Source organism: Chryseobacterium salipaludis (genome assembly GCF_022968825.1).
GTDB lineage: Bacteria > Bacteroidota > Bacteroidia > Flavobacteriales > Weeksellaceae > Kaistella > Kaistella salipaludis.
In genome coordinates this window covers 518,325-602,259 of record NZ_JALHKS010000001.1, presented here as the reverse complement: position 1 = coordinate 602,259, position 83,935 = coordinate 518,325, and the positions used below count along the sequence as shown (strand labels likewise).

Genomic DNA, 83,935 nt, shown 5'->3' with positions numbered 1-83,935 from the left:
TCGGTGGTCAGTGATGGGTGGTCGGCGGTGATTGGTCCGGGTAGGGGAGTAGGGGGTGATTGAGTGATGCGGGGTGCGGGGTGCAAGGTGCGGGTTGCGGGTTGCGGGTTGCGGGTTGCAAGGAGTGGCCAGTGGTCGGTGGTGGGTGGTGGGTGGTGGGTGGTGGGTGGTGGGTGGTGGGTGGTCAGAGGAGAGGAGTGGTGAGTGGTTGAGTGGTTGAGTGGTGAGTTGCGAGTTGCGGGTTGCGGGGTGCAAGGAGTGGCCAGTGGTCGGTGGTGGTGGGTAATTGGTGGTTGCGGGTTGCGGGTTGCAAGGAGTGGCCAGTGGTCGGTGGTGGGTGGTGGGTAATTGGTGGTTGCGGGTTGCGGGATCGATGGTGGTGAATGAAGGAGTGGAGGAGCTGGGAGGTGATGAGACGATAAAGGATGCAGGGTGCAGTAAGAAGTGATGAGGTGACGAAGTGCTGAAGTGTGGAGCTAATTAGGTGTTTAGTCGTTTATTTGTTTATCTGTTTATTCGTAAAGTCGTTAAGTTGCTCAGGATTTTAGTTATGGCGCGGCAATATCTGTGTAAATCGATGAAATCTGTGTGCCGAAAGAAGTTATGAGATGGCGCAGTAAGGGAGTTACGTAGTGTGGCGTTGTTCAGTTGTTTATCTGTGGACAATGCAAAAAAAACCTTCAAGGTTTGTGTCCGTGAAGGTTTGTTTTTTTAAAGACTTTTCTTATCAAACAGAATCAGCCACTGAATATTCAATCGGCTTAAAGGTACCGCCATTGCTGTCCTCGGCCGAGCAGGCGGTGAGGCAGACCAGCAAATCCATCAGGGCTTCAAACTGTACATAATCTCCCGCCTTCGAGGTCGGGGGCAAAACCGATATTTTTCCGGCGGCATCAAACTGAACATTCATGAAAATATTAAAGGCATTCGGAATGTCATCCTGGGCAATGCCCTTGGGCTGCAGGTTGCGTGCCAGGTTTTCCAGGCAGCTGGGATGGTAACCTTCATAATTGTACATAATTTCAAAAGTTTCCTTACTGCAGGGCGCCAGCAGGAAATCATTGCGTCCATTGGTGTCTGCGATGATTTTGGCCATTTTCTGGGAGCGGTTGCTCCAAAGGTAATTTCCGGTGGTCAGCAAAATGCTTTCCTCAAAATCCAGCGTTTTTCCCGAGGATATTTTTTCTTTAAGGTCCTGACTGTTGAACAGGACCATATCCGAGACCTGTCCGCCTTCCGGATCAGTCACGGTCAGGATCTGGCCTTTTTTCAGGTAAAAGGCTTTGGCGGATTGTTTTTCAATTCTTTCGTTCATGTATTTTTATTTATGATGAAAAGGGCATTTCCAGGCGGCTTCCACGTGGCGGCCGCTGTATTGGCGCGTCTCCGATTCCTCGCCGAAATCCTGTAGGACGGGGTTAATGCTTCCCTGCAGCGCCTCGTCATTCTTTCGAATGGTATCGCGCACCGTTTCATAAGTCCCCATACCGCGCAGCTTCTCAAATTGTCCGTGGAGGTTAAAGACCAAAGTCGGATACGGAGCCCGACGCGCAAGGCGTGAACTTTTCGGATGCATGCCCACCACATAGAAAGCAGTACCTTTCAAACTAAAGCTGAAATCTGCAGACTCCGGATCGCTGCTCACTGCCGGATCCCAGGGCTGGTCATCGAGTTCATGCAGCTGCTGCAGGGTTTGCCATAAATTCTTTTCAAAATCAATTTCACTGTCAAAACTTTCGGCCGGAAAGGAAGCGAGAAAAGACTGGAACTTATGGCTGTTGCGGTCATAGGATTGCAGATAGGCTTCCAGATCTGCGAGCAGTTTTTTCAGCGCAGCCGGGTCATGCATACCGCCGTACGCATGCAGACTGTGGTGGTTCATTTTAATGACAGACTTCGCCATAATACACGGATGTTCGCGCTCCAGGATAAATTTCCGGTACTGTTCTTCGAGTTGTTGTTGTGTGGGAATCGATATGGTATTCATAGATATTTTATAAGGGTTAGCGGGTAGGATGCAAGGATGGTACCAGAATGGGGAGTGGAGGAGTTAGGAGTTAGGAGTAGAGGATGTGCAGGCTGCAAGGTGCAAGCTCAGGAGTCTGAAGACAGAGATAAGTAGTCGGGGGTGATTGAGTAATTGAGTGGTGCAGGGTGCGGGATGCCTGAACAGGCTGATCCGTGTGCATCTGTGGAATCTACGTGCGTTACTATTATGTCCTTTTGCTTCATCTTTTTGTTTTTTTTAAAGGAATCAGCGAACCCGCTAAGGCGGGTTTGCCTTGATGCAATTGCGGAGCATATCACGAATGCGAATAAACAATGAAAAGGAATGAGTAAACGGACCAAAAAGTGACTCTCCGATTTTAATATTTTATAGGAATATCTTCGATTTCAAGGACTGGAAACTCGGCTGAAATTGAAAATTATTTTCTAAAATTTACCGAATTGACTCTCTTCGTTCGTCGAACCACTTCGTTGGGTTTGACTCCCGTTGGTCGTCGAACCACTTCGTTGGGTTTGACTCCCGTTGGTCGTCGAACCACTTCGTTGGGTTTGACTCCCGCTGGTCGCCGAACCACTTCGTTGGGTTTCGGGCGGAAATAAAAATTTGTCTTCGATGGTAAGTTTCTGCCGCCACTCGAATAGATGAATTTTTAAACGGATGCTTATTTAAAATTTTTAATCGCCTCCGTTTCCTGAGTCCGAGGCTTATTGGTGGTTTGAGGGATTGAGTGGTGCCAGGTGCGGGATGCCTGAACAGGCTGATCCGTGTGCATCTGTAGAATCTGTGCGCTTCTATTGTGTCCTTTTGCTTCATCTTTTTGTTTTTTTTAAAGGAATCAGCGAACCCACTAAGGCGGGTTTGCCTTGATGCAAACGGACCAAAAAATCAAGGACTGGAAACTCGGCTGAAATTTTAAAACGTATCCTAAAATTCATGAACTCGGGCGGAAATAAAAATTTCCCTTCGATGCTAAGTTTTTGCCACCACTCAAACAGGTAAATTTCTTTACGAAAATAATTCCCAATTTTTAACCGCCTCCGTTTCCTGAGTCCGGGGCTTATTGGTGGTTTGAGGGATTGAGTGGTGCCAGGTGCGGGATGCCTGAACAGGCTGATCCGTGTGCATCTGTAGAATCTGTGCGCTTCTATTGTGTCCTTTTGCTTCATCATTTTATTTATTTTTAAAGGAATCAGCGAACACGCTAAGGCGGGTTTGCCTTGATGCAATTGCGGAGCATATCACGAATACAAATAAACAATTAAAAGGAATGAGTAAACGGACCAAAAAATCAAGGACTGGAAACTCGGCTGAAATTTTAAAACGTATCCTAAAATTCATGAACTGACTCCCGCTGGTCGTCGAACCACTTCGTGGGGTTTCGGGCGGAAATAAAAATTTCCTTTCGATGGTAAGTTTCTGCCGCCACTCGAACAGATGAATTTTTAAACGGATACTTATTTAAAATTTTTAATCGCCTCCGTTTCCTGAGTCCGAGGCTTATTGGTGGTTTGAGGGATTGAGTGGTGCCAGGTGCGGGATGCCTGACAGGCTGATCCGTGTGCATCTGTAGAATCTGTGCGCTTCTATTGTGTCCTTTTGCTTCATCATTTTATTTATTTTTAAAGGAATCAGCGAACCCGCTAAGGCGGGTTTGCCTTGATGCAATTGCGAAGCATATCACGAATACAAATAAACAATGAAAAGTAATGAGTAAACGGACCAAAAAAATGACTCTCCGATTATAATATTTTTATAGGAATATCTTCGATTTCAAGGACTGGAAACTCGGCTGAAATTGAAAATTATTTTCTAAAATTTACCGAATTGACTCTCTTCGTTCGTCGAACCACTTCGTTAGGTTTGACTCCCGCTGGTCGTCGAACCACTTCGTTGGGTTTGACTCCCGCTGGTCGCCGAACCACTTCGTTGGGTTTGACTCCCGCTGGTCGCCGAACCACTTCGTTGGGTTTGACTCCCGCTGGTCGTCGAACCACTTCGTTAGGTTTGACTCCCGCTGGTCGTCGAACCACTTCGTTAGGTTTGACTCCCGCTGGTCGCCGAACCACTTCGTTAGGTTTGACTCCCGCTGGTCGCCGAACCACTTCGTTGGGTTTCGGGTGGAAATAAAAGTTTGTCTTCGATGCTAAGTTTTTGCCACCACTCAAACAGGTAAATTTCTTAACGAAAATAATTTCCAATTTTTAATCGCCTCCGTTTCCTATGTCCAGGTGCGGATATTCCATATAGAACTTGTATTTATATAAGCTATCTACCTATTAAATCGCTAATTATTGATGTATGACGCAGAAACAGGATGATATGTGAAATCTGTACGCGATATCTAATGCAGCATGATCCGTGTGCATCTGTAGAATCTGTGTGCTTCTATTACGTCCTTTTGCCTTGATGCAAACGGACCAAAAAATCAAGGACTGGAAACTCGGCTGAAATTTTAAAACGTATCCTAAAATTCATGAACTCGGGCGGAAATAAAAATTTCCCTTCGATGGTAAGTTTCTGCCGCCACTCGAACAGATGAATTTTTAAACGGATACTTATTTAAAATTTTTAATCGCCTCCGTTTCCTGAGTCCGGGGCTTATTGGTGGTTTGAGGGATTGAGCGGCGCCAGGTGCGGGATGCCTGACAGGCTGATACGTGTGCATCTGTAGAATCTGTGCGCTAGGTTACGAGGCGCAAGGTGTGGGATGCAGATAATCTGTGTATATCTGTGGCATCTGTGCGATACGTTGCGAGGTGCAGGGTGCGAGGTGCGAGGTGCAAGATACAAGATGCGGGTAATCTGTGTACATCTGTGAAATCTGTGTGCGATATGTAATGCAGCCTGATCCGCGTATATTCGTGGAATCCGTGTCACAGCTACCTAAACCCCTCCAGCACCTCCTCCGCCTGCACCTTTCCGAAGTATTGGGTCAGGTCCAATGTAGCAAATAAATCACGCAACGCCGCAACCTCATGTTTCTGCCCGATCAGTTTTGCTTCCAGATCTTCAATCGGTTCCGAGGCAAAGAAGTCACCGAAGATCCGCGCTTTGTCGATGAGACCGTGTACCACATCCAGATGCACTTCGATGAAGCCGGCCGGAATTTTAATGGCTTTCTTAAAATTATACTGCGGCGAAAAACCGAAGTTCCAGTCCCAGGTTTCGTATTTCTCCTTTTGCAAAGCTTTAATGCCCGCCAGATCGTCTGCCGTAAATTCGTACCGCTCAGCGGTCGGGTTGGTGCGCAGTATTTCTTCCGTCAGCAAACGTTTCAGCGTTTCGGTGGTCGTTCCTTCGGGAAGGTAGGGCTTCAGGTTGGTGACGCGTGCCCGGTTGGATTTAATGGCTTTATCGGTGTATTTTAAGGGATTGACTTTCAGTGCCTCGCCGAGAATCTGCATTTCGGAATCCAGCAGGATGGTCCCGTGCTGAATCATTTTGCCGTGGCGCGCCAGCTTGGCATTGCCGCTGAATTTTTTACCTTCCACAAGCAAATCGTTCCGCCCTTCCAGCACGGCGGGAACGCCCAGGCGGTTGAGCAAGGTCAGCACCGGTTTCGTGAAGACAGAGAAGTCCATAAAGTCGTGCTGCCCCAGCAGGGTGTGGAAAGAAAAGTTCAGGTTGCCGAGGTCGTGATACACCGTGCCGCCGCCCGACATGCGCCGGACGACTTTAATACCGTTGGCTTCCACATACTCCAGGTTGATTTCTGCCAGCGTATTCTGAAACTTCCCGACAATAATAGAAGGTGCATTCACATAGAGCAGAAAAATATCCTCGGTTGGGAATTGTTTGAGCAAATATTCTTCTGAAGCAATATTAAAATACGCGTTGTGGGAGGGTGAATCGATCAGCAGCATCAGCAGTTTAATTTTGAACAAAGATAAGGAAGATCTGGCTGTCGCTGCAAAGTTCAGCGGGCGACTTTTGATGTAGCAGACCATTTTAATCGTTAATGCCGGCACTTAGGTCAGAAACAGGTTGGAATTAATATGTATCAGTAAATCAGATGAATATGATTTGAAGATTTGCGAAATTCATGAATTTTGCAAGACCTTTTGTGGTGGCTGTCCGTGATAACCTGTAGTTTTAGGGCAACTCAAATTTATTATATATTTATGAAAAAAGTCTTATCAACGATTTTAACAGCCGCTTTGTTTTTTACGGCCACCGCGCAAAACACCATTCCACTCTCGTCGGCATTGAATGCGAAAAAGACGGTTACTCTTAAAAATGCGAAACGCAGTCTGGAATTTAACCGCGCAAAAGTATATGGCGCACCGGAGTCCAAAAACGGGTATGTGCCGGCGGCGGGTAAAAGTGCCGTAGCACCCTCAGGTAGTTTATATGCACAGCTTTGGGGGGAAACCGGGACCGCAGAAGTGGGAGGCAAAATCCGCTACCAACTCAATTATCAGTACGGCGCAGGTGCCAAAGTGGACATGAAACTGCTCGATGCCCACGCGCAGGTCACCAAAGCCTTTAGTTTTGCATTGCCTGAATCAGCCAATGGTTTTTCTCTTTTAAATGAATATTATACCGGTACAGACGGTGTACGGAATTTCCTTTTTTATGTACACCATTTCACCGGGAACGGCGGACCGGAAGATCAGGTACACAGCATTTTTGTGGTCAATGAGAACGGAGAAATCATCAGAATGCTCGATGGTTCCAGTGCAAAAGTGGTTGTCGGCGGTGAAGCTGCGAAACTAATGGTGTTCAGCGATACCGACGCTGAAATGATTGTAACGAATTATGATACGGTAACTTTCGAGACTGAAGAAACGATGACGGTACCGACCGAGTTACTTAACTATATGGCAGGAAATCCGGTTAATTTCCTGACGGTTAAGGGGCAGCCGTCGCTGGTTTTGGCGCATTACGAAAAAGTCTTCATGGATAATGATACCTTTGAAGTATATCCCGGTAACCATCTGGTGGTGGGCATTTATGATATGCAGCTGAATCTGCAGAAAAAAGTACTGCTTGATATTACAAGTGCCTATCCCGAAGAGCCTTATACATTACCAATGGCGGAATTTGGGATGTTCTACAATTACGGCAAATATGAAGTAACCGACCACACCTTTAATACCGATGACGCGCTGGAATTTATGTACAGTATTTCCTATTTCGACCTGATGGGTGATAAAACCTGGAATCACTATTTTGTAGGAAATGAAGCCGGGGAGCGCATTCTTTCATTGGAGGATGATATTGTCGGCAGTGCCCCGTTGCAGGAACTTCCCGGCCAGCAGGACCAGGTTGCGCTGTATATTGGCGAAGGAGATTTCGTGAGTGCCCTCCGTATGTTCAATATTCCGGAATGGAAAACGGCGTATACCTTCAACGCAGTACATCAGGATCAGCTGCTCACTTTGAACCTTAACCGTATTCCGGCTGCGCAGGGGTATGATTATCTGATAGCGCTGCCGGATATTGAAGAAAACAACGGCGACATGTTTGGCCATATCAACCGCTATTCAGCGCAGGGAGCTTACCTGGACCAGACGGCGTTACGACTGGGGGCGGATGCCATCAGTTTCACGCCGCAGCTGTTTACGGAAGCTATTGATCCGCATTTGTATCAGGCGGACGCCGCGCGGGAGTTTTCTTATGCCACCCGACATGCCAGCAAAGGTGCGACCTTTAATAAGTTCCGGATTGCACGCAATGCAGACGATATTCTGTTTGAAATTCAGGGGGACGGCGACAAAGGAAATCTGGTGGGCAGTAATCACCTGAGCGATGAGGCGGGCCAGGTGAACCAGCTGGCGCTGCTGTACACCACCGGAAATTATTTTTATACAGTAGACTTTTATGATTTGCCTTTTGCGGTTCTGGGAACCGGCGAAGCAGGGCCTCAGCAGGAACTGAAAGCGTATCACGATGCTAAGGCGCGAGAACTGCGCTGGTTTACGAAGTCTCAAAATGCGGTATTATACAATATAAACGGAATCCAGGTAAAGAAAACGGACAGGAGTTCTTTCCTGTCTACAGCAGGCCTGCTGCCGGCTGTTTATATTCTGGTGCTTACCGAGGCGGACGGAAAACAGGTGTCGAAGAAAGTATTAATCCGATAAGCTAAGCGAATGAGGAAGCCGATTCGTACGCATGTAAACAGCTTGCCTGAGGGGCAAGCTGTTTCTTTTAATTTTCAATCATTTGTATGGATTTGGGTCCGATAGGTGGAGGTGATCGATATTACCTGTACAAAATTGTACAAAAGCAAATTAAACAGTTGTTTTAGAAAAAAAAGTGGTAATTTTGCGCATGCCCGGAAGTGAGTCAAGATCAGGTCAGAAGAGGTTTATTATTAACTGCTTTTAGTACCTGCTGTAACCTCTTTCCCTCACTTACTTCATGATTGTAAATTATTAAACAAAGCATAAAGCCTGCATGTCATCCTCTCTAACTAAAGAAAAAGTCTGGTTATCCTCGCCTCATATGAGCGGACGAGAAATGAAATATATTGAACAAGCTTTTGCGGAAAACTGGATTGCGCCCTTAGGGCCTAATGTTAACGGCCTGGAGCGTGATCTGGAGCAGTTTCTGAATGACGAGGTGTATGTGGCGGCGCTAAGCTCCGGCACCGCTGCCATTCACCTGGCGCTGGTTTTACTGGGCGTAAAGCCAGGCGATTATGTGATCTGTCAGAGCCTGACGTTTTCTGCTTCCGCTAACCCGATTGCGTATATCGGTGCACATCCCATTTTTGTGGACAGCGAGAAAGATACCTGGAATTTATGTCCACAAGCGGTGGAAGAGGCGATCGAGCTGGGAATATCCAAAGGGAAAAAGCCCAAAGCTATTATCGCGGTTGATTTATACGGAATGCCGTACCAGGTTGAAGCGATTGCTGATTTGTCTGCCAGGTATGGCATTCCGGTTATTGAAGACAGTGCTGAAGCACTTGGCAGTACATACAAGACCCAAAAGTGCGGTACCTTCGGAGACCTGGGGGTTCTAAGTTTTAACGGTAACAAGATTATCACGACCTCGGGCGGAGGTGCTTTAACACTGAAGCATGAAGAGTATAAGAAGAAAGCAGTATTTCTTTCGACGCAGGCCAAAGACGATGCACCTCATTACGAGCATACCAAGATCGGTTACAATTATCGTATGAGTAACGTGTGCGCCGGTATCGGCCGGGGGCAGATGGAAGTACTCAATGAGCGGGTTGCACAACGGCGGGCAAACCATGCATTTTATGAGGAGCTTTTTAAGGGTTATTCCTTTGTACGCCTCCATACGGAGCCCAGCGATGATTTTTTCTCCAACCACTGGTTAAGTGCGATTACAGTGGGACCTGACAGTCCGGTAACGCACAAAGAAATGATGCAGAAGTTTAAAAGACAAAACATTGAAACACGGCCCTTGTGGAAACCTATGCATTTACAACCTGTTTTTAAAAAGGAACTGTATGTCGGCGGAAATGTTGCAGAACATTTATTTAATACAGGTTTATGTCTCCCATCGGGATCTAACCTTACCGATGACGACCGCACCCGAATCAGTGAAACCCTCAGCAAAGTACTGGAGCGGTAAGGAATGGCCGGCGGGGCGACCAATTGCCCAATTGCGCATTTATTTTTCACAAGCCTTAAAAAGCACCTTTTCTATTGAGTCAGATGAAAATACACCGTACACTGCATCGCAGGATTTACAGCGGAGATAACCTGGTGAATTTAACCGATATTCGTTACCTACCGCGATGGGTCATATTGGTGATCGACCTTTTATTTCTGGCCCTTTCTATTTCGCTTTCCCGATATCTAATTGAAAAATTGGCACTGGGAGCGCATCGTGTGTTTGAACACAATGCGCAGATGCACTTCGTAATCATGCTGACGGGACTGGTATATATGTATATCTTCCGAACGTATGCAGGTATCATCAGGCATTCTACTTTTATTGATCTGTTTAAACTTTTCCTGGCAACATTTTCTACTACTGTCACTGTAGGTGCTTTTAATTTTCTGTATTTAGTTTTCACTGATACGCGGCTGATTTACATGTCCGTTCCCTTTTTAGCGCTGTTTTTTGCAAGTTCTTTCATGTTATTATTTATGTTCCGGCTCGCGGTGAAGGAATTTTTTCATCTTGTGCGGGAATTTCGTCGTAGCAGTCAAAAAAAGCGCATATTAGTACTGGGTATTGCAGAACCCTCCGTTGCGGTGGCGCGAGCGGTGATGGACAATGCGAACCTGCCCTATTATATTGTCGGTTTCTTAACGCAGCGAGCGGATTCTAAACGTGCAAGTCTGTTGGGAAAAAAGATTTACACGCGTGAGAAGATTGAAGCGCATTCAAAAGAGCAGCTGCATATTGATGGTGTTCTTATCATAAAGGACCAGATGACCCGGGAGGAAATCAATTATTGGGTTACGCTTTTCCTGGAAAAGGATTTGCAGGTGTTTAAAGCACCCTCTGTGCAAAAGCTCCGCAGCAATGATCAGGACGGAAGGCTGAAAAAGCTGCAGATTGAAGACCTGCTGAACCGAAAGCCAATTGTGGTTGATAATCACGAGGTCCGCAATAATTTGCATCAAAAAAACATCCTGATCACAGGTGGTGCCGGTTCGATCGGCAGTGAAATCGTGCGTCAGGTGGCGCAGTTTGACCCGGCTTTAATCGTGGTTTTGGATCAGGCGGAAACACCTCTGTATGAAATTGAAATGGAAGTGCGCGCTCTGTTTCCGCATTTGAATTTCAAGTTTGTGCTAGGTGATATTTCCAATCGCCACCGGATCGAGCCTTTGTTCCGCAAATATGAGTTTTCAGTTGTGTATCATGCGGCCGCGTACAAACATGTACCGTTGATTGAGGAGAATCCGCATGAAGCGATTTTAGTGAATATCCTGGGCAGCCGAAATCTGGCACTGTTAGCTTCTCAGTTCCGGGTTGATCGTTTTGTGATGGTTTCCACCGATAAGGCCGTGAAACCCACGAATGTAATGGGTGCCTCCAAGCGTGCGGCTGAGCTGTATGTTCAGGCGCTGCAGAATGATGCGCACAACCGCACCAAATTTATCACCACCCGTTTTGGAAATGTGTTAGGTTCCAATGGCTCGGTGATTCCGCACTTCCGCAAACAGATTGAAAGGGGCGGCCCGGTCACCATTACCCACCCGGATATCGTCCGGTATTTCATGACCATTCCGGAAGCCTGCGATCTGGTGCTGCAGGCAGGCTCGATGGGGAAAGGCGGTGAAATTTTTGTCTTCGATATGGGCCAGCCGGTTAAGATTCTGGACCTGGCGACGCGTATGATTAAACTCTCAGGCCTGGATCCTGATATTGATATTAAGATTGTGTACACCGGCCTGAGGCCCGGCGAAAAACTGTATGAAGAGCTGCTCAGTGATGATGCAACGACGCTGCCCACGCATCACGAAAAAATCCTGATTTCCAAAGATCCCGATATGGCCTTTGAAAGCATTGATGTATTCTGCACGCGCATCATCAAGGCTGCGCTTCGCCGCGAGAAAACGGAGGTCGTACAAATCCTTAAAGAAATCGTACCCGAGTTTAAAAGCAACAATTCCATCTACGAAGTCTTGGACAAGTGACGGAGAATTGTATATTTGCAAACCTTCCTTTTATTTTCCTGTAATGAACAGAATTTTTCCGGTTTATATTGTTATTTTTCTTTTTTTATTAAATTCCTGCACAACGCGTACTAAAACGAGTGAACTCAATTATATGCAGGATATCGAACAGCTGGCCATTGAAAATGCATCAAATTACCAGACTCCTGTTTTGCAGACTGGCGATCAGCTTGTTATTTTGGTAACTGCTAAAAACATGGAGGTAGTAAAACCTTTTAACCAAAATTATTCCTCAGCCAGTTCAGAGTTTTCCAAGGGCAGCGGAAATGCACCTACGCAGAATCAAACGCTGACAAGCGGACCTACTTACACCGTTGATCAGCACGGTGAGATTGATTTTCCGGTGATCAGAAAAGTGCAGGTTGCCGGCAAAACAGTTACCCAACTACAGGATGATTTACGTGCAGAACTGAAAAGATATGTTATTGAGCCTTCGGTTAACATCCGTTTAACCAATTATAAAATTACGGTGCTCGGCGAAGTGAAAATGCCCGGGCAATACATTGTGCCTGACGCGCAGGCTACGATCCTGAATGTACTGGGCCTGGCGGGGGATCTTACCATCTATGGCAAAAGGAACGATGTGCTGCTGATCCGGAATGAAAATGGCCAGATGATGAAACACAGAATTGATCTGTTGCAATCTGACTTTATTAATTCCCCTTATTTCTTTTTAAAACAGGGTGATGTTCTATATGTTTCAGCGAATGAAACCAAGGAAAGAACAGCTAAGCTCAATCCTAATACAGGAACCTACATTGCCATTGCCGGAACACTGATTGGTTTGGCGGGGATCTTTATTACTATCTTTAAAAAATAATTAGCAGTTAATGAGTGATTTAACCAACTCAGACTCATCCGTAGCTGAGGAAATTGATCTGAATGAACTTTTAAAACCATACTTCCGCCGATGGTGGTGGTTTGTTCTTTCTGTAATTGCAGTTCTTGCCCTCGCGGTATTGTATCTGAAATCAACCACCCCGAAGTACCGGATTACGTCTACCGCGCTTATTAAAGACACAAAAAAAGCACCCTCCGCAGATATGGGGATGCTTTCGCAGTTGGGCGGTTTTGGCAGTATGGGGAGCAACAGTATTGAGAATGAGCTGGAAGTCCTGAAATCTAAAAAACTGATGCATGACGTGGTGACCAGCCTCGGACTGCAAACAAAGCTCACCCATAAGGACGGAATGCGTACGCGTGAACTCTATGGAGAAGCGGCACCGCTGCTTGTTCAGCTCATCAGCGAAAAAGAATATAAAGCAGATAATATCCAGCCCATCCAGGTAAACATCAAAGGAGACAAGATCGAACTGATATCCGAAGATTTTCCGAAGCCTGTTGTAACCACCTATAATAAAACCGTCAGCCTACCGTACGCGAACATCATGCTGCGGAAAAATACTGAGTATGTTGGAAAAGGAGTGTTTGATGAACTTACGCTGCATTACAGCCCGACTTTTAAAACGGTGAACTCTTTTCAAAAGCAAACTACTGTTGACTTAACAGATAAAGATGCGACGGTGGTGGAGTTTACCCTTGATTACGAAAATATTGAGAAGGGCCGTGATATCTTAAACACGCTGGTGGCGGCATACAATGAAGATGCGATCAGCGACAAAAATACGGAGTCTAAGAAAACGAAAGAGTTTATTGATGAACGCATCAATATCATTGGTGAAGAATTGGGCCAAGTGGAGAGCAGAAAAGAACAGTTTAAAATTGCTAACAAAATAACTGATATTGGAACAGAGGCAGAGCTCGCATTAACAAGTTCTGCCAAAGCCCGTGCTGAAGCCATTGAGTCTGAAACTCAATTACAACTTACGAACGATTTAATTGCTTACACCAAGCGTCTGGGCAGTAATGAAACCCTCCCTTCCAGTGTGGGCCTGAGCAATCCCACGTCCACGGCAAGCATCACTGCTTATAACCAGCTAGTGTTGGAACGAAATGCCTTATTGCAAAGCGCGACACCGGAAAACCCGGTGGTCGCAGACCTTAACAAACAGATTTCGGCGCTGCGGGCGTCTGTGCTGGATAACCTGACGAAGAACCGGTTGGCGCTGGAAGCTGCGCGCGCGCAAATGGTTTCTGAGCAAAATGTCTTTAACAGTAAAATTGCCAAAGTACCGGCGCAGGAAAAGCTGTTCCGCAGTATTGAAAGACAACAGCAGATTAAAGAAAATCTGTATCTGCTGCTCTTACAGAAGCGGGAAGAGGCAGCGATTTCCCTGGCCATTACCTCTCCAAAAGCACGGGTCATTGATATGGCGTATCCTTCTGAAAAACCGGTGTCGCCGAAGAAATTAATATTTGCGGCAGCAGCGCTGATCATTGGTCTGCTGATTCCTTTTGCATTTATTTACCTGCGCGAGCTTCTTAATAATAAAATTCGCTCCAAGCACGATCTGGAAAAGCTTTCTCCTGTTTCTATTCTGGGTGAACTGCCCAGTCTGCAACCGGGCCAGCCGGAACTCATCCAGACCAACGATTTGTCGCCTATGGCAGAAGCGTTCCGGATTGCTATAACGAATCTGAATTTCATGTTGCCTAAAAAGGAGAGAGGCAAGGTTGTTTTTGTGACTTCCACGATTAAAGGTGAAGGGAAAACATTTGTGTCGGTGAATATGGCTTTAACGCTGGCCACATCCCGGCAGAAGGTGCTCATAATTGGCTCCGATATACGGAACCCGCAACTGCAGCGCTACCAGCCTTCTACGAAATCGCTGGCGGGTTTATCAGAATATTTGTATGACCCGGATATGCAGGCTGCAGCTATTATTCACCAGTCTCCGTTTAATCCCAACTGCGACGTCATTTATTCAGGCGTGATCCCGCCGAATCCAACAGAACTATTGTCTAACGGACGCTATGAACAACTGATTGAGGAAATGAAACCGTTGTATGATTATATCATCCTTGATACCGCGCCGCTGATGCTGGTGACGGACACCTTCCTTTTAGCAGATATGGCGGAAGCCACGGTGTATGTAACGCGCTCGGGCCATACGGAGAAGCAACTGATTGATTTTGCGAATAAGCAAATCAAGACAGATCGTATTCATAATGTCGGTTTCGTCTTAAACGATGTAAAACGCGAGTATTTCGGGTATGGAAATAAGTATGGGTATGGATATCACGCGGAAGAGAAAGGATGGTGGGGAAGGTTAAAGGAGCGATTTTAATTTAATGATTAGAAAGTGTGTTTTTGCTAAAATCAGTAGCTGGGATCGTAGGACATTTATTACAAGAAAAAATATATTCTACTCTTTTTTTGTAAAATCGTTTGGGGTTTTTACGTCACTTTTATTAGTGCCTATAACACTTAAATTTTTGAATCCCACTGAGTACGGTATATGGATTACTCTTAATTCAATTTTACTTTGGATCAATTCATTTGACATCGGGCTAGGAAATGGTTTAAGAAATAAACTTGCTGAATCATTTGCAGAAAAAGATTTTGTAAAAGCTAAACACTATATTTCTACTGCTTACGTTGTTATTTTTATAATAATGAGCGTTCTTTTTTGCTTATTTCAAATTGTTAATTATTTTATTGACTGGAACATAATTCTAAACGTATCTCCAAAATTAGTTCCTAACCTACGGACAATTATTTCGTTATCATTTGCTTTGTTCTGTTTGACATTTGTGTTGAAGCTGATTGGTAGTATATTATTAGCAATGCAAAAAGCTGCACTTGAGAATTTGCTAATTATGTTAGGTCAGGTTTTATCTCTAATTATTATCTTTATATTAAGTTTAAATTCATCGGGCACACTACTTCAAGTAGCTTTAATTTACTCAATTTGTCCAGCGATTATTTACGCGCTGTCATATATTTATGTTTTTAAGGGCGAGTACAATGAATTGTTTCCGCGTGTAAAATTTTTTAAAATGGACTACGCAAAAACAATTATGAGCTTAGGAGTACAATTTTTTGTTCTTCAAATTGCAGCTTTAATTATCTTTTCAACTTCTAATCTAATTATTTCATACATGTTTGGACCAGAGATGGTTACAAAGTATAATATTGCATTTAGATACTTCAATGTAATTCCGCTATTGTTTACAATCATACTAACTCCTATGTGGTCGGCAACTACTGATGCTTTTAAACAAGGCGATTTTACCTGGATTACTAAGAGTATGAAAAAAATCAACATTTTGTTGTTGTTTACTTTATTACTTTTGATCATAATGACCCTCGTTAGTGATCGAATATATACGTTATGGGTTGGGAATGAAATTGGAATTCCTTTGAAACTTTCTGTTTCAATAGCAATATATGTGTTTTTATTGGTCGCTAGTTTAAGTTACTCTTCCTTTCTTAATGGATTAGGTAAACTTCGTGTACAGATGATTAATATTGTAATTTGTTCAATATTTTTTCTACCGCTTACTTTCTATTTTGGTAATAAACTGGGAATATATGGAATAATTGTTTCTCTATCACTTGTAAATTTGTCGGGTTTAATACTAAATGTTATTCAGTATAATATTGTTGTCAGAGGTAATGCGAAAGGGATTTGGAACAAATAACTCACTTAAATTAACTTATTGAAGCATTATGAAAGATAGAAAAATGTTTAAAATTAGTGTAGCGCTCTGTACTTATAACGGAAGTGAGTATCTCGATAGACAATTAAATTCTATATTAAAACAGACCTTTCAACCCGACGAAATTATTATTGTTGATGACTGTTCTACAGATGACACGAGAGATATAATTGCGAAATATGAAAGAAAATATTCAATTGTAAAATCGGTTTTCAATGATTACAATATAGGCTCTAATTTATCTTTTAGAAAAGCGATTTCTTATACATCTAATAACTTCATCGCATTATGTGATCAAGATGATATATGGTATGATAATAAATTAGAAGTGCAGATCACTTCTGTAATGAAACTGGATGATCCCTTCTCAAAGCCCCTTGTCGCCTATCACGATCTTCAACTGATTGACACAGTGAACCAGGTTATACACAATTCATTTTGGCAATTACATCAATTTAATGCAGCAAAATTCTCATATCAGGATCTTTTTTTATATAATATTGTCACAGGTTGCACTTGTCTAATCAACCGGAGAATGAAAACTGAATTGCTCAAATCTAATATGACTAATATTATAATGCACGATTACTTAATTGCATTGATAGCATATAGTTTTGGGACTGTAATATATCATGATCAACCACTCATGTATTATAGAAGCCATTCATCAAGCGTTACTTATAAAGAGAAAATAAATTTTAGAGAGAGAGTGCAAAGTTTTGCTGCACGATTAAAGGAGAAAACCTATCTGCTACCTAATATCTTGCAGATAAAAGAATTCATTATAATCTATAAAAATTATATTCCTGAAAAAAAAAGTGATATTTCAGTGCAATTTATAACATTAGAAAAGAAATCTGTAATCAGAAGAATCATTTATAAATGGCTAAGACTGCATATTTAAAATAGCAGTAAATCGAATAAGTATTAACGGGACCTACTTTTAAGCAAAATTAATGAAGAATTTAGAAGGAAAAAAAATTCTGTTTATCTGTCCACTTTTTCATAATTATGAAAAAATGATTAAAGATAAACTTGAAAAGAAAGGAGCAGAAGTTGTTTTTTTTGCTGAAAGACCCTATTCACTCGCTTTTAGTATGGTAAATAATTTTTTTAAAAAAAAGATGCCATTCTATCAGAAGTTGCATTATGCTAAGATCACCAGAGAAACAAAAGAGCATTCATTTGATTACCTGTTTGTTATTAGGGGATATATGCTGCCAGTAGATTTTCTGAAATCTTTTAAAAAACGTAATCCTGTAGCCAAGACAATCATGTATCAGTGGGATTCTCAGCGAACGAACTATTTTAGACACCTCATCCCTTATTTTGATAGAGTAACAACATTTGATTTTGAGGACAGCGCGCAGTTAGGATTAGATTATATTCCATTATTTTACACCGATGACGTAGAGCCTTACCGCATGACAACATCTTCATTTGAACAGGACTTTTTTTTTATGGGGTTTTTCTTTGAAGAACGTTATCAGGCAGTTCTTAAGTTTAGTAAGTTTTGTGCAGATAACGGTTTTTCACTCAAACCATTTTTATTTATGCCTTTTAGTACGCGGGTGAAATATTTTTTTTTAAACAAAAAAATAGATATCAGAATTGTATCTTCAAAACATATGGATCGGGAAACCTATCTGGATATACTTTCCAAAAGTCGTATTATGGTAGATGTAAGTAATCCAAGACAAACAGGTTTAGCAATGAGAGTGATAGAATCTTTAGCCTGCAATACAAAAGTAATTACCAATAATATTCACTTCAAAAAAGATCGAAAGGTTTTAGAATCTGGCATGGTTGAATTTTTTAATTTAGATAATATTAATATTAGCAGAGCGTTTATTTCAAAAAACACTACTACAGAAAAAAATATTGTTTTGTCAATAGACCAATGGATATCACTAATATTTGAAAGCAGTAATGAAGCATAAAATACTTTTATCTCCTTTTTTCGTTTACGCATTCTCATTTACTTCAATACTCCTTTTATATCAAATAGGATGGTCTGATTTTTACCCTGAACTCCACGGTTTTTTAATGTACTTTATCATTTGCACTGTTATAATCTCTTTAATATATGCATTAGTACAAAGTAAGAACCTACATATTCCTACGGAAAAAATTACTTTCAAAAGGGGATTTATTAAAAAGTCCATTGTCTTTTTGTTGATAGGGTATTCACTCGATTTTATTTATGAATCCACAGTCCCGCTTTTAAGAACTTTCTCAGACGCGAGTTATTCCTATGATGATTTTAAAGGAGTACCGACTTTGCATGCTGTATTAGCAACATTCAATATGTTTTTTTCTATTGCAATGTTTTTGCACTATACGTCCTATAAGACCAAGAAAAACTTTTTTATTTTCATTGCTAGTATGCTACCCTATGTATTGATTTTAAATCGGGGCGCATTTATGATTGTATTCTGTGCTGTAATTTTTATATATTTATCAAAAATAAAATCCATTAATTTCAAAAGTGTTTTAAAGGCAATTTCTATTTTAGCGGTAATTTTATATTTGTTTGGGGTTATAGGCAATGTGCGACAAAAGCAGACTAAAACTGATAACACATACTTATTGCGTGTTGGGGGTGCTACAGATAGATTTTTGGAAAGTGGTGTGCCTGCAGAATTTTACTGGAGTTACATCTACATGATTTCTCCAATGGGTAACTTGCAAAATCTGATAGATAAAAAAAAGGATGATTTTGATACAGAAAATTTTGGATTTTTTGTAGCAACTGAGCTTTTCCCAGACTTTATAAGCAAGCGAATCAGCTCCGCCCTGGAATATGATAAAATTGTCGAAAAAGATCTTAGTTCGAGATACCTTGTTACCATTAGTTTGAATGCTCCAACCACTTATTTTAGGCCTTATTTTGAATTGGGTTCTGGTGGAATGATTATAGTTTTTGCTGTAATAATGGTAAGTGCTTTCATTTATCCAAAATTAATAGAAAATAGTAGTCCGTATTATATGATCTCTTTAGCTTCGCTTAATTCTATTATTTTATTAAGTATGTTTAATAACATGTGGTATAATGCAGGAACTATCCTTTTATGGCCTTTAATCTTCAATTACTTTTATACACACAAAATAAAGAGATAGATATTATGGATATTAGTATTGTTGTGCCTTTTTACAATGTTGAAGAGTATTTCAAAACTTTTTTGGAGAGTTTACTGCCACTTGACGATAATATAGAAGTTATTTTAGTTGACGATGGATCAGTTGATAATTCAACCGCAATAGCTGAGGAATATGTAGCAGTTTATCCTAATGTAAGGCTTTTAAGAAAGCCTAATGGCGGATTAAGTTCAGCTCGCAACCATGGTGCGAAACACGCGATTGGAACACACATTATTTTTTTTGATAGTGATGATTATATTGAAAATAAGGATGTAATCAGAGAAATGTATAATATAGCAATTACGAATGATTCCGATATCGTAGTAGCGCCATATTATGAATTTGAAATTATAGAAAAAAAGAAACTAAGAAACGACAGACATGCTTTTCCCTCGCAGATGGTTAAGCTTGAGGAAAAAATGAATTCTATTTTTGCAAATACCGCTTCATTGGCTGTATGGAATAAAATGTATAAAATTTCATTTCTGGAAAGGTATCAAATTACTTTTTTGGAAGGAAAATGGTTTGAGGATTTAGATTATATATTTAAATGTTTCTATTTTGCGTCAAAAATTAATAAAACAGAAAATGTCTTATTGGGTTATAGGCAAAGAGCAAATTCGATTATGCAAACAATTTCATTTAAGATTTTAGATAAATTGGATATCTTAGATAATTTGTTTCAATTCTTAAAAAGTCAAAACGCGTTAGATAAATTTTATGATAGATTTAAAGTTCTATATATTCGAATGGTTTTTTCAATTATTTATAGTGCAATAACAAAAACACGGGACAAGCCGTTATCAGAGCAAGTTGTTGAATATACTTTTAATCATCATTTTTTCAAGGAAGCATTTAGCTCAAAAATAAAAAGCCGTCAAATGATGACTTTTTCAGAAAAAAGCTTATTTTTTTTAATAAAAAATAATATAGTTAATAAACGTAATATATCTTATCTAAGGTATTTTTCATTTTTAAGAAAATAAATAAAGTGATTGATTAAAGTAAATTTACAACAATGAAAAATATACTCATCACAGGAGGAGCCGGATTCATCGGATCAAACTTAGCGTTAAAGCTCATAGAAAAAGGGTATTCAGTTACTGTACTGGATAATCTTTCTCCACAGATTCATGGTGAGAATCCGGAAGATTCATCACCCCTCTATTTAAGTATAAAAGATCGCGTTAAATTTATCCGCGGTTCTGTTACCAGCGTCGCAGATTGGCAAGAGGCGTTAGAAGGACAAGATGCTGTTGTTCATTATGCAGCCGAAACTGGAACCGGGCAGTCAATGTATGAAGTGCAGCGTTATACTGAGGTCAACATTACCGGGACAGCCATTCTGCTGGATCTATTGGTAAACAGCAGTACAGCTATTAAAAAGGTCGTAGTAGCTTCATCCCGGTCAATTTATGGAGAAGGAAAATATATTAGTAAAGAATTAGGTGCAGTTTACCCCGAACACCGTATTGCCGAAGATATGGATCAGGGAGATTTTGAACCGAATTATAAAGGATCATCATCACTTACGCTTGTAGCCACTGATGAAAATTCGAAAATCCATCCTTCCTCTGTATACGGAATTACCAAACAAAATCAGGAACAAATGGTCTTAACCGTTTGTCCAACGGCAGGAATTGCAGCCGTTGCACTCAGATACCAGAATGTGTACGGTCCCGGCCAATCGCTGAAAAATCCGTACACAGGAATTCTTTCTATTTTTTCCACACAGATAAAAAATGGAAACGGCATTACCATTTTTGAAGACGGAAAAGAAAGCCGCGACTTTGTCTATATTGATGATGTAGTGGAGGCAACTATTTTAGCTTTGGAAAAAGAGGAAGCAAATAATGAAGTATTCAATGTCGGTACAGGAGTAGCAACCGACGTAATGACTGTGGCAAAACAATTGTCGATCAACTACGGAGTGGAAGTTCCGATTATAATTTCAGGAAATTACAGGTTGGGCGATATCAGACATAATTATGCGGATTTGACTAAAATTAAAGCAAAACTGGGCTTTGAACCCAAAGTCTCATTTGATGAAGGATTGTGTAGGTTCACGGAGTGGGTGAATACTCAGGAAGTAGAGAAGGACACTTACCAAAAATCCATTAATGAAATGAAAGCAAAAGGTTTGTATAAGTAATAACATGTTAGAGGGCAAAAATATTTTAATCATATCTGTGCAGTTTTTCAATTATGAAAACCTGATAAAAAGCCAACTGGAAACCATGGGAGCAACAGTTGATCTTTTTGATGAGCGACCTTCTAATACCTTTTTTACAAAGGCGATAATCAGAATAAAAAAGGAATTTATCAAAAAAAAAATTAATCAGCATTTTAAAAGTATAATTCAAAAGATTAAGCAGAAGAAGTATGATTATTTTTTGCTAATAAAAGGTGAGGTAACACCCGCCTTTTTTCTTGACTTTTTAAGAAGTAACTATCCTCAAATTCATTTGATCTATTACACTTACGACTCTATAAAGAACAATTCAAATGGCTTGAGCATACTACATTATTTTGATAGTAAGTTTACTTTTGATAATTATGATGCTTTGCAATATAAGATGAAATTCAGGCCTCTTTTCTTTTCAAAAGATTATCAAAATTTGTCTTATCGACCTACAGTTCTTAAATATGATGTAGTGTTTATTGGAACAGCACACTCTGACCGTTATACAATAAGTGAAAAAGTACGGCAATTTTGTCAGAAGCATAAATTGAAAATGTTTTGCTTCTACTTTTCGCCCAGTAAGACACTATTTAAATTTAAGCAACTGACGGACACGAATTTTAAGGGGTTTGATATAAAGAAGGTTTCTTTTACTAGTCTCACACATAATCAAATTATTGATCTTTACGCTGATTCCAAAGCCATATTAGATATTAATCATCCGGGGCAAAATGGCCTGACCATGAGGACTTTCGAAACTTTAGGGGCTGGAAGGAAGTTAATTACTACCAACCCAGAAGTTAGAAATTATTCTTTCTACGATCCTCAAAATATTTCGATAATTGATCGTTCGAAGGTCGTCGTAGAAGACTCTTTTTTTAAAACTGAATTTAAACCAATAGACGAAGAAACTATTAATCGAATGTCGCTAGAAGGCTGGATTAAGGAAGTTTTTGAATTAACCTCACCACTATTCCTAAAACCAATGTACAGAAAAAAATGAATATAGCAGTCTTCGGCGCTTCAGGATTTCTAGGTCAAAATCTCGTCACAAGTTTTGGCTCAAGTGAGCGTGTTCAGGAAATTTCTCTAAGAAACGATCAGTGGAAATCTTTGATTAATCCGCGTACAAACATCTATCTGAATCTAATCGGCAAAGCCCACGATCACCAGGGAACTGCAACTAGAGAAGATTACCAGAACGCAAATGTTAAGTTGGTTCAGGAGATTTTCCATGCGTTTAAAAATTCAGAGGCGCACTTGTGTATACATATCAGTTCTATCGCGGCAATAGAAGAGTTTGAGTCGCAGAAACCGCTTGAGGAGTCTGCAGCATCTCATTCAGTGTCTGATTATGGCAAAAGCAAAAAAGAAGCGGAGGAGTGGCTAATGAGTCAGAATATGCCTGCTGGAAAAAAAGTAATCATCTTGCGGCCGCCGATGATTCACGGCCCGCGCGATAAAGGCAACCTGAAACTGCTTTATAAATTTATTTCAAAGGGAATTCCTTATCCTCTTTTAGCCTTTAACAATGAAAGATCTTTTTTGTCAATCGACAACTTTATCTTTTTTGTCCAGCAAATTATTGAAAAATCAAATTCACTGGAGTCAGGCATCTATCATCTCGCGGACGATGAATCGGTATCCACCAAGGAGATTATAGCAATTATAAGTAAAGAAACTAAAACAAAAGTCTCTAAACTGGTTTTGCCAAAGTTTTTAATAAAAAGTATGGCATTCATCGGTGATGTGCTACCTTTGCCGCTGAACTCCAGAAAACTGAAGAAATTGACCAGCAGTTTAACGGTCTCCAACCACAAAATAAAGCAAGCCCTGAACATCACCCGCCTGCCGCTTACCGCGAAGGAAGGGCTGGCCAAAACCATTAAAAGTTTTAGTGAATAATGCAGTATGCGCTTATTGCAGCGATTTTATTTGTAGCACTGCTGGTGTATTTTAAGATTGCTGACCGTTATAATATCATCGATAAACCCAATCACCGCAGTGCCCATTCGGAGATTACACTGCGCGGTGGCGGCGTAATTTATCCGATCGCTTTTATTTTGCTGGCGGTAACGATGTTCGCAGATCCTGGAGGCTTTTCGGGGAGGTTTGGGCACATTCATTTTCTGAGGTTCGGGGGAGGACTGCTTCTCATTTCCGTGCTCAGCTTTGTGGATGATCTTGTCGATTTGCCTTCACGCGTGCGCGTTATTTTTCAGTTTCTGGCGGTTTCGCTGCTGCTGTATTCTGTGGGCGTTTTTAGTCTGCTTCCGGTTTGGGCGGTTGTGCTGGTGTACATTCTGGCCATCGGCATCTTAAATGCTTATAATTTTATGGACGGCATCAATGGAATGTCCGGCCTCTACAGTTTCGTATTGCTCGGTACTTTGTGGTATGTAAATGCGTACCTGATTTCTTTTGCAGATCCGGATTTTATTGTGTATCCGCTATTGGCGAGTTTTGTATTTCTCTTCTTTAATTTCAGAAAAAAAGCCAAATGTTTCATGGGCGATGTCGGCAGTATGTCGGTTGCCTTCTGGATTTTGGCGCTTTTATCGATGCTTATCATTGAAAGCGGCTCCTACAAATGGTTCCTGCTTTTAGGGGTGTACGGCGTGGAAACCATTCTTACTTTAATCGAAAGAATCTACCGGCGTGAAAATATATTTGAAGCCCATCGCCGGCATTTGTATCAGCTGTTTGTTAATGAAAAAGCACAGGATCACCGGCTGATCAGTTTTGTGTATGCTGCGCTGCAGGTGGTCATGAATGCTGTTGTTATTTCATTCAACGGCGCTGATTCGTTAATTTTCATGATCGTCCTGAGCCCGGTCATTCTGGTGTACCTGCTTTCCAAAACTTTAATTTTAAAAAAGACCGGCGCAAAAGTGATGCAGTAAGTCTGTATATTCGTCTGTCTCCACATCCTTTTGTTAGCTTGAAAATATAGTATATTTGAACTTATATTATAGTAAAATTAATGCACACGCCCATTCAAATTGCAGTTCTCGGTTATGGCCATATCGGCCGACGGCATGCCGCCCTTGTTTTGCAGCATCCGCACTTGGAACTGACGGCCGTTATTGAAACAGATGCAGATAAAAGAGCAGATGCTGCGCGCACCGGCGCTGCTGTTTATAACTCACTGCAGACATTTCTTGAGGCACCGACCACCGCGAACCTTGTGGCCGTGTGTACGCCAAATGGCTTGCATTACGAGCAATCACGCGCTGTATTGGAACACGGCATGCATGTCATTATCGAAAAGCCACTGACGCTGACTGCTGTGCAGGCTATGGAACTGAGCGCAATCGCAGACGAACAGAATCTCCACATTTTCCCGGTGATGCAAAACCGCTTTTCACCTCCGTCGCAGTGGCTGAAGGAATTGCTGGACTCGGGCCGTCTGGGCAAAATCTATATGGTGCAGGTTTCCTGCTACTGGAACCGGGACGAACGGTATTATACCGGCAATTCCTGGCGCGGAACAAAGGATTTGGATGGCGGCACTTTGTATACGCAGTTTTCCCATTTTCTGGATATCCTGCTGTGGTTGTTTGGTGACCTGAGCAATCTGGTCACGAAACTGGAGAATTTTAACCACAGCCATCTCACCGAAACGGAAGACAGCGGTATTATTACCTTTGATATCGCCAGCGGCGGCATCGGAAGTTTTAGCTTTTCCACTTCCGTCTGGCAGGAAAATCTGGAGAGTTCGCTGACCATCATTGCCGAAAACGGCTCTGTGAAAGTCGGCGGCCAGTACATGGACCAGGTAGAGAAATGCCACATCCGCGATTATGAACTGCCGGAACTGGCTACGACCAATGCCTGCAATGACTATGGTACTTATAAAGGCTCGGCCCAGAACCACCACCATCATTATGAAAATATAGTGCAGGTCCTCCAGGGAACAGCAGCACCGGAAGTGGCAGCAGCTGATGGACAGCGCCTGATTGAATTAATTGAAGCTGTGTACGACAGCCATCGTTTATATAAAGTCTCAGAATGATTATACACCCAACGCCGCTGCGCGACTGTTATATCATAGATCCCACCGTGTTTGAAGATGAGCGCGGGTATTTTTATGAAAAGTTTAATGAACAAAAATTTGAAGAACTGACGGGCCGGAACGGCCATTTTGTTCAGGATAATATTTCCCGTTCTTCGTATGGTGTTTTGCGGGGCCTGCATTTGCAGAAAGGCGATCACGCACAGGCTAAATTGGTTTCCTGTCTGGAAGGCCGTGTGTTTGATGTGGCCGTTGACTTACGGCGTGACTCTGAAACCTTCGGGCAATGGTACGGTGTGGAATTGACGGCGGAAAATAAACGCCAGTTCTATGTGCCGCGCGGTTTTGGCCATGGTTTTTCCGTCTTATCGGAGACTGCTGTATTCTCTTATAAATGTGATAATTATTATCATAAAGAATCCGAAGGCGGTGTCCTCTGGAATGATTCGGATTTAAATATCGACTGGAAACTGCCGAAAGAAGCCATCATACTCTCAGATAAAGACAGGATTCAGCCAACCTTTGCAGACGGGAATTTTTAGGAACAGCCTGCATGTTTAGATGTACGCGCTTTATATTATTTGTTGTTGAAGAGTCTATGATTTAATTGTCTATTCTCTTAAAGTCTATCATCTGAAAGTCTACGATTATAAAGTCTGCTTCACTTCGTAACCTCTTTAACCTAATCACTTGCTAACTACTCAAAAATGAAATCCATACTCATCACCGGCGGCGCCGGCTTCATCGGTTCTCACGTCGTGCGTGAATTTGTAAAGAATTTGCCGAACACCACGATTATTAACCTCGATGCACTCACCTACGCAGGCAATCTGGAGAACCTGAAAGATATTGAAAACGAACCCAACTATATCTTTGAAAAAGCCGACATTACCGATGCAAACGCCATACGCACCGTTTTTGAAAAACACCGCCCGGACGCGGTCATTCACCTCGCCGCAGAAAGCCACGTGGACCGCAGCATTACCGATCCGAATGCATTCATCAATACCAACGTCATCGGCACCGCGAACCTGCTCAACACGGCACGGGAATTCTGGACTTTAAACCCGGATCATCAGCACGGAAATTTCCCGGCAGGAAAAAGAGAACATTTGTTTTATCACGTATCCACGGACGAAGTTTATGGCGCATTGGGCGAAACCGGCTTCTTCACCGAAGAAACATCGTATGATCCAAAATCTCCGTATTCAGCTTCTAAAGCTGCCTCAGATCACCTGGTGCGTGCCTACGGAAATACGTATGGCCTTCCTTTTATTGTGTCGAACTGCTCCAATAACTATGGGCCCAACCATTTCCCGGAAAAACTGATTCCCCTGTGTATTCACAATATTCTGAATGAAAAACCGCTGCCCATCTACGGCGACGGAAAATATACACGTGACTGGCTGTATGTAATCGACCACGCTAAAGCCATTTTCCAGATTTTCCATGAAGCCAAAACGGGCGAAACCTACAACATTGGTGGCTGGAACGAGTGGCAGAACATTGATTTAGTCAAAGAACTCATCAAACAGGTTGATGAGAAAACCGGCAAGCCGGCCGGATATTCCGAAAAACTGATCACCTACGTAAAAGACAGACCCGGCCATGACAAACGCTACGCCATCGACGCCACCAAACTGGCCAACGACCTGGGCTGGAAACCTTCCGTCACCTTCGAACAGGGCCTCAGTAAAACCATCGACTGGTTCCTGGAAAATAAGGAATGGCTGGAAAGCGTCACAACTGGAGCGTACCAGAAATACTATCAAGAGCAGTATAATAATTGAGGAGTTATTGAGTCGGGAGTAATTGAGTTGGGAGTAGTTAAGGTTGCAGGTGTTTAACGCTCGCTGACTGCTCGATAAACGGGGTTTTTTGTATTTTTAAGAATAAATCATTCGGTATGAGTTTCATTAAATTTCATAAGGACTTAATTGTCTACCAAAAATCATTTTCCTGTGCCATGGAGATTTATCATGTTACACGTACATTCCCTAAAGAGGAAACATATTCACTCACCGACCAGATTTTAAGATCGTCCCGTTCAGTCAGCGCTAATATTGCAGAGGCCTGGCGCAAGAGGAGATACGAAAAGATGTTTGTAAGTAAGATTACCGATGCCGATGGCGAGGCAGCCGAAACGCAGAACTGGTTGGATTATGCCCTGGCTTGTCATTACATCGATCAGCAGATCTATGATTCACTTTACGCAGAATACGACGAAATATTAGCCATGCTGGTATCCATGGTTACCAACTCGAAAAAGTGGACATTCCATCCTAAAATATAATTACTCCAGAAACTTAATCACTCAACTACTCAATCAGTTAATTACTCAAAAATTCACTTACTTAATATGAAGGGCATTATCCTCGCCGGCGGTTCCGGCACCAGACTCTATCCGTTAACCATCGCGGTCAGTAAGCAACTGATGCCGGTGTACGATAAACCGATGATTTACTATCCGTTGTCCACTTTACTGTTGGCCGGGATACGGGATATTCTCATTATCACCACGCCGCATGATCAGGAAGGATTTAAAAAACTGCTCGGTGATGGCTCCGCTCTTGGCTGTAGTATTCAATACAAAGTGCAGCCCAGCCCCGATGGCTTGGCGCAGGCGTTTATTCTGGGTGAAGAGTTTATCGGCGATGATTCGGTGGCGCTGGTGCTGGGTGACAACATTTTTTACGGCACCGGCCTGGCGGAATTGCTGGCCAGTAAAACCCAAGTGCAGGGCGGTTGTGTCTTTGCGTATCAGGTGGCCGATCCGGAGCGCTATGGCGTGGTGGAATTTGATGACAACCTGAAAGCCGTTTCCATTGAAGAAAAACCGGAAAACCCCAAATCGCATTATGCCGTGCCGGGCTTGTACTTCTATGATAACTCAGTAGTGGAAATCGCAAAAAATTTGGAACCTTCTCCGCGCGGAGAACTGGAAATTACGGATGTCAATAAAATTTACCTCGAGCAGGGCAAACTGGAAGTCGGTGTCATGTCGCGCGGTACCGCCTGGTTGGATACCGGTACTTTCGATTCGCTGCACGAAGCCTCTGAATTTGTGAAAGTTCTGGAGAAACGACAGGGTTTTAAGATTTCCTGTATCGAAGAGATTGCTTTCAAGAAAGGCTTTATTAATGAAGAACAGCTCTTGCAGGCCGCTGAAAAATATGGTAAAAGCGGCTATGGTTCCTATCTTAAGAATCTGATTTAAGGTTATCATATAAGTTTACAGAATCCTTTCCTTTTACGGAGAGGATTTTTTGTGCAAAGAGTTGGTTATAAAAGATCGGATGTGCAGAGATTTGCGTAGATGGCTGTCGCAGAAAAGAAGCGATCAGCAAGTTGCAAGCGTTCTGCAGCGTAAGTTAAATTATTTTGGCGCACAGATTCCACAGATGTACACGGATTATTCCGCACCCTGCAGCTTGCACCAATCAATCATCAGTCCTCAAGCTAACAATAAGCTCCGGACTTAGGAGACAGAGGCGATTAAAAATTTTAAATAAGTATCCGTTAAAAAATTCATCTGTTCGAGTGGCGGCAAAAATCTAACATCGAAGACTCATTATTCTTTCCGCCCGAGTTTTATGAATTTTAGGATACGTTTTAAAATTTCAGCCGAGTTTCCAGTCCTTGAAATCGAAGATATTCCTATAAAAATATTATAATCGGAGAGTCATTTTTTGGTCCGTTTACTCATTCCTTTTCATTGTTTATTTGTATTCGTGATATGCTTCGCAATTGCATCAAGGCAAACCCGCCTTCGCGGGTTCGCTGATTCCTTTAAAAATAAATAAAAAGATGAAGCAAAAGGACATAATAGAAGCGCACAGATTGCACAGATATACACGGATCTTTAAGCCAACTTCTCACACAGATAGCGTTCCGCCGGAACGCGTCTCCACTATAAATCTTTATTCTACACAGATGATATTCCTCCGTGAACGCAGAAATTGCAAAATGAATCGCACGTAAATCCACAGATGCATCCCGTCCCTTGCTCCTTGCATCTTGCATCATACTCTGCTGAATGCGTTGTTATAGCCTATTAATCTTACCGATATGAATAGATCATGCTGTATCTACACCATATGTCAGCATTATACATATTGATAGCTCGACAAGTTACAAGAGCACATTGGATTTATATCGATTAATCAAACAGGGACATAGGAAACGGAGGCGATTAAAATGCGAAAATTATTTTCGTTAAAAAATTTACCTGTTCGAGTGTCTGCTAAAGTCTAACATCGAAGACAAACCTTTATTTCCGCCCGAGTTTGGTAAATTTTAGAAAATAATTTCCGATTTCAGCCGAGTTTCCAGTCCTTGATTTTTTGGTCCGTTTGCATCAAGGCAAAAGGACATAATAAAAAACTGCATTCTACAGATATACACGAACCTTTAAGCCAACTTCTCACACAGATAGTGTTCCGCCGGAATACGTCTTCACTATAAATCTTTATTCTACACAGATGATGTTCCTCCGGAACACGGAAACTGCATTGTGAATCACACAGATTTCACAGATATACACGGATCTGCGATCAACCTTACACACATAGCGTTTCGCAGAAACAGATTCCACAGATATACTCATATGAAATAAAGAAGCCTTCCAGTTAATCTCATGGAAGATGATCTATTGGTCGAAGGTTCTTTTTAAATGACCTTTAATTCAGGCACTGCTCCCTGCAAATAATTCACTAAATTTGCAGCCACAAAAAAACTGCCGCCCGGTAGTTTCATAATCAGTTACTTATGCGTACAAAATCCACCGGAAAAAAGAAAATAAATATTGTAACCCTCGGCTGCTCTAAGAATGTCTATGACTCTGAAGTCCTGATGGGCCAGCTCGAAGCCAATGGCAAAGAGGTCGTCCACGAAGACCGTGGCGATATCGTGGTCATCAACACCTGCGGCTTTATCGATAATGCCAAGGAAGAATCCATCAACACCATCCTGGATTTTGTGGAGGCAAAAAAGCGCGGCGAAGTGGAGCAGGTTTTTGTGACCGGTTGTCTTTCTGAGCGGTACAAACCGGATCTGATGCGCGAGATTCCCGACGTGGATCAGTATTTCGGGACCCGTGATTTGCCGGTACTGCTCAAGCACCTCGGTGCAGATTATAAACATGAACTGGTAGGGGAGCGGTTAACGACCACGCCGCGCCATTACGCGTACCTGAAGATCGCCGAAGGCTGCGATCGCCCTTGTGCATTTTGTGCGATTCCGCTGATGCGGGGTAAAAATGTGTCCACTCCCATTGAAAACCTGGTGACCGAAGCCCAGAAACTGGCCCGGAAAGGCGTGAAGGAACTCATCCTGATCGCGCAGGATTTAACATATTACGGCCTGGACCTTTATAAAAAACGCGCACTCGGTGATCTCCTCAAAGAACTGGTGAAAATAGACGGGATTGAATGGATCCGTCTGCATTATGCGTTTCCCAGCGGCTTTCCGGAAGATGTACTGGAAATTATCCGTACAGAGCCTAAGGTGTGTAATTACCTGGATATTCCTTTGCAGCATATTAACACCGATATTCTGAAAGCCATGAAGCGCGGAACAACGTTTGAGAAGACCAATGCGCTGCTGGACAAATTCCGTACACAGGTACCCGACATGGCCATCCGTACCACCCTGATCGTAGGATTCCCGGGTGAAACCGAGGAGCGTTTTCAGGAATTAAAAGAGTGGGTGCGAACCCAGCGATTTGACCGGCTGGGCTGCTTTACCTATTCACATGAAGAAAATACCAGCGCCTATGTGCTGGAAGATGATGTTCCACAAGAATTAAAGGAAGCCCGGGTAGAAGAAATCATGGAGTTGCAGTCACAGATTTCCTGGGAAAAGAACCAAGAGAGAATCGGCAAAACTTACCGTTGCATTTTCGACCGCAAGGAGGGCAATTATTTCATTGGACGTACCGAGTATGATTCTCCGGATGTAGACAATACTGTTTTGGTGGAGGTAACTGATACGTATATTTCCATCGGTGACTTCGCCAATGTGAGAATCACCAATGCAGAAGAATTCGATTTATACGGTGAATTGGTATAAAATAGTAATTATCAAGAAAAAAAACAAACTTCCTTTTATGAGGGAGTTTTTATTTGTAACGAGATGATTGTCAACGCGTAGTGACGAAAATTATACAGGTAAGCTGCCATAAATAGTTAAAAGTATTAACATCAGATCTTTAATTTTAACACTTTTTAAGAAACTTTGTAAACCTGCGTAAACAGGGAGTTTCAGACAGTCTTTAAGATATATTTAGGAAACTGTTAACAGAATTTAACAGATGGAATAGGGCGTATTTCGATTTAGAAATACATTTGCCCCGTCAAAACCCATAAATATATTCAACATGATGAAAAGAGGTATTCTCGTAATCATAATGATGATTTCAAGTCTTGGTTTATCTTCGTTTAAGAACAGTAACAACGAAGAAGGGAAGCGAACAAGTTTTGCTTCCTATTATCACGACAAGTTCAACGGCAGACGAACTGCCAGCGGAGATATCTTCGATAACTCGAAACTCACCGCCGCCAATCGGTCTTTGCCTTTCGGAACTAAAATTAAAGTAACCAATCTTCGTTCCGGAAAAAGCGTTATCGTAGAAATCAACGACCGTGGACCTTTCCACGCTTCCCGCGCCCTGGATCTTTCGCGCGCTGCGTATGAAGCCATCGGCAACCCGGCAAGAGGCACCATGCCTGTAGAATACGAAATAGTGGAAGGCGAAGGATAAACTTTCTTTTCTGCTCTATACAAAAGCTGTCCTGCAATAATTGCAGGACAGCTTTTTTATGTCAGTTGTAAACCTTTAAGGTTTATATTATATGAGTACAATCCCTATTAAAGCTAAATCTATTTTGCGACGATAATTTTAAAACTTTCGCTGCGATCACCGGTTTCAAATTTTCCAAAATAAATCCCGTCCGGTAGTTTTGAGGTATCAACTGTTTCTTCGCCTTTAAAAGCATATGAGAGATATACTAACTGCCCGGTTGCAGAATAGATCTTGATAATACCTTTCTCACCGTACTTATTTACGATCGAAAGTTGGTCCTTCACCGGGTTTGGATAATAAACAATAGATTTTTCTGTTGCTTTAGAAATGTTTTCAGTCGCCAGCATTGGGCCAAACTGACCGTCCAGATAGTTTATTCTGTTTTGTAGCCACTCGCTCATATAATTTAATGCAGTAGGATTTTCTGTATAATCCCAAGCTTTAGCTTCCCGTTCAAGAACCTTATTGCGTACCAGATATTCATGGTTTTCATTAAACAACGACATAATATTTTCATGCGTAATAAAGGTTTGTCGAAGTTCTTGCCAGCGTTTGCCTAACTGCTGACGGAATATATCTGTCTGCGTATTTTTGAATAACTTGTCATAGAGGCCATTTGTAAGCAGTCCGCCATAATCATTTAATTGGGTGCTGTCCCAGCTGTAGCCAAAAGCAGCGTCCAAGTCCCACGGAACATAAAAATATTTTGTGTTTTTATCGTATTTGGCTATATACAAATTTTTTCCGGTGTTATCGATGGCACGCAGGACGTTGAGGAATATATAATAATCAATTGCATTATCAACTTCAAATTTCGAGGCAATCTGCTGCGCAAAAGTCGTGTGATCAGCGTCTACTACAAAACTTACGAAATTGTATAGATTTTGCCAGTCGAAATACCCTTTTGGATGTTTGAACTCAAATGAGGACCACATAGCGGAAGTGTTATCAAAGCTTGTATCGTAGCTGTATAGGGTGGTGCCACCCCAATCTTTCCCTTTATACAGTTCTCCCCGGATCCCATCTTTATATTTTTTTAGCTTCAGGTTCTTCCTGTTTACTTTTTCTGATAAATTGTAGACGCCGTAATATTCACCATTCATAAACATTTCAACAAAGTGACCTAAGATGCCATTTTTACCTTCCGGCTCTTTCTCCTGATAAGACAGTGTACTCATCTGCAGCCAAAGGTCATTTCCGGTTTTGCTACGGACACGGCTGTCTTCAGAATACATCGCCTGCAGATTAAATGAATCGTGATTCATCATACCCAAGATTGGAATGTCTTTAGTACTAGTTCCATCATTATCTTCCCAAAATTCAATTTCCAATGATTTTTTAGGATAAGCCTGCGAAGAAGCTCCGCGGTATTCGATGCCGATTTTTGATTTTATTTCAGGCTTACCAGTTTCTGAAAGTGAAAACTCTGCCAATACTTTTGGAGTATCTACAATAACAGAAGGTGTATTAATAGTGACAATAGGTAATTCGGTAAAATAAAGCACGTACTCGTTTCCATTTTTGATGGCGAACAATTCATAGCTTTCGCCTACCTCCACATTATTGGCAGGTGACTTGAAAGCATAATCCTGATCCAAAGTAATCGTATTGATACCAGAATTTCCATTAATGCTGGATAGATCATAATTGGATAAAATCATTTTTTTCGCAACATCGACTTTGTAGAACTCTTTAGGAATTACAAGTTTCTGCTGAGACATAAAACAGGCTGAAATTAACAGCAATAGAAAAAATGTAGATCTTCTTAACATAACGTTTAAATAAAATTCCCGCAAAACTAGGTTTATAAGATAAGAGATCCAAACATTCACAGCCATTGTACAATTTTGTACAATGGTGTCTTTTAATTAGTTATTTGTAATTATAAAGTAAAGTGCCTCATCAGTTAAAAGAAGTAATGTATAATAATAAGTTGATTGAAATTAATGCAGCGTACTAACATGTTTTATTATAAATAAAAAACGCTCCGTTTATACGGAGCGATAAAGCAATCTTATGAAATCTGATGCAACTCCACCAGCACCGGGCAATGATCCGAATGCACCGCTTCTTTCAGAATCACGGCGCGTGCCAGCTTTTCTTTCAGCGTATGCGACACAAAATTATAATCCAGGCGCCAGCCTTTATTCCGGGCCCGCGAATTCTGGCGGTAACTCCACCAGGAATAATGATCCGGTTCAGAGTTAAAGTGGCGGAAACTGTCGATCATTTCACACTCGCTGAGAAAGCGGGTCAGCCAGTCGCGTTCCATCGGCAGGAAGCCCGAGGTGTTTTTCAGCCCATCCGGATTGTGAATGTCGATCTCCTGATGACAAATATTAAAATCGCCGCAGATGATGAGGTTGGGAATCGTTTGTTTTAACTCTTTAATATAGCTCAGGAAATCTTCGCAGAACTGCATTTTAAATTCCAGCCGTTCGATATTCGAGGCCGACGGAACGTACACAGATAATACCGAGCAGTTCTCAAAATCCGCGCGGATGATGCGCCCTTCCACATCATAACAATCAATGCCGCAGCCGTACTCCACGTGCAGCGGTTTCTGCTTGGAGGCGATTCCCACCCCGGAATACCCTTTTCTTTCGGCGCAGTGCCAGTAACTGTGGTAGCCCAGCTCCTGCAGGCTGTCGATGTCGATCTGGTCCTGGCCGGCTTTGCTTTCCTGGATGCAAATAACATCCGGCGCGGCAGTTTGCAGCCAGCCCAGAAAATCTTTGGTAAACGCAGCCCGGATGCCGTTTACATTATAAGAAATAACTCTCACAAAAAATTAGATTTATATTAATGGAACAGTACAGGAAACCGTGCGTCCTGCCTTTGGCAAAAATAAATAAAAAAGGCGGGAAAGATCACTGATCTCTTCCGCCCCAGAAGCCTTATAGAAATAAACTATGAAAAAAAACTATTTAGGCTCCAGTATCGCAATCGGGATGATGCATTCCTCCAGCGAAATGCCACCGTGTTGATAAGTATCCTTATAATAATTCACAAAGTGATTGTAGTTTTTAGGGTATGCCAGGAAAGTGTTGTTCTTGGCGAATATGTATTTTGAACTTAAATTTCCTTTCGGCAAAAACAGCTTTTCAGGATTGGAAATCGCCCACACATCGCTGTCTTCGTAGGTTAAGCTGCGCCCGGTTTTGTAGCGGATGTTGGTGGATGTTTCGCGGTCACCTACCACCTTGCTCGGTTTCTTCACGTAGATCGTACCGTGATCAGTGGTAATCACCAGTTTAAAACCGTTCTCCGCTGCCGCTTTGATAATCTTCATCAGTGAGGAATTTTCAAACCAGTTGTAGGTCAGCGACCGGAACGTTTTATCATCGCGAATCAGTTGGTTGACGATCACGTTATCCGTCTTGGCGTGGCTTAATATATCAATGAAGTTGTATACAATGGCCAGCAGGTCATTGTTTTTATGCTGATTGAAATCATCGAAAATCTTACGTTCAAAATCGGCATTCAGGATTTTGAGGTATTTCATGTTCTTGTTGGACATTCCCAGGCGCTTCAGCTGATCTTCCAGGAAATCGCGCTCGTGCTCGTTTTTATTGCCTTCTTCATTATCATTAAACCAATACTGCGGGAAACGTTTCTCGATTTCCGAGGGCATCAGGCCCGCGAAAAAGGAATTCCGGGCATACTGTGTTGCTGTCGGCAGAATGCTGTAGTAATAATCCTCAGATGTTTTGTTATAAAAACGTGTGAACAGCGGTTCAATCACCTTCCACTGATCATAGCGCAGATTGTCAATCATCAATAATAACACTTTGTCCTTTTCCAGTTCCGGCTTTACTTTGTCTTTAAATAAAGTATGGCTCATCATCGGCTTGTCAGAAGAGGTCAGCCAGTCTTCGTAATTATTCTCGATAAATTTGGCAAACTGAATATTGGCTTCTTCCTTCTGAGACTGCAGAAGATCCGCAAATTCACTGTCGGAAACCTTATCAAATTTAATCTCCCAGTTCAGGATTTTCTTGTAGTACTCTGCCCATTCCTCATACGTCTTCAGGTAGGAGAGTTCCATCGAGAGGTTGCGGAATTCCTGCTGATATTCCAGAATGGTTTTCTGCTCGACCAAGGAATCTTCCTGCAGGTTTTTCTTTAGAGACAAAAGCACCTGGTGCGGATTGACCGGTTTCAGGATATAATCGGCAATCTGGCTGCCGATCGCCTGCTCCATGATCTGCTCTTCCTCATTTTTGGTCACCATTACTATTTTAATAGCGGAGTCCAGTTCTTTAATCATCGGAATGGCTTCCAGACCAGAGATGCCCGGCATGTTTTCATCCAGGAGGGCCAGTTCATATTTGTCGTTCTCCATCATTTCCAGTGCTTCATTCACATTGTTCACCGGCGCTACCTCGTAGCCTTTGCTTTCTAAAAATACAATATGAGGTTTAAGTAAATCTACTTCATCATCAATCCAGATCAGTTTTGGCATAGTTTAAAATTAGGGGGATTTGTTCTTCTTCTCAATACAGCCCGGTTGAGCTGCTTCATCTTCGTCCAAAAGTACGACCACTTGCTGCTAAGTTTTTGGTAAAAGGTCGTTAAAGTTCCGTTAAAGTACGGTCGGGAGACATAAATTAAAGCCACAAGGCGTACAGATAAGGAGCAGTCAGCAGCAAAACCGTACTTTTGTTCTCTAGGCCCGTTTTAAGAAAGGATATGACCAACAAGTTTAAAATCATTAATGATCCGGTGCACGGATTTATTCACATTCCGCATGAAATTTTATTTGATGTTATTGAACATCCCTATTTTCAGCGGCTGCGCCGTATATCGCAAACGGGCTTACTGAGTCTGATCTTTCCGGGCGCCACCCATACCCGTTTTCACCACGCGCTGGGTGCCATGCATCTGATGTACACTGCGCTCGATACACTGCGGATGAAAGGTGTGAAGATCAGCAAAGAAGAAGAAAAAGCCGCCATGCTGGCCATTCTGCTCCACGATGTGGGCCACGGGCCCTTTTCCCACGCACTGGAAAATATGATCATGAATGACTGGCATCATGAGCATTTGTCTTTATTATTAATGGAGGAGCTCAATGCGGAATTCGACGGGCAATTATCAGTTGCGATTCAAATGTTCCGGGGGCAGTACCACCGCGCTTTTTTCAATCAGCTTATTTCCTCGCAGCTGGATGTGGACCGGTTGGATTACCTGAAACGCGACAGTTTTTATACCGGTGTTGCCGAAGGAAATGTTAATACCCAGCGAATTATATCGATGATGAATGTTTGCGGTGAAGAGCTGGTGATTGATGCAAAGGGAATTTACAGTATTGAAAACTTTCTGACGGCCCGGATGTTTATGTACTGGCAGGTGTATTATCACAAGACGGCCGCCATTGCGGAATATCTGCTGGTCCGTATTCTGGCACGGGCCAAGCAGCTCACTGCCGCAGGTGTGGAACTGCAGGCCTCGGAAAATCTCCTGCATTTTTTAAAACGCGACCGCGAAGGAAAAGCCACCCGGGAAGACATCGGCCGGTTTACACAGCTGGATGACAATGATATTCTGCAGGCAATGAAACTTTGGGCGAAAAGCGATGATGTTATTTTATCTTATTTATGCAATTGCGTGGTGCAGCGAAGTTTTCCGCGCACCATTATTTCATCGAAACCGTTTGAGGCTGAACTGATTGCTGAAAAGCAGGCGAAGGCAGAAGAGATGTATGGCCCCGGCACCGGCAGTGATCTGGTCGTGGAACTGAAGCGTTCCCTGCTGCCGTATGACCCGGCGCGGCAGCCGATCTGCCTGCTCCAGAAAGATGGCACTACGGTCAAACTGGAGCAATCGGAAAACCAGATTCTCTCCGGCTGTATGGATGCACTGACTACCAAATATATACTCTCATTTCCACGGCAGTAAGGCCTGGCAAATAACAAGATCGCGCGTTGGCAATATTTGGGAAATTGCTATCTTTGCACGATATGGAATTTACCGCTTCGCAGATTGCTGAATTTATTGACGGAAAAATTATCGGAAACCCCGAAGCGCTGATAACAGGCGTTTCCCCCATTGAAAGCGGTGCCAAAGGGCATCTTTCTTTCGTGGCGCAGGAGCGGTTTGCAGACCTGATTCCCCATTCAGAATGTTCGGTACTCATCGTATCGGAAAAACTGCTGAAAGACCAGCCCTATACTCCCACTGTAATTGTCGTTGAAGACGCGTACCTTTCTTTTCAGGTGCTTATGAACCTGTATCAGCAGATGCAGGAGCGCCGTACCGGAATTGAGCAGGGTGCTGTGTTCCATGAAACTGCCACCGTTGGTGAGGATGTATATGTGGGTGCGTTCTCCTGTGTATCCGAGAAGGTAAAAATCGGCGATGGTACGCAGGTGTATCCGCATGTGTATATCGGTAAAAATGTGAAGATCGGTAAAAACTGTGTTCTGTATAGCGGGGTCCGGATCTACGACTACTGTGTGATTGGTGATAACTGCATCTTGCACAGCAACACTGTAATCGGCGCCGATGGCTTCGGTTTCCAGCCGACAAAAGATGGTTTTAAGAAGATTCCGCAACTGGGCAATGTAGTCCTGGAGGATGATGTGGAAATTGGCAGCAACTGCAGTATTGACCGCGGTACCATAGGATCTACCCGCATCGGGAAAGGAACCAAAATCGATAACCTGATCCAGATCGCCCACAATGTACAGATCGGGCAGCATAATGTGATTGCCGCGCAGGCCGGAATTGCAGGCTCCACGGTCATCGGCAACTGGAATCAGATTGGCGGCCAGGCAGGCATCGTAGGCCATATTAATATAGGAAATCAGGTGAAAATACAGGCACAAAGCGGGGTGAACTCTTCAGCTAAAGACGGCGAAATCCTCTACGGATCGCCGGCCATCAGTGCCAGCGAATACCGCCGTAACTATGTGCATTTCCGAAATTTCACCAATATCGTCAAAAGACTAAATAATCTTGAGCAAAACTCAAAAGAGCAACCTAATGAGTGATAAACAAAAAACCCTGAGGGAAGAAATTTCCCTGTCCGGCATCGGGCTGCATACAGGGCGCGAGGTCCTGCTGACCATGAAACCAGGTAAGGAAAATACCGGTTTTGTGTTTGTGCGTACCGATCTGGAAGGCCATCCGCATGTGGAAGCCGATGTAAATTATGTAACGACCACAGAGCGTGGCACCACCCTGGAAAAACTGGGCGTGCGCATCCACACCTGTGAGCATCTGCTGGCCGCTTTGGTTGGCTGCGATATTGATAATGCCGTACTGGAAATGAACAGTGCTGAACCGCCGATCCTCGACGGTTCAGCACGCTTGTTCGTTGAGGCGATTGAAAAAGCGGGCGTGGAAGAACAAAGCGCGGCCCGAGAATATCTGGTGGTCAAAGAGGTGATGACCTACACCGACAGCAATACAGGTTCTGAAATCACCATTATCCCGTCAGAGAATTATGAAGTCACCACCATGGTGGATTTCGGTACCAAAGTTTTGGGTACACAAAACGCAACACTGAAAGATATTTCGGAATTCAAGGATGAGATTGCGCCGGCGCGCACATTCTCTTTCCTGCACGAACTGGAAATGCTGCTGGACGCCGGCCTGATTAAAGGCGGCGATATTTCCAACGCAATTGTTTATGTAGATAAAGACCTGACGCCGGAAACCGCGGAGAAACTGAAAGATGCTTTTGGCAAAGATCAGGTGTCCATTCGTCCGAACGGTATTCTGGATAATCTGACGCTTAACTTCCCAAACGAAGCTGCACGGCACAAACTGCTGGATGTGGTGGGCGATTTGGCGCTGGTAGGCGTTAAAATTAAAGGGAAAGTAATCGCGAATAAGCCAGGGCATTTCGTAAATACCCAGTTTGCAAAGAAACTGAACCGCCAGTGGAAACTTCAGAAAAAGAAAAACGTACCGGATATTGACATTAACAAAGAACCGGTATTCGATATCAACGGCATTATGAAACTGATGCCGCACCGTCCGCCTTTCCTGCTCATCGATAAAGTGCTGGAACTGTCGGATTCGCATGTGGTAGGTTTAAAGAACGTGACGATGAACGAGCCGTTCTTCGTGGGCCACTTCCCGAAAGAACCGGTGATGCCGGGTGTACTACAGGTCGAAGCGCTGGCGCAGACGGGTGGTATCCTGGTGCTGGCAAGCGTGCCGGATCCGGAAAACTATTCCACTTATTTTATTAAAATAGATAAAGTTAAGTTTAAGAAAAAAGTAGTTCCCGGTGATACGCTTGTTTTCAAAATTGAACTCATCTCACCCATCCGAAGAGGAATTGTACACATGCAGGGCTTTGGCTACGTAGGCGACAGTGTTGTGGTGGAAGCCGAACTGATGGCGCAGGTAGCTAAAAACAAAGCAGAATAAATGATTCATCAGCTAGCAGCCGTTGACAAACGTGCCAATATCAGCAAAAATGTGACGATCGAAGCATTTACCACCATTGCGGGAGATGTCGAAATCGGAGAAGGTACGTGGATCGGGCCGAATGTCACCATTATGGACGGCGCGCGCATCGGCCGGAACTGCCGCATTTTTCCGGGAACCGTAATATCTGCGATCCCGCAGGACCTGAAATTTGACGGTGAAGATACCCAGGTCATCATCGGTGATGGGACGACCGTCCGCGAGTGTGTGACCATCAACCGGGGAACTAAAGCGCTGGGCTACACCAAAATTGGGGATGACTGTCTCATTATGGCGACTTCCCACATAGCGCATGACTGCGTTATCGGCGACCACGTGATCATCGTAAATGGCTGCGGAATTGCCGGACATGTGGAAATCGGCGACCATACCGTGATGGGCGGATTATCTGCCGTACACCAGTTCGGAAAAATAGGCAAGCATGTGATGATTTCGGGCGGTACCCTGGTCCGTAAAGATATTCCTCCGTATATTAAAGTAGCGCGCGAACCGATGGCCTACGCCGGTATCAACAGTATCGGACTTCGCCGCAGAGGTTTCAGCAATGATAAAATCTTTGAGATTCAGAAAATTTACCGTGCCATTTTCCAGATGAAAATGAACGTTTCCCAGGCAGCCGGTTACATTGAAAAAGAAATGCTGCCCACCGCTGAGCGCGATGAAATTCTGGAATTCATCCGCAATTCCCCGCGCGGAATCGTGAAAGGCTACGGCACCGGCAAAGAATAATTTTGTTCCCGATTATATACTATTAAAAAAGACATACATACCCAATGGCGACAAGCAACGATATTAAGAAAGGGATGTGCATTGAATACAGCAATGACATCTATAAGATTATTGAATTCCTTCACGTGAAACCCGGCAAAGGGCCGGCTTTCGTGCGTACCAAAATGAAATCGGTAACGAACGGAAAAGTATTGGAAAATACTTTTTCTGCCGGCCACAAAATTGACGAGGTAAAAGTAATTACCCGCAAGTTTCAGTATCTGTACGATGATGACAACGGTTTCCACTTTATGAACAATGAAGATTACTCCCAAATCTACCTGAACAAGGAAATGATTGAGAATTCGCAGTTTATGAAAGCTGGTGAAGAAGTAACCATCATTCTGAAGGATTCCGATGAAACGCCGCTGTCAGCAGATCTTCCACCAACGGTATATCTGGATGTCGTGGAAGCAGATCCCGGCGTGAAAGGTAACACGGCGACCAACGCACTGAAGAATGCAACGGTGGAAACGGGTGCCCGCGTGATGGTTCCCCTGTTCATTGAACCGGGAGACAAAATTAAAGTAAATACCGAGGACGGCTCGTACCTGGAACGCGTTAAGTAAAAAGCTTTATGATATTTGAACAACCGCAGACCCTGCTGTCCATCGCTGAACTGATCGGCGCACAAATGGTGGGGCCTGCTGACTTTCCAGTATTGGGAACCAATGAAATACACCGCGTAAAAAGCGGTGATATTGTTTTTGTGAACCACCCAAAATATTACGACAAAGCATTGCAGTCCGCTGCGACGGTGATACTGATTGATAAAGAGGTGCCGTGCCCTGCCGGTAAAGCCTTGCTGGTTTCCGCTGATCCGTTTGGCGACTTTAATAAAATAAACAGCCACTTTACCAGACTGCAGCCGTTTGCAGAAATGCTGCATGATTTGCAGGTGGGGGAAAACACGCATATTCACCCGAGTGCGGTCATCGGTGCCAATGTAAAAATCGGGTCCAACTGCATCATTTATCCGAACGTGGTGATTGGTGACCGCACGGTCATCGGCGATAATGTGATCATTCAGTCCAACACGGTCATCGGCGGCGACGCTTTTTATTATCGTAAGAAAGACGGAATGTTCGACCGGTTGCTTTCAGTGGGCGATGTCATTATAGAAGATTTTGTTGAGATCGGCAACGGCTGCACCATTGACCGCGGCGTAACGGATTCCACTATTATTGGGGAAGGCAGCGTGCTGGACAATCAGATTCAGATTGGTCACGATACCATCATCGGTAAAAAATGCCTCATCGCGGCACAAACCGGAATTGCAGGCTGCTGCATCATCGAAGACGAGGTAACCATCTGGGGGCAGGTCGGCATGGCTTCGGGCGTGCGGATTGAAAGCGGAACTGTTCTGCTGGCGAAATGCGGCGTGAACCGCGACCTGAAAAAAGGAACCTATTTCGGCCCGATTGCCGAAGAGTTCAAGCAATATCTTCGCAAGGAGGTAAAGCTTAAAAACCTGAAATAAGCGGCAGCGGTCCGTTTGATTTCAATATTATTAAGTAATTTTGTAAGCATTAAAATTTTATATAAACTAAAAGCATAAAAAATGTCAGTATTAGTAAACAAAGATTCTAAAGTAATCGTGCAGGGTTTCACCGGAAACGAGGGAACTTTCCACGCCGGACAAATGATTGAATACGGAACCAACGTGGTAGGTGGTGTAACACCGGGCAAAGGAGGTTCTGAGCACCTGGGCAAACCTGTATTCAACACCGTTGCTGACGCGGTAGAAAAAGCCGGCGCTAATGTGAGCATTATTTTCGTACCGCCGGCGTTTGCCGCAGATGCGATCATGGAAGCTGCAGAAGCTGGAATTAAAGTAATCGTGTGCATCACCGAAGGAATTCCGGTGGAAGACATGGTAAAAGTAAAAGCATATATCGCTGATAAAGAATGCCGACTGATCGGGCCTAACTGCCCGGGAATCATTACTTCTGATGAAGCGAAAATTGGTATTATGCCGGGCTTCGTTTTCAAGAAAGGAAAAATCGGTATTGTGTCCAAATCAGGAACCTTAACCTACGAAGCGGCAGATCAGGTAGTGAAAGCCGGTTATGGCGTATCCACGGCAATCGGTATCGGCGGAGACCCGATTATCGGGACAACGACTAAGGAAGCACTGGAACTGTTCATTAATGATGATGAAACGGAAGCAGTCGTGATGATCGGCGAAATCGGCGGAAACCTGGAAGCAGAAGCAGCCCGCTGGTACAAAGCATCCGGTTCTACCAAGCCGGTGGTTGGCTTTATTGCAGGACAAACAGCTCCTAAGGGAAGAACCATGGGCCACGCAGGTGCGATCGTAGGTGGTGCTGATGATACAGCGCAGGCAAAAATGGCCATCATGCGCGAAAACGGGATCCACGTGGTAGATTCTCCGGCAGAAATCGGGGCTACTGTGGCCAAAGTGCTGGGATAATCATTTCCGGAGTACGTAAAAACAAGCGGAGCTACTGATTGCAGGTGGCTCCGTTTTTTTATAAAATATAGGGCAACTTATTACAAGTAGCTCGCCCGCTTATTGTACATCTGTTATAATAATGTAATTGCTCTGGTTCTAACTCCTGATCCACTTCCACAATTCCTTCACCGTGGCCTTATTGCCGTACATCAGAATGCCAATGCGGTACACTTTGCCGGCTAAGAATACCATGAAAAGGGTAGAAGCAAGCAGTAAGCCCGCTGAGAGCAGGATCTGCGACATCGGGACACCGAACGGAATGCGGGCAATCATCGCCACCGGTGAGGTAAACGGAATCATAGACAACCAGAAACCCAGCGGGCCTTCCGGATTGTTCATAATGGTAATGCTGCCATACATGCCCAGCATCAGCGGGATGATGGCAAACAGCGTAAACTGCTGCGTTTCGGTTTCGTTGTCCACCGCGGAACCGATGGCCGCATACATCGAGCTGTAAAATACATAGCCGAGCAGAAAGAAGACGATGAATACGCCAATGACCACCGGCACATTCATATCCAGCAGAATGCCCGAAATTTCGCCCGCCATCTGCCGGAAGTCCAGTTGTGCCACGGCTTCCTCACCGGCGCCCGGCAGTTGTTGTTGCAAACTCCCTAAGCCTGTATTCAGAAACAGCGCACCGAGCACGGCCATGGTAATCCAGACCAAAAACTGCGTCAGCGCCACAAAGGTCACTCCCAGAATTTTTCCCATCATCAGTTCGAAAGGCTTGACCGACGAAATAATAATTTCCACCACGCGGTTGTTCTTTTCCTCCAGCACACTGCGCATCACGCGCACGCCATAGATGATAATAAACATAAATACCGCATACATCATCACCAGCGCAAATCCGGATTTCACACTGAAGGCAAGACTGTTGTCGCCGTCTTTTTCGTCCACGATATTCTGCGTTCGCAGCTCGAATCCTTCGTCCAAGCTTTTTAACTCAGCTTCCTCCAGGCCCAGGTCACGGATTTTTTCCTGACGGATTACTTTACCTAAATCAGAGGCTACCGCAGTTTTTGTATCAAATCCAATCTTTTTGTTGACCAGCAAGGTCGTGTTTTTCTGCAACTGCTCGTAATTGTGGTCCTGCAACTTTGGAATAATCAGCAGTCCTTCAATATCGGTCATATCTTTCAGCGTGCTGCGCAGTGCCTGTTCATTGTTTTCAGGCACTAAAACGTAGGTGACCGATTTACGGTTTTCCAGTTTGCCTTCAAACAGGCCGCTCTTGTCGATGACGTGAAAGGTGCTCGAGGAGGAATTTGCCTTCAGCATAAAAGCAATCAGAAAGCCGAAACCGATCATCAGCACCGGCGCCAGAATGGTCAGCAGCACAAAGGATTTTTTCTTCACCTGCGTGAGGTATTCGCGTTGCGTAATCAGCAGAATATTTTTCATGGAAAAGTTCTAAAGTTTTGTTTACAGAAGTTCAGCCGCCGCCGGTTCATGGCCGCGTACCGCATTGATGAAGACTTCATTCATGCCCGGAATTTTCTCGTCAAAGGAGCGAATGGTGCCGATGTCGAGCAGTGCCTGCAGCAGCGCACGCTGGTCACTGTCATTGCGGATGGTGAAGCTCAGCAGTTCGTTGCGCTCAGAAATATCAGCAATATCAAAATGTTCGCGGAACGTCCGGAACCGCTCCATATCAGCGTCCGCCAGTGTAATATTAAAAATGTTTTTCTTAAACTGTTCGCGCACCCGGAACACTTCACCGTCCAGCACTTTGCGGGAATGATTGATCAGCGCTACCGAATCGCACATTTCTTCCACACTTTCCATGCGGTGGGTGGAGAGGATGATGGTTGTGCCGTTATTGCGCAGCGCCAGAATCTGATCTTTGATCAGGTTCGCGTTCACCGGATCAAAACCGGAGAAAGGCTCATCCAGAATCAGCAGTTTCGGTCGGTGCAGCACTGTGACCACAAATTGGATCTTCTGTGCCATTCCTTTGGAAAGTTCGCTGAGCTTCTTTTTCCACCACTGGTCAATCTGCAGTTGCTCAAACCAGTACTGCGCTTCCTTGCGCGCATCGTGTTTGGTCATCCCTTTCAGCGCACCGAAATAAATCAGCTGGTCACCCACGGTCATATTTTTATAGAGGCCGCGTTCTTCCGGCATATAGCCGATCTGGCGAATATGATCCGGATTTAGCGGTTCGCCGTTCAAGCGGATGGTTCCGGAATCCGCCTGGGTAATCTGGTTAATGATGCGGATAAAGGTAGTTTTGCCGGCACCGTTCGGGCCCAGCAGGCCATAGATGCTGCCGGTCGGCACGTGGATGGAAAAATCAGACAGTGCCAGCTTTTTACCGGCGTTATAGGTTTTGGTTACGTGTTCTGCAGTGAGCATAGACTCGTATTTTTCGTTGAAAATTAAAGGCTAGAAAGGTACGGATTTTTCAGGAGCCGGGAACCCGCTTTCCGCTCATACTCCTCGCGCCCACGCTGGGGCCATCGCCTGCTGTGGGGTAACCGCTGCAATCGGGGCTAGGGGAGTCGTTTTATTTGGGAATTTTTATATCGATTGGTAAAGAATCACAAATGCGCCCGGAATTATCAGCTGCAATAAAAAATTTTACCTCGGCAAAACGAAATCACTGTAAAAATCTGCCGCCTCTGCAATCACTTCATCCATTTCCTCCAGTGTAAATACCTCCAGGAATTTTCTTCTGAACTCTTTGAAGTGCGGAATGCCGCGGAAGTAATTGCTGTAATGCTGGCGCATTTCAATCAGGCCGAGCCGCTCGCCTTTCCATTCGGCGCTCCATTCGGCGTGCTGGCGCACGGCTTCCAGGCGCTGGTCCACCGTAGGTTCGGGCAGGATTTCGCCTGTCTCGAAGAAATGTTTGATTTCATTAAAAATCCAGGGATAGCCAATCGCACCGCGGCCAATCATCACACCGTCGCAGTCAAATTTTTGGCGGTATTCCAAAGCTTTCTGCGGTGAGTCGATATCGCCGTTTCCGAAAATCGGAATTTCAATATTCGGATTGTTTTTTACGGCAGAGATGTAGTTCCAGTCGGCTTCGCCTTTATACATCTGCGCGCGCGTGCGGGCGTGGATGGTCAGCGCTTTGATGCCGGTTTCCTGCAGCCGCTCCGCTACTTCCATAATATTAATGGTTTCGGTGTCCCAGCCCAGCCGCGTTTTTACCGTCACGGGCAGATGGGTGGAATTGACGACCGCTTTGGTTAGCCGTACCATCAGGTCAATATCTTTCAGCACACCGGCGCCGGCACCTTTGGATACCACTTTTTTCACCGGGCAGCCGAAGTTAATGTCCACCAGGTCGGGATTCACGGTTTCCACAATTTTGGCCGAGAGTGCCATGGCTTCCTCATCACCGCCGAAAATCTGGATGCCCACCGGTCTTTCATAATCGAAAATATCCAGTTTCTTACGGCTTTTCATCGCATCGCGGATCAGGCCTTCCGAGGAAATAAACTCAGAATACATCAGGTCTGCGCCGTGCATTTTGCACAAACGGCGAAAGGGCGGATCAGAAACATCCTCCATAGGAGCCAGCAGCAGCGGAAATTCGGGCAATTGGATCGGGCCGATTTTTATCATACTGCAAAGATATTAAATGTCAGCTTGTTTTAAAAAAAGATGGAAATTCCACAGAGGGATATTTTTAATTAATGATGACGAGCCCAACCTTTATAAATCAGAACTTGTTATTCGTTGAAGGATATGGATATACAGTGGCGGATACTCCAAACGTGATGTTACGACGTCCTGCCTCCTGAACTTTGCTAAGTAAAAAAATGTTGCCCAAGGTTAATATTCGCATTGGTCGGATCGCATATTTAATATTTTTCCATTCACCTGAGGCTTGTGATATGATTTACAAAGTAAATGGTAATCGCACCAATGAAAATAGTAATTGAGCCGGCGAATCTAATAGGGTATGCCTTTAAAATCTGAAAGTATTATATCGTTTTTTATTTGAATATTTACCCGTTTGTCTAAAGGTCCGCCGTTCGTGTAGTATCCGAAAATTTTCACGGTTTTGCTTTTGCCTTTTCGGCTGAATTCGAGGATATAATTCGCATCAATCTGATTTTCCTGCATCTTCAGAAAATCGAAAACTTTATCATTCGGTTGTATAAGGTCGAAAACGCATTCGTGCAGATGTTCAGAAGTTGTGAACCGCACGTTTTCAATAGCATGGTCCGATTTGTTTTCAACAGAAAACGCAATCCCTTTTTCTTCTGCCGCCGTTTGACAGGAGATTACTGCAAAAATTAATAATGCAGGCAAGATTTTTATCATCATATATATATATTAATTTTCAAGCCAGTAAGCATGCATCGCTTTGAAGAGAAATGTTTGAGGTAACAGCGCAATAGTGAATCTAGTATTATATGCACAGTTATTCTCTTCTGAACTCAATTTGTTTTCCGCCTTGAAATAAAATCATTTTATAGTCCATCGGGTTAAATTCAACTTTTACTCCTGCCTGGTCAAACTTAAATTTGTGCTTACCCGTTGCTTCAAGCGGAAACGCTGGCTGTCCTGTTCCCTGTGCAACCAAAGCGTTTCCCTCTTTCGTAATTGTGATTTTTAAAGGAATTTGTAGAGAAACATAAACACCTAAATACTTGTCTAATTCTTCCGATGTCAAGTTGTAAGTAGCAAATACTGGAATTTCATAAGGTTTTTCGTAAATGATACTTAAAATCTCAATCGCAAAATCATTATGTGGAAACCGTTCTCCGTTCAAAATAAGACTAAATCCCAACCCATCCTTTTCATTATACGCCACTGCTGAGTGGGTACCGTAGGTGGTGCCTCCGTGTCCGGAAAAAATATGCTCCTGAAAAGGGATGCGCATCAATCCTCTGCCAAAGGTTTCTTTTCTCGCAACGTCCGGCTTCATCTGCTTCACACTTTCTTTTTTCAGGATTTTGCTCTGAAATAAATGATATAGAAATGTGTTTAAATCCGCTGTGGTAGCAACCATATCGCCAACTCCGATTACATTTGAAAACTCAAAATCTGTAACTTTTTCCCATTTTCCGTTGTAACCATAAGACGGAAAAACGTTCTTGGTTTTTGAGGTTATTGATGAGAAATTATTAAGATTTAACGGTTTGACAATTTCTTTTGCAACGACTGCAGCATACTCTTTCTTATAGAGTTTTGCTACAATTTTTGTCAAGAGAAAATAACCTGAATTAGAATAATTAACTTTTTCGCTTGGCTGAAAGGAAACGCCTTGTTTAATAATTTCATCAAAAGTTTCTTTCTCGCTTATTTTTTCCGTCAGCCAGGTTACGCTGTCGTTTTTCCTTGTAAAATCGCCTAAACCACTGGAATGTTCCAATAAATTTTTGATTGTAATGTGATCGGAGTTTGGAATTTCTGGATAAAACTTCGAGAGTTTGTCGTCTAATTGTAGCTTGTTACTTTCAATAAGTTTAAATATCAAAGTTGCTGTAATCGTTTTGGTTATGGAACCAATATGATATTTCGTGTCAGCGTTATACTGAATGTCTGTGAGTTTTGACTGCCCGAAACTTCTGTTGTAAACTTCTTTCCCGTCTTTGAAGATGGAAACGCTTCCAATTCCTCTGTCGTTATTTTCAATGTAGCTTATAAATCTGTCAATTTTTTCAATATCGATGTTTTGAGCAAAAACAGTAAAACCGAATAGTAATGCCGTTAATGATATGATCAGTTTAAATTTCATTTATATTGTGGGTTTTAATTGTGCATAACGGTTTCGTATAATCTTCAGTTACGATTCAGTTGCAGGTGTCCAACTTTCTTTAGAAGTTCTGAATAAATCCGGACGCCGTCGAATACGCCGTAATTGCAATCATACAGTGTTGGCTACAGTTTTTTATTTATCAGCTAGCTCATTTTCATCAGTCTCATCACGTGAGAACCGTGCAATTAACATTGGTGTTAAAATACAAACAATTCCAATTATTGGTTTCAATCCGAAATCTCCTATAAAATTCATTATAATTAAATAAGTTCCGCAAGTCAGAAAAATTATATTAACCGGTTTTTTGCCCCAGACAAAACCTCCAACTAAATATGCGATTCCGATCAGAGTGAACATTCCTATGTTGAGAATGTGATTTGTTTCGTCATTGTAATTCAAAAACCAACTTGATAATTTGCCGATTAAGACAATTCCGATAAGTATCAGAAAAAGTTTATGTAAATTTTTTTTCATTTTGATTGTGTTTTGGTTTGATATTGTACCCAACGGAAAAAGTATTGGCGAAGGACGGGCTACTTTGCAGATAATTTCAAAGGAAAACCGACCTGAGCAAATGCTTTTACAGATCTTATAAATTACTGAAAAAAAAGAAAAATGAAATCGAAGATTCTCCGATTCCACTAAAAAAAGTAAAAATTAAGAAGGTAAAACATTTTTGCGGATATTGCTAACTGAATTCTCAAAGACAATATATATCTGATGATAATTTTACTTTTTAAGAATCATATTGTTCACTACCGCAATAATAGTAACTACGATTTGGAATGTTATAAAACCGAAAATATAACTCAGAAATGCCTTGAAATAATTTTTAATTGTTTTGCCGTAAAATTGCCCAATCGCCCATCCTGCATAAATGAAAGCCAAAAAGGCTAGCAAACTATTAGTCACCAATATTTTTGAGGGAAAAAGATTAGCGATAGGCGGTTCTAGTGAAAATATTAACATGCCAAAACCCATCACGAAAGAAATGACAAGAAACGTTTCGTAAAAATTATATCCATATTTTTTAAAAAATATTCTGGCCCAAAATGTTATTGGCATAATCATCAGTATATTAGCATACCCCATGTTTTCCTGAATCCAGATGTTGATAGATGTTAAACTAGAGTCTCCGTACGCTTTGGCCGAAAAATCTGAAGCTATTTTATCCGTGCCGAAAAATTTAGATATCACCGTATAGATTACGGAAGTTATTACAAGAAACGTAATTGGCTTTGTGATTTTTTGTCGGCTCTCATGAATATAGGTACGCAACAAAAGTCCAGGCTTAAGCAGCAGTAATTTAGCAGTGTAGAGAAAACCTTTCTCAAAGCCAATTAAATACAAAACTTCCTGTACCGCGTAATTTCGGTCAATCCTTCGAACGGAATCATTGTCTCCGCAATTCGCGCAGTAATTTTTAGTAATTACATCACCGCAGTTTTTACAAATAATATCCATAAAATGACTTTGATTTATCCTTCTTTAATAAAATGATTTTCTGAAACGCAGCAAAATAAAAAGTTAAGAATAAAGTTCTGAAAATCGTTTAAATCACTATAAATAATATTCTTAGGAATGGTCTAGCCGGCCCACATTCGTTAAATGCTTATTCCTACCGTTTTTACTGCTGATCAATTTTTTTGCTTCTATCCAAAATTTTTACTGATGTTTTCTGCTGGATATAGAAATCCTTTGCTAATGTTCAGTACAATGTAATAGACTTTTCCCCAGAAATCATTCATCAATTGCTTTTGTCATGCGGGTGTTATCTGATTTGCTAATTGAGCATTAGTAAAATGAGTATAAAAGCGACTACTCCCACAATTAATGAAAATGTCTTTGAACTATAATCTTTAATTCGTCCTGAAATCGCGATAGCATAGAGAATTGAAATGAGTCCAATCAGAAAAGAAGCTGTTCCAATAATTCTTGGCAAAAGCAAATCTGTGTTGGTTGTTTCAAATGGATACCCGGGGGTGGTGCGCATTATTATATTGGTCATCGCAAAGATTGAAATAATAAACCCAGCACAAGCCAATGTTAAAGCTTTGAAAAGCGAACTTTTTAATTTGGAATCTGTTTTCGTTCCGTCAATGATGTATAAATTTGAAAATGAAAACCCACCTAATAAAGTACTGATCAGAATCAATTGGCTCGCTAGAGTGTTCCAAAACTCAGATGTTAGTTCAGTCATTGTTTTTATTTTTTAATTATAAAATTGTAAATAAATATTAAAATATGCGAGTTCTTCCTACCGCAGCGGTTCTTTTTTAAAATCTTATAAGGGTAAATGTCGATACGATAACTCGTAACTTAAAGATGATAATTGATGAGCCTTGTTTCCGCTAAAAGTAATTCTTTTATCAATATGATTTTCAAAAACTTCTGTACAATTCAGTTTACTTGCGCTCTATTATAAAAACCCATGTTTCAATAAATGCAGATGTAAAGAGGTGCACTTCCCGCGGCCGCGATGGCAGTGGGTACCCCGCAGCGAGGCGGCGGAACACAGTGGAGCCGACCGAGCGAGGAGTAAGAACGAACAGCGCGAAATGTCCGCCCAAAAAACATAAAAATATCCCGCCTGCCTACAGTGTTTTATCGTGCTGTAGCCTGTTTTCCACATTTGTTAACTCCAGTATCGTCTTGCTGTTATCAATATTGGTATAGTCCAGCTTCACAAAACCATACTGAGGATTAAAATATGCGATCAATTTCGTTTTTCCGATCCTGCTGACAGCCGTCGACTCTACCACAAAGCATCGTATTTTCCCCATTTTTGTTTTTTAGAGTCTGTTTGCCGGTAATCTGATACCTGTATTTATTTTCAATTTGACCGGTCCACAACTTCCAGCGTTTGTCGCTCCAACCATCCCCAATGGTAAGATGCCAGGTCCAGCTGGTTCCGATTTGGTAAGGGGCTTTTATATATGGAAACGGGTTCAACTCCAGAATTTCAAAATACAGATCGCGTGGTGGGTGCATCCACACATTGGCTTCGTTTTCAATTACGCCGGACATGGACCGCCTGTTCTTGTTTTTCATTTGATACGCTAAAACGGTTTGGTTGTAGTCCGGAAGATGATCCGCCATTGGATTGCCATTCAAAACCTCAATTTTTACGGAAGTAATGGTAGCAGAATCAGCGGCCGCCGCGGCAACAAATTCCCATTGATCTTCTATCCCGGTCTCGCGGAAATATTGCGTTCTACCTTCGGGCGTTATATGCTTAAAATTATAATGAAAGGTCTTGCCGACCTTGAAAATAATGTTGTTGTCATTATATTTATTTTTATCTGTCACAGCGGAGTCGAAAACTTCAGCTACGACACCGTCTTCGTCTGCAACCAAAGTATATCGTTTCTCCTGCGATTCATTGCTGGCTGGTTTTGATTTGCAGTAGACAAGGCTTAATAACAAAGAAAGTAGTAAAATTTTGGAACTTTTCATAACGCTTTGTGTAAGAGGTGAAATGGTAGTATTGAGTGTGCAGTAAATAATACTATATTATTAGCAGTTAAATATAATGAAGTTTATATTGCGTGCGCTCGTTTATTAATTCAATTATTTCCAAATTTTTTCTTCAATGCAGGATCAATTAATTTAATGCCTGCAGGTTCTTCTTCATCTTAAATTAATTAGAGTGCAAGAGAGTAGTTCTTTTTGGTAGTAAATTGATATCAACATAATCAGCAAGCCTTTGTCTAATTTCTATTCGAAAGCTTCGAAATTGCGATCATCGCTGATGCTATGTCTTGAGATCACCTCCTTCACCCAATTCCCGCACATACGTTAAATACGCTTCATACTGCTCCAGTACATCATCAATGACCTGTTGTTTGGTGAGGCCCATCAGGTCGTAGCCGCCCGAGCCGGTTTGGGTGGTGACTTCGAGACGATAATAGACATCGTGATCCAAAGCCATTTTGCCGCTGAAGGTTGGGGTAGGCGTGGGAATCATGGCAACCTGATAGTAGAAGTCGTGGCCGCTTTCCGTGGAAACCCGCAGCAGCTGATCCGACGGTCGGGTGGAGTCAATGGTTGATACCGTTTTATCGTGATCAGCGTTCCGGCGTTCGGCTTCATAGCCCTGGCCGCGAAACTCGGCGGCCACTTCGTCCAGCGCCGGGCGAAACACCCGTTCCATGGTTGCGCTGGCCTGGCCCGGCGTGATGATCGCCCAGACTGAAAAGGCGGTAATGACCAGCGAAGAAATAATCAGCACGCTCCAGTTCACCTGGGTCGTTTTGTTCTGCGACAGTTCTTCAGCGCCCCTGCCCAAGTCACTTTTTGGATACCGGAACTTCGTCCTCTGTTTTCGGAGTACGCACGGTGCCGCCAAAACGGCTGCGTTCAAACGGTGTTTTTCCGGAGGGTGTGCTGCGTTCGGAATTCTCGTCAATGGGAGGCTGGTTCATATAGATGGATCTTATAATTATTTTTATGACTGCGTGTGCATCGCGCTGTTTTGGTCAATTAAAAATAGGTAAATGAAACAAATTTCTAGTTACCTAAAATCAGGACCAAACCTCAAAACAATCATCTGACATTCATTAAAGAATTTAAACAACAGATTAAAATTGCCCTGCAGGTTTCGTTGGCACTTAAACAACCGCAAATGCTGCATGGAGAAGCCGGAGCAAAGTTCAGACCGTAACTCAGGCCATGTCGCTACGTGATGCGGATGGCAAGCGATAGCGTGTGAAGCAGAGCAGTTTCTTAAGAGAAGCGATATTACCGTCAATTAACAGATCTTTACCCAAGTTGCACTTCCCGCGGCCGCGATGGCAGTGGTTACCCCACAGCGAGGCGGCGGAGCGCAGCGGACCCGACCGAGCGAGGAGTATGAACGTACAGCGCGAAATGTCCGCCCCAATGATTATGCCTATTATACTGTTTTCAAGATTGCGTAGTTCAATACACAAACCTCCGCTTCCAAAAATATGATGTGGTTGGTAATGCAAAGATTTTTCAAACAAATGCTAAGCATTTTCTTTCCGGATTAAAAGCTTAGTCCGATGTCTGTATTTTCAATAAGGCCTATATACTCAAGATTGCAGATACAACCTTTTATTGTCTGAGGAATGCCTTTGATTTTGACTTCTTTGTTCTGCGGGTCGGTAATTATAATTCCGGCGCTTTTGGTGTCATCTTCTGAAAAATAGGTTCTGTATATCAGATAAGTGTACCCATTGTTTGAAAATCGGAGATTATCTATTTCCATCCCTGCATTTTGTTTGCCACCACCTCTGCGATAGGAGTTATACTGAAACCTATTCCAGCTTTCCGGGGTGCGATCCTTCGGAAATTCGAGTTCAACTTTTCCTGAACTGCCATACCGGTATTGGATATAGCGGTTGCTTCTGTCTTTTGCTATAACGACCTTTTTCTGATTTTTTGTTGTAAAGGAGTAAACGAGCTCCTCGTTGTCATACAGTAATTTGTTATTTTGTGGAAAAGTAGCGTCCACTGTCCTTTGCGCAGCTGAGTGCATACCTATAAATGAACAAATGCATGTTAAAAAGAATGTTGTGATCTTCATAAAATCATGTTTTAATGTTCCATACTTAACCTGCTTAAGATTATAAAATTAAATAATAGGCCAGAAGCGGAACGAGTGAAACTTGCGACCCTTGCGCAGGAGCGTACAGCGCGAAATGTCCGCCTAATCATAAAAGAAAAAAAATGGCCTCGAGAAAGCGTTTGCAGATAAACGCAGAACATCATTCGCAGGAATAATCCAACAGGAGCTTGCGTCTGAAGTCTTTAGTAGCAAGTACCAGTTAAAGCGGTACTTTTTTAATCAAAATCATGATGCGTGTCATCCTTCGAGTTGCGGTGTACAAACCACATCCCGATGGTGAGGCCCACCACGCCGGCAAAGGCGGTCATCAGCGCGCGCTCCAGCTTATCGGGGAGCTGATTGCCCAGATAATTGAACAGGAAAAGGACCACAAACGTAATGGCCGCAATAATAAGGTATCGGGTGCTTTTAATATCCATAGTTAAAGGGTGTATCCAATCATAATGCCGCCGCGGTACGGTAGCCATTCGCCGCTGCGGTTCCAGGTGCGGCCGGGTTCGTCATCGTAGCGAACGGGCAGCGTTTTGTGTTTGCCTTTATAGAAAGTCTGCACGCTGCCGCCGGTCAGAAAGAAATCCAGCTTCCAATGCTCGCTGAGCGGTACCTGATAGCCGACGGTTGCGCCCAACATAAAACCGAAACCATCCTGGTAAAGGTCTTTCACATTATAAACAGGCTGACCTTCTTTATATTGATACGTGCCGTCGCCCCAGTAATTCCATTTTTCCATAATGAAACGGATACCGGAAATATTGGCGCCCATATACCATTTATCAAAAGCTTCGGTAAAATAATACCGGCCTTCCACGCCGGCAGAATATACCTGCAGATAACGGCCAAAAAAAGATTTCCATGGTGAAATAAAAACGTCGCCCTGCAGAGTGTACTTCTCACCGAGCTGATGTTCCAACGCGGCATTCAGGATTCCTGCCGGCAGAAACACCCCATTGGCTTTTATAACGTTTTCAGGCTTTTTTGAAACGGGTTCCGATTGAGCGCTCAGGAGCGCAGACTGCACGAGGACAGCAGATAGCAGCAGTTTTTTCACAGGTAATTGTTACAGGCTTTCCAGCAATTGGCGGGCAGCGGTAGCATCGGCACCGGTGCGGGCAGCGAGGTTGAGGGATTGTTCGGCGTACATTTTTGCGCCTTCTTTGTTTCCAGTTTTAGCATAAAGACGTGCGAGCACAAATGTATTATCCGCACTTTCGGCTTTCATCACGGCTTTTTCGGCCCAGATCACCGCTTTTTTAAGGGAAGCGGGCGTCTTCACATATTCGCTGAAAATCCAGGCGGCTTTCAAGAGCTCGTCCGGATTAAATTCTTCGGTGTTTTTATAATATGCCAGGGCGGCCTGCTCATATTCGTCAAACTTTCCAATGGTCGGGTAATAAATCACCTTCATTCGCTGCAATGCCGTTTCAGCATCGGTTTTCCCGACCAGCGGTGTGGCTTGCTGCCGGAAGTAAGCGTCATTAATCAAACCTGTCGTCTGGTCCACTGCTTTTTCCATTACCGCGGAGATTTTAATATTCACATCAAACTGATGGTAAATATCTGGTGACATGATCTGCTCGATCTCAGCTTTCCGTTCGCGGAAAATAGCGTAGTTCGCATCATCCGGTGATTTCAGGAAGAAAAGCAAAGTGCCGATTTCATCACGCGTCAGCGGCTGACCTTTTTTAACCTGAAAATAACGCTCAGATACTTTTTTGGCAAAATCATAATCGGTCTGTGCATTGGCACGCATCATGTTCAGCAGCAGTTCAGGATTTTTCTCTCCTTCGTTAAAAAGTTCGCGTGAGGATTTTGTGGCAAGTTTCGGCTGATTGGCTTCCCGGCCGACCTGCAGGAAATCATTTTCCACCATATAGCCATAGCTTTGAAGCACGACTTCGCCATCACCATTCAGAAATAAAAAGGAAGGATAGGAACGCACGCCATATTTTTGAGCGATTTCGCGGCCTTCCCCTTTTTCCATATCATAGCGCACGTTGATAAAATTGTCATTATAATATTTACCGACAGCCGGTTGCGTAAACACATTTTTCTCCATCAGTTTACATGGGCCGCACCAGGCAGCAAAAGCGTCCATGAAGATGAGTTTCTTTTCCTTTTTTGCCTGTGCGAGCGCGGTTTTAAAATCGCCGTCGCGGAACGTGATTCCCTCCTGCGCGTACCATAAAACGGCTGTACAGAAAAGAACGAGAGACAGGGCCTTTTTCATTGCATTTTTAGTGTGAAAATTTCCTGCGAAGATACTTATAAAAAATAAAGTAGGCAGAAAACGCGTGGCTTTCATTGTATTAAACAAGGCAGACGCAGTCAATTGAAATTAGTAAGAAAGAAGCGTGCATTACGAAATATGGTATACTCACAAAAAAAAACTCCGGGCCGGCCGGAGTTTCAGTTTTTATTCTGGTTTATAAGAATCTTTTAAGGTAACCGTTCTGTTGAATACCAGTTTTTCCTCGCTGGAGTCGCGGTCTTTGGTAAAGTAGCCGATGCGCTGGAACTGATACGGTGCGCCTACCCTGGCATCCTTCAGGCTTGGTTCCGCAAATCCCTGTACTGTTTTTAAACTTTCCGGATTCAGCAGGTCCATGAAATCAGTTTCTTTTTCGGCGTCCGGTTCCGGATGGGTAAACAGTCGGTCATAGATGCGGACTTCTAGCGGCAGGGCATGTGCTGCTGAAACCCAGTGCAGGGTACCTTTTACTTTTCTTAAGCTTTCTTCCGTGCCGCTGCCCGATTTGCTCAGCGGGTCATAGGTCGCATAAATGGTCGTAATCTCGCCATTCTCGTCTTTGTCTACGCTTTCTGCTTTAATAATATAGGCAGATTTCAGGCGCACTTCACCGCCCAGTTTCAAACGGAAGAATTTTTTGTTGGCTTCTTCTTTAAAGTCTTCGCGCTCGATGTACAGTTCCCGTGAAAAAGGCACCTGGCGTGTGCCGGCATTTTGGTCTTCCGGGTTGTTTTCCGTTTCCAGCCATTCTTCCGGGCCTTCGGGATAGTTGGTAATCACCAGTTTCACCGGATCCACCACGGCCATCACCCGGGTTGCGATTTTGTTCAGGTCTTCGCGCACAAAAAATTCCAGCAGCTGAATGTCAATCATGTTCTCACGCTTGGCAACGCCCACACGGTCAATAAAGTTCTTCAGCGCGGCCGGTGTATAACCCAACCTTCTCATGCCGGAAATGGTCGGCATCCTGGGATCGTCCCAGCCGGTCACGGCGTTCTCTGCCACCAGCCTCTGGAGTTTGCGCTTGGAGGTTATCATATAGGTAACATTCAGCCTGGCAAATTCGCGCTGTTTGTTGCGCACGGTTCCTTCAGCGTACACCTGATCCAGGTACCAGTTGTACAGCGGACGGTGGTTTTCAAATTCCAGCGAACACAGCGAGTGCGAAATTTGTTCGATATAATCAGACTCTCCGTGTGCCCAGTCGTACATCGGATAAATCTTCCAGTCGGTACCGGTACGGTGGTGCGGCCGGCGCAGGATCCGGTACATCACCGGATCGCGCATATTCATATTTGGTGAAGCCATATCGATTTTTGCACGCAGTGACATGCTGCCTTCCTCGAACGCTCCGTTTTTCATTTTTTCAAACAAGTCCAGGCTTTCTGCCACGGGACGGTTGCGGTATGGTGATTCAATGCCGGGCTCAAATGGCGTTTTGCGCTGCGCCGTAATCATTTCCGACGATTGCTCATCCACGTAGGCTTTCCCGTCTTTAATCATTTGCACCGCCCACTTATATAACTGTCCGAAATAATCAGAAGCATACACTTCTTTATCATATTTGAAACCCAGCCAGTCAATATCAGCTTTAATGGAATCCACGAATTCCTGTTCTTCTTTCTCGGGATTGGTGTCATCAAACCGCAGATTGACCGGTGCGTTATATTTTTCGCCCAGCCCGAAATTAATACAGATGGCTTTGGTGTGGCCGATGTGCAGATAACCATTCGGCTCCGGCGGAAACCGAAAGCGCAGTTGTTCTTTCGGCATACCCGCTGCCAGGTCATCTTCTATAATTTGTTCAATAAAATTGAGGGATCTTTTTTCTTCTTCCATGGAAATGTTCTTGCGGCAAATTTACGCAAAACTGCAGTATGCTAAAAATCATGTAACTGCATCAAAAAGTGCTATGCAGATTCAGATTATTTGCTGAAATTTGCACTCTTAAAAACCGACAAAAAATAAGCATAATCATAATATGGCTGTAAAAAGACTTTGTAATAAAGGTTTTGGCATAGCAGGTTGATAACTGAATGGTGCATAATTTGCCATTACGGCATTATGATTACAACGGGAATTGAGAAGGGACACAACTTCAAAACACAACAATCAATCCTGATTATCTGATGAAAAAAAATGAGTACATGTGCCCGGCAGAGCCTTAATCTGCCTTGGTTTACTTTCTCGGTTTCTGCGGCGTTTTTGTGTCATTAATAACCAAAACCAACATGCAGAAATTAGTACTCTTTTTTATAAGCCTCTGCTTTGCATCTCTGATGCCGGCTCAGCAGTATTGCAATAATGCAAAAGTGACGGATGCGCTCGGGAATGAGGATGTCCTGATTAATTGTGCGTATCCGTTGCAGGGCGAGTGTCTCTCCCTTAAAGTGGCGTATCCCACCTTTCACCGTACGGAGACCTATGAAGTATCGCCTGCGAATTTCCAGCCGTACGGACAATTCAACGAAGGAACACCGCTGCACGCGGATGCGGATGATTTATTTTTGAAGAAAGTAACGCTGCCTTTTGACTTCTGCTTCTTTGGCAATAATTACCGCGAGGTGGTGATCGGAACCAACGGTATGCTGACGTTTGAAAGTGCGCAGTTTGGGTCCATTAATTATCCGAATGTAGAGGAACAGAACCCTAGCGAGGCACTTCCGCGTGCCAGTATTTTCGGGGCCTTCAACGATATGGTGTTCCGGCCGGATAATGATTCCGAGATTTATTACAGTATTACCGGCGTGGCACCCTGCCGCAAACTTGTGGTTAATTTTTATCGCGGGCGCTTGGTTGGCTGCGAACAGCTCATATCTTCCCAGATCGTCTTGCACGAAGGTTCGAACATCATCGAAATCTTTGTGGAGAACAAGCCGTTGCCCTGCAGTACGGCCAAATTTAAAAATGCCTTAATCGGGATTATTAATTTCGATCGTACCGTCGGTTATTCACCGGAGGACAGAAACTCCGGTGTTTGGATGGCGCAGAATGAAGCATACCGCTTTGCTCCTTCCGGCGATGCTGTTACGCCTTCCGTTCATTGGCTTGATGAAACCGGCAAGCAGGTCGGTTCCGGTGATACGGTAACGGTATGCCCGGACCAGAATAAGAAATACACTGCCAAAGTCAGCTATCCGCTGTGCGGGGCGCAGGATTTTGTGCTCGAAGATACAGCCACGGTAACCTTCGCGCCGGATTTTCCGCTGGCCCGAAATTACAACCATGTTTTTTGCGGCTCCGCCAGCCAGACGGTGAACCTGCGCGATTACCGCAGCCAGCTCACCAGTCAGAATCCGGATGATTTGCTGTTCACTTTCCACTTAACCGGGGATGATGCCGTGAGCGGTGCGAATCCACAGCCCGACCAAGCGCAGGTAACTGCCGCCCGCACCTATTATGTGCGTGTTCAGAACCCCGGCGATCCCGATTGCTATCGCGTGGCCGAACTAAATTTCAACCTTATATCACAAAGTATGCTTACCCATCAGGTGACGTTGTGTGATAATGAAAATGATGGCGTTGAACGTAATTATCTGCTGGCTCAGTTAAATGACAAATTATTTGCGGCACCGCTGAACGGTACGCTGCAATACTACAGAACAGAGCAGGATGCAACTGCCGGTACAAACGAGCTGAAACGCGCGGACCTGACGGCCGGAATGCAGTTATTTGTGAATTATAAGACACAGAACTGTAATCAGGTTTTCGGGCCGGTTACCATTAACTTTACGGCGTCGCCTGATATCACATCGCCGATACAAGTGAAGGTTTCAACCTGCGACTTTAAAAGAGACAATACGGAACCGTACGATTTTCTTGCCGTAGTCGGTCCGAAGATTACTACAAATCCTGACTTTACGATTACATTCTACCAAACCAGAGCGCAGGCACTCAGTGGCAGCGGCCCAAGCCTGACGACCATTCGGGAAGGAAAATATGAAGTCTATGCCCGCGTGGAAAACAGTGCCGGTTGCTATAGTATTGCGGTTATTGAAATGGATGTTTTCTTTACCAAAGTAGAATCGATCCATTATACCGCGAGCCTTTGTTTCGACGGAACCGAAGATGTCGCGGTTGATTTATCCCAATATGCACCGCTGATGCTGAAGCAGTCGCCCGTAGGGATTACCACCGGATATTTCAAGTCGGAAGCAGATGCCGAACAAAATCAGAATGAAATTTCGCCACAGCAGTTGATTACGGATAACGGAAATCTGATTACCAAGGTTTTCTATATCCGGTTTGCCGATGCCACCGATTGCTTTGCGGTGAAACGACTGACTGTTAACCTGGTGCACGTGGTCATTGCCAAAGATGCCTTCACCGCCTGTGACCTGAAAAATGATGGCCGGGAGGAAGTGACTTTAGCTGACTATAGTAAAGAGATTGCCGGAAATCAGAATGCAGTGGTTTCTTATTTTAAAACCCAGGATCAGGCGAATAGTAATACCGGTCCTATCAGCAAAGCAGAAGTGAACGGTACACTTACTTTGTATGTGAGAATCACGAGCTATGGTTGTTTTAATATATTCCCGATTGAGATTAAATTAACACCAACGCCTGATGTGAAGCCGGTTGTCACCCTGACTAAAAACGCAGTGTGTGATAATAATAACGATGGCGAAGAGCCGGTGAATCTGGCGGTGATGGAAAAGGAAATATTTAGCGATGCAGGCGTTTCTTTTGCTTATTTTAAAAAGTATAACCCGGATACCCATGCGTTTAGTGAACCGATTTCTGATCCCAAAGCGTACGTGGTGGCCGGTGCCGGGAAAGTATTTGTACGCGTATCGTACGCTGGTGGCTGTTCTTCCGCCAGCGAAATTAATATCAGGCTTCACTTCCTGCCGGCTATTGTGCTGCAGCCAGCTGCACTTCAGAAGTGTGATTATGATTTCAATAATAATGAATCTTTCGTGTTATCCGACGCAGTTTCTCAATTATATCAGCCGGCGGAAAATACCTATCCTTTATCGGATTTAACTATAACGTATCATAAAACAAAAGAAGCTGCGGACGCAGGCGGCCCGCAAATTAAGAGTCCTTTTGTAACAGCGCGCTCGCTTATTACTGTTTGGGCAAGGTTTACTTCCAAAACAAATGGCTGCTATTCCGTAGCGCCGGTGGAACTTCAGAGCTATATGCCGCCGAAAGCACGAAATTCAACCATTGCTGATATCTGCGACCGTAACCTGGATGGTTTATATGAATTGGATCTTACAGCGCATACGGCCGGTATGGTGTATCAGGCCAGCCAGAACAATATTTTTAAATTTTATAAAACGAAAGCAGACGCAGAGCGGAATGTAAATCAAATTGAAAATCCTGCTCAGTTTGAATTTGAGCCGTCTCTGACCCGAATCTGGGTGCGCGTGGAAAATATTCCCGGCTGTTTTGATGTTGCGACGGTGGATCTTCGGACCGGTAAAAAAGTAACCCTCAATCCGGGCCCTTATCTTATTGATGAATGTGATGCGGGTAATGACCAGTTGGAAACCGTGGATCTGACACAGTTTGAACGACAATTGTTTGCCGGAACCGCGCAGTTTACCTACTATCCGACTTTTGAGGATTTAAAGAAAAATCAGAACCAGATTCTGGTACCGAACGCGTATCTGTTTAACCAGAAATCCGGCAGAAATACCGTTGTGGTCAAAGTAAATGCACCCGGTTTCTGCCCTGAAAAATCAGAAATTACTTTGAAGCTCAGGACTACGCCGATGTTCACTGTTCCGGACCAATATTTCTGCCCGGGCGTTCCGATTACCATCGCACCGGACCTGTCAGAATTAGACCTCACCGGATATGAATGGCGCAACCCGGCGAATCAGGTAGTGGGCACCACGGCGAAACTTCCGAACGTGAAGAGTGAGGGAACGTACCATCTTACCGTCACGGCGCGCAATGGCTGCACGTTTACCGCTCCGGTAAAAGTATTTGCCTACGAAGTTCCGGTTATTACGAAATTGGTGGCGGAAGGAAATACCTACACCGTAATTGCTAACGGCAGCCGGAAAATTTTGTATTCCATCGATGGTAAAAACTTCCAGGAAAGCAATGTCTTTACCAATTTGCCGGCAGGCGTCATCGATTTCTACGTGAAGTTTGCGGATCGCGAATGTTTGGGCGAAATGAAGCAGGGCCTGATTTTAAATGTGAAAAATGCCTTTACGCCCAATGACGATGGCCGGAATGACACCTGGGTTATTGACGATTTATATGTATTCGACGGCAAAACAACCAATCTGAAAATATACAACCGTTACCAGCAGAAAATTTATGAACAGGACAGCGCCACCCGATTGGAATGGAACGGGAAAACCGCCTCACGTGTCGTGCCGACTGATTCCTACTGGTACGTTCTGACACTGGCAGACGGCCGCGTCTTCACCGGCTGGATTATGGTGAAAGACCGAAATTAATGTAAGGTCTGAAACGAAAAAAAGCAGGTTCGTATCTTTGCAGTATGAAAAACTGGGATGTCATTATTGTAGGCGCAGGTCCGATCGGTCTGAACTGTGCGCTGGAGGCGGAAAAAGCAGGATTGAGTTATTTGATTATTGAAAAGGGAACCATTGTGAATTCACTTTTTAATTATCCGCTGTATATGACTTTTTTCTCCACGGCGGAGAAACTGGAAATTGCCGGAATTCCCTTTATTTCTACTGCACCAAAACCCGGGCGGCGCGAGGCCTTGGAATATTATCAGGGCATTGCTCGCCAGCGTGAAATCCGGCTGCATCTGTACGAAGAAGTGCAGACGGTGGAAAAGCGCAAAGAGGGTTTTCAGGTAAAAACCAATAAAGCTGAATATGCAGCGGCACACGTCATCCTCGCGACCGGTTTTTATGATATTCCCAAATTAATGAATATTCCCGGCGAGGATTTGCCGAAAGTGAAACATTACTATTCGGAACCGTATCCGTATGCTGCACAAAAAGTCGTGGTAATCGGCGGTAGTAATTCCGCCGTGGATGCTGCGCTGGAAACCTACCGGAAAGGGGCAGAGGTTACCATGATTGTACGCCATCAAACCATTTCCGACAGCGTAAAATACTGGGTGCGCCCGGACATTGACAACCGGATTGCGGAAGGAAGTATTGCCGCACACTTCGGCGCAGAACTGCTGGAAATTAAAGAACGGTCCGTAGTGTTCCGCACGGCCGACGGCAAAACGCAGGAAATTGAAAATGATTTTGTTTTGGCGATGACGGGCTATCTGCCCAACTTTGACTTGCTGTCGCGCTGCGGCATCGAATTACAGGGCGATTGCCTTAATCCCGTTTTTGATGAAAAAACCATGGAGACCAACGTGCCGGGATTATATTTGGCAGGTGTGGTCTGCGGCGGAATGGATACCCATTTATGGTTTATAGAAAACTCGCGCATTCACGCTAATTTAATCATGGCCGATATTATACGTAAAAATAAGACCGTTTAGCTTTTACACATCCTCAATTCATCGCCGGTGAGTTCCAGCGGCGAAGGCGTGTTGTTTGTAAACAACGCGCCGGTTCCCAGTCCCTGCGGAAGCATCGGGTTCTTCGTGTATGTATATTGCGCAATTGCATTCAGTCCTACATTGCTCTCCAGCGCGGAGGTAATCCACCAGCCAATTTGCAAATCTTCCGCGGCGTTTATCCATTCATCCGTTCCGGAAATTCCACCGACCAACGAAGGTTTTAATATAATATATTGCGGCCTGATGTTTTCCAGCAGCGCAATTTTATCCTCATTTTTTACAACCCCGATCAGTTCTTCATCCAGTGCAATCGGCGTGGGCGTGGTGGCACAGAGTTTTTTCATTTCTCCGGCCTGCCCCGCTTTAATGGGTTGCTCAATCGAATGTATGCCCAAATCGGAGAGTTGCTGCAGCACTTCAATAGCTTCGATTGGGGTAAAGCCGCCATTGGCATCCACCCGAAGTTCCAGTTGATCTTCCGGAAACTGTGTCCGCAACTGCGTCAGGATGTTCCATTCTTCCCTCCAGTTAACGCCTATTTTTAATTTAATACAATCAAAGCCCAGCTGCAGTTTTTCCTGAATCTGCTCCTGCATAAAAGCCGCATTGCCCATCCAGATTAAACCGTTGATTTTTATAAAAGCCTCACCATTCGTGAAAGCGCTGGGGAAATATAGGTCGCTTCCATGTTTCAGGTTGAGAAGTGCCTGTTCATAGCCGAACCAAATGGAAGGGTACTCTGTAAGCGCAGTTTCAAGCTGCTCTTTTTCTTCATTAATGTGATCGCATAGCCATTGCAGCATCTCTTCGTAATCCGGTGTGTCGTCATAACTTAAACCACGAAAGACGGCGCATTCTCCTAAACCGGTTTTGCCATTTTCGGTTACTTCCAGGAAAAAGGTTTCTTTCGTTTTTAAAATGCCGCGCGAAGTGCCGCCCGGTCGTTTAAAAATCAACTCATGGCGACGGTAAGTAGCTTGTTTCATAAAAAAAATGTCAGAGCGTTAGGCTCTGACAAATGTATTGATTTAAATAAAAAATTATTTCGTTTCGGCGTTTTTCATAAATTCTTCTGCTTTTTCCACCATCTCGTAGCTGCCGCAGAAAAACGGGACGCGCTGGTGCAGTTCCGTAGGTTCTATTTCCATGATGCGCTGGAAACCGTCGGTTGCCTTGCCGCCCGCCTGCTCTGCAATAAATGCCATCGGGTTGCATTCGTACAGCAGGCGCAGTTTTCCGTTCGGTGATTGCGAAGTGGAAGGATAAATATAAATTCCGCCTTTAATCATATTCCGGTGAAAGTCGGAAACCAAACTGCCGATGTAGCGGGAAGTGTACGGGCGCCCATCCTCTTCCATCTGGCAGTATTTTAAATAATCTTTTACGCCCTGCGGGAACTTAATATAATTTCCTTCATTAATGGAATAAATTTTTCCTGTGCGTGAAAACTGCATGTTGGGATGCGACAGGTAATAAGTGCCGAGGCTCGGGTCTAGCGTGAAGCCATTAACGCCGCGGCCGGTTGTAAACACAATCATGGTAGAGGAACCATAAACAACGTATCCTGCTGCGATCTGATTCACTCCTTTTTGCAGGAAGTCATCAATCACCACCGGTGTGCCCGGTTCAGAAACGCGTCGGTAAATCGAGAAAATAGTTCCCACAGAAACATTCACGTCGATATTTGAGGAGCCGTCCAGCGGGTCTATTAATACCACATATTTACTCAGATGCGCATTGCAGCCGGCCTGAATTTCAATAAAGTCATCGTTTTCCTCGGAAGCAATGCCGCAGACCACCTCGCGCTGGGACAGGGCTTCGATGAAGATTTCATTGGCCAAAACGTCCAGTTTTTGCTGTTCCTCACCCTGGATGTTTTCATTGCCGGCTTTGCCGATGATATTTGCAATTCCTGCTTTGTTTACTTCGCGGTTCACCACTTTGGAAGCCAGGCGGATGGCGCTGAGCAGGCGGGAGAGTTCACCGGTAGAATACATGAAATCCTCCTGCTTATCAATGATAAATTCACCGAGGGTTTGAAACGACTGTTCTGACATTACTTTTACTTTTAGATTTGCGCAAATTTCGGAAAATTCTTTTATATCCGGACTATGAATTTCCGCTTAAAACGAATAGCCTGAAAGCTTTACGGATTGAACTTTTGCTTTATTCTTCAGACATGATTTGTCTTGTACAACCACGCTGATATCCATCGGGAAATCATTAATTTTGCGCCCGGCAGCCTGTGCTTTTCTCTGCTGTGTTGCTGTAAATCTTTGTGCCCATGAATGTTTTTAAATTTGGAGGAGCTTCTGTGAAAGATGCGGACGGAATCCGAAACGTTGCCGAAATTCTCAGAATGCAGCCGCAAGGCGGCCGTGTCGTCATCATTTCCGCTATGGGGAAAACCACCAATGCGCTGGAAGCGGTCGTGCGCGCATATGCGGATCAGCAGCCGTATCAGGAACTTCTGCAGGCTATTGTAGAAAATCATCTGCAGGTAGCAGCTGAACTATTTACAGAAACAGACCATCCTTTATTTGCTGAGATTCAGAAGTTTTTTGAGGAAGTTATTTTCTTCCTGGAAAGAAATAAGTCGCCGGATTATAATTTTATCTATGATCAGGTCGTAAGCAGCGGCGAATGGGCCAGCTCCAAACTATTGAGCGCCTATCTGAACAGTATTGGTTTTAAAGTCAACTGGAACGATGTGCGGGATTACATTAAGACAGACAATACTTACCGTGAAGCAAATGTAAACTGGGCAGAAACGGAAAGCCGAATTCAGAAACTCGACCGTAACACCTGTTATATTACGCAAGGTTTCATTGGTTCGGATGCCAATAATTACACCGTAACACTGGGCCGCGAAGGGTCAGATTATTCAGCGGCTATTTTCGCCTACTGTCTCGGCGCCGACTCGATGACGATCTGGAAGGATGTGCCCGGCGTGATGACCGGTGACCCACGCAAGTTTAAGGACGTGGAACTCCTGACGCATATTTCCTACGAAGAAGCAATTGAAATGGCTTATTACGGAGCCAGTGTTATCCACCCGAAAACCCTGCAGCCTCTGCAGCAGAAAAATATTCCTTTTTTCGTGCGCTCTTTTGTGAAGCCAGAAGAGGCCGGAACGCGCGTAGGAAGCGGCGGAGATCCTGTGCTGAAGGAATCCTTTATTTTAAAAGAAAATCAGCATTTCCTGCGGATTGCCACGCGCGACTTTTCCTTTATCGCAGAGGAACACATGAGCCTGATTTTTTCACTGCTGGCGAAATATAAAATTAAAATTTCGCTAATGCAGAACTCCGCCATTTCGCTGGATCTGTGTGTAGAAGATTTATACGGCCACACGGCAGATTTTGCGCGTGACCTGGAACAGGGTTTTGAAATTCAGGTGACCGATGGGGTTTCTTTGTTTACCATAAGAAATGCTAATTTAGAGCAGTCAAACCAATATTATCTGCACCGCAATGTTTTGCTGGAACAAATTTCCCGCAAGACGGTACAGGTAGTCATTAAATAAAAGTGCCCATGAGCCTTATTTCCAAAAATGACCTGATACAGGCCAGTGGCCTTTCGCGCATCGGCTTTCTGAAAAATCCGGTAGCATCTGCGCTGATGCGGCTTACGAAACTGAACGAAGTGAATAAGTTGTATGACGTGCTGAAAGATAAGAAAGGCCCGGACTTTTTTGATTCCTTTGTTCGCGAGCGGGAACTGAAATACATTGTTTTTGAAGAAGACCTGGCGCGCGTTCCCAGAACCGGTCCTTTTATTTTGGTGTCCAACCACCCACTGGGCGCGATCGACGGGATTTTAATGACAAAAATTCTGACGGAGATTCGTCCTGATTTTAAAATTATGGGCAATTTCTTATTGGAAAAAATTGAACCGATGCGTCCGTATGTTATTCCGGTGAATCCGTTTGAAAAACGAAAGGAATTGCGCAGCAGTGCGTCCGGCATGCGCGGTACGCTTCAGCATTTGCAGGAAGGCGGTTGCGTGGGCATTTTTCCGGCCGGCGAAGTTTCTAACATGAATAATTCCTATGGTGAAGTGCTGGAAAAAGCCTGGGAAACACCGGCGCTGAAACTGATTAAAAAAGCGAAAGTTCCGGTAGTGCCGATGTACTTTCATGCAAAAAACAGCCGCCTTTTCTATCAGGTAGCGAAAGTACACCCCGATTTGCAGACACTCCTGCTGCCGGCGGAAATGATGAACAAGCGCGAAGAACCCATCCGCGTGCGTATCGGCAAACCGGTGTCGGTTAAAATGCTGGAAGATCATGACAGCGTGGAAGAAATGGGTGAGTTTCTGCAAAAGAAAATCCATTTGCTTAAATCCTATTACGACAAAAGAAAGTCCTTGGCTGAGCGGCTTAATCTGCCCAACCTGAAGCTGAATTTCCCGCTGATGAAGGAAGCGAATGTTGTGCAGAATATCATTGATCCCACACCGAAGGAAGATCTCCTGCGCGAAATAGCAGCCCTGCAGAAAGAGGATAAAATGATGTTCCGCAATGCCAACTATGAAGTGTATTTTGCGCAGTACCAAGCGATCCCGTCTATCATGCGGGAGATTGGCCGGCAGCGCGAACTTACTTTTCGTCAGGTAGGTGAGGGGAGCAACCTTCCTTTTGACCTGGATGAATATGATGAGCATTACCACCATCTTTTCCTTTGGGACAGCGAGGCGGAGTGTCTGGTGGGCGCCTACCGTATGGCGCTGGGCAGCGAGGTGATGAAAAAACACGGCTTACAGGGCTTTTATACCAGTTCGCTTTTTGAATTTGATCCCGAACTGCGGCCGTTCTTCCGAAAGGTGATAGAAATGGGCCGCGCTTATATTTCCACGGAATATCAGCAGCGTCCTTTGCCCTTATTCCTGCTGTGGCGCGGCATTGTACATGTGTGCCTGCGTAATCCTGAACATAAATTCCTGATGGGCGGCGTCAGCATCAGCGATAAGTTCTCTGAATTCTCAAAGTCGCTGATGATTGAGTTTATGCGCTCCAATTATTACGATTCTGCTGTGGCGCAATATGTGCATCCCAAGCATGAATTTAAAGTAAAACTAAAGGAACGAGATAAGCATTTGTTTTTTGATGATGTGGAGGCGGATCTTAACAAGCTGGATAAAGTGATCGACGACCTGGAACCGGAAATGCGTTTGCCGGTGCTCATTAAAAAATATATTAAGCAGAATGCGAAAGTAATTTCGTTTAATGTGGACCCAAGTTTTAATGATGCGATTGATGGTTTAATGTACATCCGGATCAGCGAGCTGCCGGAGAGCACCATCAAACCGGTACTGGAAGAAATGAGCGAACAGATGCGCCGGGAGGAAAATAATGAGGCTGAAAATCAGTAAGGTCAGCTTTTAAAAAGAAATATTCTGCCAAAGGACTTGCTTTGTATTGAAAATGTTTCTATTTTTGCACCACTCAATCAGAGAGACGGTTTCTTAGCTCAGTTGGTAGAGCAATGGATTGAAAATCCATGTGTCCCTGGTTCGATTCCTGGAGAAACCACTTTTAAATCACCTGCAGCTTTGCAGGTGATTTTTTTATGGCTTGATTTAAAAAAAACTGCTTCACCGTTAAGTAAAGCAGTTGTTATTTATTTTAATTAAATCAAATTCTTTCCAGCTGCTCGCCGCTGATCTGCGTTTTGAAAGTTCCGTAGTTCACGGTCACCTTTCCGTTCTTTTCAATCTTTTCAATGGTACCTACGCTCGTACTGCCGGGAATTCGCACACGCTGTCCTACCTTCATCCAGACGGCGCGCTCTTTTTTGCGCTTGTCTTCCAGCTTTTCGTTGGTTTCCACAATTTTTTCCTGGATCTTTTCTTTTTTAAGCTGCTGCGTTATTTTACGTTTAACGATTTGCAGTTTTTTGGATTCGTCTTTATCTGCACCCAGTTTTCGGAATTTTTCCTGCTCCAGAATTTTCACAAAATCAGCTACCACCGTTTTTCGTGGCTTTCCTTTGATATAAGCTTCAATAAAAGTTTCAATCTTGTTCCCGAACTGAAGTTTGCGGTGTTCTTCTTCGTACAGCTTCTGGAAGTTAAATAGTTTTTGTTCCAGCTGCTCATTGAGCTTTTCCAGATTTTGCTTTTTATTCTGAGTGGAGTCCCGTTTTTCTGCCAAGTCAGATTTGAGTTTTTCTACTTCAAATTTTTCCTGCTGCAGTTTAACAATGGTTTTGTCCAGGTTCACAATATCATGTTCTACCTTTTTCTTCGCCGACTGGATGATGAATCTGGGAATGCGGTTTTTTTCGGCCACTTCAAAAGTAAAAGAACTTCCGGCTTGTCCAACTTCCAGCTTATACAGCGGCTCCAAGGAATATTCATCAAAAAGCATCGCCGCATTGGTCGCATGCGGCAACTGTTCCACCACCAGTTTAATGTTGGTGTAGTGCGTCGTGATAATGCTGAAGGCTTTCTTGTCATAAAAGAATTCCAGAAAGCTTTCCGCCAGCGCACCGCCAAGCTCAGGATCCGAACCGGTTCCGAATTCATCGATGAGCAAAAGTGTGTTGGCATCGGCTTCGCGGATAATCTTCGACATTTTTTTTAATCGCGAAGAGTAGGTGGATAGATGATTCTCAATCGACTGATTGTCGCCGATATCGGTCATTAATTTCCCGAAGAAAAACATTTCCGATTTTGGATGTACCGGTACCAGTAAACCGCTTTGAATCATGACCTGCAGCAAACCCACCGTTTTCAGCGTTATCGATTTACCGCCGGCGTTGGGACCGGAGATGCACAGAATGCGGTTCTGCTCCGTCAGCGTCAGCGTTTGCGGATAAATTTGTTTTCCTTCAACCTGGTTTCGCAACAAAAGCAACGGGTGGTACGCCTGCACCAGCCGCAAGGTTTTGTGTTTATTAATTTTGGGCAATATCCCTTTTATTCTTTCTGCAAATTTGGCTTTTGCGCGGGTGAAATCCAGCTCGAAAATAAAATCCTGATACGTTTGCAGTTCCGGCTGAAATATAGCTAATTCAGCTGTGAGTGCCCGCAAAATGCGGTCGGTTTCCTTCTTTTCTTCTTCCAGATTTTCACGCAGCGCAAACTGATGTTTTAGAACAGATTCCGGCTGGATGTAAGTGATCGAACCAGTTTTGGAAACGCCCAGGATCCGGCCCGGAATACGCTTTTTATATCCTGATTTAACGGCCAGGACCCGCTGGTCTTCAATAATACTCTCGCGGATGTCATCCAGGAAGTCTGTCGAGGTAAGGGAACTGAGCACGCGGTTAAAATTTTCCTGAATGGCTTTGCGCGCATGCGAAATGCCGGTGCGCAGCTCTTTCAGCGTTGCAGATGCCTCACTTTTAACTTCACCAAAACGGTTGAAAACCCGGTCAATTTTATCGGTAATTTCCTTTTTATACTCCAGCGCCGCCGCCTCGGCCGCCAGATTTGGGAAGATGGCAGCGTACGCCGGAAAGAATTTTTGCAGCCGCGCAATTTGTTCTGCGAGACTTTTAATGCGCAGAAATGCTGCATTCTCCAGCCGGAAATTTTCGATATGCATCAGTTTCAGTTCCGCTTCAATGTCTTCATACTCATGAAACGGAATCGCGTTTTCACTTTCGAAACTCGTCAGATATTCGGAAGTTTTCTGCAATGGAGGCAGTGCTTCAGCCATCTCCAGCGGCCGCATGTTCAATATCCGCTCCGCTGTTTTTGGTGAAAAAGCATGGGGTGTAATTTCAGCGAGAAGTTCCTGAAATTCCAGTTCTTGTAAATCTTCTGTTTGTATGTGCACTGTACAAAATTACTGTATTTTTACGAAAATGTTTTGACAGCAGGACCAGCCAAAAACGGTGAAAACAGCAAAAGACATTTGTTTGTTTTTAAACGAAACTGCTTCGGTTGCGTATTTGCTATCAAAAAATATGTGTTTTTAAATTTAAAAAATGACCTGGACTGAAATTCTTGCACCGATTAAAGAAACGCCCTATTTCACCGATCTTTGGGAAAAAGTGAAACAGGAGTACAGTACCGCTGCGGTGTATCCGCCCAAAAATCAGATTTTCCGCGCCATTCAGTTAACACCGTTTGAGGAGGTGAAAGTAGTGATTATTGGACAGGATCCGTATCACAATATGGGCCAGGCCAACGGGCTTTCTTTTTCCGTATCTGAATCGGTTACCGCGCCGCCCTCTTTAAAAAATATTTTTAAGGAGCTGGAAGATGATCTGCAAATTAAACGTATCCGCAAAGATCTGGAAGACTGGGCGGAACAAGGCGTACTGCTTTTAAATGCAACACTGACGGTGAAAGCGCATACGCCTAACTCTCACAAAGATCTGGGTTGGGAGAAATTCACCAATTACATTATTGAACAGATTTCAAAACACCGCGAGCATGTGGTCTTTGTGTTGTGGGGCGCCTTTGCACAAAAGAAAGAGGCACTTATCGACCCTGGTAAACATTACATTATTAAATCGGCGCACCCGTCGCCGTTTTCAGTGCACCGCGGTTTTTTCGGCAGTCGTCCGTTTTCAAAAATCAACGCGTACCTCACCGAGCATCATGAGAAGCCTATCGAGTGGTAGTACCGGTTTCAGTACCGCCATCTGTTGATTTCTGCAGTCTGATTCCGATTGTGTAACTGCCTTTCATGCTTTTGAAAGAAGTTGCGCTTGCCGGCTCGGGCGAAACCTGTACCAGTGAGACCGCATATCCGTTAAACTGTTGCGTGGTATAACGTCCCTTCTTTGTGTCCGGCTGTGTGCTGAGTTGCAGTGTCATTGGGCGTGTGTACAATCCCATGACTTCAATCTCGGCGGTAGCATTTCCAATCCAGACGCAGTTGGCGTCTTTCGGGCAGCGGCTGTCTTCCGTAATTTTTTTAAAGGTGATGTTCATTTCGTATTCCTTCAGGAATTTATTTTCACCTTCTTTCAGATAAATTACCTTTTGGTTTTTATCGTTGGAATTTGTATTCATGGTTTGAGTGGCGGAACTATTGCCGGCGTGTGAAGTAGTTGCGGAATCGGCTGCGGCCTCAACTGCCTTTTTCTGGGTATCGCAGTTGCTGAGCGCGAAGAGACTGAGTGTGCTTAATGCTAATCTGAAAATCATTGCCTTGGGGTTTTTATAAAATATCAAATAAAACTACCAAAAACATTGCCAGTCCTACAACGAAATTGAAGCCAGTGCCATAAATAAAACCGATAAAGGCACCTTTGGTTGAATTCCAGGCCTTTTTGCTGTCTGTCATATCATGCATCAGTTCACCCAGAAAAACACCCAGAAACATCCCGATTAAAAAGCCGAACGGCAATGGAATAAAAAACATTCCGAAGAAGGTTCCGAGCACCGAGCCGATACTGCCCCAGCGGGTACCACCGTATTTTCGGGTAGTTCGCGCGGGAATTACGTAATTCAGCACAACCGAAAGCGCAGTGAGTATGGCAAATATCCAGATGTACACCATCGACAGCGGCGCATCCGTCCCGAATTTATAAATTAAAAGTCCGCACAGGCTGAGCAATAAGCCAGGCAAAACCGGCAAAAAAGTTCCGATGATGCCGAGTACGAGCAAAACAAGGCTGACCAAGGTGATTAAAGTAGTGTCCATTTCAGGTGGTAAATTTTGTTAAATGTACTGATAAATCAGGGAAAGACAAACAGATTGCGTACTTTTGCCTGCATGAAAAACGAGCTGAAAGAAACGAAAAACTTTCTGGAAAACATCAGTGATGTGATTCATTATACTGTGCGGGATTATTTCCCGGACGGCTGGGTTCTGGTCTTCCAGATCTTTTTCAAATTCGCCTTTTTTGTTGTTTTAATCTGGTTGGTGGATTTTATCTGCAGACTGGTGATCAACAGCTTCTTCCGCCTTTTTTACGATAATGATAAATATCCGGTTCTGAAATCGATTTACGCGGCGAAGATTACCAATTCCTTATCGCACCTGATCGCTTTACTGTTTGCCTCCGGCACCGTAGAATCTTTTTTCGCGCGACATCCTCAAAGTCACGGCTTCCTGGAAAGGATGCTGATGCTGATTATCGTCATCGTAGTGGCCAATATGTTTTACAAAGGGCTGAACGCGCTGCGGAACTTTTACATGATCAAAAAGGAGTATTATAAGATCATCGCACTGAATGCCGTTTCGCAAACACTGAAAACTTTCGGGATATTTGTTTCCACGGTCGTTGCCATATCGGTGATCTTTGGAATCAGCGGTTCTACTATTGTCGGCAGTTTGGGTGCTATTACGGCCGTGCTGGTTTTGGTTTTCCGGGATACGATTTTAGGTTTTGTCACCGGTATTCACGTAGCTACATCCAAGAACCTGAAAGTAGGCGACTGGATCGGTATTCCCAAATACAATCTGGAAGGTACCATCGAAGATCTGAACCTTTTAACTACGAAAATCAAGAATTTCGATAAGACGATTTCCACTATTCCCACCTACGACTTGCTGACGACGGAAATCAGAAATCTACAGGTAATTTCCGAAAGCAACCGGCGCCGCATTAAGCGTTCTATCATTTTTAATATTAATTCGTTTGCGTTTTTAAGCCTGGAAAAAGTGGACGAGCTTTCGAAGGTGAACCTCATCCATTCCTATCTGACCCAAAAGAAAAAAGAACTGGAAAAAGAGCGAAGCCGGCTGGCCAACCCGGATCTGCTGATCAATGGCCGTCAGCTGACGAATATTGGCGTGTTCCGCGAATATGCTTTTAATTTTCTAAAGAACAACCCGAATATCGACCAGGAAAATCCGGTAATGGTGCGGCAGTTAGAGAATACGCCGCAGGGAATGCCCCTGGAGATCTATTGTTTCACCAATAAATCCGAATGGACTTCCTACGAGGAAATTCAGTCTGATATTTTCGACCACCTGCTCGTGGCCTCCAAGGAATTCGGGCTGGAAATTATGCAGTTCCATAAAATCTAAAAAACGATGACAAAGCTTAGCGTAAATATTAATAAAATAGCGACCATCCGCAATGCCCGCGGCGGCACGCTTCCCAGTGTAACCGAGGCGGCCGTCCGTCTGCAGAATTTCGGGGCAGAAGGCATTACCGTGCATCCGCGTCCGGATCAGCGTCACATTACGCGCCAGGACGTGTACGATTTAAAACCGCTGATTACCACTGAGTTTAATATTGAAGGTAATCCGCACCGGCCTTTTCTGGATATGGTGCTGGAAGTTAAGCCTGAACAGGTGACCCTGGTGCCGGATGCGGAAGATGCCATTACCTCCAATGCGGGTTGGGATTGCCGCAAACATGCCGGTTTCCTTAAAAATGTTATTGCCGAATTCAAGCAGGCAGGCATTCGCACGTCCATTTTTTTAGACCCTGATCCGGAAATGGTGCGCTATGCAGCGGAAACCGGAACCGACCGGATTGAGCTCTACACAGAGGCCTATGCCACCGGATATCCGCAAGATAAAGAAAAGGCGATTGCACCCTATATCGCCACAGCCGAAGAAGCGCAAAAATATAATCTCGGCCTGAATGCCGGCCATGATTTAAGTTTGGATAATGTTGCCTATTTCGCCCAGCAGATTCCGAACCTGCTCGAAGTTTCGATCGGGCATGCGCTGATCTCGGAAGCATTGTATATGGGTCTGGAAAATACCGTGCAGGCGTACCGTAAAAGGCTTGCTGTAGTTCGTTAAATATTGAAAATGGAAGTTTTACATTCAAAAATATATGGTGCCGGTCAGCCGGGAATTCCGTTATTGGTATTCCATGGATTATTCGGCATGCTGGATAACTGGGGCAGTTTCGGGCGCGAGCTTTCTGATGCGTTTCCGGTGCACCTGATTGATTTAAGGAACCACGGTAAAAGTTTTCACAGCGGAAGCATGTCCCATACCGATTTGGCAGATGATATCCTGCGCTATATGGAGGCTCATCAGATTCCGAAGGCTAACATCCTCGGCCATTCCCTCGGTGGGAAAGCTGTGATGCAGTTTGCTTTAACCTATGGCGACAAAGTAGAAAAGCTGATCGTGGTTGATATTACGCCGAAAGCTTATCCGCCACATCACCAGGGAATTATGAAAGCACTGCAGAGCGTGGATTTTTTGCAGGATACTTCGCGTCATGAAGTGGAAGATATCCTGGCGCAATACATCCCGGAGAAAAGTGTTATTCAGTTTCTCACCAAAAATCTGTACTGGACCGACGATAAACAGCTGAACTGGCGTTTCAATCTGCCCGTGCTCGCAGAAAAGTATGCGGAATTTGTTTCCAATGCGGTACGCTTTGGTACTTTTGATGGCCCCTCGCTGTTCATTGCCGGTGCCAGATCAAATTATATTTTACCACAGGATCATTTTCAGATCCGGCAGCAGTTTCCGAAAGCAGAAGTGGTTTCCATCGCCAATGCCGGACACTGGGTGCAGGCCGAAAACCCGACTGATTTCAACAGGGTGGTGCGCGATTTTTTAGCGGAAGAATAATAAACAAAACGAACTGATATGGTTTTGGTGACGGGAGCTACGGGTTTGTTGGGGCGCGTGCTTGTTTTGGATTTACTGAAGCAGGGCAGAACTGTTCGTGCCACTAAGCGGCACACCAGTAACCTCGACGATGTCCGCAAATCCTTTCGGTTTTATACGAACCAGCCGGACTTCTACTTTAATCAGATTGAATGGGTAGAAGTTGATTTTGAAGACCAGGACCGGCTGCAGGAAGTGTTACAAGGTGTTACTGAAGTCTACCACACGGCAGCGTTTGTCAGTTTTCACCCTAAATATAAAAGGCTGATGTACCGCAGCAACATCCAGGGTACGCGAAATCTCTTGTATGCCTGCGAGCAAAGCACGGTGCAGAAGTTTTGCTTTATCAGTTCCATGTCGGTTTTGGATGGGGCAAACGAGCAGGGATTCATTACGGAAGATTCCAACTATAACCCGAAGGAAGCACATTCGGCGTATGCAAGTTCCAAACATTTCTCCGAAATGGAAGTTTGGCGCGCATCTGCGGAAGGCATGCAGACTGTGATCGTGAATCCCGGCGTGATCATCGGCAGTGGCAACTGGCAATCCAGCAGCGGAACCTTATTCGACCGCCTTCGCAAAATGCCTCTTGTGCCGCCCGGCAGCGTAACCTATGTGGACGTGCGCGATGTTTCCCGGATTTGTATAGAACTCATGAACCAGAACGACTCCGGCGAACGGTATATCCTGGTATCCGAAACGGTGCCTTTTCCGGAAGTGGCCGCGCTGGTGCGTACATGCATTGGGAAAAAGCCGGCCGGCATTCTACCAAAGTGGGTTTTATATGCAGGCTATATTCTGAATTTGCTGTTGGGCTGGCTGATTCCTGCCCTGAGGATGCTTAACAAAGTAAACCTGGAAAGTATTACCGGTACGCGGATTGTTTCTAATGTGAAGATACGCGAACGACTGAATACCAGTTTTATACCGGTGCGTGAAAGCCTAGAATTTCATTTAAATAATTATTTGTCAGACCATCCTGAATTATGAACATAGCAGAACTGCTTAATAAGAATTGTGAACGTTTTCCGACCAAAGGAGCCATTGGTTTTAAGAAGAAAGATAAATGGACGGAGATCAGCTGGAACGCGTTCCGGCGCTTGGTGTTTAAAACAGCCAATGCGCTGCGCAGCAGCGGAATAGGGGAAGGTGACCGTGTGGCAATTTTCTCCGATAATTCTGCCGAATGGATTGTGATGGATCTTGCCGTGCTGGCACTGGGCGGCATCACCGTACCGGTGTACGCGACCAATACAGAAGAGCAGGCGGCTTACATCTTAAAGGAAGCGGCGTGCAAAATAATCCTGACCGGAAATCAGGAACAATATGATGCGGCGGCGAACTTGCTGACCGGTGGCGAAACGGCTCTGGAAAAAATTATCGTGGCTAAAAAAGCTACCTGGATAAAAAAAGAACATTCAGTCTATCTGGAAGATTTTATCAAAGAGGCAGATGAAAATTTTGAGATAATCGAGCGCCGGCCCGGCGAACTGGCCACCCTGATTTATACAAGTGGCACCACCGGTGTGCCGAAAGGCGTGATGCTCACCCACGGAAATTTCATTAGTTGTATTGAAGCGCATTTCGATTATTTTAAATTTAAAAATTTTGAAAATGAAGTCTCACTCGCGTTCCTGCCACTCACACACGTATTCGAACGCAGCTGGACTTTACTTTCCTTATTCGGCGGTGCCAAAGTGTACTTCCTGGAAAACACCAAGCTTATCGCCAGTGCACTGACGGAAGTGAAGCCGACCATGATGTGTGCGGTGCCGAGATTTTATCAAAAAATATACGCCGGCGTGCTGGAGATGGCAGCCTCCGGCGGCGGCCTGAAAAAGAAGATTTTTAACTGGGCACTGGAAGTGGGAACGCAGGCCGCGGAATACCGGCGCGTAAACAAAAAGATGCCTTTCCTGTTAAGATTCCGAACTCATCTGGCACATACGCTGGTCTTCAATAAAATTCATCAGAAAATGGGTGGTCGGCTTTGGTTTATGCCGTGTGGCGGTGCCTCTGTTTCGGCGGATGTAACCCGCTTCTTTGAAGCTATGGGGCACCACATTACCGTGGGCTACGGACTTACGGAAACCACGGCGACACTGACTGCTTTTCCGCTTGATCACTATATTCATGGTTCTGCCGGGCAACCGTTTGGCGACACCGAAATCCGGATCGGGGAAAATGATGAGATTCAGGCAAAAGGAAGTGGTATTATGAAAGGATATTACCTGAAACCTGAAGAAACTGCGGCGGTCTTCACAGAGGATGGCTGGTTCCGCACCGGTGACGCCGGAAAAATCGATGAAGAAGGAAACCTGACGATTACGGACCGCATCAAGGATTTAATGAAAACCTCGAACGGTAAATATGTGGTGCCGCAGCCGATTGAAAATATGCTGTCAGACAATAATTATATTCAGCAGGCGATGATCGTGGCGGAAGACCGTCCGTACGTCACCGCGCTGATTATTCCCAATTTTGAAGCGTTGCAACAGGAAATTGAGCGCAGGCGTTTGGCATTTACCAACTGGGCCGAGATGGTTAACACCGAAACCATCCGCGATCTGTACCGCCAGAAGATTGATGAAATTCAGCAGCACCTTCCGGGCTTCGAGAAGATTAAGAAATTTGTGCTGATGCCGTCGGAATTTGAAATCAGTACGGGCGAAATAACGCCCACACTGAAAGTAAAACGGAATGTGGTTCTGAAAAAATACGCAGCGCTGATCGAAAATATGTACAGCGGTAACCACTCAATTTAAAATATAATGACATCAACTCAAGATACAGCCATTTTTGAAGGACAACTTCCCAACGAAATTAAAGACTGCACGGTCCAGGCCGTTTGTCCGTCCAATATCGCACTGATAAAATACTGGGGAAAATATGAACCTCAGCTGCCGGCCAACCCCAGTATTAGCTATACCCTGAATCACTGCCGCACAGAAACGAAAATGGAATTTCAGGCGGGAAAACCATTTAGCGTGACTACCTATTTGTCCGGTGAAGCACAACCTGCCTTTGCTGAAAAAATTGAAAAGTATTTCCGTTCAATAGAGATTTATTTGCCGTGGATTCTGCAAGGTGCTTATACCATTCATACCGAAAATACCTTTCCGCACAGTTCCGGTATTGCCAGTTCTGCCTCAGGATTTGGTGCGCTAGCGCTCGCGCTGATGGAAATTGAAACCGAATTGTCGGGGTGCACGTGCAAGGACACATTGATGCAAAAAGCGAGTTTCCTGGCGCGGCTGGGGAGTGGGAGTGCCTGCCGCAGTTTATACAACGGTTTAATTGTTTGGGGCAAAACGGAAACCGTGGCGGCAAGCTCTGATTTATTTGCGGTTCCATATCCTGCCTCAGAAGTACATGCGGTCTTTCGCCGTTTTAATGACTGGGTGCTGCTGATTCATGAAGGTACCAAAGAGGTAAGCTCCACGGTGGGCCACAAGTTAATGGAAGGACATCCATATGCGGAGCGTCGTTTCCGCGAGGCGCATGAAAATATGGCCAAAATGCAGGACATTCTGAGATCAGGTAATATGGCTGCTTTCATCCGGTTGGTAGAGCATGAAGCACTGACTTTGCACGCGATGATGATGATGAGCGAGCCTGCTTTTATTTTAATGAAAAACGGAACACTCTCCGTCATCAACAAAATCTGGCAGTTCCGCAAGGAGACGCAGTTGCCACTATTCTTCACCCTGGATGCCGGTGCCAATGTACATTTGCTCTTCCCTGATAATAATGAGTCTGTAAAAATTCAGGAGTTTATTTTAAAAGAACTGATGCCGTTTGCGGAAAACCGCGGATTGGTGAAAGACAGTATTCACTTTTAGATACCGAATTAATACCCATAAAATAAAACCTGCCGGAGCGTATCCGGCAGGTTTTTCTATATATAAATGGTGTTTGTGTTTAGATTCGTTCAGGAATGAGTTCTTCCTCTTCAGCGGCGTAGAGATAGCGTTCCTTACTATCGTCCAGTTCTTCCATCCATTCCGTATGGTGCTCAGCAGCCATCGTGCCGGTAACCACGCTCTGATAGGTTTTGTCGCGGTAGGTCAGGATGTTTTCTTCCTTGTCCTCCAGCCATTCCTTGAACATAGCCGCTACTTTATCCACACTGAAATCCGGATAATCGGACATGCTCAGTAAATCTTTAATATAATCTGACTGGAAATCCACATGTTCCGGACCTGTGACAGCCTCCTCATTTGCTTTCAACCATTTGTCCATATCGATACGGCGTTCCGCTTCAGAAGGGATTTCCAGCTTGTCCATCATGAAATCACGGGCCACCCAGGCCTGGGCATCAAACATATTAAAGGTATAATACTGATCCTGCATTCCCAGATAAATTAACTGAGGCAACGCATTGAAGAAAATACCTTTGTACAAATGATCAGGATACAGATTGTTTTTGGTTTTCAGTCGAAGTTCATCCGGCAGAAACGGGAATTTATGCTGATAACCGGTGCACATGATCACAGCGTCATACTCTTCGCTGCTGCCATCTTTAAAGAAAGCTTTGTTGTCCTCAAAATGGGTGACCAGCGGACGTTCCTCAATACCTTCCGGCCAGTCGTGCCCGATTGGGTTGCTTCTGTAGCTTAAGGTGACGGACTGCGAACCGTGCTTGTAACACTGGATTCCGATATCTTCCGCGGAATAGCTGCTGCCGATCAGGAGCAGGCGACGGTCCTTAAACTGGTCTGCACCACGGAAATCGTGTGCATGCATCACCGTGCCCGGGAAGTTTTCGATCCCTTTGAAATAAGGCATATTCGGAGTGGAGAAGTGACCGGAGGCCACAACCAGATAATCGAATTCTTCCTCATATGTTTTGTTGATTTTAAGATCGTCCAGGATTACTTTAAATTTTTGCGTGTCCTCATCAAAGGAAACCCAGCGCACGGTGGTATCAAACCGGATATAATCGCGCGCACCGCTTTTCTTGATACGGCCCTCGATATAGTCAAACAGCACCGGACGCGGCGGATAAGAAGAAATCGGTTTTTTAAAATGCTCATCGAAAGAATAGTCAGAAAATTCCAGACACTCTTTCGGACCATTGGACCACAGGTACTTATACATACTGCCGTGGATCGGTTCGCCATACTTTCCGACACCGGTACGCCAGGTGTAATTCCACATGCCACCCCAGTTGCTTTGTTTTTCAAAACACACGATTTCGGGAATTTCATTTCCCTTCGCCTTCATTGCTTCAAAAGCGCGGATCTGTGCCAGGCCACTGGGACCTGCTCCAATAATACCAACTCTTTTGTCTTTCATACTCGTACTCATAAAAATTTTATATTTTAAATATTACACAGAAAATCCCTTCCAAAAAGGAAAATACTGTAACGGACTTAAATTAGTTTTAAAGCTGTGTCGAACAGCTGATGGTGCCATCAATACAGGTGCTGCCACTAAAGCAGTACGGTTCGAGGCAAGGCTTTTCAAAAGAAATGAAAAGTAGTTATGTTTGCAATATACGAAAAATTTTGCGTAATTCCTAATAAGACGGTCTCTTAAAGTCCATTATGTCTGCAGTTTATAAAGCTTGTAAACTACAAAAAAGGCTGGTAACTAACTGACTGTGGGGAAAGTAAACGCATAAAAAAGCAGCGTGAACCTGTCACGCTGCCCATTGGTAAAATAAGGTATGAAGTTATAGGAGAAGGCGTTCCCACGCACCCTGGATATTGTTTTCTTTTAATAATTCCTTAGCCTGCTGATGGATTTCCGCTTTAGCTGAAAAACTACCTTGCGGGAGTGCTTCTGTGTTTGCCAGCATGCCCAGATCATTCCCGGTAAAAACGGTGCTGCTCAGAATTTCAGGCGGCAGTCCGTCAAAGCCGATTCCTTTTGTTGCCAGAGGTTTAGGGACTTCAAACATATTATCAGTGTTATTCCGGGAGTACCAGTTGCCACCCAGTCTCGCTACGAGATCGAGTTTCAGGCCATCCAGTTTGCCGTTTTCGTCCAGGTATTCGGTGCGAACATGCAGGGCAATTACTTCGCAAATGACCAGATTTCCGGCACCGCCACCCGTGCCCAGTTCTTTTATCTCTAACACTTTGCACTCCAGATTCACAGGACATTCAGCAATGAGCTTCGGCTTTACTTTCTCCGCGTCCTGCATCGTGAGCCCGGCTTTAATAAACTCATTGGTGTCGGCGTCATATTCCGTAGAAGCTAAAGAAATCTGCTGAACAATCGGATAATTGACAATGCCAATCACTACTTCCGGCACTGCACGCACATTTTCCAGCGTGTGTTTTGTGGTATTATCGCGCACGCGGCGTGCCGGTGAGAAGATGACCACCGGCGGATTGGAACTGAACATATTAAAGAAACTGAACGGACTCAGGTTACTGCGTCCCGC

General features: G+C 44.0%; 70 protein-coding genes and 1 tRNA gene (1 of these 71 running past the window's edge). 40 read left to right on the top strand and 31 right to left on the bottom strand.

Translation table 11 applies throughout. The features are described from left to right. Window positions 1-727: 727 nt before the first annotated feature. The 4 genes from MVI27_RS02720 to lplA all read right to left on the bottom strand — a co-directional run bounded on the left by MVI27_RS02720 (window position 728) and on the right by lplA (window position 5,955). Window positions 728-1,315, bottom strand: coding sequence for a DUF1989 domain-containing protein (locus tag MVI27_RS02720; RefSeq protein ID WP_246959150.1), 588 nt, complete (start codon window positions 1,313-1,315; stop codon window positions 728-730). A 6-nt stretch (window positions 1,316-1,321) separates the two neighbouring features. Next, complete coding sequence (gene gntA / locus MVI27_RS02715; RefSeq protein ID WP_246959149.1) at window positions 1,322-1,987, bottom strand: guanitoxin biosynthesis heme-dependent pre-guanitoxin N-hydroxylase GntA; 666 nt, start codon at window positions 1,985-1,987, stop codon at window positions 1,322-1,324. Window positions 1,988-2,817: 830 nt separating this feature from the next. Beyond that, window positions 2,818-3,177, bottom strand: a complete 360-nt coding sequence (locus tag MVI27_RS02710; RefSeq protein ID WP_246959148.1) for a hypothetical protein — start codon at window positions 3,175-3,177, stop codon at window positions 2,818-2,820. A gap of 1,710 nt (window positions 3,178-4,887) precedes the next feature. Continuing rightward, window positions 4,888-5,955 carry a lipoate--protein ligase gene (gene lplA, locus MVI27_RS02705; RefSeq protein ID WP_246959147.1) on the bottom strand — a complete coding sequence of 356 codons (1,068 nt, stop codon included), beginning with the start codon at window positions 5,953-5,955 and terminating at the stop codon, window positions 4,888-4,890. A gap of 174 nt (window positions 5,956-6,129) precedes the next feature. Between lplA and MVI27_RS02700 the strand changes: the two genes are divergently transcribed. The 21 genes from MVI27_RS02700 to MVI27_RS02600 all read left to right on the top strand — a co-directional run bounded on the left by MVI27_RS02700 (window position 6,130) and on the right by MVI27_RS02600 (window position 32,283). After that, entirely contained in the window at window positions 6,130-8,094 is a 1,965-nt protein-coding gene (locus tag MVI27_RS02700) for a hypothetical protein (protein WP_246959146.1), read from the top strand. Window positions 8,095-8,458: 364 nt separating this feature from the next. After that, entirely contained in the window at window positions 8,459-9,559 is a 1,101-nt protein-coding gene (locus MVI27_RS02695; RefSeq protein ID WP_281432063.1) for a DegT/DnrJ/EryC1/StrS family aminotransferase, read from the top strand. A gap of 83 nt (window positions 9,560-9,642) precedes the next feature. Further along, window positions 9,643-11,583, top strand: a complete 1,941-nt coding sequence (locus MVI27_RS02690; RefSeq protein WP_246959144.1) for a polysaccharide biosynthesis protein — start codon at window positions 9,643-9,645, stop codon at window positions 11,581-11,583. Window positions 11,584-11,626: 43 nt separating this feature from the next. Next, window positions 11,627-12,442, top strand: coding sequence for a polysaccharide biosynthesis/export family protein (locus tag MVI27_RS02685; RefSeq protein ID WP_246959143.1), 816 nt, complete (start codon window positions 11,627-11,629; stop codon window positions 12,440-12,442). A 10-nt stretch (window positions 12,443-12,452) separates the two neighbouring features. Next, window positions 12,453-14,810, top strand: coding sequence for a GumC family protein (locus tag MVI27_RS02680; protein ID WP_246959142.1), 2,358 nt, complete (start codon window positions 12,453-12,455; stop codon window positions 14,808-14,810). Between the two features lie 4 nt (window positions 14,811-14,814). Next, window positions 14,815-16,167, top strand: a complete 1,353-nt coding sequence (locus MVI27_RS02675; RefSeq protein WP_246959141.1) for a lipopolysaccharide biosynthesis protein — start codon at window positions 14,815-14,817, stop codon at window positions 16,165-16,167. Between the two features lie 28 nt (window positions 16,168-16,195). Continuing rightward, a complete protein-coding gene (locus MVI27_RS02670) occupies window positions 16,196-17,089 on the top strand; it encodes a glycosyltransferase family 2 protein (protein WP_246959140.1) in 894 nt (297 codons plus the stop codon). 52 nt (window positions 17,090-17,141) lie between these two features. After that, window positions 17,142-18,125, top strand: a complete 984-nt coding sequence (locus tag MVI27_RS02665) for a WaaS/CpsH family glycosyltransferase (protein WP_246959139.1) — start codon at window positions 17,142-17,144, stop codon at window positions 18,123-18,125. Then, a complete protein-coding gene (locus MVI27_RS02660; protein WP_246959138.1) occupies window positions 18,115-19,305 on the top strand; it encodes an O-antigen polymerase in 1,191 nt (396 codons plus the stop codon). Before MVI27_RS02665 ends, MVI27_RS02660 begins: the two co-directional genes overlap by 11 nt. 5 nt (window positions 19,306-19,310) lie before the next feature. Further along, window positions 19,311-20,312: a glycosyltransferase family 2 protein gene (locus MVI27_RS02655; RefSeq protein ID WP_246959137.1), complete on the top strand. Its 1,002-nt coding sequence runs from the start codon at window positions 19,311-19,313 to the stop codon at window positions 20,310-20,312. A gap of 32 nt (window positions 20,313-20,344) precedes the next feature. Next, entirely contained in the window at window positions 20,345-21,478 is a 1,134-nt protein-coding gene (locus MVI27_RS02650) for an NAD-dependent epimerase/dehydratase family protein (protein ID WP_246959136.1), read from the top strand. 4 nt (window positions 21,479-21,482) lie between these two features. Further along, window positions 21,483-22,511 carry a WaaS/CpsH family glycosyltransferase gene (locus tag MVI27_RS02645; RefSeq protein ID WP_246959135.1) on the top strand — a complete coding sequence of 343 codons (1,029 nt, stop codon included), beginning with the start codon at window positions 21,483-21,485 and terminating at the stop codon, window positions 22,509-22,511. Beyond that, window positions 22,508-23,413, top strand: coding sequence for an NAD-dependent epimerase/dehydratase family protein (locus MVI27_RS02640; RefSeq protein WP_246959134.1), 906 nt, complete (start codon window positions 22,508-22,510; stop codon window positions 23,411-23,413). Before MVI27_RS02645 ends, MVI27_RS02640 begins: the two co-directional genes overlap by 4 nt. Then, on the top strand, window positions 23,413-24,411 hold the full coding sequence (locus tag MVI27_RS02635; RefSeq protein ID WP_246959133.1) for an MraY family glycosyltransferase: 999 nt from the start codon (window positions 23,413-23,415) through the stop codon (window positions 24,409-24,411). Before MVI27_RS02640 ends, MVI27_RS02635 begins: the two co-directional genes overlap by 1 nt. Before the next feature lie 80 nt (window positions 24,412-24,491). Beyond that, window positions 24,492-25,523 (top strand): Gfo/Idh/MocA family protein, encoded by a 1,032-nt coding sequence (locus MVI27_RS02630; protein ID WP_246959132.1) that lies wholly within the window; start codon window positions 24,492-24,494, stop codon window positions 25,521-25,523. Continuing rightward, complete coding sequence (gene rfbC, locus MVI27_RS02625) at window positions 25,520-26,065, top strand: dTDP-4-dehydrorhamnose 3,5-epimerase (RefSeq protein ID WP_246959131.1); 546 nt, start codon at window positions 25,520-25,522, stop codon at window positions 26,063-26,065. The genes MVI27_RS02630 and rfbC overlap by 4 nt, the downstream gene beginning before the upstream one ends. Window positions 26,066-26,230: 165 nt before the next feature. Then, window positions 26,231-27,313 (top strand): dTDP-glucose 4,6-dehydratase, encoded by a 1,083-nt coding sequence (gene rfbB, locus MVI27_RS02620; RefSeq protein WP_246959130.1) that lies wholly within the window; start codon window positions 26,231-26,233, stop codon window positions 27,311-27,313. Between the two features lie 116 nt (window positions 27,314-27,429). Beyond that, window positions 27,430-27,816 (top strand): four helix bundle protein, encoded by a 387-nt coding sequence (locus tag MVI27_RS02615; RefSeq protein ID WP_246959129.1) that lies wholly within the window; start codon window positions 27,430-27,432, stop codon window positions 27,814-27,816. A gap of 66 nt (window positions 27,817-27,882) precedes the next feature. Beyond that, window positions 27,883-28,740 (top strand): glucose-1-phosphate thymidylyltransferase RfbA, encoded by an 858-nt coding sequence (gene rfbA / locus MVI27_RS02610; protein WP_246959128.1) that lies wholly within the window; start codon window positions 27,883-27,885, stop codon window positions 28,738-28,740. Between the two features lie 1,550 nt (window positions 28,741-30,290). After that, the gene (gene rimO / locus MVI27_RS02605; RefSeq protein WP_246959127.1) at window positions 30,291-31,592 is read left to right on the top strand and encodes a 30S ribosomal protein S12 methylthiotransferase RimO; all 1,302 of its coding nucleotides are present in this window, start codon (window positions 30,291-30,293) and stop codon (window positions 31,590-31,592) included. 307 nt (window positions 31,593-31,899) lie between these two features. After that, a complete protein-coding gene (locus MVI27_RS02600) occupies window positions 31,900-32,283 on the top strand; it encodes a septal ring lytic transglycosylase RlpA family protein (RefSeq protein WP_246959126.1) in 384 nt (127 codons plus the stop codon). Window positions 32,284-32,402: 119 nt separating this feature from the next. On the opposite strand, the gene MVI27_RS02595 is transcribed toward MVI27_RS02600, so the two are convergent. The 3 genes from MVI27_RS02595 to porX all read right to left on the bottom strand — a co-directional run bounded on the left by MVI27_RS02595 (window position 32,403) and on the right by porX (window position 36,790). Further along, window positions 32,403-34,046, bottom strand: coding sequence for a CotH family protein (locus MVI27_RS02595; protein WP_246959125.1), 1,644 nt, complete (start codon window positions 34,044-34,046; stop codon window positions 32,403-32,405). Between the two features lie 293 nt (window positions 34,047-34,339). Next, window positions 34,340-35,110, bottom strand: a complete 771-nt coding sequence (locus MVI27_RS02590; protein ID WP_246959124.1) for an exodeoxyribonuclease III — start codon at window positions 35,108-35,110, stop codon at window positions 34,340-34,342. 138 nt (window positions 35,111-35,248) lie between these two features. Then, window positions 35,249-36,790 carry a T9SS response regulator signal transducer PorX gene (gene porX, locus MVI27_RS02585; protein WP_246959123.1) on the bottom strand — a complete coding sequence of 514 codons (1,542 nt, stop codon included), beginning with the start codon at window positions 36,788-36,790 and terminating at the stop codon, window positions 35,249-35,251. 227 nt (window positions 36,791-37,017) lie between these two features. Between porX and MVI27_RS02580 the strand changes: the two genes are divergently transcribed. The 7 genes from MVI27_RS02580 (at window position 37,018) to sucD (ending at window position 43,972) form a co-directional block, all read left to right on the top strand. Continuing rightward, window positions 37,018-38,226, top strand: a complete 1,209-nt coding sequence (locus MVI27_RS02580) for an HD domain-containing protein (RefSeq protein ID WP_246959122.1) — start codon at window positions 37,018-37,020, stop codon at window positions 38,224-38,226. A 62-nt stretch (window positions 38,227-38,288) separates the two neighbouring features. Next, window positions 38,289-39,320, top strand: coding sequence for a UDP-3-O-(3-hydroxymyristoyl)glucosamine N-acyltransferase (lpxD, locus tag MVI27_RS02575; protein WP_246959121.1), 1,032 nt, complete (start codon window positions 38,289-38,291; stop codon window positions 39,318-39,320). After that, window positions 39,313-40,710, top strand: coding sequence for a bifunctional UDP-3-O-[3-hydroxymyristoyl] N-acetylglucosamine deacetylase/3-hydroxyacyl-ACP dehydratase (locus MVI27_RS02570; protein WP_246959120.1), 1,398 nt, complete (start codon window positions 39,313-39,315; stop codon window positions 40,708-40,710). Before lpxD ends, MVI27_RS02570 begins: the two co-directional genes overlap by 8 nt. Beyond that, window positions 40,711-41,499: an acyl-ACP--UDP-N-acetylglucosamine O-acyltransferase gene (lpxA, locus tag MVI27_RS02565; protein ID WP_246959119.1), complete on the top strand. Its 789-nt coding sequence runs from the start codon at window positions 40,711-40,713 to the stop codon at window positions 41,497-41,499. 44 nt (window positions 41,500-41,543) lie between these two features. Continuing rightward, the gene (gene efp, locus MVI27_RS02560; RefSeq protein WP_246959118.1) at window positions 41,544-42,107 is read left to right on the top strand and encodes an elongation factor P; all 564 of its coding nucleotides are present in this window, start codon (window positions 41,544-41,546) and stop codon (window positions 42,105-42,107) included. An 8-nt stretch (window positions 42,108-42,115) separates the two neighbouring features. Next, window positions 42,116-43,018, top strand: a complete 903-nt coding sequence (locus tag MVI27_RS02555; RefSeq protein WP_246959117.1) for a UDP-3-O-(3-hydroxymyristoyl)glucosamine N-acyltransferase — start codon at window positions 42,116-42,118, stop codon at window positions 43,016-43,018. An 81-nt stretch (window positions 43,019-43,099) separates the two neighbouring features. After that, entirely contained in the window at window positions 43,100-43,972 is an 873-nt protein-coding gene (gene sucD, locus MVI27_RS02550) for a succinate--CoA ligase subunit alpha (RefSeq protein ID WP_246959116.1), read from the top strand. A 138-nt stretch (window positions 43,973-44,110) separates the two neighbouring features. Here sucD and MVI27_RS02545 read toward each other — a convergent pair whose 3' ends face one another. The 17 genes from MVI27_RS02545 to MVI27_RS02475 all read right to left on the bottom strand — a co-directional run bounded on the left by MVI27_RS02545 (window position 44,111) and on the right by MVI27_RS02475 (window position 59,419). Continuing rightward, window positions 44,111-45,421, bottom strand: a complete 1,311-nt coding sequence (locus MVI27_RS02545; protein WP_246959115.1) for an ABC transporter permease — start codon at window positions 45,419-45,421, stop codon at window positions 44,111-44,113. A gap of 21 nt (window positions 45,422-45,442) precedes the next feature. Beyond that, window positions 45,443-46,375, bottom strand: a complete 933-nt coding sequence (locus tag MVI27_RS02540; protein ID WP_246959114.1) for an ABC transporter ATP-binding protein — start codon at window positions 46,373-46,375, stop codon at window positions 45,443-45,445. 225 nt (window positions 46,376-46,600) lie between these two features. Then, entirely contained in the window at window positions 46,601-47,596 is a 996-nt protein-coding gene (dusB, locus tag MVI27_RS02535; protein ID WP_246959113.1) for a tRNA dihydrouridine synthase DusB, read from the bottom strand. 330 nt (window positions 47,597-47,926) lie between these two features. Further along, window positions 47,927-48,304, bottom strand: a complete 378-nt coding sequence (locus MVI27_RS02530) for a hypothetical protein (RefSeq protein ID WP_246959112.1) — start codon at window positions 48,302-48,304, stop codon at window positions 47,927-47,929. 97 nt (window positions 48,305-48,401) lie between these two features. Beyond that, the gene (locus MVI27_RS02525) at window positions 48,402-49,721 is read right to left on the bottom strand and encodes a serine hydrolase domain-containing protein (protein ID WP_246959111.1); all 1,320 of its coding nucleotides are present in this window, start codon (window positions 49,719-49,721) and stop codon (window positions 48,402-48,404) included. A gap of 153 nt (window positions 49,722-49,874) precedes the next feature. After that, entirely contained in the window at window positions 49,875-50,216 is a 342-nt protein-coding gene (locus MVI27_RS02520; RefSeq protein WP_246959110.1) for a sodium/glutamate symporter family protein, read from the bottom strand. 255 nt (window positions 50,217-50,471) lie between these two features. Continuing rightward, the gene (locus tag MVI27_RS02515) at window positions 50,472-51,206 is read right to left on the bottom strand and encodes a DUF3667 domain-containing protein (protein WP_246959109.1); all 735 of its coding nucleotides are present in this window, start codon (window positions 51,204-51,206) and stop codon (window positions 50,472-50,474) included. A gap of 319 nt (window positions 51,207-51,525) precedes the next feature. After that, window positions 51,526-51,942, bottom strand: a complete 417-nt coding sequence (locus MVI27_RS02510; protein ID WP_246959108.1) for a hypothetical protein — start codon at window positions 51,940-51,942, stop codon at window positions 51,526-51,528. Between the two features lie 394 nt (window positions 51,943-52,336). Further along, a complete protein-coding gene (locus MVI27_RS11840) occupies window positions 52,337-52,462 on the bottom strand; it encodes a hypothetical protein (protein WP_281432062.1) in 126 nt (41 codons plus the stop codon). Further along, the gene (locus MVI27_RS02505) at window positions 52,446-53,198 is read right to left on the bottom strand and encodes a hypothetical protein (RefSeq protein WP_246959107.1); all 753 of its coding nucleotides are present in this window, start codon (window positions 53,196-53,198) and stop codon (window positions 52,446-52,448) included. Before MVI27_RS02505 ends, MVI27_RS11840 begins: the two co-directional genes overlap by 17 nt. A 298-nt stretch (window positions 53,199-53,496) precedes the next feature. Further along, window positions 53,497-54,030: a hypothetical protein gene (locus MVI27_RS02500; RefSeq protein ID WP_246959106.1), complete on the bottom strand. Its 534-nt coding sequence runs from the start codon at window positions 54,028-54,030 to the stop codon at window positions 53,497-53,499. A 1-nt stretch (window position 54,031) separates the two neighbouring features. Next, on the bottom strand, window positions 54,032-54,166 hold the full coding sequence (locus tag MVI27_RS11835; RefSeq protein ID WP_266213246.1) for a hypothetical protein: 135 nt from the start codon (window positions 54,164-54,166) through the stop codon (window positions 54,032-54,034). Between the two features lie 584 nt (window positions 54,167-54,750). Continuing rightward, complete coding sequence (locus tag MVI27_RS02495) at window positions 54,751-55,290, bottom strand: hypothetical protein (RefSeq protein WP_246959105.1); 540 nt, start codon at window positions 55,288-55,290, stop codon at window positions 54,751-54,753. 257 nt (window positions 55,291-55,547) lie between these two features. After that, window positions 55,548-55,751: a hypothetical protein gene (locus tag MVI27_RS02490; RefSeq protein ID WP_246959104.1), complete on the bottom strand. Its 204-nt coding sequence runs from the start codon at window positions 55,749-55,751 to the stop codon at window positions 55,548-55,550. Window positions 55,752-55,753: 2 nt separating this feature from the next. Further along, window positions 55,754-56,380, bottom strand: coding sequence for a DUF3575 domain-containing protein (locus MVI27_RS02485; RefSeq protein ID WP_246959103.1), 627 nt, complete (start codon window positions 56,378-56,380; stop codon window positions 55,754-55,756). Between the two features lie 9 nt (window positions 56,381-56,389). Beyond that, window positions 56,390-57,559, bottom strand: coding sequence for a thioredoxin family protein (locus MVI27_RS02480; protein WP_246959102.1), 1,170 nt, complete (start codon window positions 57,557-57,559; stop codon window positions 56,390-56,392). A gap of 186 nt (window positions 57,560-57,745) precedes the next feature. Then, entirely contained in the window at window positions 57,746-59,419 is a 1,674-nt protein-coding gene (locus MVI27_RS02475) for a glutamine--tRNA ligase/YqeY domain fusion protein (RefSeq protein ID WP_246959101.1), read from the bottom strand. A 392-nt stretch (window positions 59,420-59,811) separates the two neighbouring features. On the opposite strand from MVI27_RS02475, the gene MVI27_RS02470 reads away from it, so the two are divergent. Beyond that, the gene (locus tag MVI27_RS02470; RefSeq protein WP_246959100.1) at window positions 59,812-64,005 is read left to right on the top strand and encodes a T9SS type B sorting domain-containing protein; all 4,194 of its coding nucleotides are present in this window, start codon (window positions 59,812-59,814) and stop codon (window positions 64,003-64,005) included. 44 nt (window positions 64,006-64,049) lie between these two features. Then, entirely contained in the window at window positions 64,050-65,024 is a 975-nt protein-coding gene (locus MVI27_RS02465; RefSeq protein ID WP_246959099.1) for a YpdA family putative bacillithiol disulfide reductase, read from the top strand. On the opposite strand, the gene menC is transcribed toward MVI27_RS02465, so the two are convergent. Both menC and fbp read right to left on the bottom strand, forming a co-directional pair. Next, entirely contained in the window at window positions 65,021-66,031 is a 1,011-nt protein-coding gene (gene menC / locus MVI27_RS02460) for an o-succinylbenzoate synthase (protein WP_246959098.1), read from the bottom strand. The two genes, MVI27_RS02465 and menC, sit on opposite strands and share 4 nt — an antisense overlap. A 54-nt stretch (window positions 66,032-66,085) precedes the next feature. After that, window positions 66,086-67,102: a class 1 fructose-bisphosphatase gene (fbp, locus tag MVI27_RS02455; protein ID WP_246959097.1), complete on the bottom strand. Its 1,017-nt coding sequence runs from the start codon at window positions 67,100-67,102 to the stop codon at window positions 66,086-66,088. Between the two features lie 227 nt (window positions 67,103-67,329). Here fbp and MVI27_RS02450 point away from each other — a divergent pair, with 227 nt between their 5' ends. From MVI27_RS02450 to MVI27_RS02440, 3 genes are all read left to right on the top strand, one after another. Further along, window positions 67,330-68,571 (top strand): aspartate kinase, encoded by a 1,242-nt coding sequence (locus tag MVI27_RS02450; protein ID WP_246959096.1) that lies wholly within the window; start codon window positions 67,330-67,332, stop codon window positions 68,569-68,571. 8 nt (window positions 68,572-68,579) lie between these two features. Beyond that, window positions 68,580-70,418 (top strand): bifunctional lysophospholipid acyltransferase family protein/GNAT family N-acetyltransferase, encoded by a 1,839-nt coding sequence (locus MVI27_RS02445; RefSeq protein ID WP_246959095.1) that lies wholly within the window; start codon window positions 68,580-68,582, stop codon window positions 70,416-70,418. 87 nt (window positions 70,419-70,505) lie between these two features. Beyond that, window positions 70,506-70,578: transfer RNA gene (locus tag MVI27_RS02440), tRNA-Phe, on the top strand. 102 nt (window positions 70,579-70,680) lie between these two features. Here MVI27_RS02440 and MVI27_RS02435 read toward each other — a convergent pair. After that, a complete protein-coding gene (locus MVI27_RS02435; protein WP_246959094.1) occupies window positions 70,681-72,831 on the bottom strand; it encodes an endonuclease MutS2 in 2,151 nt (716 codons plus the stop codon). 151 nt (window positions 72,832-72,982) lie between these two features. Between MVI27_RS02435 and MVI27_RS02430 the strand changes: the two genes are divergently transcribed. After that, window positions 72,983-73,624: a uracil-DNA glycosylase gene (locus MVI27_RS02430; RefSeq protein WP_246959093.1), complete on the top strand. Its 642-nt coding sequence runs from the start codon at window positions 72,983-72,985 to the stop codon at window positions 73,622-73,624. Here the strand turns inward: MVI27_RS02430 and MVI27_RS02425 are convergent. Together MVI27_RS02425 and MVI27_RS02420 are read right to left on the bottom strand one after the other, a co-directional pair. Beyond that, window positions 73,611-74,153, bottom strand: coding sequence for a hypothetical protein (locus MVI27_RS02425; protein WP_246959092.1), 543 nt, complete (start codon window positions 74,151-74,153; stop codon window positions 73,611-73,613). The two genes, MVI27_RS02430 and MVI27_RS02425, sit on opposite strands and share 14 nt — an antisense overlap. Before the next feature lie 13 nt (window positions 74,154-74,166). Continuing rightward, window positions 74,167-74,652 (bottom strand): DUF456 domain-containing protein, encoded by a 486-nt coding sequence (locus MVI27_RS02420; protein WP_246959091.1) that lies wholly within the window; start codon window positions 74,650-74,652, stop codon window positions 74,167-74,169. Between the two features lie 72 nt (window positions 74,653-74,724). On the opposite strand from MVI27_RS02420, the gene MVI27_RS02415 reads away from it, so the two are divergent. From MVI27_RS02415 to MVI27_RS02390, 6 genes are read left to right on the top strand one after another with little or no spacing between them, the layout of a single operon-like run. Continuing rightward, entirely contained in the window at window positions 74,725-75,984 is a 1,260-nt protein-coding gene (locus tag MVI27_RS02415) for a mechanosensitive ion channel family protein (RefSeq protein WP_246959090.1), read from the top strand. 6 nt (window positions 75,985-75,990) lie between these two features. After that, window positions 75,991-76,713, top strand: coding sequence for a pyridoxine 5'-phosphate synthase (locus MVI27_RS02410; RefSeq protein WP_246959089.1), 723 nt, complete (start codon window positions 75,991-75,993; stop codon window positions 76,711-76,713). Between the two features lie 9 nt (window positions 76,714-76,722). Continuing rightward, window positions 76,723-77,502: an alpha/beta fold hydrolase gene (locus MVI27_RS02405; RefSeq protein WP_246959088.1), complete on the top strand. Its 780-nt coding sequence runs from the start codon at window positions 76,723-76,725 to the stop codon at window positions 77,500-77,502. An 18-nt stretch (window positions 77,503-77,520) separates the two neighbouring features. Next, the gene (locus tag MVI27_RS02400) at window positions 77,521-78,531 is read left to right on the top strand and encodes an NAD-dependent epimerase/dehydratase family protein (protein WP_246959087.1); all 1,011 of its coding nucleotides are present in this window, start codon (window positions 77,521-77,523) and stop codon (window positions 78,529-78,531) included. Next, window positions 78,528-80,306 carry an AMP-dependent synthetase/ligase gene (locus MVI27_RS02395; RefSeq protein WP_246959086.1) on the top strand — a complete coding sequence of 593 codons (1,779 nt, stop codon included), beginning with the start codon at window positions 78,528-78,530 and terminating at the stop codon, window positions 80,304-80,306. Before MVI27_RS02400 ends, MVI27_RS02395 begins: the two co-directional genes overlap by 4 nt. 6 nt (window positions 80,307-80,312) lie before the next feature. After that, entirely contained in the window at window positions 80,313-81,383 is a 1,071-nt protein-coding gene (locus MVI27_RS02390; protein ID WP_246959085.1) for a diphosphomevalonate decarboxylase, read from the top strand. 79 nt (window positions 81,384-81,462) lie between these two features. On the opposite strand, the gene MVI27_RS02385 is transcribed toward MVI27_RS02390, so the two are convergent. Together MVI27_RS02385 and MVI27_RS02380 are read right to left on the bottom strand one after the other, a co-directional pair. Continuing rightward, on the bottom strand, window positions 81,463-82,839 hold the full coding sequence (locus tag MVI27_RS02385) for a flavin-containing monooxygenase (protein ID WP_246959084.1): 1,377 nt from the start codon (window positions 82,837-82,839) through the stop codon (window positions 81,463-81,465). A 379-nt stretch (window positions 82,840-83,218) separates the two neighbouring features. Next, on the bottom strand, window positions 83,219-83,935 hold the 3' portion of the coding sequence (locus MVI27_RS02380; RefSeq protein ID WP_246959083.1) for a flavin reductase family protein. 108 nt of this gene lie beyond the right edge of the window; 717 of the gene's 825 nt are visible here — the last part of the coding sequence; its start codon lies off the right edge, out of view; the stop codon is at window positions 83,219-83,221.

Coding starts and splice junctions, on each gene's coding strand:
- MVI27_RS02720 (WP_246959150.1), bottom strand. CDS start 1,315: ATGAACGAAAGAATTGAAAAACAATCCGCCAAAGCCTTTTACCTGAAA.
- gntA (WP_246959149.1), bottom strand. CDS start 1,987: ATGAATACCATATCGATTCCCACACAACAACAACTCGAAGAACAGTAC.
- MVI27_RS02710 (WP_246959148.1), bottom strand. CDS start 3,177: ATGATGAAGCAAAAGGACACAATAGAAGCGCACAGATTCTACAGATGC.
- lplA (WP_246959147.1), bottom strand. CDS start 5,955: ATGGTCTGCTACATCAAAAGTCGCCCGCTGAACTTTGCAGCGACAGCC.
- MVI27_RS02700 (WP_246959146.1), top strand. CDS start 6,130: ATGAAAAAAGTCTTATCAACGATTTTAACAGCCGCTTTGTTTTTTACG.
- MVI27_RS02695 (WP_281432063.1), top strand. CDS start 8,459: ATGAGCGGACGAGAAATGAAATATATTGAACAAGCTTTTGCGGAAAAC.
- MVI27_RS02690 (WP_246959144.1), top strand. CDS start 9,643: ATGAAAATACACCGTACACTGCATCGCAGGATTTACAGCGGAGATAAC.
- MVI27_RS02685 (WP_246959143.1), top strand. CDS start 11,627: ATGAACAGAATTTTTCCGGTTTATATTGTTATTTTTCTTTTTTTATTA.
- MVI27_RS02680 (WP_246959142.1), top strand. CDS start 12,453: ATGAGTGATTTAACCAACTCAGACTCATCCGTAGCTGAGGAAATTGAT.
- MVI27_RS02675 (WP_246959141.1), top strand. CDS start 14,815: ATGATTAGAAAGTGTGTTTTTGCTAAAATCAGTAGCTGGGATCGTAGG.
- MVI27_RS02670 (WP_246959140.1), top strand. CDS start 16,196: ATGAAAGATAGAAAAATGTTTAAAATTAGTGTAGCGCTCTGTACTTAT.
- MVI27_RS02665 (WP_246959139.1), top strand. CDS start 17,142: ATGAAGAATTTAGAAGGAAAAAAAATTCTGTTTATCTGTCCACTTTTT.
- MVI27_RS02660 (WP_246959138.1), top strand. CDS start 18,115: ATGAAGCATAAAATACTTTTATCTCCTTTTTTCGTTTACGCATTCTCA.
- MVI27_RS02655 (WP_246959137.1), top strand. CDS start 19,311: ATGGATATTAGTATTGTTGTGCCTTTTTACAATGTTGAAGAGTATTTC.
- MVI27_RS02650 (WP_246959136.1), top strand. CDS start 20,345: ATGAAAAATATACTCATCACAGGAGGAGCCGGATTCATCGGATCAAAC.
- MVI27_RS02645 (WP_246959135.1), top strand. CDS start 21,483: ATGTTAGAGGGCAAAAATATTTTAATCATATCTGTGCAGTTTTTCAAT.
- MVI27_RS02640 (WP_246959134.1), top strand. CDS start 22,508: ATGAATATAGCAGTCTTCGGCGCTTCAGGATTTCTAGGTCAAAATCTC.
- MVI27_RS02635 (WP_246959133.1), top strand. CDS start 23,413: ATGCAGTATGCGCTTATTGCAGCGATTTTATTTGTAGCACTGCTGGTG.
- MVI27_RS02630 (WP_246959132.1), top strand. CDS start 24,492: ATGCACACGCCCATTCAAATTGCAGTTCTCGGTTATGGCCATATCGGC.
- rfbC (WP_246959131.1), top strand. CDS start 25,520: ATGATTATACACCCAACGCCGCTGCGCGACTGTTATATCATAGATCCC.
- rfbB (WP_246959130.1), top strand. CDS start 26,231: ATGAAATCCATACTCATCACCGGCGGCGCCGGCTTCATCGGTTCTCAC.
- MVI27_RS02615 (WP_246959129.1), top strand. CDS start 27,430: ATGAGTTTCATTAAATTTCATAAGGACTTAATTGTCTACCAAAAATCA.
- rfbA (WP_246959128.1), top strand. CDS start 27,883: ATGAAGGGCATTATCCTCGCCGGCGGTTCCGGCACCAGACTCTATCCG.
- rimO (WP_246959127.1), top strand. CDS start 30,291: ATGCGTACAAAATCCACCGGAAAAAAGAAAATAAATATTGTAACCCTC.
- MVI27_RS02600 (WP_246959126.1), top strand. CDS start 31,900: ATGATGAAAAGAGGTATTCTCGTAATCATAATGATGATTTCAAGTCTT.
- MVI27_RS02595 (WP_246959125.1), bottom strand. CDS start 34,046: ATGTCTCAGCAGAAACTTGTAATTCCTAAAGAGTTCTACAAAGTCGAT.
- porX (WP_246959123.1), bottom strand. CDS start 36,790: ATGCCAAAACTGATCTGGATTGATGATGAAGTAGATTTACTTAAACCT.
- MVI27_RS02580 (WP_246959122.1), top strand. CDS start 37,018: ATGACCAACAAGTTTAAAATCATTAATGATCCGGTGCACGGATTTATT.
- lpxD (WP_246959121.1), top strand. CDS start 38,289: ATGGAATTTACCGCTTCGCAGATTGCTGAATTTATTGACGGAAAAATT.
- MVI27_RS02570 (WP_246959120.1), top strand. CDS start 39,313: ATGAGTGATAAACAAAAAACCCTGAGGGAAGAAATTTCCCTGTCCGGC.
- lpxA (WP_246959119.1), top strand. CDS start 40,711: ATGATTCATCAGCTAGCAGCCGTTGACAAACGTGCCAATATCAGCAAA.
- efp (WP_246959118.1), top strand. CDS start 41,544: ATGGCGACAAGCAACGATATTAAGAAAGGGATGTGCATTGAATACAGC.
- MVI27_RS02555 (WP_246959117.1), top strand. CDS start 42,116: ATGATATTTGAACAACCGCAGACCCTGCTGTCCATCGCTGAACTGATC.
- sucD (WP_246959116.1), top strand. CDS start 43,100: ATGTCAGTATTAGTAAACAAAGATTCTAAAGTAATCGTGCAGGGTTTC.
- MVI27_RS02545 (WP_246959115.1), bottom strand. CDS start 45,421: ATGAAAAATATTCTGCTGATTACGCAACGCGAATACCTCACGCAGGTG.
- MVI27_RS02540 (WP_246959114.1), bottom strand. CDS start 46,375: ATGCTCACTGCAGAACACGTAACCAAAACCTATAACGCCGGTAAAAAG.
- dusB (WP_246959113.1), bottom strand. CDS start 47,596: ATGATAAAAATCGGCCCGATCCAATTGCCCGAATTTCCGCTGCTGCTG.
- MVI27_RS02530 (WP_246959112.1), bottom strand. CDS start 48,304: ATGATGATAAAAATCTTGCCTGCATTATTAATTTTTGCAGTAATCTCC.
- MVI27_RS02525 (WP_246959111.1), bottom strand. CDS start 49,721: ATGAAATTTAAACTGATCATATCATTAACGGCATTACTATTCGGTTTT.
- MVI27_RS02520 (WP_246959110.1), bottom strand. CDS start 50,216: ATGAAAAAAAATTTACATAAACTTTTTCTGATACTTATCGGAATTGTC.
- MVI27_RS02515 (WP_246959109.1), bottom strand. CDS start 51,206: ATGGATATTATTTGTAAAAACTGCGGTGATGTAATTACTAAAAATTAC.
- MVI27_RS02510 (WP_246959108.1), bottom strand. CDS start 51,942: ATGACTGAACTAACATCTGAGTTTTGGAACACTCTAGCGAGCCAATTG.
- MVI27_RS02505 (WP_246959107.1), bottom strand. CDS start 53,198: ATGAAAAGTTCCAAAATTTTACTACTTTCTTTGTTATTAAGCCTTGTC.
- MVI27_RS11835 (WP_266213246.1), bottom strand. CDS start 54,166: ATGAACCAGCCTCCCATTGACGAGAATTCCGAACGCAGCACACCCTCC.
- MVI27_RS02495 (WP_246959105.1), bottom strand. CDS start 55,290: ATGAAGATCACAACATTCTTTTTAACATGCATTTGTTCATTTATAGGT.
- MVI27_RS02490 (WP_246959104.1), bottom strand. CDS start 55,751: ATGGATATTAAAAGCACCCGATACCTTATTATTGCGGCCATTACGTTT.
- MVI27_RS02480 (WP_246959102.1), bottom strand. CDS start 57,559: ATGAAAAAGGCCCTGTCTCTCGTTCTTTTCTGTACAGCCGTTTTATGG.
- MVI27_RS02475 (WP_246959101.1), bottom strand. CDS start 59,419: ATGGAAGAAGAAAAAAGATCCCTCAATTTTATTGAACAAATTATAGAA.
- MVI27_RS02470 (WP_246959100.1), top strand. CDS start 59,812: ATGCAGAAATTAGTACTCTTTTTTATAAGCCTCTGCTTTGCATCTCTG.
- MVI27_RS02465 (WP_246959099.1), top strand. CDS start 64,050: ATGAAAAACTGGGATGTCATTATTGTAGGCGCAGGTCCGATCGGTCTG.
- menC (WP_246959098.1), bottom strand. CDS start 66,031: ATGAAACAAGCTACTTACCGTCGCCATGAGTTGATTTTTAAACGACCG.
- fbp (WP_246959097.1), bottom strand. CDS start 67,102: ATGTCAGAACAGTCGTTTCAAACCCTCGGTGAATTTATCATTGATAAG.
- MVI27_RS02450 (WP_246959096.1), top strand. CDS start 67,330: ATGAATGTTTTTAAATTTGGAGGAGCTTCTGTGAAAGATGCGGACGGA.
- MVI27_RS02445 (WP_246959095.1), top strand. CDS start 68,580: ATGAGCCTTATTTCCAAAAATGACCTGATACAGGCCAGTGGCCTTTCG.
- MVI27_RS02430 (WP_246959093.1), top strand. CDS start 72,983: ATGACCTGGACTGAAATTCTTGCACCGATTAAAGAAACGCCCTATTTC.
- MVI27_RS02425 (WP_246959092.1), bottom strand. CDS start 74,153: ATGATTTTCAGATTAGCATTAAGCACACTCAGTCTCTTCGCGCTCAGC.
- MVI27_RS02420 (WP_246959091.1), bottom strand. CDS start 74,652: ATGGACACTACTTTAATCACCTTGGTCAGCCTTGTTTTGCTCGTACTC.
- MVI27_RS02415 (WP_246959090.1), top strand. CDS start 74,725: ATGAAAAACGAGCTGAAAGAAACGAAAAACTTTCTGGAAAACATCAGT.
- MVI27_RS02410 (WP_246959089.1), top strand. CDS start 75,991: ATGACAAAGCTTAGCGTAAATATTAATAAAATAGCGACCATCCGCAAT.
- MVI27_RS02405 (WP_246959088.1), top strand. CDS start 76,723: ATGGAAGTTTTACATTCAAAAATATATGGTGCCGGTCAGCCGGGAATT.
- MVI27_RS02400 (WP_246959087.1), top strand. CDS start 77,521: ATGGTTTTGGTGACGGGAGCTACGGGTTTGTTGGGGCGCGTGCTTGTT.
- MVI27_RS02395 (WP_246959086.1), top strand. CDS start 78,528: ATGAACATAGCAGAACTGCTTAATAAGAATTGTGAACGTTTTCCGACC.
- MVI27_RS02390 (WP_246959085.1), top strand. CDS start 80,313: ATGACATCAACTCAAGATACAGCCATTTTTGAAGGACAACTTCCCAAC.
- MVI27_RS02385 (WP_246959084.1), bottom strand. CDS start 82,839: ATGAAAGACAAAAGAGTTGGTATTATTGGAGCAGGTCCCAGTGGCCTG.